Annotated in this window: 80 protein-coding genes, 3 tRNA genes and 1 riboswitch; of the genes, 53 read left to right on the top strand and 30 right to left on the bottom strand. The window is 72.9% G+C overall.

The window, feature by feature from the left end:
• Window positions 1–1,425, bottom strand: a 1,425-nt coding sequence (locus PV364_RS36310; RefSeq protein WP_319665136.1) for a DEAD/DEAH box helicase, incomplete at its 3' end; no start/stop codon positions are given.
• 494 nt (window positions 1,426–1,919) lie between these two features.
• On the opposite strand from PV364_RS36310, the gene PV364_RS36305 reads away from it, so the two are divergent.
• Complete coding sequence (locus tag PV364_RS36305; protein ID WP_319665121.1) at window positions 1,920–2,654, top strand: ferritin-like fold-containing protein; 735 nt, start codon at window positions 1,920–1,922, stop codon at window positions 2,652–2,654.
• A gap of 39 nt (window positions 2,655–2,693) precedes the next feature.
• Here PV364_RS36305 and PV364_RS36300 read toward each other — a convergent pair whose 3' ends face one another.
• From PV364_RS36300 to PV364_RS36285, 4 genes are all read right to left on the bottom strand, one after another.
• The gene (locus PV364_RS36300) at window positions 2,694–2,972 is read right to left on the bottom strand and encodes a hypothetical protein (RefSeq protein ID WP_319665120.1); all 279 of its coding nucleotides are present in this window, start codon (window positions 2,970–2,972) and stop codon (window positions 2,694–2,696) included.
• A gap of 123 nt (window positions 2,973–3,095) precedes the next feature.
• A complete protein-coding gene (locus tag PV364_RS36295; RefSeq protein ID WP_319665118.1) occupies window positions 3,096–3,326 on the bottom strand; it encodes a DUF3107 domain-containing protein in 231 nt (76 codons plus the stop codon).
• A gap of 116 nt (window positions 3,327–3,442) precedes the next feature.
• Entirely contained in the window at window positions 3,443–4,078 is a 636-nt protein-coding gene (locus PV364_RS36290) for a TetR/AcrR family transcriptional regulator (RefSeq protein ID WP_319665116.1), read from the bottom strand.
• Between the two features lie 100 nt (window positions 4,079–4,178).
• Complete coding sequence (locus PV364_RS36285; protein WP_401978081.1) at window positions 4,179–4,424, bottom strand: hypothetical protein; 246 nt, start codon at window positions 4,422–4,424, stop codon at window positions 4,179–4,181.
• 225 nt (window positions 4,425–4,649) lie between these two features.
• Between PV364_RS36285 and PV364_RS36280 the strand changes: the two genes are divergently transcribed.
• From PV364_RS36280 to PV364_RS36205, 16 genes are all read left to right on the top strand, one after another.
• Window positions 4,650–5,624 (top strand): alpha/beta hydrolase, encoded by a 975-nt coding sequence (locus tag PV364_RS36280; RefSeq protein ID WP_319665114.1) that lies wholly within the window; start codon window positions 4,650–4,652, stop codon window positions 5,622–5,624.
• A gap of 4 nt (window positions 5,625–5,628) precedes the next feature.
• Window positions 5,629–6,996 carry a DUF3152 domain-containing protein gene (locus tag PV364_RS36275; RefSeq protein WP_319665113.1) on the top strand — a complete coding sequence of 456 codons (1,368 nt, stop codon included), beginning with the start codon at window positions 5,629–5,631 and terminating at the stop codon, window positions 6,994–6,996.
• Window positions 6,997–7,036: 40 nt separating this feature from the next.
• Window positions 7,037–7,156 (top strand): Ms4533A family Cys-rich leader peptide, encoded by a 120-nt coding sequence (locus PV364_RS36270; protein WP_319665111.1) that lies wholly within the window; start codon window positions 7,037–7,039, stop codon window positions 7,154–7,156.
• Between the two features lie 157 nt (window positions 7,157–7,313).
• On the top strand, window positions 7,314–9,032 hold the full coding sequence (locus PV364_RS36265) for an ABC transporter substrate-binding protein (protein WP_319665109.1): 1,719 nt from the start codon (window positions 7,314–7,316) through the stop codon (window positions 9,030–9,032).
• On the top strand, window positions 9,029–10,021 hold the full coding sequence (locus tag PV364_RS36260; protein ID WP_401978076.1) for an ABC transporter permease: 993 nt from the start codon (window positions 9,029–9,031) through the stop codon (window positions 10,019–10,021). The genes PV364_RS36265 and PV364_RS36260 overlap by 4 nt, the downstream gene beginning before the upstream one ends.
• Window positions 10,022–10,026: 5 nt before the next feature.
• Window positions 10,027–11,016 (top strand): ABC transporter permease, encoded by a 990-nt coding sequence (locus PV364_RS36255; RefSeq protein WP_319665131.1) that lies wholly within the window; start codon window positions 10,027–10,029, stop codon window positions 11,014–11,016.
• Window positions 11,013–12,611, top strand: coding sequence for an ABC transporter ATP-binding protein (locus tag PV364_RS36250; RefSeq protein WP_319665108.1), 1,599 nt, complete (start codon window positions 11,013–11,015; stop codon window positions 12,609–12,611). The genes PV364_RS36255 and PV364_RS36250 overlap by 4 nt, the downstream gene beginning before the upstream one ends.
• Before the next feature lie 73 nt (window positions 12,612–12,684).
• Window positions 12,685–13,560 (top strand): alpha/beta hydrolase, encoded by an 876-nt coding sequence (locus tag PV364_RS36245; RefSeq protein ID WP_319665107.1) that lies wholly within the window; start codon window positions 12,685–12,687, stop codon window positions 13,558–13,560.
• A gap of 125 nt (window positions 13,561–13,685) precedes the next feature.
• Window positions 13,686–15,347: a GT4 family glycosyltransferase PelF gene (gene pelF / locus PV364_RS36240; protein WP_319665106.1), complete on the top strand. Its 1,662-nt coding sequence runs from the start codon at window positions 13,686–13,688 to the stop codon at window positions 15,345–15,347.
• On the top strand, window positions 15,344–16,495 hold the full coding sequence (locus PV364_RS36235; protein ID WP_319665105.1) for a hypothetical protein: 1,152 nt from the start codon (window positions 15,344–15,346) through the stop codon (window positions 16,493–16,495). Before pelF ends, PV364_RS36235 begins: the two co-directional genes overlap by 4 nt.
• 52 nt (window positions 16,496–16,547) lie before the next feature.
• A complete protein-coding gene (locus PV364_RS36230) occupies window positions 16,548–17,462 on the top strand; it encodes an NAD-dependent epimerase/dehydratase family protein (protein WP_319665103.1) in 915 nt (304 codons plus the stop codon).
• Window positions 17,450–18,211 (top strand): spherulation-specific family 4 protein, encoded by a 762-nt coding sequence (locus PV364_RS36225; RefSeq protein ID WP_319665101.1) that lies wholly within the window; start codon window positions 17,450–17,452, stop codon window positions 18,209–18,211. The genes PV364_RS36230 and PV364_RS36225 overlap by 13 nt, the downstream gene beginning before the upstream one ends.
• Before the next feature lie 106 nt (window positions 18,212–18,317).
• Complete coding sequence (gene moeZ, locus PV364_RS36220) at window positions 18,318–19,496, top strand: adenylyltransferase/sulfurtransferase MoeZ (protein ID WP_319665100.1); 1,179 nt, start codon at window positions 18,318–18,320, stop codon at window positions 19,494–19,496.
• A 448-nt stretch (window positions 19,497–19,944) separates the two neighbouring features.
• Complete coding sequence (locus tag PV364_RS36215; protein WP_319665099.1) at window positions 19,945–20,319, top strand: hypothetical protein; 375 nt, start codon at window positions 19,945–19,947, stop codon at window positions 20,317–20,319.
• A tRNA-OTHER gene (locus PV364_RS36210) sits at window positions 20,293–20,369 on the top strand. The genes PV364_RS36215 and PV364_RS36210 overlap by 27 nt, the downstream gene beginning before the upstream one ends.
• A gap of 256 nt (window positions 20,370–20,625) precedes the next feature.
• Window positions 20,626–20,979, top strand: a complete 354-nt coding sequence (locus PV364_RS36205) for a hypothetical protein (RefSeq protein ID WP_319665097.1) — start codon at window positions 20,626–20,628, stop codon at window positions 20,977–20,979.
• A gap of 61 nt (window positions 20,980–21,040) precedes the next feature.
• On the opposite strand, the gene PV364_RS36200 is transcribed toward PV364_RS36205, so the two are convergent.
• Window positions 21,041–21,283, bottom strand: coding sequence for a hypothetical protein (locus tag PV364_RS36200; protein WP_319665095.1), 243 nt, complete (start codon window positions 21,281–21,283; stop codon window positions 21,041–21,043).
• Between the two features lie 673 nt (window positions 21,284–21,956).
• Between PV364_RS36200 and PV364_RS36195 the strand changes: the two genes are divergently transcribed.
• Window positions 21,957–22,484 (top strand): DUF6584 family protein, encoded by a 528-nt coding sequence (locus tag PV364_RS36195; protein WP_319665093.1) that lies wholly within the window; start codon window positions 21,957–21,959, stop codon window positions 22,482–22,484.
• A 47-nt stretch (window positions 22,485–22,531) separates the two neighbouring features.
• Here PV364_RS36195 and PV364_RS36190 read toward each other — a convergent pair whose 3' ends face one another.
• The 5 genes from PV364_RS36190 to ligD all read right to left on the bottom strand — a co-directional run bounded on the left by PV364_RS36190 (window position 22,532) and on the right by ligD (window position 26,142).
• A complete protein-coding gene (locus PV364_RS36190) occupies window positions 22,532–22,996 on the bottom strand; it encodes a hypothetical protein (RefSeq protein ID WP_319665091.1) in 465 nt (154 codons plus the stop codon).
• 113 nt (window positions 22,997–23,109) lie between these two features.
• Complete coding sequence (locus tag PV364_RS36185) at window positions 23,110–23,592, bottom strand: hypothetical protein (protein WP_319665089.1); 483 nt, start codon at window positions 23,590–23,592, stop codon at window positions 23,110–23,112.
• A gap of 221 nt (window positions 23,593–23,813) precedes the next feature.
• Window positions 23,814–24,875, bottom strand: coding sequence for a phosphotransferase family protein (locus tag PV364_RS36180; RefSeq protein ID WP_319665087.1), 1,062 nt, complete (start codon window positions 24,873–24,875; stop codon window positions 23,814–23,816).
• Entirely contained in the window at window positions 24,872–25,051 is a 180-nt protein-coding gene (locus PV364_RS36175; RefSeq protein WP_319665141.1) for a hypothetical protein, read from the bottom strand. The genes PV364_RS36180 and PV364_RS36175 overlap by 4 nt, the downstream gene beginning before the upstream one ends.
• Before the next feature lie 50 nt (window positions 25,052–25,101).
• Window positions 25,102–26,142 carry a non-homologous end-joining DNA ligase gene (gene ligD / locus PV364_RS36170; protein WP_319665085.1) on the bottom strand — a complete coding sequence of 347 codons (1,041 nt, stop codon included), beginning with the start codon at window positions 26,140–26,142 and terminating at the stop codon, window positions 25,102–25,104.
• A gap of 75 nt (window positions 26,143–26,217) precedes the next feature.
• On the opposite strand from ligD, the gene PV364_RS36165 reads away from it, so the two are divergent.
• Window positions 26,218–27,273: an ATP-dependent DNA ligase gene (locus PV364_RS36165; protein ID WP_319665084.1), complete on the top strand. Its 1,056-nt coding sequence runs from the start codon at window positions 26,218–26,220 to the stop codon at window positions 27,271–27,273.
• Between the two features lie 73 nt (window positions 27,274–27,346).
• Here the strand turns inward: PV364_RS36165 and PV364_RS36160 are convergent, their stop codons facing one another.
• A complete protein-coding gene (locus PV364_RS36160; protein WP_319665083.1) occupies window positions 27,347–27,946 on the bottom strand; it encodes an NIPSNAP family protein in 600 nt (199 codons plus the stop codon).
• A gap of 50 nt (window positions 27,947–27,996) precedes the next feature.
• A complete protein-coding gene (locus tag PV364_RS36155) occupies window positions 27,997–30,876 on the bottom strand; it encodes a flippase-like domain-containing protein (protein WP_415924655.1) in 2,880 nt (959 codons plus the stop codon).
• 290 nt (window positions 30,877–31,166) lie between these two features.
• Between PV364_RS36155 and PV364_RS36150 the strand changes: the two genes are divergently transcribed.
• Complete coding sequence (locus PV364_RS36150; RefSeq protein WP_319665080.1) at window positions 31,167–31,547, top strand: MGMT family protein; 381 nt, start codon at window positions 31,167–31,169, stop codon at window positions 31,545–31,547.
• 222 nt (window positions 31,548–31,769) lie between these two features.
• Window positions 31,770–35,078: an ATP-dependent helicase gene (locus tag PV364_RS36145; RefSeq protein WP_401978053.1), complete on the top strand. Its 3,309-nt coding sequence runs from the start codon at window positions 31,770–31,772 to the stop codon at window positions 35,076–35,078.
• A gap of 421 nt (window positions 35,079–35,499) precedes the next feature.
• Here PV364_RS36145 and PV364_RS36140 read toward each other — a convergent pair whose 3' ends face one another.
• Window positions 35,500–35,691 carry a hypothetical protein gene (locus PV364_RS36140; RefSeq protein ID WP_319665077.1) on the bottom strand — a complete coding sequence of 64 codons (192 nt, stop codon included), beginning with the start codon at window positions 35,689–35,691 and terminating at the stop codon, window positions 35,500–35,502.
• A gap of 200 nt (window positions 35,692–35,891) precedes the next feature.
• On the opposite strand from PV364_RS36140, the gene PV364_RS36135 reads away from it, so the two are divergent.
• Genes PV364_RS36135 through nudC form a run of 3 tightly spaced genes read left to right on the top strand, consistent with a single transcriptional unit; the run spans window position 35,892 to window position 41,827 of the window.
• On the top strand, window positions 35,892–39,404 hold the full coding sequence (locus tag PV364_RS36135; protein WP_319665075.1) for an ATP-dependent DNA helicase: 3,513 nt from the start codon (window positions 35,892–35,894) through the stop codon (window positions 39,402–39,404).
• Window positions 39,405–39,414: 10 nt separating this feature from the next.
• Window positions 39,415–40,803: a dipeptidase gene (locus PV364_RS36130; RefSeq protein WP_319665074.1), complete on the top strand. Its 1,389-nt coding sequence runs from the start codon at window positions 39,415–39,417 to the stop codon at window positions 40,801–40,803.
• 52 nt (window positions 40,804–40,855) lie between these two features.
• Entirely contained in the window at window positions 40,856–41,827 is a 972-nt protein-coding gene (nudC, locus tag PV364_RS36125; RefSeq protein ID WP_401978044.1) for an NAD(+) diphosphatase, read from the top strand.
• Window positions 41,828–41,930: 103 nt separating this feature from the next.
• Here the strand turns inward: nudC and PV364_RS36120 are convergent, their stop codons facing one another.
• Window positions 41,931–42,188 (bottom strand): glutaredoxin domain-containing protein, encoded by a 258-nt coding sequence (locus tag PV364_RS36120; protein WP_319665069.1) that lies wholly within the window; start codon window positions 42,186–42,188, stop codon window positions 41,931–41,933.
• Window positions 42,189–42,350: 162 nt separating this feature from the next.
• On the opposite strand from PV364_RS36120, the gene PV364_RS36115 reads away from it, so the two are divergent.
• From PV364_RS36115 to PV364_RS36095, 5 genes are all read left to right on the top strand, one after another.
• Window positions 42,351–44,537 carry an ATP-dependent DNA helicase UvrD2 gene (locus PV364_RS36115; protein ID WP_319665068.1) on the top strand — a complete coding sequence of 729 codons (2,187 nt, stop codon included), beginning with the start codon at window positions 42,351–42,353 and terminating at the stop codon, window positions 44,535–44,537.
• A gap of 153 nt (window positions 44,538–44,690) precedes the next feature.
• A complete protein-coding gene (locus PV364_RS36110) occupies window positions 44,691–44,993 on the top strand; it encodes a hypothetical protein (RefSeq protein ID WP_319665066.1) in 303 nt (100 codons plus the stop codon).
• 103 nt (window positions 44,994–45,096) lie between these two features.
• Entirely contained in the window at window positions 45,097–45,444 is a 348-nt protein-coding gene (locus tag PV364_RS36105) for a WhiB family transcriptional regulator (RefSeq protein WP_319665065.1), read from the top strand.
• A complete protein-coding gene (locus PV364_RS36100) occupies window positions 45,441–45,758 on the top strand; it encodes a hypothetical protein (protein WP_319665063.1) in 318 nt (105 codons plus the stop codon). The genes PV364_RS36105 and PV364_RS36100 overlap by 4 nt, the downstream gene beginning before the upstream one ends.
• A 78-nt stretch (window positions 45,759–45,836) precedes the next feature.
• On the top strand, window positions 45,837–46,037 hold the full coding sequence (locus tag PV364_RS36095; RefSeq protein ID WP_319665062.1) for a hypothetical protein: 201 nt from the start codon (window positions 45,837–45,839) through the stop codon (window positions 46,035–46,037).
• A 23-nt stretch (window positions 46,038–46,060) separates the two neighbouring features.
• On the opposite strand, the gene PV364_RS36090 is transcribed toward PV364_RS36095, so the two are convergent.
• Window positions 46,061–47,431, bottom strand: a complete 1,371-nt coding sequence (locus PV364_RS36090; RefSeq protein ID WP_319665061.1) for an AarF/ABC1/UbiB kinase family protein — start codon at window positions 47,429–47,431, stop codon at window positions 46,061–46,063.
• A gap of 21 nt (window positions 47,432–47,452) precedes the next feature.
• Complete coding sequence (locus PV364_RS36085) at window positions 47,453–48,583, bottom strand: TOMM precursor leader peptide-binding protein (RefSeq protein ID WP_415924652.1); 1,131 nt, start codon at window positions 48,581–48,583, stop codon at window positions 47,453–47,455.
• Window positions 48,584–48,836: 253 nt separating this feature from the next.
• On the opposite strand from PV364_RS36085, the gene PV364_RS36080 reads away from it, so the two are divergent.
• The 4 genes from PV364_RS36080 (at window position 48,837) to PV364_RS36065 (ending at window position 52,639) form a co-directional block, all read left to right on the top strand.
• Complete coding sequence (locus PV364_RS36080; protein ID WP_319665058.1) at window positions 48,837–49,412, top strand: M48 family metallopeptidase; 576 nt, start codon at window positions 48,837–48,839, stop codon at window positions 49,410–49,412.
• Window positions 49,413–49,498: 86 nt separating this feature from the next.
• Window positions 49,499–51,166: a TerD family protein gene (locus PV364_RS36075; RefSeq protein ID WP_319665057.1), complete on the top strand. Its 1,668-nt coding sequence runs from the start codon at window positions 49,499–49,501 to the stop codon at window positions 51,164–51,166.
• Between the two features lie 11 nt (window positions 51,167–51,177).
• Complete coding sequence (locus PV364_RS36070) at window positions 51,178–51,861, top strand: AIM24 family protein (protein WP_319665055.1); 684 nt, start codon at window positions 51,178–51,180, stop codon at window positions 51,859–51,861.
• A gap of 16 nt (window positions 51,862–51,877) precedes the next feature.
• On the top strand, window positions 51,878–52,639 hold the full coding sequence (locus tag PV364_RS36065; RefSeq protein ID WP_319665054.1) for an AIM24 family protein: 762 nt from the start codon (window positions 51,878–51,880) through the stop codon (window positions 52,637–52,639).
• A gap of 30 nt (window positions 52,640–52,669) precedes the next feature.
• Here PV364_RS36065 and PV364_RS36060 read toward each other — a convergent pair whose 3' ends face one another.
• Together PV364_RS36060 and PV364_RS36055 are read right to left on the bottom strand one after the other, a co-directional pair.
• Entirely contained in the window at window positions 52,670–53,197 is a 528-nt protein-coding gene (locus PV364_RS36060) for an NUDIX hydrolase (RefSeq protein ID WP_319665052.1), read from the bottom strand.
• Complete coding sequence (locus PV364_RS36055) at window positions 53,194–54,666, bottom strand: zinc-dependent metalloprotease (protein ID WP_319665050.1); 1,473 nt, start codon at window positions 54,664–54,666, stop codon at window positions 53,194–53,196. The genes PV364_RS36060 and PV364_RS36055 overlap by 4 nt, the downstream gene beginning before the upstream one ends.
• 128 nt (window positions 54,667–54,794) lie before the next feature.
• On the opposite strand from PV364_RS36055, the gene PV364_RS36050 reads away from it, so the two are divergent.
• Both PV364_RS36050 and PV364_RS36045 read left to right on the top strand, forming a co-directional pair.
• Window positions 54,795–55,898, top strand: a complete 1,104-nt coding sequence (locus tag PV364_RS36050) for an SDR family oxidoreductase (RefSeq protein WP_319665048.1) — start codon at window positions 54,795–54,797, stop codon at window positions 55,896–55,898.
• Window positions 55,899–56,005: 107 nt separating this feature from the next.
• Window positions 56,006–56,464 (top strand): molybdenum cofactor biosynthesis protein MoaE, encoded by a 459-nt coding sequence (locus PV364_RS36045; RefSeq protein WP_319665047.1) that lies wholly within the window; start codon window positions 56,006–56,008, stop codon window positions 56,462–56,464.
• Window positions 56,465–56,623: 159 nt separating this feature from the next.
• On the opposite strand, the gene PV364_RS36040 is transcribed toward PV364_RS36045, so the two are convergent.
• Window positions 56,624–56,812, bottom strand: coding sequence for a hypothetical protein (locus PV364_RS36040; RefSeq protein WP_319665138.1), 189 nt, complete (start codon window positions 56,810–56,812; stop codon window positions 56,624–56,626).
• A gap of 72 nt (window positions 56,813–56,884) precedes the next feature.
• Here PV364_RS36040 and PV364_RS36035 point away from each other — a divergent pair, with 72 nt between their 5' ends.
• Window positions 56,885–57,952, top strand: coding sequence for a PDZ domain-containing protein (locus PV364_RS36035; protein WP_319665045.1), 1,068 nt, complete (start codon window positions 56,885–56,887; stop codon window positions 57,950–57,952).
• Window positions 57,953–57,993: 41 nt separating this feature from the next.
• Here the strand turns inward: PV364_RS36035 and PV364_RS36030 are convergent, their stop codons facing one another.
• Complete coding sequence (locus tag PV364_RS36030; RefSeq protein ID WP_319665043.1) at window positions 57,994–58,548, bottom strand: PPA1309 family protein; 555 nt, start codon at window positions 58,546–58,548, stop codon at window positions 57,994–57,996.
• Window positions 58,549–58,693: 145 nt separating this feature from the next.
• Here PV364_RS36030 and PV364_RS36025 point away from each other — a divergent pair, with 145 nt between their 5' ends.
• The 5 genes from PV364_RS36025 (at window position 58,694) to PV364_RS36005 (ending at window position 65,987) form a co-directional block, all read left to right on the top strand.
• Window positions 58,694–61,591 carry a UPF0182 family protein gene (locus tag PV364_RS36025; protein WP_319665129.1) on the top strand — a complete coding sequence of 966 codons (2,898 nt, stop codon included), beginning with the start codon at window positions 58,694–58,696 and terminating at the stop codon, window positions 61,589–61,591.
• 41 nt (window positions 61,592–61,632) lie between these two features.
• Window positions 61,633–61,706: transfer RNA gene (locus PV364_RS36020), tRNA-Met, on the top strand.
• Window positions 61,707–61,895: 189 nt separating this feature from the next.
• The gene (locus PV364_RS36015) at window positions 61,896–63,770 is read left to right on the top strand and encodes a tetratricopeptide repeat protein (protein WP_415924651.1); all 1,875 of its coding nucleotides are present in this window, start codon (window positions 61,896–61,898) and stop codon (window positions 63,768–63,770) included.
• A gap of 673 nt (window positions 63,771–64,443) precedes the next feature.
• Window positions 64,444–64,517, top strand: a tRNA-Met gene (locus PV364_RS36010).
• Between the two features lie 207 nt (window positions 64,518–64,724).
• Window positions 64,725–65,987 (top strand): HEAT repeat domain-containing protein, encoded by a 1,263-nt coding sequence (locus PV364_RS36005; protein WP_319665039.1) that lies wholly within the window; start codon window positions 64,725–64,727, stop codon window positions 65,985–65,987.
• Here PV364_RS36005 and PV364_RS36000 read toward each other — a convergent pair.
• Window positions 65,957–66,367, bottom strand: coding sequence for a Fur family transcriptional regulator (locus PV364_RS36000; RefSeq protein ID WP_319665038.1), 411 nt, complete (start codon window positions 66,365–66,367; stop codon window positions 65,957–65,959). The two genes, PV364_RS36005 and PV364_RS36000, sit on opposite strands and share 31 nt — an antisense overlap.
• A 155-nt stretch (window positions 66,368–66,522) precedes the next feature.
• Between PV364_RS36000 and PV364_RS35995 the strand changes: the two genes are divergently transcribed.
• Entirely contained in the window at window positions 66,523–67,983 is a 1,461-nt protein-coding gene (locus PV364_RS35995) for a catalase (protein WP_319665036.1), read from the top strand.
• A gap of 87 nt (window positions 67,984–68,070) precedes the next feature.
• Here the strand turns inward: PV364_RS35995 and PV364_RS35990 are convergent, their stop codons facing one another.
• Both PV364_RS35990 and hisN read right to left on the bottom strand, forming a co-directional pair.
• Window positions 68,071–68,469: a cyclic nucleotide-binding/CBS domain-containing protein gene (locus PV364_RS35990; protein ID WP_319665035.1), complete on the bottom strand. Its 399-nt coding sequence runs from the start codon at window positions 68,467–68,469 to the stop codon at window positions 68,071–68,073.
• A gap of 155 nt (window positions 68,470–68,624) precedes the next feature.
• Window positions 68,625–69,422: a histidinol-phosphatase gene (gene hisN, locus PV364_RS35985; RefSeq protein ID WP_319665033.1), complete on the bottom strand. Its 798-nt coding sequence runs from the start codon at window positions 69,420–69,422 to the stop codon at window positions 68,625–68,627.
• A 122-nt stretch (window positions 69,423–69,544) separates the two neighbouring features.
• On the opposite strand from hisN, the gene PV364_RS35980 reads away from it, so the two are divergent.
• Window positions 69,545–70,183 (top strand): TetR family transcriptional regulator, encoded by a 639-nt coding sequence (locus PV364_RS35980; RefSeq protein WP_319665032.1) that lies wholly within the window; start codon window positions 69,545–69,547, stop codon window positions 70,181–70,183.
• 29 nt (window positions 70,184–70,212) lie between these two features.
• Here the strand turns inward: PV364_RS35980 and PV364_RS35975 are convergent, their stop codons facing one another.
• From PV364_RS35975 to PV364_RS35960, 4 genes are all read right to left on the bottom strand, one after another.
• Window positions 70,213–70,536, bottom strand: a complete 324-nt coding sequence (locus tag PV364_RS35975) for a DMT family transporter (protein ID WP_319665030.1) — start codon at window positions 70,534–70,536, stop codon at window positions 70,213–70,215.
• A gap of 65 nt (window positions 70,537–70,601) precedes the next feature.
• On the bottom strand, window positions 70,602–71,603 hold the full coding sequence (gene rsgA, locus PV364_RS35970; RefSeq protein WP_319665029.1) for a ribosome small subunit-dependent GTPase A: 1,002 nt from the start codon (window positions 71,601–71,603) through the stop codon (window positions 70,602–70,604).
• Between the two features lie 4 nt (window positions 71,604–71,607).
• Window positions 71,608–72,954, bottom strand: coding sequence for a 3-phosphoshikimate 1-carboxyvinyltransferase (gene aroA / locus PV364_RS35965; RefSeq protein ID WP_319665028.1), 1,347 nt, complete (start codon window positions 72,952–72,954; stop codon window positions 71,608–71,610).
• Window positions 72,955–73,052: 98 nt separating this feature from the next.
• On the bottom strand, window positions 73,053–73,748 hold the full coding sequence (locus PV364_RS35960) for a M50 family metallopeptidase (RefSeq protein WP_319665027.1): 696 nt from the start codon (window positions 73,746–73,748) through the stop codon (window positions 73,053–73,055).
• 54 nt (window positions 73,749–73,802) lie between these two features.
• Here PV364_RS35960 and PV364_RS35955 point away from each other — a divergent pair, with 54 nt between their 5' ends.
• The 9 genes from PV364_RS35955 to PV364_RS35915 all read left to right on the top strand — a co-directional run bounded on the left by PV364_RS35955 (window position 73,803) and on the right by PV364_RS35915 (window position 82,067).
• Entirely contained in the window at window positions 73,803–74,618 is an 816-nt protein-coding gene (locus tag PV364_RS35955; protein WP_319665025.1) for an SOS response-associated peptidase, read from the top strand.
• 44 nt (window positions 74,619–74,662) lie between these two features.
• Entirely contained in the window at window positions 74,663–75,307 is a 645-nt protein-coding gene (locus PV364_RS35950) for an alpha/beta family hydrolase (RefSeq protein WP_319665127.1), read from the top strand.
• 231 nt (window positions 75,308–75,538) lie between these two features.
• A complete protein-coding gene (locus PV364_RS35945; protein ID WP_319665126.1) occupies window positions 75,539–76,201 on the top strand; it encodes a sigma-70 family RNA polymerase sigma factor in 663 nt (220 codons plus the stop codon).
• Window positions 76,198–76,512, top strand: coding sequence for a mycothiol system anti-sigma-R factor (gene rsrA / locus PV364_RS35940; RefSeq protein ID WP_319665023.1), 315 nt, complete (start codon window positions 76,198–76,200; stop codon window positions 76,510–76,512). The genes PV364_RS35945 and rsrA overlap by 4 nt, the downstream gene beginning before the upstream one ends.
• Before the next feature lie 179 nt (window positions 76,513–76,691).
• Complete coding sequence (locus tag PV364_RS35935) at window positions 76,692–78,056, top strand: HD-GYP domain-containing protein (RefSeq protein WP_415924654.1); 1,365 nt, start codon at window positions 76,692–76,694, stop codon at window positions 78,054–78,056.
• 71 nt (window positions 78,057–78,127) lie between these two features.
• Window positions 78,128–79,312 carry an HD-GYP domain-containing protein gene (locus PV364_RS35930; protein ID WP_415924653.1) on the top strand — a complete coding sequence of 395 codons (1,185 nt, stop codon included), beginning with the start codon at window positions 78,128–78,130 and terminating at the stop codon, window positions 79,310–79,312.
• A 231-nt stretch (window positions 79,313–79,543) separates the two neighbouring features.
• Window positions 79,544–80,515, top strand: a complete 972-nt coding sequence (locus tag PV364_RS35925) for a tetratricopeptide repeat protein (RefSeq protein WP_319665021.1) — start codon at window positions 79,544–79,546, stop codon at window positions 80,513–80,515.
• A 73-nt stretch (window positions 80,516–80,588) separates the two neighbouring features.
• Complete coding sequence (def, locus tag PV364_RS35920; protein WP_319665019.1) at window positions 80,589–81,209, top strand: peptide deformylase; 621 nt, start codon at window positions 80,589–80,591, stop codon at window positions 81,207–81,209.
• Between the two features lie 66 nt (window positions 81,210–81,275).
• Window positions 81,276–82,067 (top strand): hypothetical protein, encoded by a 792-nt coding sequence (locus PV364_RS35915; RefSeq protein ID WP_319665017.1) that lies wholly within the window; start codon window positions 81,276–81,278, stop codon window positions 82,065–82,067.
• Window positions 82,068–82,117: 50 nt separating this feature from the next.
• Here the strand turns inward: PV364_RS35915 and PV364_RS35910 are convergent, their stop codons facing one another.
• A complete protein-coding gene (locus tag PV364_RS35910) occupies window positions 82,118–83,128 on the bottom strand; it encodes a ribonucleotide-diphosphate reductase subunit beta (RefSeq protein ID WP_319665015.1) in 1,011 nt (336 codons plus the stop codon).
• Window positions 83,128–85,515 (bottom strand): ribonucleoside-diphosphate reductase subunit alpha, encoded by a 2,388-nt coding sequence (locus PV364_RS35905; RefSeq protein ID WP_319665013.1) that lies wholly within the window; start codon window positions 85,513–85,515, stop codon window positions 83,128–83,130. The genes PV364_RS35910 and PV364_RS35905 overlap by 1 nt, the downstream gene beginning before the upstream one ends.
• Before the next feature lie 125 nt (window positions 85,516–85,640).
• Window positions 85,641–85,781, bottom strand: a riboswitch (cobalamin riboswitch).
• Window positions 85,782–86,037: 256 nt separating this feature from the next.
• On the opposite strand from PV364_RS35905, the gene PV364_RS35900 reads away from it, so the two are divergent.
• Window positions 86,038–87,009, top strand: coding sequence for a helix-turn-helix domain-containing protein (locus PV364_RS35900; protein WP_319665012.1), 972 nt, complete (start codon window positions 86,038–86,040; stop codon window positions 87,007–87,009).
• The last annotated feature ends 175 nt before the right edge of the window (window positions 87,010–87,184 follow it).

Genomic DNA, 87,184 nt, shown 5'->3' with positions numbered 1-87,184 from the left:
CGTCCGGGTACGGCGCCGGCGGCGCGGCACGGGGCGCTCCTCGGCCGGTGCGCCCTCGGCGGTGTCGAGCACGGCCTCGGCGGTCTGCTCGGCGCCGGCGGCCGCCTCCGTCACCGGGCTCCCGCCGCGGGTACGGCGGCGCTGGCGCGGGGTGCGGGTGCGGGCCGGACGCTCCTCGGGCTCGGCCGCGGGACCGGCCGCCTTGCGGCCGCCACGACCGCGGCCGCGGCCGCCGGTCTCGCCCAGGTCCTCGATCTCCTCGGCGTCGAGCCCGGCACGGGTGCGCTCGGCGCGCGGCAGGACGCCCTTGGTGCCCTGCGGGATGCCCAGCAGCTCGTAGAGGTGGGACGAGGTGGAGTAGGTCTCCTCCGGGTCGTTGAACGGCAGGTCCAGCGCCTTGTTGATCAGCTGCCAGCGCGGGATGTCGTCCCAGTCGACCAGGGTGATCGCGGTGCCGGACGCGCCCGCGCGGCCGGTGCGGCCGATGCGGTGGAGGTAGGTCTTCTCGTCCTCCGGCGTCTGGTAGTTGATCACGTGCGTGACGCCCTCGACGTCGATGCCGCGGGCGGCGACGTCGGTGCAGACCAGGACGTCGACCTTGCCGTTGCGGAAGGCCCGCAGCGCCTGCTCGCGGGCGCCCTGGCCGAGGTCGCCGTGGACGGCGCCCGAGGCGAAGCCGCGCTGCTCCAGCTGCTCCGCGAGGTCGGCCGCGGTGCGCTTGGTGCGGCAGAAGATCATCGCCAGGCCGCGGCTCTCGGCCTGGAGGATGCGGGAGACGAGCTCCGGCTTGTCCAGGGAGTGCGCACGGAAGATGTGCTGGGTGGTGTTGGCGACGGTCGCGCCCTCGTCGTCCGGCGAGGTGGCGCGGATGTGCGTGGGCTGCGACATGTAGCGGCGGGCCAGGCCGATCACGGCGCCCGGCATCGTCGCGGAGAAGAGCATGGTCTGCCGCTTGGCCGGCAGCATGTTGATGATCTTCTCGACGTCGGGGAGGAAGCCGAGGTCGAGCATCTCGTCGGCCTCGTCGAGGACCAGCGCGCGCACATTGCGGAGGCTGAGCTTCTTCTGGCCGGCGAGGTCCAGCAGCCGTCCCGGGGTGCCGACGACCACCTCGACGCCCTTCTTCAGGGCCTCGACCTGCGGCTCGTAGGCGCGCCCGCCGTAGATGGCCAGCACGCGGACGTTGCGCACCTTGCCGGCGGTCAGCAGGTCGTTGGTGACCTGCTGGCACAGCTCGCGGGTGGGGACGATCACCAGCGCCTGCGGCCCGTCGACGACGTCCTCGGGGCGGGCGCGGCCGGCCTCGACGTCGACCGGGACGACGACCCGCTCCAGGAGCGGGAGGCCGAAGCCCAGGGTCTTGCCGGTGCCGGTCTTGGCCTGGCCGATCACGTCGTTGCCCGCCAGGGCGACCGGGAGGGTCATCTCCTGGATCGGGAAGGGCGTGATGATGCCGACGGCTTCGAGGGCCTCGGCGGTTTCGGGGAGGATCCCCAGGTCACGGAAGGTCAAGGTGGTGGTCAGGATGCTGCCTCTTCTGTTTCTGGGCGCGGCGCCGTGCTGTGAAGCGGGGAGGGTCGAACGCAGGGAACTGCGCTGACCGCGCGGGGTGTCGTACGGCCATGGGCGGCCGAGGTGCGCGGGACCGCTGCCCTCGCGTGCGCCGCGAAGTGGGCCCCTCCCCAGACGCGGGGAGGGCGGTCGGTAGGAGCCGATCGGGCCACCGACCGGGCATCCATTTGTGCTCGTTCACAAATTACCCGCCGGTTCACCTGGCGGGCTCATACCACTGTACCCCGGAATCACACAGCCGAGGTGGTCCGATTTCCGGGATGCGGGACGGGACCCCCGGGGACTTCCGCGTGGCGGGGTCGTACGGGATGGTTGCCGGGCTGGTGGGGTTGGCTATTGTGCGCACCATGGAGACGCCTGAGACCCCCGCCGAGACCCCCGACGCTCCCACCATCGCGGCCCAGGACTGGGCCGCCGCGTCCGCCGATCCGCAGTACCGCGCCGCGGTGGTGGACCTGCTGGGGGCGCTCGCCTACGGGGAGCTGGCCGCATTCGAGCGACTGGCGGAGGACGCGAAGCTCGCGCCGTCCCTGGAGGACAAGGCGGAGCTCGCCGCGATGGCGTCCGCCGAGTTCCACCACTTCGCGCAGCTGCGCGACCGCCTGTCGGCGATCGAGGCGGCCCCGACCCAGGCGATGGAGCCCTTCGCGGCGGCGCTGGACGAGTTCCACCGCCAGACCGCGCCCTCGGACTGGCTGGAGGGCCTGGTCAAGGCCTACGTGGGCGACTCGATCGCCTCCGACTTCTACCGCGAGGTCGCGGCCCGGCTGGACACCGACACCCGTGAGCTCGTCCTCGCCGTGCTCGACGACACCGGCCACGCCTCCTTCGCCGTGGAGAAGGTGCGCTCGGCGATCGAGGCCGACCCCCGGCTCGGCGGCCGGCTCGCGCTGTGGGCGCGGCGGCTGATGGGCGAGGCACTGTCGCAGGCGCAGCGGGTGGTAGCCGACCGGGACGCGCTGTCCACGATGCTGGTGGGCGGGGTCGCGGACGGCTTCGACCTCGCGGAGGTAGGCCGGATGTTCACCCGGATCACCGAGGCCCACACCAAGCGCATGGCCGCCCTGGGCCTGTCCGCCTGATTCGGGCCCCGGCCGACGGCTCGCCTCCGGTGCGAGGTCCTACGCGGGGCGGGGCGCCGGCCTGCGGCGTTCCGCCCGGGGCCGGCGGACCAGCACCGACAGCAGTGCGGCCGCCACGGCCACGGACAGCGTCAGGTTGAGCGCGAAGAGCGCCGAGCCGAGCACCGTACGGGCGATGGAACCGCCGACGAGGGCGGCGACAGGGCCGGTGACCAGCGCGAGCGGCGCCGCGGGGAGGCGGTGCCGGGGGAGCAGCCTGGTCGCGGCACAGGCGACGACGAGCCCGGCGGCGGCGAACGCGATCGTTTCCCACAGCATGCGGCGGCCCCTCCCTGAGGTGACGGTCGCTCCGGGTCCTACCCCGCCGGACGGGAACATGAAACGGCGGGCCACCCCCTCGTGAGGGTGACCCGCCGTCGTCGTGCTCCGTAGCCGGTCCGGCTACAGCTGGGCCCCGAAGCCCACGCGGCGCTGGGCCGGCTCGCCGATCTCCACGTAGGCCAGCCGGTCGGCAGGGACGAGCACGCGCTTGCCCTGCTCGTCGGTGAGGCTGAGCAGCTTGCCGGTGCCCGTCAGGGCCTCGGCGACGGCCTTCTCGACTTCCTCGGCCGTCTGCCCGCTCTCGATGCTGATCTCACGCGGCGCGTGCTGCACGCCGATCTTGACCTCCACGGCTTTCGTCCCTCCGAACGGTCTGCGGTGTGCGCGGTGATTCGCGCCGTACGCAGGACACATTAGCCGCGCCCGCGCCCCGCCGATCGGCCGACGGGCACGCCCTCAGCGAACAGTCAGTGCTCGGTGCCGTGCAGCGGGAAGCCGGCGATGCCGCGCCAGGCCAGTGAGGTCAGCAGTTGCACCGCGGTGTCCCGGGGCATGGAGCTGCCGCTGGAGAGCCAGTAGCGGGCCACCACCTGGGAGACGCCGCCGAGGCCGACGGCCAGCAGCATCGACTGCTCCGTGGCCAGCCCGGTGTCCTCGGCGATCACCTCGCTGATCGCCTCGGCGCACTGCAGCGAGACCTTGTCGACGCGCTCGCGCACCGCCGGCTCGTTGGTCAGGTCCGACTCGAAGACCAGCCGGAAGGCACCGCCCTCGTCCTCCACGTACGCGAAGTAGGCGTCCATGGTCGCGGACACGCGCTGCTTGTTGTCCGTGGTGGAGGCCAGGGCCGTGCGCACCGCGTCCAGCAGGGCCTCGCAGTGCTGGTCCAGCAGGGCCAGGTAGAGGTCCAGCTTGCCGGGGAAGTGCTGGTAGAGCACGGGCTTGCTCACGCCCGCCCGCTCGGCGATGTCGTCCATCGCGGCGGCGTGGTAGCCCTGGGCGACGAACACCTCCTGGGCCGCGCCCAGCAGCTGGTTGCGCCGGGCCCGGCGCGGCAGACGTGTGCCGCGAGGGCGTGCCTCAGTCCGCTCGATGGCTGTCACGCCGCCTCCCAAGTGATGTCGTTCTGCGCTGCGGGTGCCATCGTACTTTTCGGTAGTGGGGCCATGCGCTGTGCGAACGCACATTCTCACCAAGTGGAACTCACCGGTAGTCGTCCTCGTCGAGTTCCACCACCCGCCGCTGCTCCGCCACATCCGCCGGATCGGCGTCGTCGGGCCGTTCGGTGATCGGGACATCGCGGTGCTGCAGCAGCTCGAGGTGCTGCTCGGCGATGTCGTACTCGGGGGCCTCGATGTCGGCCTCGGTGTCCTCCAGGTCGTCGGTGATGTCGGTCAGGTCGGTGATCTCGGTGAGGTCACCGTTGAATGTCTCGATGTCGTCGGACACGGGCACCTCCCTTCCTGTCCGGAATCGGCGGTCCCCGGGCTCGCGGGACCACCCGGCCGCCAGCGCTGTTCTCGCTTCGTCCGTCTGTCTCCCCTTGTTCCCCTCTTGCGAGGGTAGGAGACGTCATCGGCGCCCGCAGAGTGACGGGAGGGGCGAAAAAATCCGGGCGGCGCGTGTGAGGGCGAACACACAAGCGTACGCGTGATCGTCTCGTAACATTGCCCCATGTCCTCGACGGAGTCCCCAGAAGCCGCACTCGCCGCCGTGCCTCTGCCGCCTTCGGGGCCGGGGGCCGGGGACGGCGAGAGCGTGCGCGTGGTGTCCCTGCCCGGCCTGACGCTGACCGTCCGCTCGCGTGCGGACGAGGACGAGGGGCTGGCCCCCGCGCTCTTCGTGCACGGCCTGGGCGGTTCCTCCCTGAACTGGTCCCTGCTGATGGGCGTGCTGTCCGACCGGGTCCGCGGTGAGGCGCTCGACCTGCCCGGATTCGGCTACTCGCCGCCGCCCGACGACGGCAACTACTCGATCGGGGGGCACGCGCGCGCGGTCGTGCGCCTCATGGAGGCCTCCGGGCGCGGTCCGGTGCACCTCTTCGGCAACTCCCTGGGCGGCGCGGTGGCCACCAAGGTGGCCGCGGCCCGGCCCGACCTGGTCCGTACCCTCACCCTGATCTCGCCCGCCCTGCCCGAAGTGCCGCCGCAGCGCAGCGCCTGGCCGACCGGCATCCTCGGGGTGCCGGGGGTGGCCGCGCTCTTCACCCGGGCGACCCGGGGCTGGACGGTGGACCGGCGCACCCGCCAGCTGCTCGCACTCTGCTACGGCGACCCGGGCAAGGTGACCGAGGAGGCCTTCGCCGAGCACGCCGAGGAGTACGAGCGGCGGCTGGCCCTCCCCTACTTCTGGGACGCTCTGACGCGCTCCGCGCGCGGCATCGTCGACGCCTACACGCTGGGCGGGCAGCACAATCTGTGGCGGCAGGCCGAGCGTGTGCTGGCGCCGACGCTGCTGGTGTACGGAGGCCGGGACAGGCTCGTCGCCCCCCGGATGGCGTACCGTGCCGCGCGTACCTTCCGGGACGCGAGGCTGCTGCTGCTCCCCGACAGCGGGCACGTCGCGATGATGGAACACCCGGACGCGGTCTCGCGGGCCTTCCGCGAGCTGCTGGACGCCACGGACACGGACGCGCGGACGGATCACTGACGGCATGGGCAGGCACAGCGCACCGGGCGGCCGCGACGGCCGCCGCGACGACACTTCCGGCGGCATATCCGGCGGCTCGGGCAACGGCCGCCGCAGGCGCGGACCGGCCACCACGGTCCCGCCGCGTCCGGCCGGGCCGGGCACCCCGGCCCCCGGCGGCTGGGACGGCTTCCGGCCCGGTGACACCGCCCGGGACCGCCAGGAGGGCTCCGGGCACGGGCACCCGGAGCACCGCGAGCACTCCGCCTGGGGCCGGACCGGTTCCTGGGCCCCGCCGCGCACCCCGCGGGGCGCGCGGCCCGCGGACCTCGCGGACTCCGCGCTGGCGCCGGAGGACCTGCGGGACTCCGACGCCGCCGACGACCCTGCCGATACCGGCGGCCGGCCGGCCGGGCTGCTGCCGCGCCAGCGCACGGCCCCGCCGCCGCCCGGTCGGCGAATACCCGGCCCGCGGAAGGACTTCGTCGCCGCCTTCGACGCCGCCGCGCCGCCGGACGAGGCCGCCGACGCCGGCGATGCCGTTGACGCCGGCGATGCCGAGGACGCGCCGAAGAAGGGCTCCAAGGCGCGCGCGTTCACCGGAACGGCCGCAGCCGCGGTGGTCACCGTCCTGGCCGTCGTGGTGGCCGGGCAGCTGTACGGCGGCCACGACGGGAAGCGTCAGGCCGCGGCCGGCACCGCCGACGCGTCCCGGGCGGCGGAGGACTCCGCGTCCCGCTCCCAGGACCGGGCGACCCCCTCGACCCCACCCTCGGTTGCCGCCGCGCCGCTCACCTACGACCAGGCGATGGCCCGGCAGTACCCGCTCGACAAGGACCTGCACCTGAGCGGCGCCTTCCAGACCGTCGGCGGCCACCAGAACGCGCCCGGCGGGGGCAAGCGGCTGCGCGTGCGGGTCGACGTCGAGAAGGGCCTGCCGCTGGACGGCCGGCTCTTCGCCGACGCGGTCTTCACGACGCTGAACGACAAGCGGAGTTGGGCGCACGACGGCGCCCGCAGCTTCGAGCGCGTGTCAACCGGGCACGCCGACATCGTCATTACCCTGGCGAGTCCCGGAACCACGGCGAAGGTGTGCGCGGAATCCGGCCTGGACACGACAGTTGACAACGTGTCATGTGACGCGGCGTCCACTCCGCGCACCATGATCAACGCCTTCCGGTGGGCGCAGGGGTCCCCGACGTACGGCCCGGCGAGGATGCACGCCTACCGCCAGATGCTGATCAACCACGAGGTGGGGCACCGGCTCGGCTACAACCACGTGCTGTGCCCGAAGAACGGGGCTCTCGCCCCGGTGATGATGCAGCAGACGAAGTTCCTGACCATCGACGGGCTGACCTGCAAACCGAACGCCTGGCCCTACCCCCGTGGATAGATTTTTGACATCGGGCGATTCATCGTTCAATGTTTTCGGCATGCCGCAGCACCGCCCCGCCACACACGCCGACGCCAGCATCGAGCTGGCGCTCATCGGCGTGGCCGGGCAGAGCGTGGCCGACATCTCGTGTCGCCCTTCCACGGTGCCGGGCGCGTAAACGGGAATCCCCCCTTCACCGCCCCGGAGCCATCCGCCCGTGGGCGCGGTGCTTGACGCACGCTTTTCACCGGTTCCTCCGACGGGACCGTTCGCCGCTGCCTGCGGGTCTCTCTCTGCCCCGCCCTCTTGCCTCGCAGCCGCGAAAGGTCTTTTCGATGTCCAAGTTGTCCGTCACACCCCGCCGCCTCGCCGCGGCCGCCGTCGTCCTGGCGATCACCGGTGGCGCCGCCGCCTGCGGCCCGGAGGAGAACGGGGCCAAGGCGGCCGGCGGCGGCAGCAAGCCCGCCAAGGGCGGCACGCTCTACGTCCTCAACCAGTCGGCCCAGGAGGACTTCGACCCCGCCCGGCTCTACACCTCCGGCGGCGGCAACATACCCGGCCTGGTCTTCCGCACCCTGACCACCCGCAACCGCGAGAGCGGCGCTCCGGGTGCCAAGGTCGTCCCGGACCTGGCCACGGACAACGGCACGCCGAACGCGGACGCCACCGTCTGGACGTACCACCTCAAGGACGGCCTGAAGTACGAGGACGGCTCGCCCATCACCACCGCCGACATCAAGTACGGCATCGAGCGGTCCTTCGCCGCCGAGCTGTCCGGCGGCGCCCCGTACCTGCGGGACTGGCTGATCGGCGGCAAGGACTACCAGGGCCCGTACAAGGACAAGGGCGGCCTGGCCTCCATCGAGACCCCGGACGCGAAGACCATCGTCTTCCACCTGAACAAGCCCGAGGGCGACTTCCCGTTCCTGGCGACCCAGACCTCCTTCGCCCCGGTGCCGCAGGCCAAGGACACCGGCACCAAGTACGAGAACCACCCGTTCTCCTCCGGCCCCTACAAGGTCGTGACGAACCAGAACGACGGGCAGCACCTGGTCCTGGAGCGCAACACCCACTGGGACCCGAAGACCGACGAGGAGCGCAAGGCCTACCCGGACACGATCGACATCCAGTCCGGCCTGGCCGCCGCCGTGATCAACCAGCGGCTGTCCTCCGGCGCCGGCAAGGACGCGGCCGCCGTCACCACCGACACCAACCTCACCGCTGCCGAGCTCGCGAAGATCACCGGTGACAAGGAGCTGGCGAGCCGGGTGGGCACGGGCCACTTCGGCTACACCGACTACATCGCCTTCAACCCGAAGGTGAAGCCCTTCGACAACCCGAAGGTGCGCCAGGCCATCGCCTACGCGACCGACCGCACCACCGTCGTCAACGCCCTGGGCGGCTCCTCCCTCGCCGAGCCCGCGACCACCTTCCTGCCGGCGCAGAAGTCCTTCGGCTACACCCCGTACGACCTGTTCCCCGCGGGGGCGAACGGCAACGCCGCCAAGGCGAAGGAGCTGCTGAAGGAGGCCGGCTACCCCAAGGGCCTGACCGTCACCCTCTCCCACGACTCCAGCACCGGTGACGAGCAGGGCCCCGAGGTCGCCACCGCCCTGCAGGACGCGCTGAAGAAGGCCGGCATCACCGTCGAGCTCGACGGCCTGGAGTCCAGCGCCTACAGCGAGAAGATCCACGGCGTGAAGACCGAGCCGGGCTTCTTCCTCACCGGCTGGGGTGCCGACTGGCCGTCCGGCGGCCCCTTCCTGGCCCCGATCTTCGACGGCCGGCAGATCGTCAAGGACGGCTACAACTTCAACAACGCCCAGCTGGACGACCCGGCCGTGAACAAGGAGATCGACGAGATCAACAAGCTCACCGACCTCCAGGCCGCCGCCACCCGCTGGGGCGCGCTGGACAAGAAGATCGGTGAGCAGGCGCTGACCGTGCCGCTGGTGCACCCCGTCTACAAGCGCCTGTACGGCAAGGACGTCAAGAACGTCGTCATCAGCGACTGGACCGGTGTCCTCGACGTGGCGCAGGTCGCGGTCAAGTGACCACCACCGACGTACTGGTGGCGCCCGGCGCGGCCTCGGACAACTCCGGGGCCGCGCCGGGCGCCCGGCAGGTCTGGCGACGGCTGCGCGCCCAGCGCGCGGCCCTCGCCGGCGTCGCCGTGATCGCCCTGCTGGTCCTGGTGGCCCTCGCGGCCCCGCTGCTCACCGCCCTGGAGGGGCAGGACCCGGACGCCTACCACGCCTCGGCCGTCGACTCCGCCCTCGGCGGGGTCCCGCTCGGCTCCTTCGGCGGCGTGAGCGCCCACCACTGGCTCGGTGTCGAACCCGGGACCGGCCGCGACCTGTTCGCCCGGCTCGTCCACGGCGCCCGGATCTCGCTCGGCATCGGCGTCGGCGCCACCGTGGTGCAGGTGGTCATCGGCGTCGCCGTCGGCCTGGCCGCCGGCCTCGGCAACCGCGTGCTGGACGGCCTGCTCAGCCGGACCACCGACGTGATGCTGGCGCTGCCCACCCTGGTCTTCTCGATCGCGCTGCTGGCGATCGTCCCCGCCGGGTTCCCGCGCCCGGTGCTGCTGATCCTCGTCCTCGGCCTGCTCGGCTGGGGCGGCACCTCCCGCATCGTCCGCGCCCAGACCCTGACCCTGAAGTCCCTGGACTACGTGGCCGCCGCCCGGCTCGGCGGGGCCGGCCGCTGGCGCGTCGCCCGCCGCGAGCTGCTGCCGTCGCTGGCCGCGCCCGTGGTGACGTACACCGCGCTCCTGGTGCCGGGCAACATCGCCTCCGAGGCGGGGCTGTCCTTCCTCGGCATCGGTGTGAAGCCGCCCACGCCCTCTTGGGGGCAGATGCTGTCCTCGGCCACCACCTGGTACCAGGCCGATCCCACGTACGTGCTGCTGCCCGCCGGGCTGATCTTCGTCACCGTGCTGGCGTTCACCGCGCTCGGCGACGGGGTCCGCACCGCCCTCGACCCGCGGGCGGCCAGCCGGATCCGCGTGCTGGCGCGGCGGCGGAAGAAGGCGGGCTCCTGATGGCCATGACCCGGTTCGCGCTGCAGCGGCTGCTCGCGGCGCTGGTGGTCCTCCTCGTCCTGAGCGTCGTGGTCTACGCGCTCTTCTACCTCCTGCCGGGCGACCCGGCGCGGCTGGCCTGCGGGCCCAAGTGCAGCGCCGACCAGGTCGACCAGGTACGCACCCAACTCGGCCTCGACTCCCCGGCCTATGCGCAGTACCTGCACTTCCTGCACGGCCTGGTCGCCGGCACGGACGTCAGCACCGGCGTCGGGACCGAGCACTGCGCCGCCCCGTGCCTCGGCTTCTCCTACCAGAGCGGTGAGCAGGTCACCTCCCTGCTCGCCGAGCGCCTGCCCGCCACCGCCTCGCTCTCCCTGGGCGCGATGGTGCTGTGGCTGGTCATCGGCGTGGGCAGCGGGCTGCTGTCGGCCCTGCGCCACGGCGGGCTCAGCGAGCGGCTGCTGACCACGCTGACCCTGGCCGGCAACGCGGTGCCCGTCTTCATCATCGGCATCCTGCTGATGCTGCTGTTCGTCTCGGTGCTGGGCTGGCTGCCCTTCCCCTCGTACGTCCCGCTCACCGAGGACCCCGAGCAGTGGGCGTGGAACCTGCTGCTGCCCTGGCTCTCCCTGGCCATCCTGGAGAGCGCCAAGTACGCACGGCTGACCCGCAGTTCCATGCTGGAGACGCTCGCAGAGGACCATGTGCGCACGCTGCGCGCCTACGGCGTCCGCGAGCGTTCCGTCATCGGGCGGCACGCGCTGCGCGGCGCCCTGCCGTCGGTCATCGCGCTGTCCGCGCTCGACCTGGGGACGATGTTCGGCGGCGCGGTGCTCACCGAGTCGCTCTTCGGCATCCCGGGGCTCGGCAAGAGCCTGGTGGACTCGGTGAGCACCGAGGACCTGCCGGTGGTGGTCGGCCTCGTGCTGGTCACCGGCTTCTTCGTGGTACTCGCCAACGCCCTCGCGGACGTGCTGTACGCGGTGGCCGACCGACGGGTGGTGCTGGCATGACGTCACCGCTGATCGAGGTCGCGGACCTCACGATCGACTTCCCGACCGGGTCCGGCACGGTCCGCGCCGTGGACGGGCTCTCCTTCACCCTGGAGCCGGGCGGCGCGCTCGGCGTCGTCGGCGAGTCCGGCAGCGGCAAGAGCGCCACCGCCTACGCCCTGCTCGGGCTGCACCGCGGCACCGGCGCGGAGATCGACGGCTCGGTGCGGGTCGCCGGCGTCGACGTGCAGGCCGCGCAGGAGCGCGAGTTGCGGCGGCTGCGCGGCGGACTGGCCGCGATGGTCTTCCAGGACCCGCTGTCCTCGCTGGACCCCTATTTCGCGGTCGGCGACCAGATCGCCGAGGTCTACCGCGTCCACCACCCCAAGGCCTCGCGCCGCGCCGCCCGGCAGCGGGCCGTCGAGGTGCTGGACCGGGTGGGCATCCCCGACGCGCCGCGCCGCGCGCGCTCACGGCCGCACGAGTTCAGCGGCGGCATGCGGCAGCGTGCACTCATCGCCATGGCGCTGGCCTGCGAGCCCCGGCTGCTGATCGCCGACGAGCCGACGACCGCCCTCGACGTCACCGTGCAGGCGCAGATCCTCGACCTCCTGCACGAACTGCGCCGCGAGACCGGCATGGGACTGCTGCTGGTCACGCACGACCTCGGGGTGGTGGCGGGCAGCGTCGACCAGGTCCTGGTGATGAAGGACGGCCGCGCCGTGGAGCGCGGCACGGTCGCCGACGTGCTCGGCGCGCCGGAACAGGCCTACACCCGCGACCTGGTGGCGGCGGTGCCGCGGGTGGAGAAGGCCAGGACGCCGTCCGCGCCCGCGGACAGCGGCCAGGTCCTGCTGGAGGCCACCGGCCTGCGCAAGGAGTTCGGCCGGCGCGGCGCCCGGTTCGCGGCCGTCGACGACGTCTCCTTGACGGTGCGCGCCGGCGAGACCCTCGGCGTCGTCGGCGAGTCCGGCAGCGGCAAGACCACCCTCGGGCGGATGCTCGTCGGCCTGCTGGAGCCCACAGCCGGCGGCATCCGGCACGAGGGCGGCAGGACCGGGCTGCAGATGGTCTTCCAGGACCCGGTCTCCTCGCTCAACCCGCGGCGCAGCATCGGCGAGTCCATCGCCGACCCGCTGCGCACGGCCGGGGTCCTCGACGACACGGCCGTTTTGGCTCGGGTGCGGGAACTGCTGGAACGGGTCGGGCTCGACCCGGCCTGGTACCACCGCTACCCGCACGAGTTCAGCGGCGGGCAGCGGCAGCGGGTCGGCATCGCCCGGGCGCTGGCGCCCGGGCCCCGGCTCATCGTCTGCGACGAGCCGGTCTCGGCCCTGGACGTCACCACACAGGCCCAGGTCGTGGCCCTGCTGGGGGAGTTGCAGCGCGAACTCGGTATCGCGCTGGTCTTCATCGCCCACGACCTCGCCGTCGTCCGGCAGGTCAGCGACCGCGTGGCCGTCATGCGCGCGGGCCGCATCGTGGAGCACGGGCCCGCCGACCGGATCTACGACGCCCCCGAACACCCCTACACCCGGGGCCTGCTGGCCGCCGTACCGGTCCTGGACCCCGCCGTCGCGGCGGCGCGTCGCGCGGACCGGGTCCGCGTGGCGTGACCGTCCTGCCCCTGGGGCAGGATGGGCGCGGCCCGCGCGATGTGCGCGGGCCGGGGGCGAGGGGAGCACACAGGTGCGGCGGCGGGCGTTCATGGTGGGGGGCGCGGTCGCGACCGCGGCCGCGCTGGGCGGGGGCGTGGCGGGGGTGGCCTCGGACATCGTGCCCGAGAGCGCCGCGTTCCGGCGGCGGCTGGGCTGGACGGGCCCGGACGGGGTCGTCCCCGACGCGCCGGAGGGGCGGATCACCCGCCGCCGGGTGACCTCGCGGGCCACCCGCTCCCGCCCGGAGCTGGTCACGATCGACCCGCACGGCGTCCCCGCCGAGCAGGCGGACCGGCTGCCGGTGTGCCTGATGCTGCACGGCCGGGGCTCGTCGGCGTACGGCCTCGTGGAGCTGGGGATGGCCCGGTTCCTGACCCAGGCGGTCCGCGACGGCGTCCCGCCGTGCCGCCTGGTCGCCGTCGACGGGGGCGAGGCGTCGTACTGGCAGGCCTCGGGCGGCTCGGACCCCCAGCGCATGCTGCTGCGGGAGCTGCCCGGATGGCTCGGCGGGAGCGCTCCGCGCGCCGTGCTCGGCATATCCATGGGCGGTTTCGGCGCGCTGCGCTACGCCCGCTCCCGTGCCGTCGACGCGGTGGCGCTGCTGAGCCCGGCGCTGTTCCGCACCTGGACCGACGCGCGTGCGGTCGGGGTGTTCCAGGGACAGACGGACTGGACGGCGGACGAACCGCTGCTCCACACCGCGCAGTTGCGGGTGCAGCCCGCCGGCATCGGCCTGTGGTGCGGCCGCGAGGACCCGTTCCACGACGCCGCGCTGGAATTCGCGGACGCCGTGCACCCGGCGGTCGCGGCCTTCGACCACGGCGCGCACGACGAGGGCTACTGGCGCCGGGTCGCGCCCGACGCACTCCGCTTCGTCGGCGAACGCCTACTCGCTAAGAACGTCTGACACTCGCGGAAGTTACGTCTCTTCACCCCTTTCGGTGGCACGGCGGACAACCGTCCGTCATGCCCCCACTTCACCGGCATACGGTCATCGCGCCCGAAAAGAACCGGTGCCGAGAGGGGGCAGACGTGCGTATCGCATTACTCGCGGAGGGTGGTTACCCGTATGCGCGGGGCGAGGGGAGTGCCTGGGTCGACCGGCTCGTGCGCGGGCTCGACGCACACGAGTTCGCGGTGTACTCGCTCGGCCGCAGCGAACGGGCCGACGCCGCCGGGCTGCTGGAGCTGCCGGCGCAGGTGACCGCGGTGCGCACCCTGCCGCTGTGGGGCCCGGTGCCCCGTCCGGCGGCGGCCGGGACGAAGGCGCGCCGGCGCCGCTCCCTGGTGCTGGAGCACTACCGCGACCTGGTCGGGACGCTCGCCGGCGACGTCGGCGCCAACGGCGTGGCGGACCGTTTCGCCTCCGCGCTCTACGGACTGGCCGACCTCGCCCGTGAGGACGGCGGCGTCCCCGCGCTGCTCCGGTCGGAACTCGCCCTGCACGTCCTGGAGGACGCCTGCCGCGCGCCCGGCGCGCGCCCGCTGGTGGCCGACGCGGGCGTGGGCGACCTGATGGCCGTCGCCGACCAGCTGGAGCGCGCGCTGCGCCCGCTGACGGCCCCCTGGTACGACGAGTTCGGCGACGCCCTGGCCACCGCCGACCTCGCCCACGCGGTGACCGGTGGGACCGCGCTGCTGCCCGGCCTCCTGGCCAAACGGTTCTTCGGGACCCCCCTGCTGATCACCGAGTACGGCGTCCGCCTGCGCGAGACGCTGCTCGCCCACCGCGCCGCCGGCCTGCCCGCCCCCGTGCGCGCCCTGCTCGCCGCCTTCCACCGCCGCCTGGCCGGCGAGGCCTACGGCAAGGCCGCCCTCGTCACCCCCGGCAACGCCCACGCCCGCCGCTGGCAGGAGCACTGCGGGGCCGACCGCGAGCGGTTGCGCACCGTCCACCCCGGCTACCAGGGGACCGTGCCCGGGCCCGTGGAGACCGGCGGCTGCGACCCCGCCCTGGTGTGGGTCGGCCGGATCGAGCCCGGCAAGGACCTGATCGCCCTGCTGCACGCCTTCGGCGAGGTCCGCCGGCAGGAACCCGGCGCCCGGCTGCGCATCGTCCAGGGCGGCGCCGCCGACCCCGGCTATCTGCACCACTGCCGCGCGCTGGCCGCCCAGCTCTTCCCCGACGAGGCCGCCGACGCGGTGACGGTCGGCGAGAGCCCGGTGACCTTCGAGGAACTGGGCGCGCCCGGCGCGCCGGGCCTGGCGGAGGCGTACGCGGCGGGCGACGTGGTGGTGCTCTCCAGCATCGTGGAGGGCTTCCCGCTCTCCCTCGTCGAGGCCATGTTCTGCGGCCGGGCCACGGTCTCGACGGACGTCGGCGCCGTCCGCGAGGTCATCGGCGGCACCGGCCTGGTCGTCCCGCCCCGCAACCCGCGCGCGCTCGCCGAGGCGTGCGTCGCCCTGCTGCGCGATCCGGAACGGTGCCGGCGGCTGGGCGCGGCGGCCCGCGAACGGGCCCTGGAACTCTTCACCGTCGAGCAGAACCTCGCCGCCTTCCGGGAGATCTACCTCGACCTCGTCGCCCACGCCCCCGGCCGCAACGGGCCGCTGCGGGACGAGGACGGCGCGCCCGTGCCCTTCGGCCGGCCCGCCGAGGCACACGTCCCCGGCCGCTGGACGGCCGCCCCCACTTGGGCGCGCGCCCGGCGTGAGCCCGCGCTTGCCGGCACCGAGAGGCAGGACCGCGCATGAGCCGCCCGTCGCAGGAGCGGTGGCACGGCGAATCCGCGGCTCTCGCGGCCCCGGTGGCCGGTGAGCCCTGGGGGGACCCGCCGCCCCCCGCCCCCGCCGAGCCGGCCGGCCGCAAGGGCGGCGCCCCGCGCAAGCACGGCCCCGCCGACCCCGTCCGCGAACTGATGCACCGTCACCAGCGCCTGTGCGCCGAGGCGGTGGACCCGCTGGAGATCGTCGCCGGACTGGAGGCGCAGGGCGTCACCGACCGGGTCGCGGGTTCCTTCCGGCACCGTGACGTGTTCAGCCTCGCCGAGGAGCTGTACGCCCGCGTGCCCCGGGCCGGCGTGCCGGAACCGGCTGCCGAGGCGCCCACGCGGCCCCCGGTGCTGCTGACCCTCGCCCCCGGCCTGGTGTACGCGGCCGCCACCTGGGCGCTGCAGGCCGTGCACTCGCTCGCGGTCGCCGCCGTCGCCGGGCCGCTGCTGCTGGCCGCGCTCTTCGCCGCGCTGCGCACCGGCCCGCTGCGGGCCCCCTACGGCAACGGCGCCGGCGGCACCCTGTGGGCCTGCTGGCTGCTGGGCTTCGCCGCCTTCGCCGAGGGCGTCCGGCAGCCGGCCGCCGGGGCCGTGACCACCGCGCTGGCGCTGTCGCTCGCGCCGGCCGCCTGGTGCGCGCACCGCTTCGCCGTACGCGCCCGCGGCCATCTGCTGCGCAGCCGCAGCCTGGAGGAGTTCGGGGCCGCCGTGCGCCCGCTGCTCCTCGGCACCCTGGCGCTCTACCTGGTCGCGGTCACGGCCCTGCTCTGCGCAGCGCGCGCCGTCGTCGGCGCCGCCTTCACCCCGGCCGCCCTCGTGGGGCCCGCGGCGCTGGCGCTGCTGCTGTTCACCGGCCGCCTGCTGGCGATCCACGGCTACCCCGACGCCGGGGCGGTCGGCACCGGCCTGGCCAGCGCCACCGAGGCGGTCTGCCTGGCCGCGGTCCTGCTCGGCCGGCTGTCGCTCGACCCCGGCTCGGTCGCCGCCGTCGCGTGCGCGGCGGCGGCCCCGGTGCTGGTGGCCTACGCGCTGTCCGCGCTGTCCCGGGCCTCGGCCCACACCTTCGCGGCGGTACCCGCGATGACCCGCCCCGCCCCGCGAGGCACGAAGAAGCAGTCAAGGAGCAACTGACGATGAACCACCGACCCCCGAACCCAGTGCAGGCCCCGCGGAGGCGCGCGCGATGAGAGTCCTCCTGCTCGGGGCCGACGGATTCGTCGGCCGTCATGTGGCGGAACGGCTGCTGGCCGACCCCGCCGTGCAGCTCACCGCGCTGGGCCGCAGCGACGACGCGGACGTCAGGTTCGACCTGTCGTCGGGGAGTCCGGGGGCGCTCGCCCGGTTCATGGACGCGGTGCACCCCGGCGTCGTCGTCAACTGCGCGGGGGCGATCCGGGGCGGCGCGCGCGAACTGACCCGGCACAACACGATCGCGGTGGCGACGGTCTGCGAGGCCATGCGCCGCAGCGCCACCTCGGCGCGGCTGGTGCAGGTCGGGTGCGCGGCGGAGTACGGGCCCTCGCCCGCCGGCAGTTCCACCGCCGAGGACGCGGTGCCGCGGCCGGGCGGCCCGTACGGGGTCAGCAAGCTCGCCGCGTCGGAACTGGTGCTGGGGTCCGGCCTGGACGCGGTGGTGCTGCGGGTGTTCACCCCCGTCGGCCCCGGCACGCCGGCCGCCTCGCCCATCGGCCGCCTCGCGGAGGCACTGCGCCGGGCGATGCAGTCCGGCGACGGCGAGCTCAAGCTCACCGGCCTGGGCGTGCAGCGCGACTTCGTGGACGTCCGCGACGTGGCGCGCGCCGTGCACGCCGCCTCGCTGTCCGCCGCGCAGGGCACGGTGAACATCGGCACCGGCCGGGCGATCGCGCTGCGGGAGGTCGCGGCGGGCCTGGCGGCCGCCGCGGGCTACACCGGGGCGCTGCACGAGGTGGAGGAGCCGCAGATCGCCGGCGGCGGCCCGCCGCACTACCCCGACGGCTGCGGGGCCTGGCAGCAGGCCGACGTCCGCACCGCGCGCGACCGGCTGGGCTGGCGGCCCAGGATCGCGCTGGAGGAGTCACTCGCCGACGTCTGGATGGAGGCGGCATGTCGGGTCTGACCTCGGCCGGAACACGCCGGCCGATCGGTCGCTGCGACGGGCTCGGCTTCGGTGTCCCCGCGTACGCGCACCCGCTGGTCGCCCCCACGGAGTGGGCCGAACTGGCCCGCCCCGAGGCGCCGCTGCACTGGGTGGTCGTCAACGTCTCCCGTGGCCCCGGCGCCCGCGTGGACCCCCTCTACACCGAGGCGGCCGTACGGCTGCGGGACGCGGCCGTGCCGGTCCTCGGCTACCTGGACGCCCGGCACGGGGCGCGCCCGTTCGGGCAGCTCGTCGCCGACGCCCACCGCTTCCTGGACTGGTACCGGGTCGAGGGCTTCTACGTCGACCGGGCCCCGACCACGCCCGCCGAGCTGCAGGACTGCCGGCGGCTGATCACCACGCTGCGCGCCCTGCTCGCGGTCGAGGGCGGCAGCCGCGGTCATGTCGTCCTCGGTCACGGCAGCCACCCCTTCGAGGGCTACGCCGAGATCGCCGACCAATTGGTGACGTTCGCCGGTCCCTGGACGCAGTACCGCTGGTCCGAGGCGCCCGAGTGGACCGCGGCCCATCCGCCCGAGCGCTTCTGCCACCTCGTGCACGGGGTCCCGGCACCGCACCTGGAGAACGCCATGCGCATCGCCCGCTGGCAGGGCGCCGCCACCGTCTACTTCACCGACCGCACCGACCACGCGGCCTGGGAGGGGCTGCCCGGGTACTGGGCCGAGGCGTCGCGGATGCTGCAGAGCCAGCCGCCGCCCAGCATGTGACCGGTGGGTGTCTCGACCCTCGGGACGGCGGTCTTGGAATGAAGACGGGCGTGGCAGTGTTACGGGTAGAACCACCCGTAGTGATCGATCGACAAACGGAGTCCCCGTGTCGCTGCCACCCCTGGTCGAGCCGGCCGCCGAGCTCACCGTCGACGAGGTCCGCAGGTACTCCCGCCACCTGATCATCCCCGACGTCGGGATGGACGGGCAGAAGCGGCTGAAGAACGCCAAGGTGCTCTGCGTCGGCGCCGGCGGGCTCGGTTCGCCGGCCCTGATGTACCTCGCCGCCGCAGGTGTCGGCACGCTCGGCATCGTGGAGTTCGACGAGGTCGACGAGTCCAACCTGCAGCGCCAGATCATCCACAGCCAGGCCGACATCGGCCGTTCCAAGGCGGAGTCCGCCCGCGACAGCGTCAAGGGCATCAACCCGTACGTCGACGTGGTCCTTCACGAGGAGCGGCTCGAGGCCGACAACGTGATGGAGATCTTCAGCCAGTACGACCTGATCGTCGACGGCACGGACAACTTCGCGACCCGCTACCTGGTCAACGACGCCTGCGTGCTGCTGAACAAGCCGTACGTCTGGGGTTCCATCTACCGCTTCGACGGCCAGGCCTCGGTCTTCTGGTCCGAGCACGGCCCCTGCTACCGCTGCCTGTACCCGGAGCCCCCGCCGCCGGGCATGGTCCCCTCCTGCGCCGAGGGCGGCGTGCTGGGCGTGCTGTGCGCGTCCATCGGCTCCATCCAGGTCACCGAGGCGATCAAGGTTCTCACCGGCACCGGCGAGCCCCTGGTCGGCCGGCTGATGATCTACGACGCCCTGGAGATGAACTACCGTCAGGTCAAGGTCCGCAAGGACCCCGAGTGCGCGGTCTGCGGTGAGAACCCGACCGTCACCGAGCTCATCGACTACGAGGCCTTCTGCGGCGTCGTCTCCGAGGAGGCGCAGGCCGCCGCCATGGGGTCGACGATCACTCCCAAGCAGCTCAAGGAGTGGATCGACGACGGCGAGAACATCGACATCATCGACGTCCGCGAGCCGAACGAGTACGAGATCGTCTCCATCCCCGGCGCCCGTCTGATCCCCAAGAACGAGTTCCTGATGGGCAACGCCCTCCAGGACCTCCCCCAGGACAAGAAGATCGTCCTGCACTGCAAGACCGGCGTCCGCTCCGCCGAGGTCCTCGCCGTCCTGAAGTCCGCGGGCTTCGCCGACGCGGTCCACGTCGGCGGCGGCGTCATCGGCTGGGTCAACACGATCGAGCCGGAGAAGCCCGTCTACTGAGCCGCCACTTCGCTGAACCGGGGCTCAAGACACGAATTGCCCGCTGACCAGCGTTGACCGCCCTCACCGGTTGTCAACGCTGGTCAGCGCTGGTTTACCTGCCACGGCCCTGCGACGGCCCAGAGGCGGTGCTCGACTCGCAGGCGACACCCGCTTCAGGAGTTCGATCCGGGCCTGCTGCGGCGGCTTTCGTCGATCGGTGCGACGGCCGGGCAGAGGTGCGGGTGTACGCACCCGTCCAGCGTCGTTGATGTCAGCCGCTGATGTCAGCCCCCGCACGCGGTCCTTGCAGGGGGGCGACGCTGTTGAGCCATTGGGGTTGTCCCTGGCGTGGCGGAGGATGGTGCTCATGTGTGCTCTTTTCGTCCCCCCTGAGCCTCGCCGCGTCTCGCCGGGCGAGTACCCAGTGTGGGACCAGGCTCTCGCCCTTCTGAACCGGGACCTGGCGGTGACGCTTCCCCAACTGGAACCCCTGCAGCTGCTGGCGCTTCCGTCCTACGACGCGGATGAGCCGGAGAATGTCTACGTCGCCATGGCCAACGGCGAGTGGCACGGCAACCACTTGGACCCGAACTCACAGGACAGCCTTGCCTCTGCACTGGCGAGCGTCGCCGATGCCGCGCAGGAGACCGTCATGGAGCTTCTGCGGAAGGCGTGGCCTCTGTGCCCCGAGCATGGCCTGGGCATGCATCCAAGGGAGGACACAGAAGAGCGACTGTCCTGGTGGTGCGCGGGAGAACGGTTGCGTCGCGGCCCGGCTCATATCCACGCCGCTGTGGGTGCACTCGACGCTTTGGGAGCGTCGATCCGTACACGGTCTTGAAAACCGTCGTGGCAGCGATGTCACCGTGGGTTCAAATCCCACACTCTCCGCAGTAGGCCGGCGAAGGCGCTGGACAGAAGGGGTGCCCCAAGACACGGGGGCGCCCCTTCTTCGTGCGCGAGTGGCACCGTGCTGCCCCCCTGGTTTCCCGTCTGATCGGGCACGGAAGGGGCACGGACTGGGATGTCCTGCATGGTCGGTGCGACGGACTGGTTGAGTGCCGCTGATGGCGTGGACTTGGTGTGCGATTGCTTGTGGCGCTAGTTTCCGCGCGAGTCGATGCGGCAGAGGCTTCTCGGAGGCGCCATGTGGGATGGCCCGTTCTACCGGGTGAAGCGCGAAGGCTACGAGATCTGCTTCGTGCCAGGGGCGGGCGAAGACCTGGAGGAGGTCTGCAACGTCGACATGTGGCTGACCTTCCCCGACGGTAATCGGTGGTCCGGGACGATATTCACCCTCGACGAGGTCCAGCGCCTGATGGACCGGTGGAAGGACACGGGCGAGTGCCTTGACGGCACGTACTTCTACTGCTGGGACGAACTCATCGTCAGCCATGCCGGCATCTCATCCATGGTTCGGGTGATCGATGACCTGATCGTCACGGGCGACTACGAATCGGCCCTTCGCCCGATCGGACCGGAGGACGACCTAGGCGACTGACTTCGGCGCTGGGCTCCTGGTACCCCAGTTTGGAAGAGGTGTGGCACGGACCGCTCGTCCGTCAGTCTTCGTCTGCGCCACCGATCCGCTGTCGAGCCGCCTGGAGACGCTCGGCGTAGTCGGGCGCGAAGATCGTTACGAGCGACTTGTCGAGCGTGCCCGAGATCCGGTGTAGGGCCGACCAAACGGCCCGGTCGCCTACCAGGGAGTCGAAGGCGGCAGAGCCCTTCATACGTTCCAGCCAGTCGGACAGTACGAGGGCCTGGTCGCCAGTCAGCGTGATCGTCACCGAGTCTTCAGCCACGGCGGCACGATAGCGGGTGATCGTCTTGGCTCTCGGTGCCAGTAGCCCTGATCAGTTCTTCTGGAAGTGATGAGCCGTGCCTCCCACCTGGGCAGGCATCAGGGCCGTGGCTGCTGAACTGCGACGACGCCGTGGTCGGTTGTCATCGTCTGTCAGCAATGGCTGGCCTCGGACGGCCCGACGACGGCCCCGCCCTCTGGGGCTACTGGTCTCGCCATTCGCGCCAGAGGCGTCGGCCAAGATCCATCAGGACCAGAACCAACAGCCATGAAATCCCCACAATCGGCTTTGCGTGACGCGCGCGGTCGATGGTGTCAATCGCGAAAAGTACGACTAGGGCCAGGAGCAAAGCACGTTTGGCCCAACTCCGGCGCTTGCCTTCAAGGGGGTTCTGCACAGTCGTCCTCTCGCAGGGCTGCACCCGGCGGCGGACGGCCGTGCCGGGCGGGACGGAGGCAGGAGCGGGGGCGCGGCCGGACGCGGGCCGCGCGCCCGGCGGAGCGTGAGTGACGCCGTGTGCCTTGATGGAGAAGGGAAAATCTTACCGCGCCGCGATCGCTTCCTGATCGCCTAGGGCTCGTCATTGAGGTTCAGGCGGTGCCGTTGAGAGTGAGCGGGTGCTGTACTACAAAACCGATCGCCGCAGATCAGCGCTATACCGGATCATGTGTTCATGCCCCGAAGAGAGACCCTTGCCCGTGTCGACGCAGACCTGGCCGCGGGCCGGGTTCCCGTCGCGCGCCAGCGTTTGCGCGGTCTTGTTTCGTCCTTCCCGTACGACCTGACGCTCCGCCGGCGTTTGGCCGAGGTGTACCGGCTCTACGGCGACGCCGCCGAGGCCGGACGCTGGATGTACCTCGAAGAGGACCGCAACGCCGGTGAGACCGCCGCCTTCGAGGCGCGGTACGGGTCTCCCGGGTGGCGGATGAAGGCACTCGCTTGGCGCGGCCCCGAGGCGTTGGCGGCTACCGCCTTCGCGGAGGGCCAGCTGGTCGCGGTGCGGACCGCCTGTGCCAAGGAACTGGGGCACCCCGTCGACTGGGACGACCCCGCCTCCTACCGGGACGGCCTGGAGGAGGAGTGCGAGGCGCCTTCCGAGCCGTGGACGGTCGGCGGCGTGCTGGCCGGCGTCGGCTGCCTGGTGGGGGCTGCTGCGTTCCTTGCGATCTGGGTGAATGGAGTCGTTGCCCTCTTCGACTGAAGCAGCTCGCTTCGTCGTGGCCGCCGGTCCGGCTCCTCCGGCAGGGGTCACCTGGGGGCCGGCGTCTCCAGGGAATCCCGGCTGATCGCGAGCAGGACCAGTGGGGCGTCCTTCTTCGGCAGCGCGACCTCGTGGCTTCCGTCGGCCGTGGTCAGCTCGTAGAACGCCAGCCTGCCGTTGAGCGGCACCTTCTTGTCGAGCCGCGTGAGCGTGAACGGGCCGTCGAGGACGGTCTCCTGCTTGGTGCGGCGCTCCCGCCACACCAGCGGCCGCCCCTGGGTGACGAACAGGGCGCCGATCTTGAGGTGCTGGATCTGCCGGCCCTTGCCGAGGTCCAACAGGACCACGCGGCCGAGCGTCCTGCTGAGAGCCACCAGTTCGAGGGTCTGGCCCTGGAGCAGATCGGCGGCGTCCCGTGCGGGAGTACGGCGCTTGATGAAGGTCAGGGAAAGCAGCAGATCGATGGCGTTGTGCGAACCGGCGGCGCGCCGGGAAGCTCTCGGGGCGGTCATGGCGGTGATCTTGGCAGTCGTGGCGCGGGCCCGCAAGGCCAGGGGAGGCCACCGCGGGCGAGGTCCGCAGAGCCCGTCCGCACCCGCGGAATCCCGGCGCGCTGCCGGTTCGCCTAGGCGCCCCGCAGGCCGAGGTCGGCGCCGTCGCGAAGGTCGGGGAAGCCCTGGGCGATGACGGCCGCGGGGGCGAGGCAGGCGTGGCGGGTGGCGGTCGCGGCCGGGTGGTCGGCGCAGCCGAGCCGCTGGTAGGAGGCGACAGCGGCGCGGAGTTCGACCGCGACCGCACGCAGCGTGGCGAAGCCCTGCCGGCCCTCGATCTGTTCCAGGGCGAACGACGCGTCGGCTCCCGTGACCTTCGCGGCGTCGCCGCACTCGGCGGCGAACATCCGGGCCGACGAGGTCGAGCAGGGCGATCCCGTGCCGGAACCGAACCGCGCCTCGTTCGGAGTCAGTCGGGCCTCCAGGGCCGACTTCACGCGCTCGGCCGTGACCGCCTTCGACGATCGCGGGGCCTCCGGCGCGGCCGCCCCGTCGCGGTCCGGCCCATTTGCGGCACCGCCGCACCCCGTCAGCAGAGCGAGCGTCAGAATCACCATCGGCATCGGATGCCGCTTCACCAGGACCCCTCCGGACGTGTTCGTGGACGCGTCACACTATTCACCAGCGCCGGGCGCGCATCACGTCCGGGCGGTCGCTGATGATGCCGTCCGCCCCGAGGAGGACGAGCCGGGCCGGGCCGGGGCGCGCGCCGCGACGGCCGGCGGGGGCGGCAGACGAGTGGCTGCCGGTCCCGGTCCCGCCGCGGCGCACGCCCGCGTCAGCGGCCCTCGGCCATGGCCTCCAGCGATCCGCGGTGCAGGATGAGGTCGTCCGGGTCGTCCGGCATCTCCCGCTCCCCAAAACGCACCTGCCGGTAGCCCTCGTCCAGCATCACCACGGCGTGCCGCAGGGCCGCGTACAGGGTGTGGAAGTCCGGGTCGCGAGGGGTGTGCCCGGTCAGTTCCGCGTAGATCCCGGCGACCCGGTCGCGGTCCAGGAAGACGGGCATGCCCGGGAAGCCGGAGGCGGTCGCCAGCTCCTGGAAGTGGCGGTGCCGGTGCACCAGCCAGGCCAGGTCCAGTTCGCGCGGCCCGGCGCCGCTCATCTGCCAGTCCAGCACGGCGACGGGCGCGAAGTCGGCGTCGTAGACGATGGCGCCGACCCGGGCGTCGCCCCAGCTCAGCACGGAGGGACCGGGATCGGCGGGCCAGACGTCCTCCAGCCGGGCGAAGGCCCGCTCGATCACGGGGGAGGGGGCCCGCCCCTCGGCGACCCGGGCGTAGCGGGCGCGTTGCGCGTCGACGTGCTCCCGCAGCCCGCCCTCCGCCGGCACCGAGTGGATCTCCGCGAGCACGCCCACCGTGGCGCGCTCCAGCCGCGCCCGTTCCTCCTCGGTGGCGTCGAAGAGCCAGTTGGAACCGTAGGTGTAGGGCATGACGTCCGGCGGCACCCGCCCGGCCACCCGCTCCATGACGAAGAACGGCGCGCCCAGGGGCTCCGGGTCGGTCTCCAGCCACAGCAGTTCGGGGACCGGGACCCGCGTGCGCGCGGCGACGGTCTGGACGGCGCGGTACTCGGCGGCGATGTCGGACGGCGGGAGGACCGCGGACGCCTCCGGGTCCGCCGCCAGCCGCAGCACGCAGGGCCGGATCCGCTGCCGGGCGGTGCCGGCCGGGTGCGGGACGGCGAGGTCGAACAGGACGGTCTCGCTCGACGGGCCTACGGCGACGGGCACCCGCACGTTCCGGCAGCGGGCGCCGGGGTGCTTGGCGTTCAGCCAGAGGTCGAGTCGGCGGCACAGCAGTTCGGGGTCACGGGTGGTCGTGCGCACCGTGGTCACAGGGCCTCCTTGCCGGTGGAACCGCTGGGGGTGTGGCGGCCGATGCTGCCGAGCTCAAAGATGCCGCAGCCGACCCGGCCGTCCCCGGCGCAACGCGCGGCATGATCGGTGACTCCGTACCCGGCCGGACGCACGACCTGCCGGTCGGGCCGGGTCGTCCGCCCGCGGGCGTGCACGAGCAGCTACCTGATGATGCGTCAGTGCCCCCTGTGCCGGGAAGAGGGCGTCAGGCCTCGGGTGCGTCGGACGCGGCGTCGGCCGGCTTGCGGCGGGCCCGGCTCGGCTGCACGCGCAGCGGCTCGCCCGGCATCTTCGGGTGGTCCGGCGGGTACGGCAGGTCCCCGAGGCCGTGGTCGCGTTCGTCGCGCTCGGCCAGTTCCAGCACGGCGTCCAGCCGGAAGGCCTGCCCCTCCATGTCCGCGTGGACGTCGCCCTCCTCGGCGTACCGCACCGGCATGCTGGCCAGGTCGAAGTCGCCGGGGTGGGCATCGGGCAGCTCGTCCCAGCGCAGCGGCGCGGAGACCGGGGCGCCCGGCCGGGGCCGGACGGAGTAGGCGGAGGCGATGGTGCGGTCACGGGCGGTCTGGTTGTAGTCGACGAAGATCTTCTCGCCGCGCTCCTCCTTCCACCACGCGCTGGTCACCTGCTCCGGCATCCGCCGCTCCATCTCCCGCGCGATGGCGATGGCCGCCCGCCGCACGCCGGTGAACGTCCACTCCGGCACGATCGGCACGAAGACGTGCACCCCGCGCCCGCCGGAGGTCTTGGGCCAGCCGCGCAGACCCAGTTCCTCCAGCAGCCCGCGCAGCTCGCGGGCCACCCGGACCGCGTCGGCGAAGTCCGTGCCGGGCTGCGGGTCGAGGTCGATGCGCAGCTCGTCGGGGTGGTCGAGGTCCCCGCGGCGGACCGGCCAGGGGTGGAAGGTGAGGCAGCCCAGGTTGGCGGCCCACACGACACCGGCGACCTCGGTGGGGCAGATCTCGTCCGCGTACCGGCCGGAGGGGAAGCGGATGCGGCCGGTGGGGATCCAGTCCGGGGTGTTCTTGGGGGCGCGCTTCTGGAAGAACGACTCGCCGCCGATCCCGTCGGGGTAGCGCTCCATCGTCGTCGGCCGGTCGCGCAGCGCGCGCAGGATGCCGTCACCGACGGTGAGGTAGTAGCGGGCCACGTCCAGCTTGGTGAATCCGGACTCGGGGAAGTACACCTTGCCCGGGTTCGAGAGCCGGACCGTCCGCTCGCCGACGGTCAGCTCGACAGCCTCGCCCATGCCGCCACCGCCTCTCCCATGCGCACACGGTAGGCCCGACGGGCGTGCCCCGCCTGTCGGGCGGACAATCGCGGCATGGACCTCCCGGTGATGCCGCCCGTGAAGCCGATGCTCGCCAAGTCGGCTCCCGCGATCCCGCCCGGCATGCTCTACGAGGGGAAGTGGGACGGCTTCCGCGCCATCGTCTTCCGCGACGGCGGCGACGTGGAGATCGGCAGCCGTACCGGCAAGCCCCTGACCCGCTACTTCCCCGAGGTCGTCGAGGCGGTCCGTGCCGAGCTGCCGCCGCGCTGCGTCGTGGACGGCGAGATCGTCATCGCCCGGGACGGCCGGCTGGACTTCGACGCGCTGCTGGAGCGCATCCACCCCGCCGACTCCCGGGTGCGGCAGCTCGCCGGGCGCACCCCGGCCTCCCTCGTCGCCTTCGACCTGCTCGCGCTCGGCGACCGCTCCCTGATGGCGGACCCGCAGAGCTGGCGCCGCCAGGCGCTGGTGGACGCGCTCGGCCCGGTCCGGCCGCCGGTCCACGTGGCGCCCGCCACGACCGACATCGACCTGGCCCGGCAGTGGTTCGAGCAGTTCGAGGGCGCCGGCCTGGACGGGGTCGTCGCCAAGCCGCCGGACGTCGGCTACCGGCCGGACGAGCGCGTGATGATCAAGGTCAAGCACGAGCGCACCGCGGATTGCGTCCTGGCCGGCTTCCGCTGGCACAAGACCGGCCCCGTCGTCGGCTCCCTGCTGCTCGGCCTCTACGACGCCGCGGGCCGGCTCCAGCACGTCGGCGTCAGCGCGTCCTTCCCGATGCGCCGCCGCGAGGAACTGGTGGCGGAGCTGGAGCCGCTGCGCATGGAGGGCGTCGAGGGGCATCCGTGGGCCGAATGGGCGGAAGCCGCTCCCGGCGGCCGGATGCCCGGCGCCCAGAGCCGCTGGAGCGCCGGCAAGGACCTCTCCTGGGTTCCGCTGCGCCCCGAACGCGTCCTGGAGGTCGCCTACGACCACATGCAGGGCGACCGCTTCCGGCACACCGCCCCGTTCCGCCGCTGGCGTCCGGACCGCGACCCGGCCGACTGCACGTACGCGCAGCTGGAGGAACCGGTCGGCTACGACCTGACCGACATCCTCGGCCGGTGAGGATCGGCGCGCGGGCGGTGGTTCGGACGCGGTGCCCGTGTGCCGCCGGCCCGGGGCGCGGCCACGGGGCCGGTCAGCCCAGCGGACCGCGCACCGGTACCAGCCGCAGTTCCCGGGGCGGGCGCAGCAGGCCGCCGCCGCTCCCCGCGGGCCGCGGGGCCGCCCGGTGGGCGTCGGCGTCGGGGTGGGCGGAGAACCACACGACGACGTCCTCGCCGGTCCGCACCGGCAGCGCGGGGAAGCCGTTCGCCGCGTGCTCGGTGCGGTGCACCGCGCGGGCGGACGGCGGGGCCGTGAAGCGGGCCGGATCCGCGGGATGGCAGATCGTCGCGACCACCAGCCCCGCGTCGTCCGGCACACGGTAGCCGGGGCCGCGCAGCAGCAGGACGTCGTCCGAGTCGATCATGGTGGCGTTGGCCTCGGCGCGGTGCGCCCGCCAGACCGGGCCGTCGTAGAACGCCCGCAGGGAGCGGGTCCTGGCCGCCATGTCCGGGAAGGCGCGCATCCATACGAAGCGGTCCGGTTCGTCCAGGTCGCGGAAACGGCCGCCGACGCGGATGCCGGCGGCCTCCTGGCCGGTGACGAACTCCCGCTCGAAGAGCGGGACGAGGATGCCGAGCCCGCCCGGGTGCAGCGTGTACTGGCGCAGTTCGACGATCTGCGAGGTGTCCATGGCGGGACGGTAGGGGCGGCCCACTGACATCTGCTGTCAGTGGGCCGGATTCACAACGCCTGCCGTCTGGTGAGCTGGGTGAACGCCAGCCAGCCGGGCAGCACCGGCAGCCAGAAGGTCAGCACGCGGAACAGCAGGACGGCCGAGGTAGCCGTCGCCGAGTCCAGCCGCCCGATGGTCGTCAGGCCCGCGATCAGCGCGCCCTCGACCGCCCCGAGACCGCCGGGGGTCGGCGCGGCAGACCCGAGCGCGTTGCCGGCCAGGAAGATCACGGCGACCGCCGCGAAGTTCACCTCGCCGTGGAAGGTGCGGACGCTGGCGTCCAGGCACAGCACGAAGAAGAGCGTCAGCAGCAGGGTGCCGCCGATGCCCGTCGTGAGCTTCAGCGGCTGCTGGAGCACGTCCAGCATGCGCGGCACCACGCCGGCGAACAGCGCCCTGATGCGCGTCGACGCGAAGCGCCGCAGGGACGGGACCGCGGTGACGATCAGGAAGAGCACGCCGACGGTCAGCACGCCGGCCATCACCGTCCGGGACGGCGACAAGGACGGCGTCTTCTCGGTGCCGGTCATGTAGCCGAAGACCATCAGCAGGGTGATGTGCGAGCCGAGGCCCACCAACTGCGAGGCGCCGACGCTCGCCACCGCCAGGCCCGGGCGCACCCCGGACTTCTGGAGGTACCTGGTGTTGAGCGCCACGCCGCCGATGGCGGCGGGGGCGACCAGCTTCACGAAGGAGCCCGCGATCTGGGCCAGCGTCGTCCGCAGGAACGACAGCTTCTCCGGCACGAAGCCGGACAGCGCCATGGCCGCCGCGACGTAGCTCGCCGCGGAGGCGAGCACCGCGACGATGATCCAGCCCCAGTTCGCCTCGGCCAGCAGGGTCGCCGGGTCGATGCTGCTGATCTGGGAGAGCAGGAAGTACGCGGCGAAGGCGCCGGCGATGATGCTCACCAAGGTGCGCGGCCGCACCCGCTCCAGCCGCACCGGCTCCACCGGGGCCTGCGGGCGGATCAGCAGCACCTGGTGGCGGATACGGGTGAGCAGGTCCTCCTCACGGGCCCCCTCCAGCGCGTCCTCCAGGGCCTTCTTCTCGGCCCGCCGCGCCGCCTTGGTCTCCTTGGCCTCGTTCGCGGGCTCCCCGCCGGCCACCCGCCGCGCCTTGGAGGCCGCGAGCACGGCCTCCCGCTCGCGCTGCGCCCGCTCCCGGGCGAGCTGCTTGAGCGTGGCGCGGGTGGTGCGGCTGAGCGCGATGGGCTGCAGCAGGGGCAGCGAGTTCGCGACCGCGTCCGGGCCCAGGACGGCCACGGCGGAGGCCACCGAGCGCTCGGGGCCGACGCGCAGCGCCAAGGTGGTGAGCAGTTGCGCGACGTCCATGCGGAGCACGATGTCGCCGGCCGCGATCTCCCCGCCGCGCAGGTCGGTCACGAAGACCGTGCCGGAACGATCCACCTGCAGCGACTCGCCGACCAGCCTGCGGTGCGCGATGCGCCGCGACTGCAGCGCTTTCACCTGCTCCCAGGCGCCGTGCAGGAGTTCGTCGGTGATCTCCCGGTCGGACAGCACGTCCAGCGAGCGGCCGCCCATGTGCTCGTAGACCAGCATCACCGCGTCCGGGCCGAGCTCGGAGGTGGCGATCAGCCGGGGGGCGTTCGCACCGGCGGCGATGGCGGCGTAGGCGAGCAGCGCCTCCTGCTCCAGCGCCTGGCGCAGCGACTGCAGGCTGCGGCGCTGGGTGATGCCGCGCAGCTGGAGCCGGCGCCACATGCGGTAGAAGAAGCCGTGCGCCTGCTGCTCGCGGTCCACGACCGTGACGTCCAGCAGCGGGCCGTCCTCCAGCGTCACCAGGTAGCGGCGGCCCCGCTCGGACTCCGGGGAGTCCGGGAACTCGTCCTCCGCCCGGACCGCCGTCAGCGGCGCGAAGCCGACCCGGCGCAGGCCCGCCAGCAGGTTCTGGCCGGTGGGACGCACATTGGGCGAGCCGACGCCGTAGAGCGTGCCGTAGGCCACCGTCCAGCCGATCAGCACGGTGACGAAGATCGAGAACGGTGTGGTGTAGCCGCCCATGAGCACGGCGAAGGAGTCCAGGAAGAGCACCGACCACAGCGCCACCCGCCACCGGGGGCGGCGCGCCATCCCGACGGCGGTCATGTACGCGATGACCGGCGCGAGGTAGCCGTGGACGGGGTCGGTCAGACCGCCGCCGGGCGCGTCCCGGGTCAGCGCGTCCCGGATCGCGGCCGGTGCCGCGTCCGAGACCCACAGATCGGTGGCGAGGGACACGCCGTGCGCCAGGACGGCCGCCAGCACGCCGTCCGCGATGCGCAGCCCGTCCCGCTTGATCAGCCGCTCCACGGCGAACGCGACGGGCACGATGAGCACCGCCACGGTCGCCAGCAGTCCGGCGACGGTGATCAGCGGCTCGGGCGCGTGCGTGGCGCCCTGGGCGATGTCCTGCTCCACGCCGGAGGTCGTCGCGTGGGCGAAGCCGGCGATGCCCAGCACCAGCGCGATGCCGAGAACGCCGAACAGGAAGCTCATGAGGTCGACGGGCCGGTGCACGCGCGCGGGCAGCAGGGGTTCGTCCCTGGCCACCGGGTCGGTGTGCGGGCAGCTCTCGTCGTCGGCGGTGCCGGCGCCGTCGTCCGCGTCCGCGGGGGTGCTGTCTCCGGCGTCTCCGGGGCCGGTGGGGCCCGCGGAGGATGTGACCTTCGCCTCGTTCCCGGTGGCCTTCGGTGTCCCGCCCCGCGCGCTGCCGGTTCCGGACGGCTCCGGGGGGCGGGCCGGTCCGTCACCTGCGGGCTGGGCAGGGCCCGTTGAGGGCGTCTCCTCGTGCCGGTCCCGGTCGTGCGGGGCGTCGGCCGCGACGGCGACCGGTTCGGTCGTCCGCGCGTCGGCCGGAGTACCGGCGGTACCCGCGGTGGCCGCCACGCGCGGTACGACGGCCGCGACCTCGGTGGTCGCCGGTGTCACCGGGGCGGTGTTTTCGCTGGTCAGAGGCGCGTCAGAGGCAGCACCGACCGCGCCAGCGGCTTCGTTCCCGCTCACGTCGTGCTTGTCGTCTGTCTCTTTTTGATCTCGTATCACCAGTCACCGCCCGGATGATGGTGGCACGAGCCGCCCGCGCATGGGCGCAGGAGGGGGCAATTCGCCGCCATGAGCGCCCCCGCGCGCGCTCCCGTGTCCCGCGACTGTCGGTGCCCTCGGGCACGATGTGACGCATGAGCGAGGAGGAGACGGCAGACGGCCCCCCGGAGCTGCCCGCCTACGCGGAGCGTGTGCTGGAGGCCGCCGAGGGCATTCCGGCGGGCAGGGTCATGACCTACGGCGACGTGGCCGAGTGGCTGGGGGAGGGCGGCCCCCGGCAGGTCGGCCGCGTGATGGCGCTGTACGGGGGCGCCGTGCCGTGGTGGCGCGTGGTGCGCTCGGACGGCGGCCTGCTGCCCGGCCACGAGCTGGACGCCCTGGCCCACTACCGCGAGGAGGGCACCCCGCTGCGTCCGGCCCCGCAGGCCGCGAAGGGGCACATACCCCGTCTCGACATGCGCAGGGCCCGCTGGGACGGGACGGCGGCCCCGGACGGCCCCGGCGGTACGGACTGAACAGCGCACCCTCACACCCTCCAGCTTCCGCCATCCGGGCGCCGAAGATGCGGTCGGCCGTCCGTGAGGAGTACGGCGGGCGGCGGGAAGCGGCTCCCGCATCGGTACCGGAAGGGCGGGACGCGCGACGGCGCCGCCGGCCGGTGGCGTAGCGTCGGCACCCGGCCGTTCCCGGCCCGGCACACCAACAGCACATGAACGCACACGGAACCGGCGAACCACGTGACCTCCTCCTTCACTCGGCAGACGGACGCCGCCGCGCGGCGCTCCGGGGGGACGGCCGGGCCCGTGGGCGGCTACCGACTGCTACGGACCCCGCCGCAACCGGTGACGCCCCCTGAACTGGACGCCTCCCAGCGCGCGGTGGTTGAGCACACGGGCGGACCGCTGCTGGTCCTCGCCGGACCGGGCACCGGCAAGACGACCACCCTGGTGGAGTCCGTCGCCGAACGGGTGCGGCGCGGCACCGACCCCGGGCGCGTCCTCGTGCTCACCTTCGGCCGCAAGGCGGCCGGCGAGCTGCGCGACCGCATGGCCGCCCGGATGGGCGGCGTCCCCCGTGCCGGAGGCCAGGGGAGCGCGGCGGCCCCGGCGGCGACCACCTTCCACTCGTTCTGCTACGCCCTGGTCCGGGCCCACCAGGACCCCGAGCTGTTCGCCGACCCCCTGCGCCTGCTGTCCGGCCCCGAGCAGGACCTCGCCGTGCGCGAGCTGCTGGCCGGCGAGCCCGACCTGGAGCGCGCCGGACGGGGCCGCGTGCGCTGGCCCGACGAGCTGCGGGCCGCGCTGACCACGCGCGGCTTCGCCGACGAGGTCCGCGCCGTGCTCGCCCGCACCCGGGAACTGGGCCTCGGGCCGCGCTCCCTGGCGGCCTTCGCGGGCCGCACCGGCCGCCCGGACTGGACCGCGGCCGCCGGGTTCCTCGCCGAGTACCTGGACGTCCTCGACCTGCAGGGCGTCATCGACTACGCCGAGCTCGTGCACCGCGCCGTGCTCCTGGCCGGGCGGCCCGAGGTCGCCCGGCACCTCGCCGAGGCCTACGAGGCCGTGTACGTGGACGAGTACCAGGACACCGACCCCGCCCAGGTGCGGCTGCTGCACGCGCTGGCCGGCGGCGGCCGGACCCTGGTGGCGTTCGGCGACCCGGACCAGTCCATCTACGCCTTCCGCGGCGCCGACGTGAACGGCATCCTCGGCTTCCCCGACGCCTTCCGGCACCGCGACGGCCGCCCCGCCGACGTACGCGTCCTCGGAGTCGCCCGGCGCTCCGGCGCGCGGCTGCTCGCCGCCACCCGGCTGCTCACCGCCCGTATGCCGCTGACCCGGCTGCCGGCCGCCGCCGTCCGCGCCCACCGCGAACTGGCGCCGGTCCGCGACGGCGGCGCCCTGGCCGTCCGCACCTACCCGACGCCCGGCGCCGAGCTCGACGGCATCGCCGACGTCCTGCGCCGCGCCCATCTGGAGGACGGCCTGCGCTGGTCGGACATGGCCGTCCTGGTCCGCGCCGGTTCCCGCTCGCTGCCCGCGCTGCGCCGGGCGCTCACCTCCGCGGGCGTCCCCGTCGACATCGACGGCGACGACCTGCCGCTGCGCGACGAGCCCGCCGTGGCGCCGCTCCTGCTCGCCCTGAGCGTGTGCGCGCAGGCGGCCGTGTCCGAGCCGCCGCGGCTGGACGTGGAGGACGCCCTGACCCTGCTGGGCTCCCCGCTGGGCGGCATGGACGCCGCCGACCTGCGGCGCCTGGGCCGCGCCCTGCGCGAGGAGGAACGGGCCGCCGGTGTGGCCGTGCCCAGGCCCTCGGACGAGCTGATCACCGAGGCGCTCGCCGAGCCCGAGCGCCTCGTCGCGCACGACCCCTCGTACGCGCGCGGCGCCCAGCGCCTGGGCGGGCTGCTGCGGGCCGCGCGCGAGCTGCTGGCGGACGGCGGCACCGCCGAGGACGCCCTGTGGGCGCTCTGGGACGGCACCCCCTGGCCGGGGCGGCTGGAACGCGCCGCCCTGCGCGGCGGCGCGGCCGGCCGCAACGCCGACCGCGACCTGGACGCGGTCTGCGCGCTGTTCGACACCGCGGCGCGGGCCGAGGAGCGCACCGGCGGTCGTGGCGCGCTGAACTTCCTGGAGGAACTGGCCGCTCAGGACATCGCCGCCGACGTGCTGACCCGCCGCGCCGTCCGCCCGGACGCCGTACGGCTGATGACGGCACACCGCTCCAAGGGCCTGGAATGGCCGCTCGTGGTCGTCGCGGGCGTCCAGGAGGGGCTCTGGCCCGACCTGCGCCGCCGCGGCTCCCTGCTGGAGGCCGACCGCATCGGGCGGGACGGCCTGGCCGAGCCCCTGACACCCGGGGCGCTGCTCACCGAGGAGCGCCGGCTGTTCTATGTCGCCGCGACCCGGGCCCGCGACCGCCTCGTGGTCACCGCCGTGAAGGCCGCCGCCGACGACGGTGATCAGCCCTCCCGCTTCCTGCGCGAGCTCGGCGTCGAACCGGTGGACGTCACCCACCGCGCCCGGCGCCCCCTGGCCGTCGCCCCGCTCGTGGCCGAACTGCGCGCCACCACCGTGGACCCGGCCGCCTCGCCGGCGCTGCGCGAGGCCGCCGCCGAGCGCCTGGCCCGGCTGGCCGCCCTGGAGGACGCGGGCCAGCCCCTGGTGCCCTCCGCTCATCCGGAGCGCTGGTGGGGGCTGTACGAGCAGACCCGCTCCGAGGTCCCGCTGCGCGACCGCGACCAGCCGGTGGCGCTGTCGGGCAGCGCCCTGGACCAGCTGGCCAACACCTGCGCCCTGCAGTGGTTCCTCGGCCGCGAGGTGAAGGCCGAGCCCCCGGCCACCGCCGCCCAGGGCTTCGGCAACGTCCTGCACGTCCTCGCCGACGAGGTGGCCTCCGGCCGCACCCCGGCCGACCTGGACGTCCTGATGGAGCGGCTGGACTCGGTCTGGAACGCCCTCGCCTTCGACGCGCCCTGGAAGTCGCAGCAGGAGAAGGAGAACGCCCGCGCCGCCCTGGAACGCTTCCTGCACTGGCACGTCATGGAGCGCGGCCGGCTCCCCGTCGCCTCCGAGCACGGCTTCGACGTCACGCTGGAGACCGGCGAGGTCTCCGTCCGCATCCGCGGCAGCATGGACCGGGTCGAGACGGACGCCGAGGGCAACGCCTACGTCGTCGACTTCAAGACCGGCAGGAGCAAGCCCACCGCCGCCGAGGTGGAGCACCACGCGCAGCTCGCCGTCTACCAGCTCGCCGTGCGCGAGGGCGCGGTCGACGGGCTCTTCCACGACACCCGGCCCGCCCCGGGCGGCGCCGAACTCGTGCAGCTGCGCCTCGGCGCCGCCCGCAGGGACGGCGGGGACCAGCAGCCCACCGTCCAGTCCCAGGAGCCGCTGTCCGGGGACTGGGCCGAGGGTCTGCTCGCCGACGCCGCCGCCCGCGTCCTGGACGAGCGCTTCACCCCCTCCAGCGGCCAGCACTGCGACAACTGCGCCTTCAAGGCGGCCTGCAGCGCCCGCCCGGAGGGGCGGCAGGTGGTGGATTGAGGCCGGGGGCGACCAGAGGCGGTCAGCCCGGTGCCTCGGCTGTCCGCCGGTGTCCTGGGCGGCCTCCAGCAGGCGCTGGTGTAGGTGACGAACACGAGCGGATCCGCGCCCGCCTGGCCGGCGAGGAGTTGCGCCGTCGCGAGATGGACGGAATCACGTGACCTGAGCAGCGGATCGTCAGAGGCGGAGGCCGTGGCACGGACCGTCGCGTCGCTCTCGAACCGGTAGAGCCTGGTGATCAGACCGGGGACGCCGGCGAGTGCATGCGGGGCGGATCGACGCAGGGCGCGCGGTACCTCCACCTCGACGAGCGACGACGACACCAGGGGTTCGTCGGGGCGGTTGTTCAGCCAGCCGACCGATTCCCCGGTGCCCAGCTCCCGGCGGACCATCTTGACGATCGCCGTCGAGTCGAGGTGGATCACCAACGCTCCTCGTCGCGCATCCAGACGAGTGCGGCCGCCGTGTCGATTCCCGGATCGCCGAGCGCGGGAGGCAGCGGGATCGGACCCGAGGCCGCGGGTGCGGCGGCGCGCCCTTCGGCGACCATGCGGTCCAGCAGGGACTGGCTGCCCGTGATGGGCACGAGGCGGGCCACAGGGGTTCCGCTCACGGTCACTTCCAGGATTTCGCGTGCTGCACCCGCGCGAGCACGGCACTGGTGTTCCGGTCCGGCTTGCGTACCGGGATGCGCTCCATGGTGGTGGCGTAGGACGTGGTGTTCTGCATCACCAGGGCGGAACCAAAAGGGAGGGCGGCCGGGAGTCCCGGCGGCTCCGCCCGCTGTCGGTGGCGCCCGATAGCCTCCCCTTTGTGTCGTCCCGTATCAGCGGCCCCGACCAGCTCAAGGAGCTGCTGGGCATCCCGTTCACCCCGGAGCAGCTGGCGTGCATCACCGCGCCGCTCGCGCCGCAGGTGATCGTGGCCGGCGCCGGGTCGGGGAAGACGACGGTCATGGCGGCCCGCGTGGTGTGGCTGGTCGGTACCGGGCAGGTCGCGCCGGAGCAGGTGCTGGGGCTGACGTTCACCAACAAGGCGGCGGGGGAGCTGTCCGAGCGTGTGCGCAAGGCGCTGGTCCGGGCCGGCGTCACCGACCCGGACCCGGGCGACCCCGACCACGCCCCCGGCGAGCCGCAGATCTCCACGTACCACGCCTTCGCCGGGCAGTTGCTGAAGGAGCACGGGCTGCGCATCGGGCTGGAGCCCTCCGCGCGGCTGCTCGCCGACGCGACGCGCTACCAGCTGGCCGCCAAGGTGCTGCGCGCCGCGCCCGGTCCCTTCCCCGCGCTCACCAAGGGCATCCCGGGACTGGTCAGCGATCTGCTGGCGCTGGAGGGCGAGCTCGCGGAGCACCTGGTGCCGCCCGAGCGGCTTCTCGCGCACGACCGCGCGTGGCTCGCCGAGCTCGACGGGGTCCGGCTCACCAATGCCGACCTGCGCCGGCTTCCCGAGACCGCCCGCGCCCGTACCGACCTCACCGGTCTCGCGGCCGCCTACCGCGCCGAGAAGAAGAGGCGCGACCTGCTCGACTTCGGCGACCAGATAGCGCTGTCGGCGACTCTCGCCCGCACCCGGCCGGAGGTCGGCCGCATTCTGCGCGAGCAGTACGCAGTGGTGCTGCTCGACGAGTACCAGGACACCTCCGTCGCGCAGGGCCTGCTGCTCTCCGGCCTGTTCGGCGACGGCACCGGCCACCCGGTCACCGCCGTCGGCGACCCCTGCCAGGCCATCTACGGCTGGCGCGGGGCGTCGGTCGCCAACCTCGACGACTTCCCCCGCCACTTCGCGCACGCCGACGGCACCCCGGCCCGCCGCCAGTCGCTGTCGGAGAACCGGCGCAGTGGTGGCCGCCTGCTGGACCTCGCCAATGAGCTCGCCACCGAGCTGCGCGAACGCCACGAAGGCGTCGAGGCCCTGCGGCCCGCCCCCGGTGCCGAGCGGGACGGTGTCGTGCGCTGCGCGCTGCTGCCGACGCAGGAGGAGGAGATCGACTGGATCGCCGACTCCATCGCCCACCTGGTCCGCACGGGCACCGCCCCGGGCGAGATCGCGGTGCTGTGCCGGGCGGCCGGACACTTCGCCGACATCCATGCCGCGCTCGTCGCCCGCGACGTGCCCGTGGAGGTCGTCGGCCTGTCGGGGCTGCTCGACCTCCCGGAGGTCGCCGACCTGGTCGCGGTCTGCGAGGTGCTGCAGGACCCGACCGCCAACGCCGCCCTCGTACGGCTCCTGACCGGGCCGCGCTGGCGCATCGGCGCCCGGGACCTGGCGCTGCTGGGAAGGCGGGCGCGGCTGCTGGTGCCGGGCCGCGGCGAGATCGCCGACCGGCTGGCGGCCGCCGTGGAGGGCGTCGACCCGGCCGAGGTGATCTCGCTGGCCGACGCCTTGGAGACCTTCGTCGACGGCGAGCCCGAGGACCGCCTGCCCTTCTCGCCCGAGGCGCGGGTGCGCTTCGCGCGGCTGGCCACCGAGATACGGGAACTGCGCCGCGCCCTGGCCGACCCGCTGATGGATGTGCTGCACCGGGTGCTGGCGGTCACCGGCCTGGAGGTCGAGCTCTCCGCGTCCCCGCACGCCCTGGCCGCCCGGCGCCGCGAGACGCTGCACGCCTTCCTGGACGTCGCCGCCGGCTTCGCGTCCCTGGACGGCGAGGCGACCCTGCAGGCCTTCCTCGCCTTCCTGCGCACCGCGGCGCAGTACGAGAAGGGCCTGGACAGCTCGCTGCCCGGCGGCGAGAACACGGTCAAGGTGCTCACCGCCCACAAGTCCAAGGGCCTGGAGTGGGACGTCGTCGCCGTCCCCGGCCTGGTCCGCAAGGGCTTCCCGAGCGAGCGCGGCCGGGAGCTGTGGCACACCAACGCCAAGGTGCTGCCGCACGCCCTGCGCGGCGACGCCGCCACGCTCCCCGACGTGGAGGAGTGGTCGCGGGCGGGTCTGGCCGCCTTCAAGACGGCGATGGCCGAGCACAACCGCGTGGAGGAACTGCGGCTCGGCTACGTCACCTTCACCCGCCCCCGCTCCCTGCTGCTCGGCTCCGGCCACTGGTGGGGTCCCACGCAGAAGCGCCCCTTCGGGCCCTCCGCCTTCCTGGACGCGCTGCGCACCCACTGCGAGGCCGGCCACGGCGAGGTCGAGCACTGGGCCGACCCGCCGGAGGAGGACGCCGCCAACCCGGCGCTCAGCCGCGGCACCGAGCCCGCCTGGCCGCTGCCCCTGGACCCGCAGGCCCTGGCGCGCCGCCGCGAGGCCGCCCGTCGTGTGCTGGACCACCTGGGCGCCTCCCTGCGGCGGACGCCCGCCGGCGCGGCACCGGTCGACCCCGACTGGCCGCCACCGGAGGAGGAGCCGCCCTTCGACGACGAGGAGCCGCCGTACGACGTCGGGGAGCCACCGTACGAGACCGAGGAGGAGGCCGGCGACTGGGAGGACTGGCCCGCCGAACGGCCCGCCGTCCCCGGGCCGCGGCCGGTGCCCGCGCCCGTGCCCCGACAGGAGGCCGTGCCGGAGTTCGGACCCGGACCCGGACCCGAGTTCGGACCCGGACTCGATACCGGACCCGAGCCCGAGCCCGGACCCGGACCCGAGCCCGGACCCGAGCACAGCGGCCGCGCGCCGCTGCTCCCGGAGGAGGCGCGGCTGGCCGCCTCCTGGGACCGCGACCTGGACGCCCTCGCAGCCGAGCTGCGCCGGGCCCGCGCCGCCGTGCGCGACGTGCCGCTGCCGCCCGCACTGACCGCGTCCCAGCTGCTGCGCCTGGCCGCCGATCCCGACGGCTTCGCCCGCGAGCTGGCCCGTCCGATGCCGCGCCGGCCGCAGCCCGGCGCGCGCCGGGGCACGCGCTTCCACGCCTGGGTGGAGTCCCGGTTCGAGGAACTGCCGCTGATCGCCCCCGAGGACCTGCCCGGCATCGAGGGCGACGACGAGATCGCCGACGAGCGCGACCTGGCCGCGCTCAAGGAGGCCTTCCTCGCCACCCCCTACGCCGAGCGCACGCCCTACCGCGTCGAGGCGCCGTTCCAGCTCAGCCTGGCCGGACGGGTGATCCGCGGCCGGATCGACGCGGTCTACCGGGACGGCGACCGCTACGAGATCGTCGACTGGAAGACCGGCCGCACGGGCTCCGCCGACCCGCTGCAGCTCGCGGTCTACCGGCTCGCCTGGGCCGAGCAGCACCGCGTACCGCCGGAACGGATCACTGCCGCCTTCCTCCACGTCCGCACGGGCGAACTGGTCCGTCCGCCCGCGCTGCCGGGCCGGGCGGCGCTGGAGCGACTGCTGCTGGGGGAGCCCGGAGGCGACGAGGGCTCCGGGGCCGTCGCCCGATAGGCTGAAGGCCATGAGCACCACCCCGGACAGCGCCGTCCGTACGTACATCGCGACCCACCGTGAGGCTTTTCTCGGCGAACTCGCCGAGTGGCTGCGCATCCCGTCCGTGTCGGCCGATCCCGAGCGGTCCGGGGACGTCGGGCGCAGTGCCCGGTGGCTGGCCGCGAAGCTGCGGGAGACGGGGTTCCCGGTCGCCGAGGTGTGGCCGACCGCGGGCGGGCCCGCGGTCTTCGCCGAGTGGCCCAGCGACGACCCGGACGCGCCGACGGTGCTGGTCTACGGCCACCACGACGTGCAGCCCGCGGCCCGCGAGGACGGCTGGGACAGCGACCCCTTCGAGCCCGTGGTCCGCGACGGGCGGATGTACGCGCGCGGCGCCGCCGACGACAAGGGCCAGGTGTTCTTCCACACACTCGGTGTCCGCGCCCACCTGGCCGCCACCGGCCGCACCACCCCCGCCGTGCACCTGAAGCTGCTGGTCGAGGGCGAGGAGGAGGCCGGCTCGCCGCACTTCGCCGACCTGGTGCGCGCCCACGCCGACCGGCTGGCCTGCGACACGGTGATCGTCTCCGACACCGGCATGTGGGACGAGGACACCCCGACCGTCTGCACCGGTATGCGCGGCCTCGTCGACTGCCAGGTCGACCTGCGCGGCCCCGACCAGGACATCCACTCCGGTTCCTTCGGAGGCGCCGTCCCCAATCCGGCCACCGAGGCGGCCCGGCTGGCCGCCGGACTGCACGACGCGGACGGGAGGGTGGCGATCCCCGGTTTCTACGACGGCGTCGTGGAGCTGACCGGGCGGGAGCGCGAACTGTTCGCGCGGCTGCCCTTCGACGAGAAGCGCTGGCTGCGCACCGCCCGGTCGTACGCGGCGGGCGGCGAGGCCGGCCACTCCACCCTGGAGCGGATCTGGGCCCGCCCGACCGCCGAGGTCAACGGCATCGGCGGCGGCTACCAGGGGCCCGGCGGCAAGACGATCGTGCCGGCCTCCGCCCAGCTCAAGCTGTCCTTCCGGCTGGTCGCCGGGCAGGACACCGACACGGTGCAGCGACTGGTCGCCGACTGGATCGCCGCGCGCGTCCCGGACGGCGTCCGGCACGAGATCACCTTCTGGGGCGCCACCCGCCCGTGCCTGACGCCTCTGGACCACCCGGCGCTGGGCGCGCTGACGCGCGCCATGGGGCGGGCCTTCGGCAAGGAGATCCTGTTCACTCGTGAGGGTGGTTCCGGACCGGCGGCCGACCTGCAGGACGTGCTCGGTGCCCCCGTTCTCTTCCTGGGAATTTCCGTGCCGTCCGACGGTTGGCATTCAGTGAACGAGAAGGTCGAGCTCGACCTGCTTCTGAAGGGCGTGGAGACCTCCGCGTACCTGTGGAGCGAGTTCGCGACTCTGTGAGCATCCGCAAGAATCCGCGCGCTACGGGGAGTTGACAGCAGCTTTGTCCGATATGCCTGGTACGTCCGGCGATGCTGGCACCGGGAAGAACTCCGGCCCGGTGTCCGAACCGGCGGCCCTCCCGCCCCTGGCCCGTTGGTCGGGCATCGACCGTGCCGCCCTGCACCGCCTCGACGAGGCGTGGCTGGCGGCCGCCTGGAGTCACCCCACGACCCGGGTCTTCGTGGTGTCGGGTGGCCAGGTGCTGGTCGAGGACACCCCGGACGGCGGGACCGAGCTGGTCATGATGCCGTCCTTCGAGGCCCCGGAGAGCGAGGTGCACCGCTACTTCCTCGGCATCGACGAGGACGGCGTGCGCTACTTCGCGCTCCAGAAGGACAGCCTCCCCGGCCGGATGGACGACGTCGCCCGCCCGGCCGGACTGCGCGAGGTGGGCGCGCTGCTCTCCGACCGTGACGCCGGGCTGATGGTGCACGCGGTGGCGCTGGAGAACTGGCAGCGGATGCACCGCTTCTGCTCCCGCTGCGGCGAGCGCACGGTGGTCGCCGCGGCCGGCCACATCCGTCGCTGCCCGGCCTGCGGCGCCGAGCACTATCCGCGCACCGACCCCGCGGTGATCATGCTGGTCACCGACGACCAGGACCGCGCGCTGCTCGGCCGCCAGGTGCACTGGCCGGAGGGCCGGTTCTCGACCCTGGCGGGCTTCGTGGAGCCGGGGGAGTCCCTGGAGCAGGCCGTCGTCCGCGAGGTCGCGGAGGAGGCCGGGGTGACGGTGGCCGGTGTGTCGTACGTCGCCAGCCAGCCGTGGCCGTTCCCCTCCAGCCTGATGCTGGGCTTCATGGCCTGGGCCTCGTCGTCGGAGATCACGGTGGACGGCGAGGAACTGCACGAGGCGCGCTGGTTCTCCCGCGAGGAGCTGGCCAAGGCGATGGAGACCGGCGAGGTGCTGCCGCCGCACGGCATCTCCATCGCGGCCCGGCTCGTGGAGCGCTGGTACGGCAAGCCGTTGCCGGTACGGCAGTGATCCCCGGCGTGATCGGGGTGGTGGCCGCGGTGGTGGGCGCGGCCGGATGAGCTGAGCGGACGGGCCCGGCCGCGGGGGTACCGCGCGACCGGGCCCGGGGGCCTCAGCTCGCCAGGGCCTGCTTGACCTGGGCGAGGCTCGGGTTGCTCAGCGGGATCGGCTCGGCGCCGCTCTCCGGGGTGACCAGCAGCGTCGGGACCAGCTGGTTCCCGCCGTTCACGGTCTCGACGAACTTCGCCGACTCCGGGTCCTGCTCGATGTTGATCTCCTTGAAGGGGATGCCCTCGCGGTCGAGCTGGCCCTTCAGGCGGCGGCAGTAGCCGCACCACGTGGTGCTGTACATCGTCACAGTTCCGGACATCGGTGTTCGCTCCTCAGGGGCTGGGGGTCTCGGTGAAGATAGCCTCCTGGGAACGCCAACCCCAGGGTCGCGCATTCCTTGCATTCGCATCCGGTGGGACTATCGGACCTCAGCTGTGGATAACTTTCCCGGGTGTCTCCCGGGACCTGGCAGCATGGCGGGGTGACTGCTCCAACCCACTCCCCGCTCTTCCCGGAGTTCTCCGCCGTCCCGGACTCCGCGGACGCCGTGCTCGCCGGGCTCGACCCCGAGCAGCGCGCGGTCGCCACCGCGCTGCACGGCCCGGTGTGCGTGCTGGCCGGCGCCGGTACGGGCAAGACCCGCGCGATCACGCACCGGATCGCGTACGGGGTGCGGGCCGGGATACTGCAGCCCGCCAGCGTCCTCGCGGTCACCTTCACCGCCCGGGCGGCCGGTGAGATGCGCGGGCGGTTGCGGCAGCTGGGCGCGGGCGGCGTGCAGGCGCGCACCTTCCACTCCGCGGCGCTGCGGCAGCTCCAGTACTTCTGGCCGCGCGCGATCGGGGGCGAGATGCCGCGGCTGGCCGAGCGCAAGATCCAGCTGGTCGCCGAGGCCGGCGCACGCTCCCGCATCCGGCTGGACCGCAACGAGCTGCGCGACGTCACCGGCGAGATCGAGTGGGCCAAGGTCACCCAGACCGTCCCGGAGGACTACCCGGCCGCCGCCGCCAAGTCCGCCCGCGAGGTGCCGCGCGACGCCGCGGAGATCGCCCGGATCTACACCACGTACGAGCAGCTCAAGCGTGACCGCGGGGTCATCGACTTCGAGGACGTGCTGCTGCTCACGGTCGGCGTCCTGGAGGACCGTGCGGACGTCGCCGAGGCCGTCCGCTCCCAGTACCAGCACTTCGTCGTCGACGAGTACCAGGACGTCAGCCCGCTGCAGCAGCGGCTGCTCGACCTGTGGCTCGGCGGCCGGGACAGCGTCTGCGTGGTCGGGGACGCCTCGCAGACCATCTACTCCTTCACCGGCGCCACCCCCGAGTTCCTGCTCGGCTTCCGCACCCGGCACCCCGACGCCACCGTGGTCAAGCTGGTCCGCGACTACCGCTCCACCCCGCAGGTCGTGCATCTGGCCAACGGACTGCTGTCGCAGGCCCGCGGCCAGGCCGCCCAGCACCGGCTGGAGCTGGTCTCGCAGCGCGAGGCCGGCCCCGAGCCGTCCTACACCGAGTACGCGGACGAGCCGGCCGAGGCGGAGGGCGCCGCGCGGCGGATCCGGGAGCTGATCGACGACGGAGTGCGGCCCAGCGAGATCGCCGTGCTCTACCGGGTCAACGCGCAGTCCGAGGTCTACGAACAGGCCCTCGCCGACGCCGGGGTGCCCTACCAGCTGCGCGGCGCCGAGCGCTTCTTCGAGCGGCCGGAGGTCCGCGAGGCGGGGATGCTGCTGCGCGGCGCGGCCCGGGCCAGTGATCCGCTGGAGGACGCGGACCTGCCCTCTCACGTCAGGGCGGTGCTGAGCACCCGCGGCTGGTCCCCCGAGCCCCCGGCGGGCTCCGGCGCGGTCCGCGACCGGTGGGAGTCGCTGGCGGCGCTCGTGCGGCTCGCCGAGGACTTCGCCCGCGCCCGCGAGGGCGCCGGCCTCGCGGACTTCGTCGCCGAACTCGACGAGCGGGCCGGCGCCCAGCACGCTCCCACCGTGGAGGGCGTCACGCTGGCCTCGCTGCACGCGGCCAAGGGCCTGGAGTGGGACGCGGTGTTCCTGGTCGGCCTGACCGAGGGCACGATGCCGATCACCTACGCCAAGACCGACGAGCAGGTGGAGGAGGAGCGCCGACTGCTCTACGTCGGCGTCACCCGTGCCCGCTTCCACCTGGGGCTGTCCTGGGCGCTGTCCCGCTCGCCGGGCGGCCGCGGCGGCCGGCGGCCCTCGCGCTTCCTGGACGGGCTGCGGCCGGGCACGACCGCCCGGGGACGGGCGGGCGGCCGCCCGGCGGCCGGCGGCGGGGTGGAACGCGGCGCGGGCGGCCGGCGGCGACGCGGACCGGTGCACTGCCGGGTCTGCGGGCGCACGCTCTCCGACGCCGGCGAGATCAAGCTGATGCGCTGTGAGGACTGCCCCTCCGACATGGACGAGGCGCTGTACGAGCGGCTGCGCGAGTGGCGGGTCGAGCAGGCCAAGGCGCTCGGTCAGCCCGCCTACTGCGTCTTCACCGACAAGACGCTGCTCGCCATCGCGGAGGTAAGGCCCTCCACGGAGGCTGAATTGTCGGTTATCTCCGGAGTCGGGGCCCGCAAACTGGACAAGTTCGGCGCCGAGGTTCTCGCCCTGTGCACGGGCTCCGGGACAGGTGATGAACCTGTTGCAGAAGACCCCGAAAAATAGTTTGCGCGCCCCGAGGAAATCCCCATAGCCTGCGTGAGCGCGGACGACGCGGCTTCGTGGAGGACCTTCCCGGAGCGGTGGAATCCGTGATGTACTAACCCCGCAAGACGTGTCCAGACCAGCCCCACGAGACGCCGAGAGGAGGCGAGACCAGTGATCACTTACATCGACACCACGACCGATCGCACGGTCGTCGCCGCCTGCCCGCTCGGTGCCTCGCTCCTCGGCACCGGTCTGTCCAGCAGCCTGTCCGGTCGTGTGTCCGCCCTGGGCACTCCCGCTCTCTCCCTGCGGGAGCGCGCGGGCGAGCGACCGACTCAGGCGCCGGCGGAAGCGGTAATGGCACAGGCCAAGGCCTATGCCTTTGCGGCGACCAATGGTGCCGGAAACCCGAAGACGCAGCAGCACCCGAAGTGGGCCTTCCGCGGGCTCGAACCCTGGAGTGATCCAGCCTGACAGACAATCAGGCCGGCGCCTTCAGGGCCGCGGAATCCCAGACCGGGATCCGCGGCCCTTCTGTTTTCCCACCCACGACAAACAGACGAGGAACGAAGCGAACGTGCACATCACCTCGCACGCACCGTCCGTACCCACCCCAGTTCGCCCGCCTGACCCGGAGGTCACCTTGATCCCCCTCACCGAGCTCGACGACGAGATCGAGCGCCTCGGCGTACCCGTCCCGTGCCGGACCTTCGACCCGGAGGTCTTCTTCGCAGAGTCCCCGGCCGACGTCGAGTACGCCAAGTCGCTGTGCCAGACCTGCCCGGTCCGTGAGGCCTGCCTCGCCGGCGCGAAGGACCGCCGCGAGCCCTGGGGTGTCTGGGGTGGCGAGCTGTTCGTCCAGGGTGTCGTGGTGCCCCGCAAGCGGCCGCGTGGTCGCCCGCGCAAGAACGCGGTCATGGCATGAAGCGTCCAGCCGTCGGAACGATCGATCGACCCCTCACGCACGACCCGATGAAACAGGCCCCGATGAGTCCGTCCACCAACGAACGCCCCGCACCTTCCGCCGGCGCGCCGACCGCGCGCCAGAACAGGAACCTCGAAATGCAACTCATGCCAGAAGCTCTGGCCCGTGCCCATATGCAAGAGCGCCTCTACGAGGCCGAGCACGAACGCATGGCGCTGCGCGTGCTCACCGCCCGCCGGCTGCAGCGCCGTGCCGAACGTGCCTCGCTGCGCGCCCGCCGCGCGCTCGCGATGGCCGTGATGCAGCAGCGGTAGCACAGCGGTCACACATCCGTAACGACACACAACCGCGGGGCCGGTCGATTTCGACCGGCCCCGCGATATCGTCGGGAAGTGGACCAGAAGACTCAAGTCGATCGGGTCGGGACTGCTCCCACGACGACGACGTGCGCCCGCTGCGGCGCGGTCGCCCAGGAGCTCCCCCTCACCTGGACCTGCTCGGTGGAGAACGGCGGTCGCGTGTACTTCTGCGACGACTGCGCGCGCAGCAACATCCGCAGTATCGAGGGGCGGCTGGATTCCGCCTGGTGGTAGCGCCCTGACGACAGGGCACGCACCTAGGCCGAGGCGTCCTCGACCTCGGGCAGGGGTGCCTCCCCCTCCCCGGCGAACCCGGGCAGCCACTCGAGCAACTCGTCCCGCAGCCGCACGGTCGCCGACAGCTGGCACAGCACCCCGATGGTGCTCAGGGTCACCCGGTGGATCAGCAGGTACGAGGGCGGCAGGTTGAGCTGCTTGCCCAACTGGTGGGCGGGCGAGCGCGGGTCGGCGATCCGTGCGGCCTGCGCGCGCATCCAGTCGCGGGCGAAGGCGAACTCCTCCTCCGCCGCGGGCTCGATGATCGGCCGCAGATAGTCCAGCACGGCGTCCGGATCGAGGTCGATGGTCGGCCTGACGAAGCCCTCCTGGCGGAGCATCGCGTGCACCGACTCGGCGTCGTCCGCCAGCGCCATCCGCAGGGCCGTCCCTATCGGCACCGGGAGGCCCTCCGGAAGCCGGTCGACGGTGCCGAAGTCCAGCACGCCCAGCCGCCAGCCGGCCGCCGGGCCGTCGTCCACCAGCAACCGGAAGTTGCCCGGGTGCGGGTCGGCGTGCAGCAGGCCCGTACGGGCGGGGCCGGCGAACAGGAAGCGCGCCAGCAGCTGCCCCGCGCGGTCGCGCATCTCCTGGCTGCCCCGGGAGATCACCTCCGCCAGCGGGACCCCGTCCATCCACTCGGTGACCAGCACCCGTTCGGTGCGGTGCACCACGTCCGGCACGAACACGTCCGGATCGCCGGCGAACTCCGCCGCGTGCGCGTGCTGGGCCTGGGCCTCCAACTCGTAGTCGAGTTCCTCCGAGATCCGGTCGCGCAGTTCCGTGATCAGCGGCTTGATGTCCATACCGGGGATCAGCGGGCCGAACAGCCTTGCCACCCGGCCCAGTTGGCTCAGGTCCGACAGCAGGGCGTCGCCCGCGCCGGGGTACTGCACCTTCACCGCGACCTTGCGGCCGTCGTGCCACACGGCGCGGTGCACCTGCCCGATCGAGGCGGCGGCCGCGGGCTGGTCCTCGAACTCCGCGAACAGCTCGCGCCAGTCCTCGCCCAGTCGCTCCGCCAGCACCCCGTGCACGGTGCGGGCAGGCATCGGCGGCGCCGCGTCCTGCAGTTTGGTGAGCGCCGCCCGGTAGGGGCCGGCCACCTCCTCGGGCAGCGCGGCCTCGAAGACGGACAGTGCCTGCCCGAATTTCATGGCCCCGCCCTTGAGCTCTCCGAGAACCTTGAAAAGCTGCTCGGCGGTCCGCTGCTGGAGCTCGATCGCGACCTCGTCCGCGGGGCGGCCCCCGAGTCGCTTGCCCAGCCCCAGTGTCGCCCGGCCCGCGAATCCCAGGGGGAGCGCGGCCAACTTGGCGGTTCGGGTCACCGCTTTACGCGGAAGATCAGACATGCGCCCCCACTTTCCGGTCGGTCACCCCGTCATTGTCCCCCGCCCTTCCCGAACCGCGGCACCCAGTTCCCGGGTCGCACCACATCCGCACCTGCGGTCCGCGGGGACCGGGCGCACCTCGGTGGTCAGCCGGGCGAGCCCCAGTTCCCAGCGCGCCCCGCAGCTCGGCGGCCTTCCACCGTCGACGAACGCCAGGGCATGGGCCGCCGCCAGGCCCGCGACCGTCGTGGCCAGTGCCACATCGCAGGCCGGCACCCCGCCACGGCCGGACCGCAGCTGCGCCAGCACCCGGGGCCAGGCCGCGTCCGCGTCGGCCATCCGCAGTCCCAGGCAGCCGGCGCACCCGGTGCTCCCCGGTACCACCAGCGGGCCGACGACCCCCATGCCCTCCAGCACCCCGGCGTACAGATGAGGGATACCGGCGGCGAGCAGCGGCTCGGCCTCGCGCGGGTCGGGCGCGTAGGCCGCCAGCCCGTCCCTCGGCGCGATCACGACGAGGGAGAGCCGCGGTTCAGGGCGGGCGGCCGGCCCCCGTCTGCCGACCGCGCCGGCCCGCGGATCGGGCGCGGCCCGCCGGACCAGACCGCGCGCCGCCGCGTCCCGGCGCTCCCCGATGTGGTCCGCCGGGATGCCGCCCGGGGCGGTGTCCCACGGCTCGACCCGGCCGTCGTCGTGCACGTCGACCCGGCCCACCCCCGCCGCCGAGAGCACCGCCGCGATCGTGCCCCCGACGCGCCCCGCCCCCATCACACGCACCCGGGTGCCGCGCCGCTCCTGTATCCGGGCGGCCGCTCCGCCGGGATCGGTGTGGACGACGGAGAGCGCCGCCAGGTCGGGCCGGAGCCGGTCCAGAGCGGCCGAGCGGTGACTCATCGCCTCCGACAGCTCGGCGTGCGAGGACGCGTCGTCCAGTACGCCGCCTTCGGCGAGCAGCCCGAGCAGCCGCCGGGCCTGGCGGGGCCCCAGCCCCAGTGACTCCGCCTCCCGGGCCAGCGGGCCGATCCCCCGTGTGCCGTCGAGCAGGTCCAGGAAGGCGGACGCGGCGCCGTCCACCGAGTCCAGCACGACGGCGTGGGCCGGGTCGACCCCGAATTGCAGGCTTTCCCGGCTGCGCCAGCTGCGGCGCATGGCGGGTTTGAGCATGGGACGCATCGCCACCCCCGTGGACGGGGACCCCCGAAGGGAGATCCCGGTGAATCCGTGGCGACCAGCATGCCCGGAATCTGCGAACCGGCCGCGAAAGTTATCCACAGGCGGCGGCAATGATCATTTGATCGGGAAATCCCGGTGCTGCGAGCGGGATGTCATCGTGATGTCGTCCGGTTGCTCGGGAACGCGCGTCTTTTTTCAGGTGAGCACACCCCGGGGTGGGACTTGACGGACTCCGGGCGGGTAACGTCGTGCCGTGTCCGCCGACCCCTCCCACAGTCTTTCCAGCCAGCCCTCGCGCGCCTCCCGGACCAGCGCGGTGGAAGTGCGCCGGAGTGCCCGTCGACGCCGCACCGTCTCGGCGTACCGCGAGGGCGACGTCACCGTGGTCCTCATTCCGGCGCGGATGTCCGCCGCCGAGGAGAAGCGCTGGGTGACGGTCATGCTCGACAAGCTCGCCGCCCAGGAGAGCCGCAAGATGCTCGGCGACGAGCAGCTCGCCGCCCGGGCCGCCCAGCTGTCCGCCCAGTACCTCGGCGGCCGTGCCGCCCCGCGCATCGTGCGCTGGGTCACCAACCAGAACTCCCGGTGGGGCTCGTGCACGCCGGCCGAGGGCAGCATCCGCCTGTCGCACCGGCTTCAGGGCATGCCCGAGTACGTCATCGACTACGTTCTCCTCCATGAGCTCGCGCACCTCCTGGTGCCGGGCCACGGGCCCGACTTCTGGAAGGTGCTGGAGCCCTATCCGCGCACGGAACGCGCGCGGGGATACCTGGAAGGGGTCGTCGCGGCGGCCCGCCTCCCGCACCCGCCGACGGCGCGCGAGGAATAGCCGGGGAATGGCCCGCCGTCGGAGTCAGCGGATAGCCTGACGCAACGCAGAGGCACGTACGTACGGATGGGGGGCGGTCGTTCGCAATGGCCAGGGAATTCCAGCGCGGCCACAAGGCCAAGATCAGTGATCTCACAGCGGGGACGGATCTGTACGTCGGCGTGCAGATCAGCGGACCCGGCCTGACGTTCGACATCAGCTGCTTCGGTCTCGACGCCGCGGAACAGCTCTCGGACGACCGCTATTTCATCTTCTACAACCAGCCCAAGTCACCCGAGGAGTCGATTCAGCAGCTCGGCGCGCAGGCCGGCGACACCGAGTCCTTCCGGGTCACGCTGGACCGCGTCCCGGAGCGGATCCACCGGCTCAGCTTCACCGCGACCCTCGACGGCTTCGGGCAGATGTCCCAGGTCGGCCCCGGCTACATCAGGATCGTCGCGGGCGGCGACGAAGTGGCGCGCTACGCCTTCAGCGGCGCGGAGTTCAGCACCGAGCGCGCGGTCATGCTCGCGGACATCTACCTCAAGGACGTCTGGCGCTTCGCCGCGGTCGGCCAGGGCTTCGACGGGGGACTGGACGCCCTGCTGAAGAACTTCGGCGGCGAGGTCGCCGAGGAGCAGCAGGCCGCCGTGCCGTCGCAGCCCGCCGCGGCGCCGGGCTTCGCCCCGCCGGCCGGGCCCGCGCCCGGCTTCGCGGCGCCCCCGGCACCCGCTCCCGCACCCCCGGCCCCGCAGCCCGCGCCGGCCTTCGGCGCGCCGCCCCAGGCACCCGCCCCGGCCCCGGGCATGCCCCCCGTCCACGCGGCGCCCACCATGGTGGCGCCGATGACCACCCCGCCGCCCCAGGCCCCGCCGCATACACCCGGGCAGCCGCCCTTCGGACAGGTCCCGCCCCCGCAGGCGCCTCCCGGGCACCCTGGTCCCCCCGGCCAGGTGCCGGGCCAGCCCCCGTTCGGGCAGCCCCCCGGCCAGCCGGCCTTCGGCCAGGCCCCCTACGGCCAGCCGCCGCAGGCCCCATTCGGCCAGCCGCCCGTGGCCCCCGCGCCGTACGGTCAGGCCCCGGGCGCGCCGCAGGTCCCGCAGACTCCCGGCGCCGGCCTCGCCGCCGCCATGCAGAAGTACCGCGAGGTCCCGACCGGCCAGCGCTGGACGCAGCAGAACTCCAAGCTCGTCCGCGTCGACCTCTCCCAGGCCGGCGGCCAGCCGGTGCTCGCCCGCCAGGGCAGCATGGTGCTGTACCAGGGCAAGGTCGAGTTCGGCTACAAGGGCGCCGGTTTCGCCGGCCGTATCGTCGGCAACATGACCGGCCAGGAGATGCAGCTGATGCGCTGCACCGGCCGCGGACAGGTGTTCTTCGCCGAGGACGCCTCCTATCTGCACCCGATCGAGCTCCAGGGCGACGCGATCTGCGTCTCCGCGGAGAACGTCCTGGCCTTCGACGAGTCCCTCCAGCACGAGGTGCGCCGCATCGAGGGCCACGGCATCCCCGGTGGCGCGCTGTTCACGATGCAGTTCCAGGGCACCGGCACCGTGATCGTCAAGACCCACGGCACCCCCGTGGTGCTGCCGGTCACGCCCACCACCTACGCCGACAGCAACGCCATCGTCGCCTGGTCCGCCGCGTCGCAGGTGGTGCTCTCCAGCCAGGTGCGGCTGCGCCGGAACGCCTATCCGGGACACAGCGGGGAGACCGTGAACCTCCAGTTCCGCGGCGCCCCCGGCAACTTCATCGTCGTCCAGCCGTACGAGGTCTGAGGGAGCCCGCCATGGACCAGACTCTGATTTCCGGGTACTCCCCGGCACCGGTCACCGCCCGTATGGAGACCCACGGCAACAGCATGCTGAAGGTCGCCATGCAAAGCGGCCAGGACCTCTTCGCGCGCACCGGATCGATGGTCGCCTACGAGGGCTTCGTGCAGTACGAGCCCAACCCGCCCGCGGTGCGCCAGATGGCGTCGCAGTGGCTGACCGGGGAGGGCGCGCCTTTGATGAAGTGCACCGGCGACGGGCTGCTGTACCTTGCCGACTACGGCGCCGACGTCGTCTGCCTGTACCTCGCCAACGAGTCCCTGTCGGTCAACGGCACCAATCTGCTCGCTTTCGACGCGCATCTGCAGTGGGGCGTGGAGCGGGTCAAGGGACTGGCCAAGTTCGCCGGCCAGGGACTGTTCAACGTCGGCGTCTCCGGCACCGGCTGGGTGGCCATCACCTCGCGCGGCACCCCGGTCGTCGTCGACTGCGGCCGCGGCGAGGACGAGACCTACGTCGACCCGGACGCGCTCGTCGCCTGGTCGAGCGGGCTGAAGACCAAGTCCAAGCGCAGCTTCAAGGCCTCCTCCCTGATCGGGCGGGGCAGCGGCGAGGCCTTCCAGATCGGCTTCTCCGGCCAGGGCTTCGTCGTCGTACAGCCCAGCGAAGACAGCACCGACCGCCTCCGAGTCCGGGGCTGAGGGGGAGCGATCCATCATGCAGAGCCCGCTTTTCGGCTACACCGAGGTACAGACCGAGGACCAGTACGCCCTGCAGAACCCGTACCTGCTGCGGGTCAAGCTCGACGGCAGGAGCGACTGCCTGGCCCGCAAGGGCGCCATGGTCGCCTACCAGGGCCTGATCGAGTTCGACGGCGAGTACCAGAGCCACGCCCAGCGCAGCGCCCGCTACCGCACCGGCGAGGGCCTGGAGCTCATGCGCTGCTCCGGGCAGGGCACCGTCTACCTCGCCAACCTCGCCCAGCACATCCACGTCGTGGACGTGGACCACGACGGGCTGACGGTGGACGGCGCCTATGTGCTGGCGCTCGACTCGGGGCTGCACTGGGAAGTCATCTCGGTGGACAGCCAGTTCGGCATCTCGGGCAGTGGCGCCTACAACCTCAACATCTCCGGCCACGGCAAGGTCGCGCTCATGACCTCCGGCCGCCCGCTGCTGATGCAGGTCACCCCGGACAAGTACGTCTCCGCCGACTCCGACGCGGTGGTCGCCTGGTCGTCCTCGCTGCGCGTGCAGATGCAGGCGCAGACCAGCTCCTCCGGCGTCTGGCGGCGGCGCGGCAACACCGGTGAGGGCTGGGAACTCAACTTCCTGGGCCAGGGCTACGTGCTGGTGCAGCCCAGCGAGCTGATGCCGCCGCAGAACGCCCAGCTCGGCCAGGGAATGGCCGCCCAGTACGGCTTCGGCCAGCACGGCGCGCACGGCCAGAACCAGGGCAACATCTTCACCAACCGCTGACGCCGCCCCGGGCCCGGCCCGCGCGCCGGCTCACATCAGCGCGCGGGTGCGGGCCAGCAGCGTCCGTACCGACCCGTCGGCGACCTCGGCGATCTCGTCGTAGGCGTACCACTTGAGGTCCAGCGACTCGTCGCTGATCTCCTCGACGGCGCCCGGCGGGGCCACCGCCGCGTACTGCACGTCCAGGTGCCAGGCGCAGGGCGTGAGATGGCGGTCGAGGTTGACCGGCTCGGGGCGCAGCAGCGTCAGCCCGGCGATGCCGGACTCCTCGACGCCCTCGCGCAGCGCGGCCTGCGCCAGCGAGGCGTCCTGCGGCTCGCAGTGGCCGCCCATCTGCAGCCACATTTTGAGCTTCTTGTGCAGGGTCAGCAGCACCCGGCCGCCCTGCGGGTCCACCACGAGCGTGCTGCCCGTGACGTGCCCGGCGGAGCACGACTTCCACATGCCGTCGGGGTGCGCGTCGAGGTGCGAGAGGTAGTCCAGCCGCAGGTGGTCCTGGGCGGTGTCGGGAGCGTCCCACTCCTTGAGGACGCGCACGGCGTCGTCATGCAGGCTCACTTCTCGTCGTCGTCCTTGCTCTCGGGGTTCTCCGGACTCTCCGGGCTCTCCGGGCTCTCCGGGCTGGCGGCGGTCCCGGCATCGCCGGCGTCCTTGCCGCGGGCGGCCTCGCCGAGCATCTTGTCGAGTTCCGCGAAGTCCAGCTGCTCGTGGTGGACGAAGCCGTCGGGGTCGTCGAGGTCGGCGGCCGTCGGCAGCATGTCGGGGTGCGCCCACAGCCCGTCGCGGCCGTCGACGCCGCGCGCGTCGGTCAGCGACGCCCACAGCCGGGCGGCGTCGCGCAGCCGGCGCGGCCGCAGCTCCAGCCCGATCAAGGTGGCGAAGGTCTGCTCGGCGGGACCGCCGGAGGCCCGGCGCCGCCGCAGGGTCTCGCGCAGCGCTCCTGCGGACGGCAGGTGCGGTGCCGCGGCGGCGTGCACCACCGCGTCGACCCAGCCCTCGACGAGGGCGAGCGCCGTCTCCAGGCGGGCGAGCGCGGCCTTCTGCTGCGGGGTGTCCTCGGGCTGGAACATGCCCTGCTGCAGCGCGTCCTGCAGCGCCTCGGGGTTGGACGGGTCGAGCTGGCCGACCGCGTCCTCCAGCTTGGCGGTGTCGACCTTGATGCCCCGGGCATAGCCCTCGACCGCGCCGAACAGGTGCGCCCGCAGCCACGGGACGTGAGCGAAGAGCCGCTGGTGGGCCGCTTCGCGCAGCGCCAGGTAGAGCCGGACCTCGTCCTGCGGCACGCCCAGGCCCTCGCCGAACGCCGCGATGTTGGTCGGGATCAGCGCGGCCTTGCCCGCCGGGCCGAGCGGCAGGCCGATGTCGGTCGAGCCCACCACCTCACCCGCCAGCGTGCCCAGCGCCTGCCCGATCTGCGTGCCGAACATGGCGCCGCCCATGGAGCGCATCATGCCGAGCAGCGGGCCGGCCACGGCCTGCATCTCCTCGGGGAGCACATTGCCCATGGCGTTGCCGACGCGCTCGGCGACCGGGTCGACGAGTTCCTTCCACACGGGCAGGGTCGTCTCGACCCACTCCGCGCGGCTCCACGCCACCGCCGAGCCGGCCCCGGACGGCATGGACGTCACGCCGTCCAGCCACAGGTCGGCCAGGCGCAGCGCCTCCTCGACCTTCGCGCGGTCGGCAGGGCCGACGCTCGGGTCCTTCGCACCGCCGGAGGCGCCCTGGGCGACGGTCTGCCGGGCGATGTCCTTGGCCATCTCCCAGTTCACCGGGCCGCCCTCGTAGGAGAGCATCTGCCCCAGCTGCTGGAACGCGGCGCCCAGGTCATTGGGGTTGAGTGAGCCGAACATCGCGGCGAAGGGGTTCTCACCACCCGCGCCGAAGGGGTTGCCGCCGCCGAACCCGAAGGGATTGGCCGGACCCTGGGAGCCGCCACCGGAGCCGCTCGGCTTCTTGCTGTCGTCCCCGTTCCCGTCCTCGGGCTCCTCGGGAGGGACTCCGAATCCGAATGGGATGTCGCTCACGGTTTCCTCGGCTCTGTGTGTTGTGGGCTGTCCCTCCAGCCTAGACACGCGTCAGGCAGGATGGCTGCGTACGGACCGTGGTTGCGGACCGCGCACCTCGTACCGGAAACAACCGTGGGAGACACCTGGTGAGTTCCCCAGAACCGACCGTTCGCCCAGAGCGGAGCGGCGGCAGGGCCGCCGCCGGCCCGGTGGTCGCCGTGACCGGCGCCGCCTCCGGCGTCGGGCTGCGGCTGGCGCTGCGGCTGTCCGAGTCCGAACAGGTCAAGAAGGTCGTGGCGATCGACGAGCGGCGCGGCGACGTGCCCGGCGCGCAATGGCGCGTGCTGGACGTGCGGGACCCGGCGATCGCCGAGCGGCTGCGCGGTGTGGACGTCGTGGTCCATCTCGCGCTCGACCTCGACCTGGAGTCCGACCCCAAGGCGCGCAGCGCCTTCAATGTGCGCGGCACGCAGACCGTGCTCACCGCCGCGGCCGCGGCGGGAGTGCGGCGGGTCGTGCTGTGCACCTCGGCGATGGTCTACGGCGCGCAGCCGGACAACGACGTCCCCCTCGCGGAGGACGCGCCGCTGCGCGCCACCGCGGAGGCGTCCTTCGTGGGCGACCTGCTGGAGATCGAGCGGCTGGGCCGGCGTGCGCCGCGTGCCCACCCCGGACTCCACGTGACGGTGGTGCGCCCGGCGGTCCTCGTGGGCGGCACGGACACCGCGCTGACCCGGTACTTCGAGTCGCCTCGGCTGCTGGTGGTCGCGGGCAGCCGGCCGTGCTGGCAGTTCTGCCACGTCGACGACCTGGTGACGGCGCTGGAGCACGCGGCGCTGGAGAAGGTCGACGGCGAGATGACGGTGGGCTGCGACGGCTGGCTGGAGCAGGAGGAGGTCGAGGAGCTCTCCGGGATCCGGCGCATGGAGCTGCCGCCGGCCATAGCGCTGGGCGCCGCCTCCCGGCTGCACCGGCTCGGCCTCACCCCGTCGCCCGCCGGCGACCTGGCGTACACGATGCACCCCTGGGTCGTCAGCGGCAGCAGGCTGCACGAGTCGGGCTGGCGGCCGCAGTGGACGAACGAGGAGGTGCTCGCCGTTCTCCTGGAGGAGGTCGCGGGCCGCAACTCCGTCGTCGGACGGCGGCTGGGCCGCAAGGACGCCGCAACCCTGGGCGCGGCCGGCGCCACGGTCGCGCTGGTCGGCACCGCCGCCATGGTGCGCCGGGCACGCAAGCGCCGGGGGGTGTGAGGGCCGTACCCGCCCCGGGGCAGCGCGGCGTACGGCCGGCGCGGACCCCGGGCAGTGAGAAAGAGTGCGGTGGAAAACAGTTTCCGCATAGTGGGAGATGAGGGAGCATGAGTCCCATGGCAGAGACGCACGAGGAACCCATCCGGCTCATCGCCGTCCGCGACACCGAGCTGTCCGTGGACGAGGTCTTCCGTGCGGTGGGGCACGCCTCGGCCGGGGGCACCGCGCTGTTCGTGGGCACGGTGCGCGACCACGACGGACCGTCGGGCGCCGAGGTCACGGCCCTGGGCTACTCCGCCCACCCCGGGGCCGAGGCCGAGCTGCGGCGCGTCGCGGAGAAGGTGGCGGCCGACTTCCCCGTCCGCGCCCTGGCCGCCGTCCACCGGGTCGGCGACCTGCGCGTCGGGGACCTTGCGGTTGTCGTCGCCGTCTCCTGCCCGCACCGGGCGGAGGCCTTCGCGGCGTGCCGGCGGCTGATCGACGACCTCAAGCGCGAGGTGCCGATCTGGAAGCACCAGGAGTTCGCCGACGGTACCGAGGAGTGGGTGGGTTCCTGCGCGCACTGAGCGCCGGGAGCGAAAGGGCCGGGGGCGACCTGCCGCGGAGGAGGCCCGCCGACACCTTCGAACTGGTGTGCTGGCATTCATCGTCCATCGGACGGTCTACCTGCGGTTGCGTAACCCTGGACCCGCTCGGAACGTTATAGCAGCAAACGATTAGTCTGCTCATAGTTTCTTGATCGACTGCGCGATCCTCTTGCGCATACGGGAGGCCTCAGTGGCGGCGCTCGCATGGTTGCTCATTCCGGTGTTGGCCGCTGTCGCCGCCGCCGTCTGGGGAAGCTGGGCGGCGCGTACGCGCTCGACGGGGGACGGCGCCTCGCTCGCCGGGTACGAGCGGTTCCGTGAGGCCATGCAGCGCTCCGAGTCGGGCAGGGTCTGAGGGCCCGCAGGGCGCCTGCCGGTCACGTACCGTACTGTCGTTCCATGCCACGCCGCACCGCGACGCTGCTCGCGTCGACCCTGACGCTCATAGCACTGCTCTGTATTGCGCTGCTGATGCGCGTCCCGTACGCGGAGATGTCGCCGGGGCCGACCGTCAACACGCTGGGCGAGCACGACGGCGCCCCGGTGCTGCAGATCTCCGGGCACAAGACCTATCCCGCCACCGGGCACCTGAACATGACCACGGTGCGGGTGACCAGCGCGGACTACTCCATGAACCTGGTCGAGGCGGTGGCCGGCTGGCTGTCGCACGACCAGAAGGTCGTCGAGCACGACACGCTCTACCCGCAGGGGCAGACGGCCGAGCAGGCGGACCAGGAGAACGCCGAGGAGTTCACCCAGTCCCAGGACAGCGCCAAGGTCGCCGCCCTGAAGGAGCTGGGGATACCGGTCGGTTCCCAGGTGATCGTCTCCACCGTGGTGAAGGGCGCCCCCTCGGAGGGCAAGCTGCACGCCGGTGACGTGATCAAGGCGGTGGACGGCACCCCGGTCAAGGCGGCGGGCGACGTCGCCACGCTGGTCACCAAGCACCAGCCGGGACAGAAGGTGGTCTTCACCGTTGTCCCCAAGGGCGCCAAGGGCGACGCCGCCCGGGACGTCACCATCACGACGGGCACGTCCGACGACGACGGCAGGCGGCGCGCGATCGTCGGCATCCAGGCCGGCGTGGGGCACACCCTCCCGTTCAAGATCGACATCAAGCTGGCCGACGTCGGCGGACCGAGTGCCGGCCTGATGTTCGCCCTCGGCATCGTCGACAAGCTCACCCCCGGGGACCTCACCGGCGGCAAGTTCGTCGCGGGTACCGGCACCATCGACGACGACGGCAAGGTCGGCCCCATCGGCGGCATAGACATGAAGACCATCGGGGCACGCGACAAGGGCGCCGAGTACTTCCTCACCCCGGCCGACAACTGCGCCGAGGCCGCCCAGGACACCCCGAGCGGCCTCACTCTGGTCAAGGTCAAGACCATCGACGACGCCATGGACGCCCTCAAGGACATCCGCGCGGGGAAGACCGCCGACCTGCCGAGCTGCTCGGCGACCTGAGACGCGGCGGGCCGGGGCCGGTGCGGGCTTCCCCCGCGCGGTCACTCCTCGAACGTCGCCGACAGCGCCTCGGCCAGCCCCGGCACCAGGGTGGCGCCGGTCAGCACCTCGGTCGGCGAGTCCTTGGAGCGCAGCCGCACGGCGGACTCCCGGGCGCCGTCGCGCAGCACGGCCACCGTCATGCGCACCTCCTGGCGCTCGGGATGCGCGGCGACCCACGCGCCCAGCGCGTCCTCGTCCAGGCCGTCGGGGATGGCCTGCTCGGCGGACGGCGGCAGCATCAGCCGCTCCACGGTCAGCGCGCAGCCGCTGACCACCTCGGGCCACGCGATCGTGGCCAGGAACTCGTCGAGCGGCGTGCCGGCCGGCAGCTCGTCCTGCTCGATCGGGGTCAGCGCGCCCGCCGTCTGCTCGGCGAGGCCGAGTTCGTCGGCCAGCCCCGGCTCCTGTACACGCAGCCGGTCCGTGTCGACCAGCGCGAAGAGCCGGGCGGGCTGGTCCCAGCCCAGACCGGACGCGTAGTCGTCGATCTCCAGGACGGCCTGGGTCAGCGGGTTCGCGGCGAGCGGGGCGCCGCCGGACTCAATATTGGACATGCCCAACATCCTGCCTGTTCTGTGACCCGCATCCCCAATCGAGCACCTTGGGGAACTGTGTAAACCGTGAGTAAGTTGCATCAGTGGGCGCCGGCCGGGCGTCCGCCGGAGACCGACTCTTGAGGTGCGCACCTTGGTATTCCAGATGCCGGACCGTGGCGGGAGTCCGCACGGGCCGCGGATCAGAGCGGGGCGCCCGTCGCGGCGAGCCCGGACGCTGCTCATGACGCTGGGGGTCCTGGCCGTACTGGCCATGGCCTTCGTCATGTTCGCCGGCTTCTGGACCGATTGGCTCTGGTACCGATCCGTCCACTACTCCTCGGTGTTCACCACGACGCTGTGGACCAAGGTCGGGCTGTTCTTCGTCTTCGGCCTGCTGATGGCGGTGGCCGTCGGCGTCAACGTCTACCTGGCGCACCGGTTGCGGCCGCCGCTCAGCGCGATGTCGCTGGAGCAGCAGAGCCTGGACCGCTACCGGATGGGCATCGCGCCCTACAAGAAGTGGGTGCTGCTCGCGGTCTGCGCCCTGGTGGGACTGATCGCGGGAGCGTCCGCCTCCAGCCAGTGGCGGACATGGCTGCTGTGGACGAACTCCACCCCGTTCGGCACCACGGACCCGCAGTTCCACGTCGACGTCTCCTTCTACGCCTTCGAGCTGCCCTGGTACCGCTTCCTGCTGAGCTTCGGCTTCGCGGCGGTCGTGCTCTCGCTGCTGGCCTCCGCCCTGGTGCACTACCTGTACGGGGGGCTGCGCATCACCTCCCCGGGCGGCCGCGCCACCGCCGCGGCGACCGGCCACCTGTCAGTGCTGCTCGGCCTGTTCGTGAGCCTCAAGGCGGTCGCCTACTGGCTCGACCGGTACTCGCTGGCGGTCAAGTCGGGCAACCTCAAGTCCGGTGACTGGACCGGGCTGCGCTATGTGGACGCCAACGCCTATCTGCCGGCCAAGACGATCCTCTTCGCGATCGCCATCATCTGCGCCCTGCTGTTCTTCGCCACCTTGTGGCGGCGTACATGGTCGCTGCCGCTGATCGGCTTCGGCCTGATGGTGCTGTCGGCGATCCTGATCGGCGGGCTCTACCCGGCGATCGTGCAGAAGTTCCAGGTGCAGCCGAACGAGGCCGCCAAGGAGCAGCCGTACATCCAGAAGAACATCAACGCCACGCGCCAGGCGTACGACATCGACGGCACAAAGGTGTCCGACTACGCGGGCAGCAACCCGGCCGATCAGAAGGACCCGGCGCAACGGGCGCAACTGCGCGCGGACGCCGACACCACCGCGTCGATCCGGCTCCTCGACCCCAACGTGGTCTCGCCGACGTTCCAGCAGCTGCAGAAGGCGAGCGGCTACTACTCCTTCCCCTCCACGCTCGACGTGGACCGCTACAAGGTGCAGGGCAAGGAGCAGGACACCGTGGTGGGCCTGCGCGAGCTGAACCTCGCCGGCATCCCGCAGCACAGCTGGATCAACGACCATTTCAAGTACACGCACGGCTACGGCCTGGTCGCCGCCAAGGGCACCACCGCGACCGAGGGCGACGAGACCACGCGCGGCGAGCCCGTCTTCACCGAGTCCGAACTGCCGACCACCGGCGACCTCGGCAGGTACGAACAGCGGATCTACTACGGCGAGAGGACCAAGCAGTGGTCCATCGTCGGCGACAAGTCCACGCCGGAGATCGACTACAACACCAACGACGACGGTGAGAAGTCGTACACCTACACCGGCAAGAGCGGTGTCGGCCTGAAGAACCCGGTGACCCGGGCCGCGTACGCGGTGGCCTTCGGGGACCCGCAGATCTTCTACTCCGGAGCCGTCGGCGACGACTCGCGGATCCTGTACAACCGCACGCCCAAGGAGCGCGTCGAGGCCGTCGCGCCCTGGCTGACGATCGACGGCGACTCCTACCCGGCCGTCGTCGACGGCCACGTGGTGTGGATCGTGGACGCCTACACGACGAGCAACGGCTACCCGTACTCGTCGCGGACGACGCTCGGCGACACCACGGCGGACTCGCTGACCGACGGGCAGCGCGCGGTCCTGGCCCAGCAGAACCAGGTCAACTACATCCGCAACTCGGTCAAGGCGACCGTGGACGCCTTCACCGGTGACGTCACCCTCTACCAGTGGGACGACAAGGACCCGGTGCTGAAGACCTGGATGAAGGCCTTCCCGCACACGGTGCAGCCCAAGAGCAGCATCAGCGCCGGCCTGATGGCCCATCTGCGCTACCCGCAGGACCTGTTCAAGGTGCAGCGCCAGCTGCTGACGCGCTACCACGTCACCAAGGCGTCGACCTTCTACAGCGGCAGCGAGGTGTGGCAGGTCCCCAACGACCCGGCGACGAAGACGGGCAAGGCGGTGCCGCCGTACTACCTGAGCCTGCGCATGCCGGACCAGGCCGCCCAGACGTTCTCGCTGACGACGACCTACACGCTCAACCGGCGTGACAACCTGGGCGCCTTCATGGCGGTCGACGCGGACGCCACCAGCGCGGACTACGGCACGATCCGGTTGCTCAGACTGTCCAACAGCCGGGTGTACGGCCCGCAGCAGGTGCAGAGCCAGTTCAACTCCGATCCCGACGTGGCGGAGAAGATCAAGCTGCTGAGCGGCGGCGGCGGTTCCACCGTCGAGTACGGCAATCTGCTCACCATCCCGCTCGACGGCGGTCTGCTCTACGTGGAGCCGGTCTATCTGCGCGGTGCCGACTTCGACTACCCGCTGCTGAAGAAGGTGTTGGTCTGGTACGGCGGGCAGGTGGAGTTCGAGGACACCCTCGGTCAGGCGCTGAACGCGGTCTTCGGTACGGCGGACGGCGGGACCGCGCCGCCACCGGAGACCGGCGGCACGGGCACCGCGCCGCCCCCGTCCAACGCGACGGTCGCCCAGGCCCTGGCGGACGCCCAGGCGGCGTACGACGCGAGCCAGAAGGCGCTGAAGGCCGGCGACTGGGCGGCGTACGGCCAGGCCCAGAAGGATCTGGCGGAGGCGCTGCAGCGGGCGCAGGAGGCCGAGAAGCAGGCGGAGAAAACGGGCTGAGCAGGCACTCCCCGCGTCGTGGTACGGTTGGGACACAACGACGCGGGGTGGAGCAGCTCGGTAGCTCGCTGGGCTCATAACCCAGAGGTCGCAGGTTCAAATCCTGTCCCCGCTACTGTTCGAGAGGGTCCGGAGTCAACTAGGCTCCGGACCCTTTCACTTGTACGGGGGAACTGCGCGCGCAGAGGTTTCGTCGGGGTTGATGTCGGGAAGTCGACAAAACGCTGAAGTGACCTCCTGGGACTGTCCCAACCCCGCAGGGTTGTTGCATACCAGGTGTACTGCGGGTACGGGTGGTGCGACGATGGACCTCATGGGGGATGGTGCAAGGCTGCTGAAAACTCGTCGGATCCCGGACAGCGGGTCCGCGGGCGGAACGACCCTGCCCGCGTCCGTTCCCGCGCAGACGGCTGCCTTCGCGCCGACCGTCGCCGAGCTGCTGCCCGGCCCGCGCGTGGGGTCCGCCGAGGAGGACCGGCTCATCGAGTCCGAACTGCCGGACGAGGAGAGCCTGGAGGCCCGCGAGGAGGCCGAACTCGAGGCGCGCCACCGGCGGGCCGCCGAGCACGGCGACATCGCCGCGGCGAGCGTCCTGGGCACCCTGCTGCTGCGCCGTGGCGACCTGGAGGGGGCCGAGCCGTACCTGCGCGCGGCCGCCGCCGGGGGAGACCGGCCGGCCGCCAACAACCTCGGACTGCTGCTGCACCAGCGCGGCCACGCCGAGGAGGCCGCCGGCTGGTGGCGCATCGCCGCCGTCGCCGGTTCCGCCGCGGCAGCGCACGCGCTCGGCCGGCACTTCCGCGAGCGCGGTGACGAGCCCGGCGCCGAGTACTGGCTGCGGCAGGCCGCCGAGTCCGGGCACACCCTGGGCGCGTACGCGCTGGCCGACCTGCTCGACCACCGGCGCGACGTCGGCGCCGAGCGCTGGTTCCACGCCGCCGCCGAGCACGGGCACCGCGAGGCTGCCTACCGGCTGGCCCGCATCTGCGCCGAGCGCGGCGAGGAGCGCGAGGCCGAGCAGTGGTACCGGCAGGCCGCCGCCCGCCGGCACCGCCGCGCCGCGCTGCGCCTCGGCACGCTGCTGGAGGAGCGCGGCGAGTACGAGGAGGCCAGGCGCTGGTACCTCACCGCCGCCCGGGACGGCGAGCCGCGCGCCGCCTGCGCGCTCGGCTTCCTGCTGCGCGACGCCGGCGACGTCGACGGCGCCGCCACCTGGTGGCGGCGAGCCGCCAACGCCGGTGACGGCAACGCCGCGAACGCGCTCGGCGCGCTGCACGCGCAGGAGGGCGAGACCCAGACCGCCGAGCGGTGGTACCGGGCCGCCCTGGAGGCCGGCGACGTCAACGGCGCCTTCAACCTCGGCCTGCTCTGCGCCGGCCAGGGGCGGACGGCCCAGGCCGAGCAGTGGTACCGCAAGGCGGCCTACACCGGGCACCGCGAGGCGGCCAACGCCCTCGCCGTGCTGCTGCTGCAGCGCGGGGACGCGGCGGGCGCCGAGCCGTGGTTCTCCAAGGCCGCGGAGGCGGGCAGCGTCGACGCCGCCTTCAACCTCGGCATCCTGTACGCCGGGCGGGGCGACGACGGCACCGCGCGGCGCTGGTACGAGCGGGCGGCCGCCAGCGGGCACAGCGAGGCCGCGCTGCAGGTCGCGATCGCCCTGCAGAAGGACGGTGACCCGCACGGCGCCGAGCGGCACCTGCGGTGCGCCGCGGGCGGCGGCAGCCCCGAAGGGGCCTTCCGGCTGGGCGCGTTGCTGGACGCGCAGGGTACGGAGGACGCGGCCGCGGAGGCGGAGGAGTGGTACGCGCGCGCCGCCGGCCAGGGGCACCGGCGTGCCCAGGTCCGGCTCGGCATGTGCGCCGCCCGGCGCGGGGACGTCGTGGACGCCGCCCACTGGTACCGCGAGGCCGCGGAGGGGGGCAGCCGCAACGGGGCATTCAACCTCGGGCTCCTCCTCGCCCGCGAGGGCGCGGAGCCGGAGGCGGCCCTGTGGTGGACCCGGGCCGCCGACGCGGGGCACGGGCGTGCGGCGCTCCGGCTGGCGCTGCTGGCCGCGCGGCACGGGCAGCTCGCGGATGCGCAGGCGTGGTGTGCGCGGGCGGTCGAGTGCGGGCCGGTGGAGGTCGCGGAGCGGGCTGCGCGCCTCACGGACGCGCTGGAGCACGAACTGTCCGCGTAGGTTTTTTTCCCCGCCCGCCCTCCCGGGTGCCCTGTGAAGTCAGTGACCCCGGCGCGCGTTTCGTGGGGTGCCGGGGTCGGGGCCTCCGGGGCTGGCCATTCTGGACAGCACATTTCGGTGCCTCGGGCACTCGCCGTTGATCACCCCGGGTCATGCACCCAAATATGCTCCACAGTCCAGAACGCCCACCCCTACGACCCCGCCCCCTCCGTAGGTTGTCGCGCCTGATCCCCGGTGGGGGGTGGAAGCGGCACCGTGCCTGGGGCCGCCCGCTGGCGCAACGCCGTCCAAGTGCGCAGCCATGGCGCGGCAAGCCGAAGGGGCGGAGTCAGCCACCGCGGTCACCCGGACCGCCTTCTCACCCCCCTCCGGGGATCAGGCGCGATACGAGACGGAGGGGGCGGGGTCGGAGGGGTGGATGTTCTGGACGGTGCGGGATATTTGTGCGCACCATCCGGGCAGGGACGGGATGAGCAGGTGCTGGAAAGGCGCGTAAATATCCCAGTCCAGGACGTGCAGCCCCGGAGGCCCCGCACCCGGCCCACCCCGCACGCGCGTCGGGGCGCCCTGACTTCACAGGGCACCCGGGAGGGCGGGCGGGGAAAGCCCCCCCAACCCCCCGGGAAGGATTTGCGCTGCTCAGGGCCGGGAGGTTACTCTAGGGACACAACGACGCGGGGTGGAGCAGCTCGGTAGCTCGCTGGGCTCATAACCCAGAGGTCGCAGGTTCAAATCCTGTCCCCGCTACTGATGAGAAGGCCCGGAAGCCAACGGCTTCCGGGCCTTCTTGTATGCCCCGGGTACAGCCCAGGCATGGATCGGGCAAAAGCGCGTGAACCTTTCGCCGTGGTCCCGGCGCGCCGGAGGATGCTGGAGGCGTGGCGAGGGCGGCGGCGCGAGGAGGCGGGGTTGCTGCGCAGGCGGCGTAAGCGGCGGCCGGCGGAACTCAGGGACGTGACGCGGTGGGGGCGGCTGTGCGCGTCCGGTGCGGTGGCCGAGTTGCTGGCGGAGCTGAGGGCGGCGGCGGAGGCCGGGGAGGGTGCCGCGTACGACCAGGGGGCCGCGCTGAAGGCGCTGGGCGAGGCGCCACCGGGGCTGTGGCTGTCGCTGGACCGTGCCGCGCGGACCGTGGAGGGACAGCGGCCGCCGGCGGCGGGGGAGGCCGATCCGCTGCGTCTGCTGCTGGCCGCCATGGACCGGGAGGGCCGCACGCGGCAGGCCGCAGTGGAGGGCCTGGCGCACACGGGTGGTCCGCTGGTGGCCACCGCCTTGGCGCTGCGGACCGCGGACTGGGTGGACCCGGTGCGGGAGCGGGCCGTGGGGGCGCTGGCGCTGCGGTCCGCGCCGGACGAGGCGGCCGCGGCGGTGCGGATACTGCTGCGGCTGCGGGGCAGGCGCCGGTCCTCGGGGGCGCTGGAGGCGTACCGGGAGGTGCTCGCGGCCCCGGAGGCCCGGCGGGCGGTGCGGGCGCTGGCCGCCGACGAGGAGCCGCTGACCCGGCGGTTCGGCGTGGAACTGGCCCTGGAGCTCGGGGAGTTCGTACGCGGCGATCTGGTCCGTACCGCGCTGCGCGACCCGGACCAGGTGTGCCGGCGGCTGTGCGCGCAGCGGCTGCTGGAGCTGGACCCGGACCAGGCGGGGCGGCTGCTGTGGGCCCGGTCCGCGGCGGTGCGGGAGCTGGCGGTGGCGGCGCTGCCGGAGGACGTTCCCGCGGCGCGGCTGACGGCGCCGCTGGCGGACCCGGCGCGGATCGTGCGGGCGCAGGCCCGCTGGCGGCTGTACAGCAGGGGTGAGCCGCCGGCGCTGACGTACCGCAGGCAGCTGGTGCGCTGCGGGCCGCAGAGCCCGTCGCGGATGGTCGCCGGGCTGGCCCTCGGGCTGGGGGAGTGCGGGGACGGTACGGACGTGCCGCTGCTGCTGCGGCTGGTCCGGGAGGCGCGCACGCCGTGGCCGCCGGCGGTACGGCGGGCCGCGGTGCGGGCCGTGGGCCGCCTGGCGCCGCGTGAGGACCTGGTCGGCCTGCTGGGGCCGTTGGCGACGGACGTGGACCCGGGCGTGGCCAGGGAGGCCATCGAGGCGCTTGCCAAGGTGGCCGGGGAGGTGCCGCCGGAGACCGTGTGGTTCGGCTGGACGCGGCCGGAGCCCGCCGTGCGGAAGGCGGCGGAACGGCTCCGTTCCGCGCAGCGTCAGGCGCAGTCGGGGCACAGGCCCCGGTAGGTCACCTCGACGTCGGAGACGGTGAACCCGAAGCGCTCGCTGTCGGGTAGGTCGGTCAGCGGGTCGCCGGCGGGGTGGACGTCCCGGATGGTGCCGCAGCGGGAGCACACCAGGTGCTGGTGGGCGTGGTGCGCGTTGGGGTCGTAGCGCTTGGCGCGGCCGTCGGTGGCGACCTCCATGACCTCGCCGAGCGAGACCAGTTCGCCCAGGGTGTTGTAGACCGTGGCCCGGGAGATCTCCGGCAGCCGGGTCGCGGCCCGCGCGTGCACCTCGTCGGCGGTCAGGTGGACGTGCTCGCCGTCGAGGACCTCGGCCACGACGCGCCGCTGCGCGGTCATCCGCCAGCCACGTCCGCGCAGTCGTTCCAGCAGGTCACTCATTGCGTTTCACCTATCCGTGGGATGGATCCAGCTTAACAGCGGCGGTCCGTGTTCCGAACCCGTACGACTTTGGCCCCCTTCTTGACTTGGACCTTGTCTATCGTAGGATCGGTTCCGGCGACAGCCACGGCACAGACGAACGCAGGGAGAAGGACGTGACGGTTCACAAGACCGGCCCGCTGACGACCGAGGCAGGGGCCCCGGTCGCGGACAACCAGAACAGCGAGACCGCGGGGGTCGGCGGACCGGTCCTGATCCAGGACCAGCTGCTGCTGGAGAAGCTCGCCCACTTCAACCGCGAGCGCATCCCGGAGCGCGTGGTGCACGCCCGCGGCGCCGGAGCGTACGGCACCTTCACGGTGACCGCCGACGTCACGCGGTACACCCGGGCGAACTTCCTGTCGGAGGTCGGCAAGCAGACCGAGACCTTCCTGCGGTTCTCCACCGTCGCCGGCAACCTGGGCGCGGCGGACGCCGTGCGCGACCCGCGCGGGTGGGCGCTGAAGTTCTACACCGAGGAGGGCAATTACGACCTCGTCGGCAACAACACCCCGGTGTTCTTCATCAAGGACGCCATCAAGTTCCCCGACTTCATCCACACCCAGAAGCGCGACCCGTACACCGGCTCCCAGGAGGCGGACAACGTCTGGGACTTCTGGGGGCTGTCGCCCGAGTCGACCCACCAGGTGACCTGGCTGTTCGGTGACCGCGGCATCCCGGCGAGCTACCGCCACATGAACGGCTACGGCTCGCACACCTACCAGTGGACCAATGAGGCCGGCGAGGTCTTCTGGGTCAAGTACCACTTCAAGACCGACCAGGGCATCAAGAACCTGACCACCGACGAGGCGGTCCAGGTCTCCGGGCTCGACCCCGACTCGCACCAGCGCGACCTGCGCGAGTCCATCGAGCGCGGCGAGTTCCCGACCTGGACCGTGCAGGTGCAGATCATGCCCGCGGATCAGGCGGCGGCCTACCGCTTCAACCCGTTCGACCTCACCAAGGTGTGGCCGCACGCGGACTACCCGCCGATCGAGATCGGCAAGCTGGAGCTCAACCGCAACCCGCAGAACATCTTCGCCGAGGTCGAGCAGTCGATCTTCTCCCCGGCGCACTTCGTGCCCGGCATCGGCCCGTCCCCCGACAAGATGCTGCAGGGCCGGCTGTTCGCGTACGGCGACGCGCACCGCTACCGCGTCGGCATCAACGCCGACCACCTGCCGGTGAACCGCCCGCACGCCACCGAGGCGCGCACCAACAGCCGCGACGGCCACGCCTACGACGGCCGGCACGGCGGCGCGAAGAACTACGAGCCGAACAGCTTCGGCGGCCCGGCCCAGACGGGCAGCCCGCTGTGGTCGTCCACCGCGGTGACCGGCTGGACCGGCAACCACGAGGCGCCCTCGCACGCCGAGGACAACGACTTCGTCCAGGCGGGCGACCTCTACCGGCTGATGTCGGAGGGTGAGAAGGAGCGTCTGATCGCCAACCTCGCCGGCTTCATCGCCAAGGTGTCGCGCGACGACATCGCCGAGCGGGCGATCGACAACTTCCGCCGGGCGGACGAGGACTACGGCAAGCGGCTGGAGGCCGCGGTCCAGGCCCTGCGCGGCTGACGGGCGCTTGCCGTAACAGAACCGGAGGGGTTCAGGTGCGTCCAGGCACCTGAACCCCTCCGATCCCATACCGGTCATCCCGCGCCCTCAGCCCGCCAGGGCGGCCGCCGAATGCGCGGGGTGCCAGCAGCGCACGATGTCGCGGACGGAGACCATACCGACCGCGTTGCGGTCCTCCATCACCACCAGGTGACGGAAACCGCCGCGCACCATGGCGGCGGCAGCCTCCTCCAGGGTCCACTGCGGTGCGGCGAAGACGACGTCGGTGGTGGTGTGGGCGGCGGCGAATTCGCCGTCGGGGCTCAGCCCCGCGCCGATCGCGTTGAGGATGTCGCGCTCGGTGAGGATGCCGAGCCCGCAGGTGTCGGGATCGAGGACGACCGCCGCACCCACCTTGCGGGCGGACATCAGTCGGGCGGCCTGGCGGAGGGTGTGAGCCGGGCCGATCGTGAGAACGACCGTGCTCATGGCTTCGCGTACGAGCATGGGATACCCCTTGGCTGCGTCGTGGGCCGTCTTGAGAACTGTTTCACAAATTCACAAGCTCACGCATTCTCATGTTCACATGCGGGACGTCGCGCAGCAAGGGGCGTGCGGAGGGTGATCGGTGGTGTACGGGGGCGGCCCGTGCCGGGTGCGGTTCAGGTGCGGTTCAGGAAACCGAGCATCTGCTCGTGCAGCAGTCCGTTCGAGGCCGCCGCATTGCCCCCGTAGGGGCCGTCCGTGCCGTCCAGGCTGGTGAAGCGGCCCCCCGCCTCCCGGATGATGACCTCGTTGGCGGCCATGTCCCACAGGCTCAGCTCGGGCTCGGCGCAGAAGTCCACCGAGCCCTCGGCGACCATCATGTACGGCCAGAAGTCGCCGTAGGCGCGCGTGCGCCAGCAGGAACGGGTCAGGTCCAGGAAGCCGTCCAGCCGTCCCTGCTCCTCCCAGCCGCTGAGCGAGGAGTACGCGAACGAGGCGTCCTCCAGCCGGCTCACCCGGGACACCCGCAGGCGCGTGGCGGAGGACAGGCTGCGCCCGGTGTACGCCCCGCCGCCCTTCACCGCCCACCAGCGGCGGCCCAGTGCCGGCGCAGAGACCACGCCGACCACGCCTTCGTCGCCGTGCTCCCCGCGCACCATGAGGGCGATGAGCGTGGCCCACACCGGCACGCCCCGGACGTAGTTCTTGGTGCCGTCGATCGGGTCGACGATCCAGCGGCGCGGGCCCGTGCCCTCGAAGCCGTACTCCTCGCCGAGGACCGCGTCGCGCGGCCGGGCGCGGCCGAGCTGACTGCGGATCAGCTCCTCGGCGCGTTTGTCCGCCTCGCTGACCGGCGTCATGTCGGGCTTGGTCTCGACCTTCAGGTCCAGGGCCTTGAAGCGCTCCATGGTCGCCGCGTCGGCGGCGTCGGCGAGGATGTGCGCGAGGCGCAGGTCGTCGTTGAAGTCCGGCATGGAGCGAACAGTATCGATCGCACCCTGTCGGGGTCACGCAGGGTGCGCGCGGAGGGTTGACACGAACCGACAGCACGTCAATTCTTTGCGCACGGCCGCTTTACCACGGCTTGGAGGCAATCATGCCGACAGCGCGCGAATCCTTGCTCGACGCGGCTTTGGCCGCGCTGTCCGCCCGGTCGTGGGCGACGATCCGGATGGTGGACATCGCGGCGACCGCCGGAGTGTCGCGGCAGACCCTCTACAACGAGTTCGGCAGCAAGGAGGGCCTGGCCCGGGCGCTGGCGCGGCGCGAGGCCGACGTGCTCGTCGCCGGTGTCGAACGCGTCCTGTCCGCCGCCGCCGACCAGGGCGGCGACCCCGGGGACTGCTTCGCCGCGGCCACCGGCCGGCTCCTGCAGGAGGCCCGCCGCAATCCCCTGGTGCGCGCCGTTCTGACCGGCTGCCGCGGGAGCCGCGTCCCGGCCGCCGCCATCACCCGTGTCCCCGTGCCCCGTTCGCCCGGGGCGCGGCCGCGAAGGAGCGACCTTCCGCTCACCCCCACCGAGGTGCTCGCCGCGCTGCGCACCCGTGCCGCCGCGACCTTGGAACGCGGCTTTCCCAAACTGGACCCGGCCGAGCTCGCCTGGGCGAGCGAGGCGGCGGTGCGTGTCGGCGTGTCGTACGTCATGGCGCCGCTGGCCACCGACGAGGATGCGTGCCTTCGGGTGGCCCGCCTGGTGCGCGGCATGCTCGGGCGCGGCTGGGTGGGCGCCGCCTGACCCGGGAGGGCCGCAGGCCCGACGTGCGGTCAGTGCGCGGAGCCGGACAGCTGGAGACCGATGGCGCCCAGGACGACGAGCGCGACCGAGACCAGCTTGAGCGTCGAGACGACGTCGCCGAGGAACGCCATGCCGTAGATCGCGGTCCCCGCCGCCCCGATACCCGTCCAGACCGCGTACGCGGCGCCGACGTCGAGCTTCTTCAGCGACATGGTCAGCAGCCCGAAGCTGCCGAGCGCGAAGACGCAGAAGGCGATGGTCGGCCACAGACGGGTGAACCCGTGGGAGAGCTTGAGGCAGACCGCGAAGCCGGTTTCGAGGAGTCCAGCGACCACCACGAGGAGCCAGGCCATCGAGCGCCCTCCCGTTCCGTCCTGTCGATGAGCGATCATCACACAGCATGCCCGGAAATCGGGTGTCAGTCCCCTTCCTTGCGCTCCCGCGTCGCAAGGAGCCGGCGGAGCGAGAAGAGCCGGGCGGGTTCGGCGTGCCCGTCGGCCACCCAGGCGTCCAGCGCGCAGTCCGGTTCGTCGTGGCTGCAGGCCCGAGGACAGCCCTCCGTGCCCGGTACGAGGTCCGGGAAGGCGTTGATGACCCGTGAGGGGTCGATGTGCGCCAGGCCGAAGGACCGTACGCCCGGGGTGTCGATGACCCACCCCTGCTCGCCTTTGAGCGGCAGCGCCAGCGCCGAGGTGGTGGTGTGCCGGCCGCGTCCGGTGACCGCGTTGACGTGACCGGTCGCGCGCTGACGCTCCACCAGGGCGTTGACGAGCGTGGTCTTCCCGACCCCGCTGTGGCCGACGAAGGCGGTGACGCGGCCCTCCAGGTGCTCGCGGACGGCCGCGGTCGCTTCCTCGTCGAAGTTCTCGTGGCTGGTGACCACATAGGCGACGCCGAGCGGCGCGTACGTCTCCAGCAGCGTTTCCGCCGGGGCCAGATCGGACTTGGTCAGCACCAACAGCGGTTCCAGCCCGGCGTCGTAGGCCGCCACCAGGCAGCGGTCGATCAGCCGCGGCCGCGGTTCGGGGTCGGCGAGGGCCGTGACGATGGCGAGCCGGTCGGCGTTGGCGACGACCACCCGCTCGAAGGGGTCGGTGTCGTCGGCGGTGCGGCGCAGCACGGAGGAGCGCTCCTCGACCCGCACGATCCGCGCCAGGGTGTCCTTGTCGCCCGTCAGGTCGCCGACGATGCCCACCCGGTCGCCCACCACGATGCCCTTGCGGCCGAGTTCGCGGGCCTTCATGGCGGTGATGGTGCGGTCGTCGACGAGGCAGGTGATCCGGCCGCGGTCGACGGTGAGGACGAAGCCCTCCTCGGCGTCCTCGTGCTTCGGGCGGATGGTGGAGCGGGGCCGGTTGCCCTTGGGGTTCGGGCGGGACCGGACGTCGTCCTCGTCGGTGTGCTTGCCGTAGCGCCGCATGACCTCAGACCCGTACCGGGGACGCGGGGGCGGCCGGTGTGGTGCCCAGCATGGCCGTCCACATGTCGGGGAAGTCGGGGAGCGTCTTGCCGGTGGTGGCGACGTTCTCCACCTGCACGCCGTCCACGGCCAGGCCGAGGACCGCGCCGGCGGTGGCCAGGCGGTGGTCGTCGTAGGTGTGGAAGACCCCGCCGCGCAGCGGGCGCGGGCGGATCCGCAGGCCGTCCTCGGTCTCGGTGACGTCGCCGCCGAGCCCGTTGATCTCCTTGGTCAGCGCGGCCAGCCGGTCGGTCTCGTGCAGCCGCAGGTGGCCGACCCCGCGCAGCACCGACTCGGAGTCCGCCAGGGCGGCGACCGCGGCGATGCCCGGGGTGAGCTCGCCGACCTCCGACAGGTCGGCGTCGATGCCGTGCACCCGGCCGGAGCCGGTCATGACCAGGCCGGCGTCGGTCAGCTCGCAGGAACCGCCCATCCGGGTGAACAGCTCGCGCAGCGCGTCGCCCGGCTGGGTGGTGCGGGCCGGCCAGTCGGGGATGACGACCCGGCCTCCGGTGACCAGGGCGGCAGCGAGGAACGGCTGGGCGTTGGACAGGTCCGGCTCGATGGTGAGGTCCACGCCGAGCAGCGCGCTCGGGTCGACCCGCCACACGTTGGGCTCGCCGCCGTTCTCCGGGGTGTCGACCTTGGCGCCCGCGTGCCGCAGCATCTCCACCGTCATCCGGATGTGCGGCAGGGACGGCAGGGTCGGGCCGGTGTGGCGGACCTCCACGCCCTGGTTGTAGCGCGGGCCGGACAGCAGCAGCGCGCTGACGAACTGCGAGGAGGCGGACGCGTCGATCGACACCGCGCCGCCGTCCAGCGCCCCGCCGCCCTGCACGGTCAGCGGGAGCGCGCCGCGCCCCTCGTCGTCGATGCGGGCGCCGAGGGCGCGCAGGGCGTCGATCACGCCGTGCAGCGGCCGCTCGTACGAACGGGGGTCGCCGTCGAAGCGCACCGGCCCGTCGGCGAGCGCGGCGACCGGCGGCAGGAAGCGCATCACGGTGCCCGCGTTGCCGACGTCCACGGTCGCGGGACCGTGCAGCCCGGCGGGGATGACCCGCCACGCCTCGCCGCCGTAGGGGTTGACCACCTCGTCGATCTGGACGCCCATGGACCGCAGCGCCTCGGCCATCAGCACGGTGTCCCGGCTGCGCAGCGGCCGGCGCAGCCAGCCGGGCTCGGAGGCCAGCGCCGCCAGCACCAGGGCGCGGTTGGTGACCGACTTGGATCCGGGCACGGTGACCGTGGCGTCGACGGGGGCGGACGCGTGCGGTGCGGGCCACAGGGCGGTGTGCGCGGGGGTACCGGTCATGGAAACCAAGCGTAGTGGTTGAACGTGAGGCTGAATCGCGCACAAAGCGGACGAAACCTGACGGAAACAGGGGTCCGCCCGCAAGGGCTACACGCGGACTACAGCCCGAGCAGCCAGCGGCCGCCCCCGAACAGCGAGAACAGCGCGACGGCGTAGAAGAGCAGCATCCACAGCGCGGCCGGTGTGTGGGTGAGGCGTGCCAGCTGGTCCGCGTCCGAGCTCGGCGCCGCTCCGCCGCGGCGCTTCTGCTGGAGCTCCAGCACCGGGCGCACGCCCCCCAGGAGCAGGAACCACACCACCAGGTACGCGAAGACCGCCTGCACCTGCGGCTCGGTCAGCCAGGACACCAGGAGGAAGATCCCGCCGGTGACGAAGACCGTCAGCACGCCGTAGGCGTTGCGGATCATGAACAGCATCAGCAGGAGCAGCGCGGTCGCGCCCCAGAGCAGCAGTGTGATGTGCCCGGCCGCCAGGAGCAGCGCGCCGCCCGCCCCGAGCAGCGAGGGCGCCGTGTAGCCGGCCGCGGCGGTCAGGATCATGCCGAGGCCGTGCGGCTTGCCGCGGGAGACGGTCAGCCCCGAGGTGTCCGAGTGCAGCCGGATGCCCTGCAGGCGGCGTCCGGACAGCAGTGCCATCAGGCCGTGGCCGCCTTCGTGCGCGATGGTGACGGCGTTGCGCGACAGCCGCCATATGCCGTGCGGGAGGACCGCGGCCAGGGCGACGGCGGCCGTCGCACCGACCACCCAGGCGGAGGGCGCGGGCTGGGTGCCGATGAGGGAGTCGAAGAGCTGCACGGTTCCGCACCCTATGACGGCGGGCTGTGCGCGCGCCGTGGCAATCTGGCACTCATGTGCGGTCGATACGCAGCGAGCCGGCGGCCGGAGGATCTCGTCGACCTCTTCGACGTGCGGAAATGGGATCCCACCGAGGCGCTGGACCCCAACTGGAATGTCGCTCCCACCGACAGCACCTACGCGGTGCTGGAGCGCCCCGACAAGGAGACCGGCGAGATCGTCCGGCAACTGCGCGCGCTGCGCTGGGGCCTGGTGCCGAGCTGGGCCAAGTCCCCCGACGTCGGGGTGAAGATGATCAACGCGCGGGCCGAGACGGTGCACGAGAAGCCGTCCTACCAGCGGCCGTTCGCCTCCCGCCGCTGCCTGCTGCCCGCCGACGGCTACTTCGAGTGGGTCACCGGCAGGGACGAGCGGCAACTGGAGGAGCAGGGCAGGAAGAAGCGGTCCCGCAAGCAGCCGTACTTCGTCACCCCCGCAGACGGATCGGTCTTCGCGATGGCCGGGCTCTACGAGTTCTGGCGCGACCGCACCCTGCCCGACGAGCACCCGCGCGCCTGGTGGGTCACCTGCGCCGTGATCACCACCGAGGCCGACACCGAGCCCTTCGCCGACGCCGACGAGCGCCCCGGGGGCCCGCGCGCCCTGGCCGACATCCACCCCCGCATGCCGCTGTGGCTCACCCCCGACCGCTGGGACGCCTGGCTCGACCCCACCCGCACCGATCCCGGCGCGCTGCGCGCACTGCTCGTCCCGCCGGGTCACGGGCTGCTGCGCGCGTACCCGGTGCGCTCCGAGGTCAGCAACGTCCGCAACAACGGGCCCGAGCTGGTGGAATCGATCGAGGCGCCGGAGGAGGCGACGTTGTTCTGAGCTGTTCCGACCGTCCGCGGTGGCAGACTGCGACGGTGAACGTGATCTCCGACACCGTCGAGACCGTGCCCACCCCGGTGGGGGACGCCCGTATCACCTGGCACCGGGCGCGCCGGGCGCGCGCCGTCGTCGCGCTGGGTCACGGCGCGGGGGGCGGCATCGAGGCCCGCGACCTGCGCGCGCTGGCGGCCGCCCTGCCGCCGCACGGCTGGACCGTCGCGCTGGTCGAGCAGCCCTGGCGGGTGGCAGGCAAGAAGCTGGCGCCCGCCCCGAAGACCCTCGACGCGGCCTGGACCGCGCTGTGGCCCGCGCTGGCCGCGCCGGGGCTGCCGGTCGTCGCCGGGGGCCGCAGCGCGGGGGCACGGGTGGCCTGCCGCACCGCCGACGCGCTCGGCGCGGCCGCGGTGCTCGCGCTGTCCTTCCCGCTGCACCCGCCCGGCAAGCCGGAGCGGTCCCGCGCCGACGAGCTGACCGGCGCGGGCGTCCCGGCGCTGGTCGTCCAGGGCGGCCGGGACCCCTTCGGGCGGCCCGAGGAGTTCCCGCCCGGCCACCAGCCGGTCGAGGTGCCGTACGCCGACCACGGATTCGCCGTGCCCAAGTCCGCGGACCTGGGCCAGGAGGAGGCCGTGACGATTCTCACGAACGCCGTGCTGGGCTGGCTGGGGGACCTCCCGCGACTTCGGGAATGAGCCGCGACCGGGCCGTGTTGTGCCAGGCGTCCACACGAAAGTTCGTACGTACAGTGAGGAAGCCGCATGGCGACAGCCGCATGCCGCGCCCGTGCCGAGGCGCCTTACCTGGCCTGGCCCGAGTGGCCGGCGATGGGTGGTGCGGCGGGCACGACCAGCGCACCGATCCCGCCCGGGATATCCTCCGATGGCGTGGGGTCCGTGTACGGCCCCGTGACCGTCGTGGAGGAGGTGGGTCCGGTCAGCGGCACTGACGACAGTACGTCCGAGGTACAGGAGCAGGTCCAGGTATCCCAGGAGTCGGACCTCGAGCGCAGTGCGCGCTTCGAGCGGGACGCGCTGGAGTACCTCGACCAGATGTACTCGGCGGCGCTGCGCATGACCCGCAACCCGGCCGACGCGGAGGACCTGGTGCAGGAGACGTACGCCAAGGCGTACGCGTCCTTCCACCAGTTCCGTGAGGGGACCAACCTCAAGGCGTGGCTCTACCGCATCCTCACCAACAGCTTCATCAACTCCTACCGCAAGAAGCAGCGCGAGCCCCAGCGCAGCGGCACGGAGGAGATCGAGGACTGGCAGCTGGCGCGTGCGGAGTCGCACATGTCCACCGGCCTGCGCTCCGCGGAGTCCCAGGCGCTGGACCACCTGCCGGACTCCGATGTGAAGCAGGCGCTGCAGGCGATCCCGGAGGAGTTCCGGATCGCGGTGTATCTCGCGGACGTCGAAGGCTTTGCCTACAAGGAGATCGCCGACATCATGGGTACGCCCATCGGTACGGTGATGTCGCGTCTGCACCGGGGGCGGCGGCAGCTGCGCTCGCTGCTGGAGGACTACGCGCGGGAGCGCGGGCTCGTCCCGGCGGGCGCGGGCGACGAGAAGGGCTCGGGCACATGAGCTGCGGCAACGCGCATGAGACGGATTGTTCCGAGGTACTCGACCATCTTTACGAGTATCTGGACAACGAGATGTCCGACGACGCCTGCGCCAAGTTCAAGCAGCACTTCGACGAGTGCCACCCGTGCTTGGAGAAGTACGGCTTGGAGCAGGCCGTCAAGAAGCTGGTCAAGCGGTGCTGCGGCCAGGACGACGTCCCCACGGACCTGCGGTCCAAGGTCCTCACCCGGATCGAGCTGATCCGCGAGGGCGAGGTCGCACCCGTCCCCGGCCCGCTCGAGGGCGGGGACGCGACCACCACCGCCTCCTAGCCAGGCACCGCGGACACCGTCCGCCCGGTCCGGCGGTGCCCCACGGCACCGCCGGACCGCGCCGTCCCACGGGTCACGCGGGAGGTCACGCGGGATCACCCGAAGGCGGGAATCCCGGCTGCTCCGGCTCCGGGCGGCGACCGCGCCCCTAGCCTCGTCACGTGCGTGAGATGCGGGTGGTGCGGGAACTTCCGCCGGCGGCGCGGGTGTACCTGCCGGTCGTCGTGCTCTCGTCCTGCGGCGCGCTCGTCACCGCGCCGTACGACGGCGTCCCCTGGGTGACCGCGGCCCTTCTGGCGTCCCTGTATCTCGCCGGGGAACTGGCCGGGGCCCCGTTGCCACCAGTGCTGTTCGCCGCCGCGATGTTGCTGCCGCCGGGCGCGGCCGCCCTCGTGGCGGTCCCGGGTGCGCTGGGCGCGCCGGTGCGGGGCGAACCCCGCGGAGTACGCAGGGTGTGGCACGCCGCGCAGCTCTCGCTGGCCGCGTACGCCGCGGCCCGGGCACGGGGGCTGCTCGACGGCGGACCGCCCGACCGCCTGCCGGGGCTGCTGCTCCCGGCGGCGGGCGCGGCGCTGGTGTTCTGGCTGGTGTCGGCCGCGCTGACCGGTGGGGTGCTGATCGCCGCCGAAGGCGTGCCCGCGGTCCCCGCGTGGCGGGACGCCCTGCTCGGCTCCCTCGCACCGCACCTGACGTACGCGCTGGTGGGACTGCTGGCGGCGGTGCTCTGGCAGGGCCCGTTCGGCAGCCTCGCCGCGGTCCTGGCGCTGCTGCCGACCCACATCGCGCGCTGGGTCGCCGGTCAGGCGCAGCGCGAACGCGCCACCCATCAGGCCACCGTGCGCGCCCTGGTGCAGGCCGTCGAGATCAAGGACCGCTACACCCGGGGCCACAGCGAGCGGGTCGGCCGCGCCTCGGCCCTGATCGCCCGCGAGATCGGCCTGCCCGCCGAGCGCGTGGAGGCCCTGCGGCTGGCGGGCATCCTGCACGACATCGGCAAGATCGGCGTCCCGACGCGCGTGCTGCGCAAGGACGGTCCGCTCACCCCAGAGGAACGCCGCATCATCGAACTGCACCCCGGCTACGGCCACGACATCGTGCGGGGCATCGAGTTCCTGGACGACGCGCGGTCGGCGATCCTCCACCACCACGAGCGCATGGACGGCTCCGGCTATCCGCACGGCCTGGCCGGCGACGCCATCCCCTCCTCGGCCCGTGTGGTGGCGGTGGCCGACGCGTTCGACGCCATGACGTCGGCGCGCACCTACCAGCCGGCCCGGGAGGTCGGCGAGGCACTGGGGGAGCTGCGCCGGTGCTCCGGCCGTCACTTCGACCCCGAGATGGTCGAGGCGCTGGTGCGCATCGTGGACCGCGACGGCTGGAACCCCGCGCTCACCACGGACGAGCCGGAGCCCTTCGCCGCGCCCGGTCCCGTCGGCGTCACCCGGGTGGCCGGAAGGGTCGTGGCGCCGCGCCGGCACGCCCGCGGCCACGGCGGCGCGGACCGCGAGACCGGCCGCCGCGGCGGCAAGGGGCGGCGGGCGTGACCGAGCCGTCCGGCCGGGGGCACCGGCGCGCCACACCCGCGACGGCCGCGACGGCCGCCGTGACCGCGCTGCTGCGCCGTCGCCACCACCGCCGGCGGACCCCGCCGGTCGCGCACGTGGTGCACGCCCTCGCCCTCGGCGCCGGAGCCGCCGGGCTGGGCTGGACGGCCGTGCACGGGGTTGCCGACCCGGTGTCCGCCGCCGTGTTCGGGGCGCTCGTCGTGGTCGGCGAGGTGCTCCGGGTCGCCGAGGCGGACGGCAGGGAGGCGGCGCCCGTGGCGTTCGCCGGGGCGCTGGGGTACGCGCTGGTGGGCACCGAGGCGGTGCCCGTGGTGGTCACGGTCGTCGGCTGCGCCGTGCTGGCCGGACGGGTGCGCGGCGGGACGTGGGACGCCGCCGCCCGGCGGGTCCTCACCACCGGCTTCGCGGCGGCCTGCGCGCAGCCGCTGTACGGCGGCAGCGGCGGCCATCCGGTGTACGCCGTGGTGCTGCTCGCCAGCACGATCCTGTGCGACGCCGTCCTGGCCGCGTGGCTGACCGCCGCCCGCACAAGGGAGCCCTTCGCGCCGGTGCTGCGGGACGAGGTGGCCGCGCTGCCCGGCGTGGGGTCGGCGGTGTGCGCGGGCGGGGCGGTGCTGGCGCAGGCGGTGGAGGCGGCGGGGCTGTGGGCGGTGCCGGTGTGCGCGGTGCCGCTGCTGCTGACGCAGACGGCCTTCCGGCGGCACGCGGCGATCCGGGCGACCCGGCGGGCGACGGTCGCCTCGCTCGCCCGGGCCACCGACCTGGCCGGCTACACCCCGGCCGGCCACGCCCGCCGGGTCGGCGCGCTCAGTCACGCACTGGGCAGGGAACTCGGCCTGGGCGGACGGGCCCTGGCCGCCGTCGAGCACGCCGCCCTCCTGCACGACATCGGCCAACTCTCCCTCGTGGACCCGGTACCCGGGGGCGCGACCGCGCCCCTGGACCCCGCGGAACGGCGCCGCATCGCCTTGCTGGGAGCGGCCGTCGTACGCCGGACGGGGGCGCCCGAGGAAGTCGCCCGGATCGTGGAGGGCCAGGCCGATCCCTACCGCGAACAGCCGCTCGCCGGGCGGATCGTGCGTACGGCCAACGCCTACGAGGACCTGGCCGGGGGCGGGGGCGCCGTGGGCCGGGGACTGCAGGCGCTGGAACGATTGCGCCTGGACACCGCCCAGGAATACGACCCCCGCGTGGTCGAGGCCCTGACCAGGGTCATTGCCAGGGGAGGGCAGTGAACCGGCCGGTAATGAGCGGGCGTACCAAGGGGCATGGTTGGATGCCCGCAGGGGCGCAGAGCGCCCAAGAGGCACGCATGTCGCCCATGCCGGCAAACCGGCAAGCCCGGCCGTGTGTGACGGGCCCTGCCGATGGCAAGGAGGACTGATGAGCACCGCTGAGCACGGGACGTGGGGGGACGGACGGGGCACCGTGGAGCACCAGCGAAAGCGAACGGCAGGCGGGACACCTTGAGGATCTTCGGCAGGGCACGCCATCGGCCCTCCGCCACCTGGCGGCAGGCGACCGATCGCGCGTTCACCCTGATCAGCGACGGGCGGTACGAGGACGCCGGCGCGCTCCTCATCCGCGCCGCGGATCTGGAGCCCTGGCGCTCGGAGTCCTGGTACAACCTCGCACTGCTGCACAAGTTCCGGCACGACTGGGAGCAGGCCCGCACGACCGGCCTGCGGGCCGTCGCCCTTCTCGACCGGGCCCCCGGAGCCCCCGACTGGTGGAACGTCGGCATCGCCGCCACCGCGCTGCAGGACTGGCCGCTGGCCCGGCGCGCCTGGCAGGCCTACGGACTGCGGCCCGACACCGCCGGCACCGGCCCGATCGACATGGAACTCGGCAGCTCCACCGTGCGGCTCTCCCCGGAGGGCGAGGCCGAGGTGGTGTGGGGCCGCAGGCTCGACCCGGCCCGCATCGAGGTGCTGAGCATCCCGCTGCCGTCCTCCGGGCGGCGCTGGGGCGAGGTCGTCCTGCACGACGGCGTGCCGCACGGCGAGCGCCGTACCGCCGACGGCGCCACGTACCCGGTCTTCGACGAGATCGAGTTGTGGGCGCCCTCGCCCGTGCCGACCTGGCTGGTGCTGCTGGAGGCGGCCACCGAGGCCGACCGTGACGCGCTGGAGCAGCTGGCCGCCGACGCGGGGTACGCCGCCGAGGACTGGTCGTCCTCCGTCCGGCTGCTGTGCCGCACGTGCTCGGAGAGCCGGATGCCCACCGACGACGGCTCCGACTCCTCCCGCGACCCCCACGACCAGGGCGAGCCGGGCCACCCCGGGCACCTCAGCCACCGCAGCCCGGGCGCCCTGTGGGCCCCTGAGCGGGAGTGCGGGATCGCCGCCCCCGTCGGGCTGGTGCGGGGACTGCTGGACAGCTGGGTGGCGGACAGCCCGGACACCCGGGACTGGCGCGATCTCGAAGAGGTCTGCTGAGCCGCTCGGGTGCACGTACCCTTGATGGGCTATCGAGCGTTGATGCAGGCCCCAGGAAGGCGTACGACGGACCATGTCGCAGCAGGACACCGAGCAGACCGCATTCACCGACGACGTCACGGACGCCGAGGAACGTGAGGCGGCCCACCGCGCCCGTGGCACGGCCCGTCCCATCACGGTCGTCGGCAACCCGGTCCTGCACCACCCGTGCACCCCGGTCACGTCCTTCGACGACGACCTGGCCGCCCTCGTCGACGACATGTTCGCCAGCCAGCGCGCCGCCGAGGGCGTCGGCCTGGCCGCGAACCAGATCGGCGTGAACCTGCGCGTCTTCGTCTACGACTGCCCGGACGACGACGGAGTCCGCCACGTGGGCCATGTCGTCAACCCGGTCATCGACGATCTCCCCGCCGAGCGCCGCGTCCTCGACGACGGCAACGAGGGCTGCCTGTCGGTCCCCGGCGCCTACGCCGAGCTGCCGCGCCCCGACTACGCGGTCTGCCGCGGGCAGGACCTGCACGGCAACGACATCGTCGTCGAGGGCACGGGCTTCTTCGCCCGCTGCCTGCAGCACGAGACCGACCACCTCAACGGGTACCTCTACATCGACCGGCTCTCCAAGCGGGACCGCAAGGACGCGCTGAAGCAGATGGCCGAGCTGACGCCGAAGTACGAGACCGTCCCGAACGACTGATCGTTTCGTGTCGCTACCCTGTTCGTCCCCGGCGTGATCACGCCGGGGACGAACAGGGGAGGGGCATTGCGCAACAGAGCGCTGACGGCTGCCGCGGCAGGCGCGGCCGCCCTCGTGGTCCTGACCGCACCGGCCGCACACGCGGAGGGCCGGGGCGACATCCGGATCACCAAGACCGTGGTGGACCACGGCACCAATGTGATCGTCGGGACGAAGAAGGTCGTTGAGTTCCCGGTCACCATGACGATCAGGGACGACTCGGGGATCAAGAAGGTCTCGCGCGTGAGCGCCTTCAACGCGACGAACGGGTTCGGACCCGTCGACTGGACCGCCACCCGCTGCGAGAAGAAGAGCGCCACCACGTCGGTGTGCACGGCCACGATGACGATCCACCCGGAGTGGATCCGGCCGTACGGCGAGGGCGGGATCGAGGGCTGGAACGCCAACCAGGTCGCGGGTGTGTGGCAGGTCAACGCCACGGTGAATGCGAACGACCGCGACTACTGGATCAGCGACGACATCGCCCGGTTCAAGGTCAAGCGCGCCTCGGTGCTCACCACCGACGCGGGCCCGGAGCCGGTCGCCAGGGGCGGCAAGCTCACCGTCAAGGGCAAGCTCACGCGGGCGAGCTGGCAGACCCTGAAGTACGGGGGCTACGCGGGGCAGCCCGTGAAGCTGCAGTTCAAGAAGGCCGGCTCCACGAAGTGGAGCACCGTCAAGACGGCGACCACGAGCAGCAACGGCTCGCTGAGCACCAAGGTGACCGCGACCTCCGCGGGCAGCTGGCGCTGGTTCTTCCCGGGCACGACCACCACGGCCCAGGTGACCTCGGCCGCCGACGCGGTCGCCCTGAAGTGACCGCGGGCGGGGCCCGGCCGACTCGGGCCGGGCCCCGCTCCCACGGCTGATCAGAAGTCGTCGTCGAAGGAGACCGAGCCCTCGACCGCGACCTGGTACGCGGAGGCGCGGCGCTCGAAGAAGTTGGTCAGCTCCTGGACGTTCTGCAGCTCCATGAAGGAGAACGGGTTCTCCGAGCCGTAGCGGGCCGGCAGGCCGAGGCGGACCAGGCGCTGGTCGGCGACGCACTGCAGGTACTCGCGCATGGAGTCGGTGTTCATGCCGGGCAGGCCGTCGCCGCACAGGTCGCGGGCGAACTGCAGCTCGGCCTCGACGGCCTCCTCCAGCATGGCGGTGACCTGCTTGGCCATCTCCTCGTCGAAGAGGTCGGGCTCCTCCCGGCGGACGGTGTCGACCACGTGGAAGGCGAAGTCCATGTGCATGGACTCGTCGCGGAACACCCAGTTGGTGCCGGTGGCCAGGCCGTGCAGCAGGCCGCGGGACCGGAACCAGTAGACGTACGCGAAGGCGCCGTAGAAGAACAGGCCCTCGATGCACGCCGCGAAGCAGATCAGGTTGAGCAGGAAGCGGCGGCGGTCCGCCCTGCTCTCCAGGCGGTCGATGGACTCCACCGAGTCCATCCAGCGGAAGCAGAACTGCGCCTTCTCGCGGATGGAGGGGATGTTCTCCACCGCGTCGAAGGCGGCGGCGCGCTCCTCGGGGTCGGGGAGGTAGGTGTCGAGCAGCGTCAAGTAGAACTGGACGTGCACGGCCTCCTCGAAGAGCTGCCGCGACAGGTACAGCCGCGCCTCGGGGGAGTTGATGTGCTTGTAGAGCGTCAGCACCAGGTTGTTGGCCACGATCGAGTCGCCGGTGGCGAAGAAGGCGACCAGCCGGCCGATCATGTGCTGCTCGCCGGGCGAGAGCTTGGCGAGGTCGGCGACGTCGGAGTGGAGGTCGACCTCCTCCACGGTCCAGGTGTTCTTGATCGCGTCGCGGTAGCGCTCGTAGAAGTCCGGGTAGCGCATCGGACGCAGGGTCAGCTCGAAGCCCGGGTCGAGCAGGTTCTTGGTGGAGCTCATTACTGGCAGGCCTCGCAGGACTCGGGGTTCTCAAGGGAGCAGGCGATCGCGTCGGCGTCGGGCGTGGCCTGCTGAACGGGGATGACCGCCGGGGCCGCAGCGCGGGCCGACTGGGCGATGCGGGTGGCCGGGCGGGAGCGCAGGTAGTACGTCGTCTTCAGGCCCTGCTTCCAGGCGTACGCGTACATCGAGCTGAGCTTGCCGATGGTGGGCGAGGCCATGAAGAGGTTGAGCGACTGGCTCTGGTCGAGGTACGGCGTGCGGGCCGCGGCCATGTCGATCAGGGCGCGCTGCGGGAGCTCCCAGGCGGTGCGGTACAGGGCGCGGACGTCGGCGGGGATCCAGTGGAAGCCCTCGACGGAGCCGTTGGACTCGCGCAGGGCGTCGCGGGTCTGCGCGTCCCACACGCCGAGCTTCTTCAGCTCGGCCACCAGGTAGGAGTTGACCTGGAGGAACTCACCGCTGAGCGTCTCGCGCTTGAAGAGGTTGGAGACCTGCGGCTCGATGCACTCGTAGACGCCCGCGATGGAGGCGATGGTCGCGGTCGGGGCGATGGCGAGCAGCAGCGAGTTGCGCATGCCGGTGGCGGCGACGCGGGCGCGCAGGGCGTCCCAGCGCTCGGGCCAGTTCGCCTCGGTCGCGTAGTGGTCGGGGTGCAGGACGCCGCGGGCGGCGCGGGTCTCGGACCAGGCCGGGTGCGGGCCGTGGCGCTCGGCGAGGTCGCAGGAGGCCTCGTACGCGGCGAGCATGATGCGCTCGGCGATCCGGGTGGACAGCGCCGTGGCCTCGGCGGAGTCGAAGGCCAGCCGCAGCTTGAAGAAGACGTCCTGCAGGCCCATCACGCCCAGGCCCACCGGGCGCCAGCGCTCGTTGGAGGAGGCGGCCTGGCCGGTGGGGTAGAAGTTGATGTCCACCACACGGTCGAGGAAGGTGACGGCGGTGCGGACGGTGGCGTCCAGCCGCTCCCAGTCGATGACGTCCCCGCCGGTGCCGCCGTCCAGGACGAAGGCGGCGAGGTTGACCGAGCCGAGGTTGCAGACCGCGGTCTCGCCGTCGTTGGTGACCTCCAGGATCTCCGTGCAGAGGTTGGAGGAGTGGATGACGCGGCCGGGCTCGGCGGTCTGGTTGGCGGTGCGGTTGGAGGCGTCCTTGAAGGTCATCCAGCCGTTGCCGGTCTGCGCGAGGGTGCGCATCATGCGGCCGTACAGTTCGCGCGCCGGGAGGGTCTTGCGGGCCAGGCCCGCCGCCTCGGCCTCGCGGTAGGCGGCGTCGAACTCCTCGCCCCACAGGTCGACCAGCCCGGGCACGTCGGCGGGGGAGAACAGCGACCAGGTGCCGTCGGCGTCGACGCGGCGCATGAACTCGTCCGGGATCCAGTGCGCCAGGTTGAGGTTGTGGGTACGCCGCGCCTCCTCACCGGTGTTGTCGCGCAGCTCCAGGAACTCCTCGATGTCCGCGTGCCAGGTCTCCAGGTAGACGCAGGCCGCGCCCTTGCGGCGGCCGCCCTGGTTCACGGCGGCGACGGAGGCGTCCAGGGTGCGCAGGAACGGCACGATGCCGTTGGAGTGGCCGTTGGTGCCGCGGATCAGCGAACCGCGCGAGCGGATGCGGGAGTACGACAGGCCGATGCCGCCGGCGTGCTTCGACAGCCGGGCGACCTGGTGGTAGCGGTCGTAGATGGAGTCCAGCTCGTCCAGCGGGGAGTCCAGCAGGTAGCACGAGGACATCTGCGGGTGCCGGGTGCCGGAGTTGAAGAGCGTGGGGGAGCTGGGCAGGTAGTCCAGCCGGCTCATCAGGCCGTAGAGCGCGGCGACCTCGTCCAGCGCCCGGCCGGAGTGGTCCTCGGCGAGCCCGCAGGCCACGCGGAGCATGAAGTGCTGGGGCGTCTCGATGACCTGGCGGGTGATCGGGTGGCGCAGCAGGTAGCGGCTGTGCAGGGTGCGCAGGCCGAAGTAGCCGAAGCGGTCGTCGGCGCGGCCGGCGAGGGCGTCGTCCACCAGGGCGTCCAGCCGGGCGGCGTGGGTGGCCACGAACTCGGCGGTGCCGTCGGCGATCAGGCCCTCGCGGTGGCCGACGGCGATGGACGCGGAGAAGGACACCGCCCCCTCGCCCGCCGCCTCGTCGGCGATGGCGGTCGTCAGCAGCCGGGCCGCCAGGCGCGAGTACTGGGGGTCCTCCGAGATCAGTCCGGCGGCGGCCTCCGTGGCCAGCGCCCGCAGTTCCGCCTCGTCCGCCGCGGCGCTGCGGCCGCGCAGGGCGGCGGCGGCGACCCGGCCGGGGTCGGTGTCGGGGAGGTCTGCGGTCAGCTCCGTGAGGGAGCTCAGCAAGTCGGTTCCCAGTGAGGCGGGTTCCGATGCGGTGGCGGGTGCGGCGGGCGCGATGGTCACGTGTGCTCTCTCCCTCGAACGGCGACGACGCGAGGGGAAAGACGGGGCGCACGCAGGGCAGGGCATGCCGCGGCGCGTCCGCCGGCCCAACCCGCGAGGCCCGGACACTTCACCGTCCGGACGGAGCGCCGGACGGTGCCGTCGGCAGGTACTCGGACTCGCGGGCATACCTCGAGGCGCCCGCACACCGTTGCGGGGCAGTCCCGGATTCCCACCGGCTTCCCCTGCGTCGACAGCGGAGTCGAGCATACATCTAGTGGCGCCCGCCCGTGGCGCCACCAGATGTTGTGTCGGGGCGGTTACAGATTGCCCGGTTCAGGCATGCCAGTCGTGGCCGTCCCGGGAGTCGTGGACGTGTCCGGTCAGGGCGGCGAGCGCCAACAGGAGGAAGAAGACCAGTGCGGTGACGGTGGCGAGGAGGGTTTCCATGCCTTCGACTGTGCTCCTCGCCCGCCCCCGCCGGGAGTGGCAGGACTGACGCACTCCCTCGAAATCCTGCCAGGGCTCTGCCATGCTGGGCGCATGCTGCAGAACGTGGCCGTGGTGCTGCTCGACGGTGTCCATCCATTCGAACTGGGCGTGGTCTGCGAGGTGTTCGGACTCGATCGGTCGGACGACGGGCTGCCGTCCTACGACTTCGCGGTGGCCTCCGCGGAGGGCCGCACGCTGACCTCCCCGGCCGGCTTCACCATCGGCACCTCGCACGGGCTGGAGCGCCTGGAGGAGGCCGATCTGGTCGCGGTGCCGGCCGGCGACTCCTATGTGCGCCGGGAGTACCCGCCGGAGCTGCTGCGGGCGTTGAACCGTACGGTGGACCGCGGGGCGCGCGTACTCAGCGTCTGCTCCGGCGTCTTCGTCCTGGCCGCCGCCGGCCTGCTGGACGGCCGCCGCTGCGCGGCCCACTGGCGGCACGCCGAGGAGCTGGCGCGGCGTTACCCGCGCGTGAAGGTGGAGCCCGACGTGCTCTACGTGGACGAGGACCCGGTGATCACCTCGGCGGGTACCGCCGCCGGGATCGACGCCTGTCTGCACCTGGTCCGCAAGGAGCAGGGCAGTGACGTGGCCAACGCGATAGCGCGTCGCATGGTGGTGCCGCCGCACCGCGAGGGCGGCCAGGCGCAGTACATCGAGCGGCCGCTGCCGCGCACCCGGTGCGACACCGTGGGCGAGGTGCTGGGCTGGATGGAGCGCCATCTGGACCGCGAGGTGACCGTCGACGAGCTCGCGGCCCGCGCCCACATGTCGCCGCGCACCTTCGCGCGCCGCTTCCAGCAGGAGACCGGGACGACGCCGTACCGCTGGCTGCTCGGCCAACGGGTGCTGCTGGCCCGGGAGCTGCTGGAGGCCACCGACGCGACGGTGGACGCGGTCGCCCTGCGCGCGGGCTTCGGCAACGCGGCGACGCTGCGTCACCACTTCGCCCGCTGGGTGGGCACCACCCCGCAGGCGTACCGCCGTACCTTCCGCCGGCCCGAGCGGGCGCGGTCCGCATGACGACGGGCCGCCGCCCCGTCCCAGGGCGGCGGCCCGTGACCGTGGGCCGCGCGGGCGGCCGTCAGTGGCCGGCGGCGACCGGCAGGTCCGGCTGATCCCCCGGCAGATCCCGCTGCACGCCGGGGTCGCCGGCGTCGGCGGTGTAGTCCTTCACGGCCGTCTCGTCCAGGCCCTC

Origin of the sequence: Streptomyces sp. MI02-7b (assembly GCF_033793585.1) — a bacterium.
GTDB lineage: Bacteria > Actinomycetota > Actinomycetes > Streptomycetales > Streptomycetaceae > Actinacidiphila.
This window is presented reverse-complemented; position numbering and strand designations above follow the sequence as displayed.

What these genes read in the sequence shown, in the direction of transcription:
- PV364_RS36305 (WP_319665121.1), top strand. Translation starts at nt 1,920, where the DNA reads ATGGAGACGCCTGAGACCCCCGCCGAGACCCCCGACGCTCCCACCATC.
- PV364_RS36300 (WP_319665120.1), bottom strand. Translation starts at nt 2,972, where the DNA reads ATGCTGTGGGAAACGATCGCGTTCGCCGCCGCCGGGCTCGTCGTCGCC.
- PV364_RS36280 (WP_319665114.1), top strand. Translation starts at nt 4,650, where the DNA reads ATGTCCTCGACGGAGTCCCCAGAAGCCGCACTCGCCGCCGTGCCTCTG.
- PV364_RS36275 (WP_319665113.1), top strand. Translation starts at nt 5,629, where the DNA reads ATGGGCAGGCACAGCGCACCGGGCGGCCGCGACGGCCGCCGCGACGAC.
- PV364_RS36270 (WP_319665111.1), top strand. Translation starts at nt 7,037, where the DNA reads ATGCCGCAGCACCGCCCCGCCACACACGCCGACGCCAGCATCGAGCTG.
- PV364_RS36265 (WP_319665109.1), top strand. Translation starts at nt 7,314, where the DNA reads ATGTCCAAGTTGTCCGTCACACCCCGCCGCCTCGCCGCGGCCGCCGTC.
- PV364_RS36255 (WP_319665131.1), top strand. Translation starts at nt 10,027, where the DNA reads ATGACCCGGTTCGCGCTGCAGCGGCTGCTCGCGGCGCTGGTGGTCCTC.
- PV364_RS36250 (WP_319665108.1), top strand. Translation starts at nt 11,013, where the DNA reads ATGACGTCACCGCTGATCGAGGTCGCGGACCTCACGATCGACTTCCCG.
- PV364_RS36235 (WP_319665105.1), top strand. Translation starts at nt 15,344, where the DNA reads ATGAGCCGCCCGTCGCAGGAGCGGTGGCACGGCGAATCCGCGGCTCTC.
- PV364_RS36230 (WP_319665103.1), top strand. Translation starts at nt 16,548, where the DNA reads ATGAGAGTCCTCCTGCTCGGGGCCGACGGATTCGTCGGCCGTCATGTG.
- PV364_RS36225 (WP_319665101.1), top strand. Translation starts at nt 17,450, where the DNA reads ATGTCGGGTCTGACCTCGGCCGGAACACGCCGGCCGATCGGTCGCTGC.
- PV364_RS36205 (WP_319665097.1), top strand. Translation starts at nt 20,626, where the DNA reads ATGTGGGATGGCCCGTTCTACCGGGTGAAGCGCGAAGGCTACGAGATC.
- PV364_RS36195 (WP_319665093.1), top strand. Translation starts at nt 21,957, where the DNA reads ATGCCCCGAAGAGAGACCCTTGCCCGTGTCGACGCAGACCTGGCCGCG.
- PV364_RS36190 (WP_319665091.1), bottom strand. Translation starts at nt 22,996, where the DNA reads ATGACCGCCCCGAGAGCTTCCCGGCGCGCCGCCGGTTCGCACAACGCC.
- PV364_RS36185 (WP_319665089.1), bottom strand. Translation starts at nt 23,592, where the DNA reads ATGGTGATTCTGACGCTCGCTCTGCTGACGGGGTGCGGCGGTGCCGCA.
- ligD (WP_319665085.1), bottom strand. Translation starts at nt 26,142, where the DNA reads ATGGGCGAGGCTGTCGAGCTGACCGTCGGCGAGCGGACGGTCCGGCTC.
- PV364_RS36165 (WP_319665084.1), top strand. Translation starts at nt 26,218, where the DNA reads ATGGACCTCCCGGTGATGCCGCCCGTGAAGCCGATGCTCGCCAAGTCG.
- PV364_RS36160 (WP_319665083.1), bottom strand. Translation starts at nt 27,946, where the DNA reads ATGGACACCTCGCAGATCGTCGAACTGCGCCAGTACACGCTGCACCCG.
- PV364_RS36150 (WP_319665080.1), top strand. Translation starts at nt 31,167, where the DNA reads ATGAGCGAGGAGGAGACGGCAGACGGCCCCCCGGAGCTGCCCGCCTAC.
- PV364_RS36130 (WP_319665074.1), top strand. Translation starts at nt 39,415, where the DNA reads ATGAGCACCACCCCGGACAGCGCCGTCCGTACGTACATCGCGACCCAC.
- nudC (WP_401978044.1), top strand. Translation starts at nt 40,856, where the DNA reads ATGCCTGGTACGTCCGGCGATGCTGGCACCGGGAAGAACTCCGGCCCG.
- PV364_RS36120 (WP_319665069.1), bottom strand. Translation starts at nt 42,188, where the DNA reads ATGTCCGGAACTGTGACGATGTACAGCACCACGTGGTGCGGCTACTGC.
- PV364_RS36100 (WP_319665063.1), top strand. Translation starts at nt 45,441, where the DNA reads ATGAAGCGTCCAGCCGTCGGAACGATCGATCGACCCCTCACGCACGAC.
- PV364_RS36090 (WP_319665061.1), bottom strand. Translation starts at nt 47,431, where the DNA reads ATGTCTGATCTTCCGCGTAAAGCGGTGACCCGAACCGCCAAGTTGGCC.
- PV364_RS36085 (WP_415924652.1), bottom strand. Translation starts at nt 48,583, where the DNA reads ATGCGTCCCATGCTCAAACCCGCCATGCGCCGCAGCTGGCGCAGCCGG.
- PV364_RS36075 (WP_319665057.1), top strand. Translation starts at nt 49,499, where the DNA reads ATGGCCAGGGAATTCCAGCGCGGCCACAAGGCCAAGATCAGTGATCTC.
- PV364_RS36070 (WP_319665055.1), top strand. Translation starts at nt 51,178, where the DNA reads ATGGACCAGACTCTGATTTCCGGGTACTCCCCGGCACCGGTCACCGCC.
- PV364_RS36065 (WP_319665054.1), top strand. Translation starts at nt 51,878, where the DNA reads ATGCAGAGCCCGCTTTTCGGCTACACCGAGGTACAGACCGAGGACCAG.
- PV364_RS36045 (WP_319665047.1), top strand. Translation starts at nt 56,006, where the DNA reads ATGAGTCCCATGGCAGAGACGCACGAGGAACCCATCCGGCTCATCGCC.
- PV364_RS36040 (WP_319665138.1), bottom strand. Translation starts at nt 56,812, where the DNA reads ATGGCCTCACGGAACCGCTCGTACCCGGCGAGCGAGGCGCCGTCCCCC.
- PV364_RS36035 (WP_319665045.1), top strand. Translation starts at nt 56,885, where the DNA reads ATGCCACGCCGCACCGCGACGCTGCTCGCGTCGACCCTGACGCTCATA.
- PV364_RS36030 (WP_319665043.1), bottom strand. Translation starts at nt 58,548, where the DNA reads ATGTCCAATATTGAGTCCGGCGGCGCCCCGCTCGCCGCGAACCCGCTG.
- PV364_RS36025 (WP_319665129.1), top strand. Translation starts at nt 58,694, where the DNA reads ATGCCGGACCGTGGCGGGAGTCCGCACGGGCCGCGGATCAGAGCGGGG.
- PV364_RS36015 (WP_415924651.1), top strand. Translation starts at nt 61,896, where the DNA reads ATGGACCTCATGGGGGATGGTGCAAGGCTGCTGAAAACTCGTCGGATC.
- PV364_RS36000 (WP_319665038.1), bottom strand. Translation starts at nt 66,367, where the DNA reads ATGAGTGACCTGCTGGAACGACTGCGCGGACGTGGCTGGCGGATGACC.
- PV364_RS35990 (WP_319665035.1), bottom strand. Translation starts at nt 68,469, where the DNA reads ATGCTCGTACGCGAAGCCATGAGCACGGTCGTTCTCACGATCGGCCCG.
- hisN (WP_319665033.1), bottom strand. Translation starts at nt 69,422, where the DNA reads ATGCCGGACTTCAACGACGACCTGCGCCTCGCGCACATCCTCGCCGAC.
- PV364_RS35980 (WP_319665032.1), top strand. Translation starts at nt 69,545, where the DNA reads ATGCCGACAGCGCGCGAATCCTTGCTCGACGCGGCTTTGGCCGCGCTG.
- PV364_RS35975 (WP_319665030.1), bottom strand. Translation starts at nt 70,536, where the DNA reads ATGGCCTGGCTCCTCGTGGTGGTCGCTGGACTCCTCGAAACCGGCTTC.
- rsgA (WP_319665029.1), bottom strand. Translation starts at nt 71,603, where the DNA reads ATGCGGCGCTACGGCAAGCACACCGACGAGGACGACGTCCGGTCCCGC.
- aroA (WP_319665028.1), bottom strand. Translation starts at nt 72,954, where the DNA reads ATGACCGGTACCCCCGCGCACACCGCCCTGTGGCCCGCACCGCACGCG.
- PV364_RS35955 (WP_319665025.1), top strand. Translation starts at nt 73,803, where the DNA reads ATGTGCGGTCGATACGCAGCGAGCCGGCGGCCGGAGGATCTCGTCGAC.
- rsrA (WP_319665023.1), top strand. Translation starts at nt 76,198, where the DNA reads ATGAGCTGCGGCAACGCGCATGAGACGGATTGTTCCGAGGTACTCGAC.
- def (WP_319665019.1), top strand. Translation starts at nt 80,589, where the DNA reads ATGTCGCAGCAGGACACCGAGCAGACCGCATTCACCGACGACGTCACG.
- PV364_RS35910 (WP_319665015.1), bottom strand. Translation starts at nt 83,128, where the DNA reads ATGAGCTCCACCAAGAACCTGCTCGACCCGGGCTTCGAGCTGACCCTG.
- PV364_RS35900 (WP_319665012.1), top strand. Translation starts at nt 86,038, where the DNA reads ATGCTGCAGAACGTGGCCGTGGTGCTGCTCGACGGTGTCCATCCATTC.